At 62.1% G+C, this 112,948-nt stretch carries 109 protein-coding genes, 1 pseudogene and 1 riboswitch (1 of these 111 cut by a window edge); of the genes and pseudogenes, 69 read left to right on the top strand and 41 right to left on the bottom strand.

Going from position 1 to position 112,948, the window contains the following annotated elements; translation table 11 throughout:
* From B5P46_RS13975 to B5P46_RS13925, 11 genes and pseudogenes are all read right to left on the bottom strand, one after another.
* Positions 1–608, bottom strand: the 5' portion of a protein-coding gene (locus tag B5P46_RS13975) for a sugar phosphate isomerase/epimerase family protein (protein ID WP_129419174.1). 382 nt of this gene lie to the left of the window's left edge; only the first 608 of its 990 coding nucleotides appear in the window; it begins with the start codon at positions 606–608; the stop codon falls past the left edge of the window.
* A 266-nt stretch (positions 609–874) separates the two neighbouring features.
* Positions 875–1,285, bottom strand: a complete 411-nt coding sequence (locus B5P46_RS13970; protein ID WP_129419173.1) for a TIGR02588 family protein — start codon at positions 1,283–1,285, stop codon at positions 875–877.
* Positions 1,286–1,291: 6 nt separating this feature from the next.
* Positions 1,292–2,218, bottom strand: a complete 927-nt coding sequence (locus B5P46_RS13965; protein ID WP_129419172.1) for a TIGR02587 family membrane protein — start codon at positions 2,216–2,218, stop codon at positions 1,292–1,294.
* A 112-nt stretch (positions 2,219–2,330) separates the two neighbouring features.
* Positions 2,331–3,142, bottom strand: a pseudogene (locus B5P46_RS13960) (DUF1206 domain-containing protein).
* A 378-nt stretch (positions 3,143–3,520) separates the two neighbouring features.
* Positions 3,521–4,174 carry an HD domain-containing protein gene (locus B5P46_RS13955; protein WP_129419171.1) on the bottom strand — a complete coding sequence of 218 codons (654 nt, stop codon included), beginning with the start codon at positions 4,172–4,174 and terminating at the stop codon, positions 3,521–3,523.
* Positions 4,175–4,192: 18 nt separating this feature from the next.
* Complete coding sequence (locus B5P46_RS13950; protein WP_129419170.1) at positions 4,193–4,858, bottom strand: HAD family hydrolase; 666 nt, start codon at positions 4,856–4,858, stop codon at positions 4,193–4,195.
* Positions 4,855–5,973 carry an ABC transporter ATP-binding protein gene (locus B5P46_RS13945; protein ID WP_129419169.1) on the bottom strand — a complete coding sequence of 373 codons (1,119 nt, stop codon included), beginning with the start codon at positions 5,971–5,973 and terminating at the stop codon, positions 4,855–4,857. Before B5P46_RS13945 ends, B5P46_RS13950 begins: the two co-directional genes overlap by 4 nt.
* Positions 5,974–5,978: 5 nt before the next feature.
* A complete protein-coding gene (locus tag B5P46_RS13940) occupies positions 5,979–7,259 on the bottom strand; it encodes an extracellular solute-binding protein (protein WP_129419168.1) in 1,281 nt (426 codons plus the stop codon).
* Between the two features lie 26 nt (positions 7,260–7,285).
* Positions 7,286–8,125, bottom strand: coding sequence for a carbohydrate ABC transporter permease (locus B5P46_RS13935; protein WP_129419167.1), 840 nt, complete (start codon positions 8,123–8,125; stop codon positions 7,286–7,288).
* Complete coding sequence (locus B5P46_RS13930; protein ID WP_129419166.1) at positions 8,122–9,060, bottom strand: carbohydrate ABC transporter permease; 939 nt, start codon at positions 9,058–9,060, stop codon at positions 8,122–8,124. The genes B5P46_RS13935 and B5P46_RS13930 overlap by 4 nt, the downstream gene beginning before the upstream one ends.
* The gene (locus tag B5P46_RS13925; RefSeq protein ID WP_129419165.1) at positions 9,057–9,890 is read right to left on the bottom strand and encodes an MBL fold metallo-hydrolase; all 834 of its coding nucleotides are present in this window, start codon (positions 9,888–9,890) and stop codon (positions 9,057–9,059) included. The genes B5P46_RS13930 and B5P46_RS13925 overlap by 4 nt, the downstream gene beginning before the upstream one ends.
* 159 nt (positions 9,891–10,049) lie before the next feature.
* Between B5P46_RS13925 and B5P46_RS13920 the strand changes: the two genes are divergently transcribed.
* From B5P46_RS13920 to B5P46_RS13910, 3 genes are all read left to right on the top strand, one after another.
* A complete protein-coding gene (locus B5P46_RS13920; RefSeq protein ID WP_129419164.1) occupies positions 10,050–10,994 on the top strand; it encodes a LysR family transcriptional regulator in 945 nt (314 codons plus the stop codon).
* Positions 10,995–11,102: 108 nt separating this feature from the next.
* A complete protein-coding gene (locus B5P46_RS13915) occupies positions 11,103–12,257 on the top strand; it encodes an NAD(P)-binding domain-containing protein (RefSeq protein WP_129419163.1) in 1,155 nt (384 codons plus the stop codon).
* Positions 12,258–12,908, top strand: coding sequence for an HD domain-containing protein (locus B5P46_RS13910; RefSeq protein WP_129419162.1), 651 nt, complete (start codon positions 12,258–12,260; stop codon positions 12,906–12,908).
* A 23-nt stretch (positions 12,909–12,931) separates the two neighbouring features.
* Here B5P46_RS13910 and B5P46_RS13905 read toward each other — a convergent pair whose 3' ends face one another.
* Entirely contained in the window at positions 12,932–13,465 is a 534-nt protein-coding gene (locus B5P46_RS13905; protein ID WP_129419161.1) for a GNAT family N-acetyltransferase, read from the bottom strand.
* Between the two features lie 19 nt (positions 13,466–13,484).
* Positions 13,485–14,306, bottom strand: a complete 822-nt coding sequence (locus B5P46_RS13900) for a bifunctional allantoicase/(S)-ureidoglycine aminohydrolase (protein WP_129419160.1) — start codon at positions 14,304–14,306, stop codon at positions 13,485–13,487.
* Between the two features lie 258 nt (positions 14,307–14,564).
* On the opposite strand from B5P46_RS13900, the gene B5P46_RS13895 reads away from it, so the two are divergent.
* From B5P46_RS13895 to B5P46_RS13870, 6 genes are all read left to right on the top strand, one after another.
* Complete coding sequence (locus B5P46_RS13895) at positions 14,565–15,191, top strand: TetR family transcriptional regulator (protein WP_129419159.1); 627 nt, start codon at positions 14,565–14,567, stop codon at positions 15,189–15,191.
* A 102-nt stretch (positions 15,192–15,293) separates the two neighbouring features.
* Positions 15,294–16,136 carry a metallophosphoesterase gene (locus B5P46_RS13890; RefSeq protein WP_129419158.1) on the top strand — a complete coding sequence of 281 codons (843 nt, stop codon included), beginning with the start codon at positions 15,294–15,296 and terminating at the stop codon, positions 16,134–16,136.
* Positions 16,137–16,156: 20 nt separating this feature from the next.
* Entirely contained in the window at positions 16,157–17,452 is a 1,296-nt protein-coding gene (locus tag B5P46_RS13885) for an ABC transporter substrate-binding protein (protein ID WP_129419157.1), read from the top strand.
* A 73-nt stretch (positions 17,453–17,525) separates the two neighbouring features.
* A complete protein-coding gene (locus B5P46_RS13880) occupies positions 17,526–18,473 on the top strand; it encodes a carbohydrate ABC transporter permease (RefSeq protein WP_129419156.1) in 948 nt (315 codons plus the stop codon).
* A complete protein-coding gene (locus B5P46_RS13875; protein WP_129419155.1) occupies positions 18,463–19,338 on the top strand; it encodes a carbohydrate ABC transporter permease in 876 nt (291 codons plus the stop codon). The genes B5P46_RS13880 and B5P46_RS13875 overlap by 11 nt, the downstream gene beginning before the upstream one ends.
* Entirely contained in the window at positions 19,338–20,084 is a 747-nt protein-coding gene (locus B5P46_RS13870; protein WP_129419154.1) for a tyrosine-protein phosphatase, read from the top strand. Before B5P46_RS13875 ends, B5P46_RS13870 begins: the two co-directional genes overlap by 1 nt.
* A 13-nt stretch (positions 20,085–20,097) precedes the next feature.
* Here the strand turns inward: B5P46_RS13870 and B5P46_RS13865 are convergent, their stop codons facing one another.
* The 6 genes from B5P46_RS13865 to B5P46_RS13840 form a co-directional block, all read right to left on the bottom strand.
* Positions 20,098–21,933 (bottom strand): ABC transporter ATP-binding protein, encoded by a 1,836-nt coding sequence (locus B5P46_RS13865; protein ID WP_129419153.1) that lies wholly within the window; start codon positions 21,931–21,933, stop codon positions 20,098–20,100.
* Between the two features lie 32 nt (positions 21,934–21,965).
* Complete coding sequence (locus B5P46_RS13860; protein ID WP_129419152.1) at positions 21,966–23,162, bottom strand: aminotransferase class V-fold PLP-dependent enzyme; 1,197 nt, start codon at positions 23,160–23,162, stop codon at positions 21,966–21,968.
* Between the two features lie 68 nt (positions 23,163–23,230).
* Positions 23,231–23,743 carry a RidA family protein gene (locus tag B5P46_RS13855; protein WP_129419151.1) on the bottom strand — a complete coding sequence of 171 codons (513 nt, stop codon included), beginning with the start codon at positions 23,741–23,743 and terminating at the stop codon, positions 23,231–23,233.
* Between the two features lie 50 nt (positions 23,744–23,793).
* Entirely contained in the window at positions 23,794–24,663 is an 870-nt protein-coding gene (locus B5P46_RS13850; RefSeq protein ID WP_129419150.1) for an ABC transporter permease, read from the bottom strand.
* A complete protein-coding gene (locus B5P46_RS13845) occupies positions 24,663–25,604 on the bottom strand; it encodes an ABC transporter permease (RefSeq protein WP_164986489.1) in 942 nt (313 codons plus the stop codon). The genes B5P46_RS13850 and B5P46_RS13845 overlap by 1 nt, the downstream gene beginning before the upstream one ends.
* 80 nt (positions 25,605–25,684) lie before the next feature.
* Positions 25,685–27,211 carry an ABC transporter substrate-binding protein gene (locus B5P46_RS13840; protein ID WP_129419149.1) on the bottom strand — a complete coding sequence of 509 codons (1,527 nt, stop codon included), beginning with the start codon at positions 27,209–27,211 and terminating at the stop codon, positions 25,685–25,687.
* Positions 27,212–27,438: 227 nt separating this feature from the next.
* Between B5P46_RS13840 and B5P46_RS13835 the strand changes: the two genes are divergently transcribed.
* The 21 genes from B5P46_RS13835 to B5P46_RS13735 all read left to right on the top strand — a co-directional run bounded on the left by B5P46_RS13835 (position 27,439) and on the right by B5P46_RS13735 (position 49,480).
* Positions 27,439–28,023 (top strand): DUF1349 domain-containing protein, encoded by a 585-nt coding sequence (locus B5P46_RS13835; protein ID WP_129419148.1) that lies wholly within the window; start codon positions 27,439–27,441, stop codon positions 28,021–28,023.
* Between the two features lie 225 nt (positions 28,024–28,248).
* Positions 28,249–29,382 (top strand): transporter substrate-binding protein, encoded by a 1,134-nt coding sequence (locus B5P46_RS13830; RefSeq protein ID WP_129419147.1) that lies wholly within the window; start codon positions 28,249–28,251, stop codon positions 29,380–29,382.
* Complete coding sequence (locus B5P46_RS13825) at positions 29,379–29,960, top strand: ANTAR domain-containing response regulator (protein ID WP_129419146.1); 582 nt, start codon at positions 29,379–29,381, stop codon at positions 29,958–29,960. The genes B5P46_RS13830 and B5P46_RS13825 overlap by 4 nt, the downstream gene beginning before the upstream one ends.
* Complete coding sequence (locus B5P46_RS13820) at positions 29,960–30,808, top strand: ABC transporter permease (protein ID WP_129419145.1); 849 nt, start codon at positions 29,960–29,962, stop codon at positions 30,806–30,808. The genes B5P46_RS13825 and B5P46_RS13820 overlap by 1 nt, the downstream gene beginning before the upstream one ends.
* Positions 30,808–31,728, top strand: coding sequence for an ABC transporter permease (locus B5P46_RS13815; RefSeq protein WP_129419144.1), 921 nt, complete (start codon positions 30,808–30,810; stop codon positions 31,726–31,728). The genes B5P46_RS13820 and B5P46_RS13815 overlap by 1 nt, the downstream gene beginning before the upstream one ends.
* Positions 31,729–31,753: 25 nt before the next feature.
* Positions 31,754–33,373: an ABC transporter substrate-binding protein gene (locus B5P46_RS13810; protein WP_129419143.1), complete on the top strand. Its 1,620-nt coding sequence runs from the start codon at positions 31,754–31,756 to the stop codon at positions 33,371–33,373.
* 66 nt (positions 33,374–33,439) lie between these two features.
* Entirely contained in the window at positions 33,440–34,384 is a 945-nt protein-coding gene (locus tag B5P46_RS13805) for an acetamidase/formamidase family protein (protein WP_129419142.1), read from the top strand.
* Positions 34,381–36,069 carry an ABC transporter ATP-binding protein gene (locus B5P46_RS13800; protein WP_129419141.1) on the top strand — a complete coding sequence of 563 codons (1,689 nt, stop codon included), beginning with the start codon at positions 34,381–34,383 and terminating at the stop codon, positions 36,067–36,069. The genes B5P46_RS13805 and B5P46_RS13800 overlap by 4 nt, the downstream gene beginning before the upstream one ends.
* Positions 36,070–36,204: 135 nt before the next feature.
* Positions 36,205–37,869, top strand: a complete 1,665-nt coding sequence (locus tag B5P46_RS13795; RefSeq protein WP_129419140.1) for a S8 family peptidase — start codon at positions 36,205–36,207, stop codon at positions 37,867–37,869.
* A gap of 9 nt (positions 37,870–37,878) precedes the next feature.
* Positions 37,879–39,207, top strand: a complete 1,329-nt coding sequence (locus B5P46_RS13790; protein WP_129419139.1) for a hypothetical protein — start codon at positions 37,879–37,881, stop codon at positions 39,205–39,207.
* A gap of 89 nt (positions 39,208–39,296) precedes the next feature.
* Positions 39,297–39,393: riboswitch (TPP riboswitch) on the top strand.
* Positions 39,394–39,443: 50 nt separating this feature from the next.
* Positions 39,444–40,247, top strand: a complete 804-nt coding sequence (thiM, locus tag B5P46_RS13785) for a hydroxyethylthiazole kinase (RefSeq protein ID WP_129419138.1) — start codon at positions 39,444–39,446, stop codon at positions 40,245–40,247.
* A complete protein-coding gene (gene thiE / locus B5P46_RS13780; RefSeq protein ID WP_129419137.1) occupies positions 40,244–40,879 on the top strand; it encodes a thiamine phosphate synthase in 636 nt (211 codons plus the stop codon). Before thiM ends, thiE begins: the two co-directional genes overlap by 4 nt.
* Entirely contained in the window at positions 40,876–41,685 is an 810-nt protein-coding gene (thiD, locus tag B5P46_RS13775; protein WP_129419136.1) for a bifunctional hydroxymethylpyrimidine kinase/phosphomethylpyrimidine kinase, read from the top strand. The genes thiE and thiD overlap by 4 nt, the downstream gene beginning before the upstream one ends.
* 218 nt (positions 41,686–41,903) lie before the next feature.
* Positions 41,904–42,383, top strand: a complete 480-nt coding sequence (locus B5P46_RS13770) for a GNAT family N-acetyltransferase (RefSeq protein WP_129419135.1) — start codon at positions 41,904–41,906, stop codon at positions 42,381–42,383.
* A gap of 24 nt (positions 42,384–42,407) precedes the next feature.
* Positions 42,408–43,430, top strand: coding sequence for a glycoside hydrolase family 3 N-terminal domain-containing protein (locus B5P46_RS13765; RefSeq protein ID WP_129419134.1), 1,023 nt, complete (start codon positions 42,408–42,410; stop codon positions 43,428–43,430).
* A 43-nt stretch (positions 43,431–43,473) separates the two neighbouring features.
* Positions 43,474–45,120 (top strand): ABC transporter substrate-binding protein, encoded by a 1,647-nt coding sequence (locus B5P46_RS13760; protein WP_129419133.1) that lies wholly within the window; start codon positions 43,474–43,476, stop codon positions 45,118–45,120.
* 55 nt (positions 45,121–45,175) lie between these two features.
* Positions 45,176–46,153, top strand: a complete 978-nt coding sequence (locus B5P46_RS13755) for an ABC transporter permease (RefSeq protein WP_129419132.1) — start codon at positions 45,176–45,178, stop codon at positions 46,151–46,153.
* A gap of 1 nt (position 46,154) precedes the next feature.
* Positions 46,155–47,033, top strand: a complete 879-nt coding sequence (locus B5P46_RS13750; RefSeq protein ID WP_129419131.1) for an ABC transporter permease — start codon at positions 46,155–46,157, stop codon at positions 47,031–47,033.
* Positions 47,030–47,833, top strand: a complete 804-nt coding sequence (locus tag B5P46_RS13745) for an ABC transporter ATP-binding protein (protein ID WP_129419130.1) — start codon at positions 47,030–47,032, stop codon at positions 47,831–47,833. The genes B5P46_RS13750 and B5P46_RS13745 overlap by 4 nt, the downstream gene beginning before the upstream one ends.
* A complete protein-coding gene (locus tag B5P46_RS13740; RefSeq protein WP_129419129.1) occupies positions 47,830–48,729 on the top strand; it encodes an ABC transporter ATP-binding protein in 900 nt (299 codons plus the stop codon). Before B5P46_RS13745 ends, B5P46_RS13740 begins: the two co-directional genes overlap by 4 nt.
* A 70-nt stretch (positions 48,730–48,799) precedes the next feature.
* Positions 48,800–49,480 (top strand): spermidine synthase, encoded by a 681-nt coding sequence (locus B5P46_RS13735; RefSeq protein WP_129419128.1) that lies wholly within the window; start codon positions 48,800–48,802, stop codon positions 49,478–49,480.
* Between the two features lie 3 nt (positions 49,481–49,483).
* On the opposite strand, the gene B5P46_RS13730 is transcribed toward B5P46_RS13735, so the two are convergent.
* From B5P46_RS13730 to B5P46_RS13720, 3 genes are all read right to left on the bottom strand, one after another.
* Positions 49,484–50,275 (bottom strand): HpcH/HpaI aldolase family protein, encoded by a 792-nt coding sequence (locus tag B5P46_RS13730; protein WP_129419127.1) that lies wholly within the window; start codon positions 50,273–50,275, stop codon positions 49,484–49,486.
* A 100-nt stretch (positions 50,276–50,375) separates the two neighbouring features.
* Positions 50,376–50,579, bottom strand: a complete 204-nt coding sequence (locus B5P46_RS13725) for a hypothetical protein (RefSeq protein ID WP_129419126.1) — start codon at positions 50,577–50,579, stop codon at positions 50,376–50,378.
* Between the two features lie 120 nt (positions 50,580–50,699).
* Positions 50,700–51,602: a choline sulfate utilization transcriptional regulator gene (locus tag B5P46_RS13720; protein WP_129419125.1), complete on the bottom strand. Its 903-nt coding sequence runs from the start codon at positions 51,600–51,602 to the stop codon at positions 50,700–50,702.
* A 142-nt stretch (positions 51,603–51,744) separates the two neighbouring features.
* Between B5P46_RS13720 and betC the strand changes: the two genes are divergently transcribed.
* Positions 51,745–53,253: a choline-sulfatase gene (betC, locus tag B5P46_RS13715; protein WP_129419124.1), complete on the top strand. Its 1,509-nt coding sequence runs from the start codon at positions 51,745–51,747 to the stop codon at positions 53,251–53,253.
* A gap of 73 nt (positions 53,254–53,326) precedes the next feature.
* Here the strand turns inward: betC and B5P46_RS13710 are convergent, their stop codons facing one another.
* Together B5P46_RS13710 and B5P46_RS13705 are read right to left on the bottom strand one after the other, a co-directional pair.
* Positions 53,327–54,187: a sugar phosphate isomerase/epimerase family protein gene (locus B5P46_RS13710; RefSeq protein WP_129419123.1), complete on the bottom strand. Its 861-nt coding sequence runs from the start codon at positions 54,185–54,187 to the stop codon at positions 53,327–53,329.
* A gap of 66 nt (positions 54,188–54,253) precedes the next feature.
* Positions 54,254–55,624 (bottom strand): amidase, encoded by a 1,371-nt coding sequence (locus B5P46_RS13705; protein ID WP_129419122.1) that lies wholly within the window; start codon positions 55,622–55,624, stop codon positions 54,254–54,256.
* A gap of 275 nt (positions 55,625–55,899) precedes the next feature.
* Here B5P46_RS13705 and B5P46_RS13700 point away from each other — a divergent pair, with 275 nt between their 5' ends.
* Together B5P46_RS13700 and B5P46_RS13695 are read left to right on the top strand one after the other, a co-directional pair.
* The gene (locus B5P46_RS13700) at positions 55,900–56,178 is read left to right on the top strand and encodes a hypothetical protein (protein WP_017996456.1); all 279 of its coding nucleotides are present in this window, start codon (positions 55,900–55,902) and stop codon (positions 56,176–56,178) included.
* A 176-nt stretch (positions 56,179–56,354) separates the two neighbouring features.
* Positions 56,355–56,795, top strand: coding sequence for a DUF1810 domain-containing protein (locus B5P46_RS13695; protein ID WP_129419458.1), 441 nt, complete (start codon positions 56,355–56,357; stop codon positions 56,793–56,795).
* A 48-nt stretch (positions 56,796–56,843) separates the two neighbouring features.
* On the opposite strand, the gene B5P46_RS13690 is transcribed toward B5P46_RS13695, so the two are convergent.
* The gene (locus B5P46_RS13690; RefSeq protein ID WP_003547852.1) at positions 56,844–57,032 is read right to left on the bottom strand and encodes a hypothetical protein; all 189 of its coding nucleotides are present in this window, start codon (positions 57,030–57,032) and stop codon (positions 56,844–56,846) included.
* Positions 57,033–57,114: 82 nt separating this feature from the next.
* Positions 57,115–57,738: a TetR/AcrR family transcriptional regulator gene (locus tag B5P46_RS13685; protein WP_129419121.1), complete on the bottom strand. Its 624-nt coding sequence runs from the start codon at positions 57,736–57,738 to the stop codon at positions 57,115–57,117.
* Positions 57,739–57,865: 127 nt separating this feature from the next.
* Between B5P46_RS13685 and B5P46_RS13680 the strand changes: the two genes are divergently transcribed.
* A complete protein-coding gene (locus B5P46_RS13680; RefSeq protein ID WP_025397489.1) occupies positions 57,866–58,081 on the top strand; it encodes a hypothetical protein in 216 nt (71 codons plus the stop codon).
* 186 nt (positions 58,082–58,267) lie between these two features.
* On the opposite strand, the gene B5P46_RS13675 is transcribed toward B5P46_RS13680, so the two are convergent.
* Positions 58,268–59,125 (bottom strand): SDR family oxidoreductase, encoded by an 858-nt coding sequence (locus tag B5P46_RS13675; protein WP_129419120.1) that lies wholly within the window; start codon positions 59,123–59,125, stop codon positions 58,268–58,270.
* Positions 59,126–59,245: 120 nt separating this feature from the next.
* Between B5P46_RS13675 and B5P46_RS13670 the strand changes: the two genes are divergently transcribed.
* Positions 59,246–59,494: a type II toxin-antitoxin system Phd/YefM family antitoxin gene (locus B5P46_RS13670; RefSeq protein ID WP_129419119.1), complete on the top strand. Its 249-nt coding sequence runs from the start codon at positions 59,246–59,248 to the stop codon at positions 59,492–59,494.
* Positions 59,495–59,696: 202 nt separating this feature from the next.
* Complete coding sequence (locus B5P46_RS13665; RefSeq protein WP_129419118.1) at positions 59,697–60,545, top strand: IclR family transcriptional regulator; 849 nt, start codon at positions 59,697–59,699, stop codon at positions 60,543–60,545.
* A 22-nt stretch (positions 60,546–60,567) separates the two neighbouring features.
* Here the strand turns inward: B5P46_RS13665 and B5P46_RS13660 are convergent, their stop codons facing one another.
* Entirely contained in the window at positions 60,568–61,776 is a 1,209-nt protein-coding gene (locus B5P46_RS13660) for an amidohydrolase/deacetylase family metallohydrolase (RefSeq protein ID WP_129419117.1), read from the bottom strand.
* A 215-nt stretch (positions 61,777–61,991) separates the two neighbouring features.
* Positions 61,992–62,861: a sigma-70 family RNA polymerase sigma factor gene (locus B5P46_RS13655; protein WP_129419116.1), complete on the bottom strand. Its 870-nt coding sequence runs from the start codon at positions 62,859–62,861 to the stop codon at positions 61,992–61,994.
* Between the two features lie 108 nt (positions 62,862–62,969).
* Between B5P46_RS13655 and B5P46_RS13650 the strand changes: the two genes are divergently transcribed.
* The gene (locus tag B5P46_RS13650; protein ID WP_129419115.1) at positions 62,970–63,428 is read left to right on the top strand and encodes a carboxymuconolactone decarboxylase family protein; all 459 of its coding nucleotides are present in this window, start codon (positions 62,970–62,972) and stop codon (positions 63,426–63,428) included.
* A 93-nt stretch (positions 63,429–63,521) separates the two neighbouring features.
* Here B5P46_RS13650 and rhaI read toward each other — a convergent pair whose 3' ends face one another.
* Entirely contained in the window at positions 63,522–64,814 is a 1,293-nt protein-coding gene (gene rhaI / locus B5P46_RS13645) for an L-rhamnose catabolism isomerase (protein ID WP_129419114.1), read from the bottom strand.
* Between the two features lie 77 nt (positions 64,815–64,891).
* Between rhaI and B5P46_RS13640 the strand changes: the two genes are divergently transcribed.
* Complete coding sequence (locus tag B5P46_RS13640) at positions 64,892–65,050, top strand: YqaE/Pmp3 family membrane protein (protein WP_017958027.1); 159 nt, start codon at positions 64,892–64,894, stop codon at positions 65,048–65,050.
* A gap of 63 nt (positions 65,051–65,113) precedes the next feature.
* Here the strand turns inward: B5P46_RS13640 and B5P46_RS13635 are convergent, their stop codons facing one another.
* A complete protein-coding gene (locus B5P46_RS13635; protein WP_129419113.1) occupies positions 65,114–67,210 on the bottom strand; it encodes a bifunctional rhamnulose-1-phosphate aldolase/short-chain dehydrogenase in 2,097 nt (698 codons plus the stop codon).
* 198 nt (positions 67,211–67,408) lie between these two features.
* Here B5P46_RS13635 and B5P46_RS13630 point away from each other — a divergent pair, with 198 nt between their 5' ends.
* From B5P46_RS13630 to B5P46_RS13565, 14 genes are all read left to right on the top strand, one after another.
* Positions 67,409–68,221 (top strand): DeoR/GlpR family DNA-binding transcription regulator, encoded by an 813-nt coding sequence (locus B5P46_RS13630; protein ID WP_018246533.1) that lies wholly within the window; start codon positions 67,409–67,411, stop codon positions 68,219–68,221.
* Positions 68,222–68,269: 48 nt separating this feature from the next.
* Positions 68,270–69,265, top strand: a complete 996-nt coding sequence (gene rhaS, locus B5P46_RS13625; RefSeq protein ID WP_018497178.1) for a rhamnose ABC transporter substrate-binding protein — start codon at positions 68,270–68,272, stop codon at positions 69,263–69,265.
* A gap of 72 nt (positions 69,266–69,337) precedes the next feature.
* Positions 69,338–70,873 carry a sugar ABC transporter ATP-binding protein gene (locus B5P46_RS13620; RefSeq protein WP_129419112.1) on the top strand — a complete coding sequence of 512 codons (1,536 nt, stop codon included), beginning with the start codon at positions 69,338–69,340 and terminating at the stop codon, positions 70,871–70,873.
* A gap of 25 nt (positions 70,874–70,898) precedes the next feature.
* Positions 70,899–71,900: an ABC transporter permease gene (locus B5P46_RS13615; protein ID WP_129419111.1), complete on the top strand. Its 1,002-nt coding sequence runs from the start codon at positions 70,899–70,901 to the stop codon at positions 71,898–71,900.
* Positions 71,897–72,904, top strand: coding sequence for an ABC transporter permease (locus tag B5P46_RS13610; RefSeq protein ID WP_129419110.1), 1,008 nt, complete (start codon positions 71,897–71,899; stop codon positions 72,902–72,904). Before B5P46_RS13615 ends, B5P46_RS13610 begins: the two co-directional genes overlap by 4 nt.
* The gene (gene rhaM / locus B5P46_RS13605) at positions 72,901–73,221 is read left to right on the top strand and encodes an L-rhamnose mutarotase (RefSeq protein WP_129419109.1); all 321 of its coding nucleotides are present in this window, start codon (positions 72,901–72,903) and stop codon (positions 73,219–73,221) included. The genes B5P46_RS13610 and rhaM overlap by 4 nt, the downstream gene beginning before the upstream one ends.
* Positions 73,218–74,597, top strand: coding sequence for an FGGY-family carbohydrate kinase (locus tag B5P46_RS13600; RefSeq protein WP_129419108.1), 1,380 nt, complete (start codon positions 73,218–73,220; stop codon positions 74,595–74,597). Before rhaM ends, B5P46_RS13600 begins: the two co-directional genes overlap by 4 nt.
* Positions 74,598–74,676: 79 nt before the next feature.
* Positions 74,677–75,435 carry a fumarylacetoacetate hydrolase family protein gene (locus B5P46_RS13595; protein ID WP_129419107.1) on the top strand — a complete coding sequence of 253 codons (759 nt, stop codon included), beginning with the start codon at positions 74,677–74,679 and terminating at the stop codon, positions 75,433–75,435.
* A 137-nt stretch (positions 75,436–75,572) separates the two neighbouring features.
* A complete protein-coding gene (locus tag B5P46_RS13590; protein ID WP_129419106.1) occupies positions 75,573–76,454 on the top strand; it encodes a helix-turn-helix domain-containing protein in 882 nt (293 codons plus the stop codon).
* Between the two features lie 165 nt (positions 76,455–76,619).
* Positions 76,620–78,779: a TonB-dependent siderophore receptor gene (locus tag B5P46_RS13585; protein ID WP_129419105.1), complete on the top strand. Its 2,160-nt coding sequence runs from the start codon at positions 76,620–76,622 to the stop codon at positions 78,777–78,779.
* A 94-nt stretch (positions 78,780–78,873) separates the two neighbouring features.
* On the top strand, positions 78,874–79,653 hold the full coding sequence (locus tag B5P46_RS13580; RefSeq protein ID WP_129419104.1) for an ABC transporter ATP-binding protein: 780 nt from the start codon (positions 78,874–78,876) through the stop codon (positions 79,651–79,653).
* Positions 79,654–79,656: 3 nt separating this feature from the next.
* A complete protein-coding gene (locus B5P46_RS13575; protein ID WP_129419103.1) occupies positions 79,657–80,541 on the top strand; it encodes an ABC transporter substrate-binding protein in 885 nt (294 codons plus the stop codon).
* Positions 80,534–82,522, top strand: coding sequence for a Fe(3+)-hydroxamate ABC transporter permease FhuB (fhuB, locus tag B5P46_RS13570; protein WP_129419102.1), 1,989 nt, complete (start codon positions 80,534–80,536; stop codon positions 82,520–82,522). The genes B5P46_RS13575 and fhuB overlap by 8 nt, the downstream gene beginning before the upstream one ends.
* Positions 82,519–83,187: a DUF2218 domain-containing protein gene (locus tag B5P46_RS13565; RefSeq protein ID WP_245456157.1), complete on the top strand. Its 669-nt coding sequence runs from the start codon at positions 82,519–82,521 to the stop codon at positions 83,185–83,187. Before fhuB ends, B5P46_RS13565 begins: the two co-directional genes overlap by 4 nt.
* A gap of 67 nt (positions 83,188–83,254) precedes the next feature.
* On the opposite strand, the gene mmsB is transcribed toward B5P46_RS13565, so the two are convergent.
* The 7 genes from mmsB to B5P46_RS13525 form a co-directional block, all read right to left on the bottom strand.
* Positions 83,255–84,136: a 3-hydroxyisobutyrate dehydrogenase gene (mmsB, locus tag B5P46_RS13555; protein WP_129419101.1), complete on the bottom strand. Its 882-nt coding sequence runs from the start codon at positions 84,134–84,136 to the stop codon at positions 83,255–83,257.
* Positions 84,137–84,145: 9 nt separating this feature from the next.
* Positions 84,146–85,741, bottom strand: a complete 1,596-nt coding sequence (locus B5P46_RS13550) for a GMC family oxidoreductase (RefSeq protein ID WP_129419100.1) — start codon at positions 85,739–85,741, stop codon at positions 84,146–84,148.
* A 133-nt stretch (positions 85,742–85,874) separates the two neighbouring features.
* Entirely contained in the window at positions 85,875–86,864 is a 990-nt protein-coding gene (locus B5P46_RS13545; protein WP_027665628.1) for a branched-chain amino acid ABC transporter permease, read from the bottom strand.
* 1 nt (position 86,865) lies between these two features.
* Positions 86,866–87,753, bottom strand: coding sequence for a branched-chain amino acid ABC transporter permease (locus B5P46_RS13540; RefSeq protein ID WP_129419099.1), 888 nt, complete (start codon positions 87,751–87,753; stop codon positions 86,866–86,868).
* Positions 87,754–87,757: 4 nt separating this feature from the next.
* On the bottom strand, positions 87,758–88,459 hold the full coding sequence (locus tag B5P46_RS13535) for an ABC transporter ATP-binding protein (RefSeq protein ID WP_028741797.1): 702 nt from the start codon (positions 88,457–88,459) through the stop codon (positions 87,758–87,760).
* The gene (locus B5P46_RS13530) at positions 88,459–89,241 is read right to left on the bottom strand and encodes an ABC transporter ATP-binding protein (protein ID WP_129419098.1); all 783 of its coding nucleotides are present in this window, start codon (positions 89,239–89,241) and stop codon (positions 88,459–88,461) included. Before B5P46_RS13530 ends, B5P46_RS13535 begins: the two co-directional genes overlap by 1 nt.
* Before the next feature lie 5 nt (positions 89,242–89,246).
* Positions 89,247–90,452 carry an ABC transporter substrate-binding protein gene (locus B5P46_RS13525; protein WP_129419097.1) on the bottom strand — a complete coding sequence of 402 codons (1,206 nt, stop codon included), beginning with the start codon at positions 90,450–90,452 and terminating at the stop codon, positions 89,247–89,249.
* Positions 90,453–90,626: 174 nt separating this feature from the next.
* On the opposite strand from B5P46_RS13525, the gene B5P46_RS13520 reads away from it, so the two are divergent.
* The gene (locus B5P46_RS13520; RefSeq protein ID WP_129419096.1) at positions 90,627–91,580 is read left to right on the top strand and encodes a LysR family transcriptional regulator; all 954 of its coding nucleotides are present in this window, start codon (positions 90,627–90,629) and stop codon (positions 91,578–91,580) included.
* Here B5P46_RS13520 and B5P46_RS13515 read toward each other — a convergent pair whose 3' ends face one another.
* Positions 91,581–91,919 carry a cupin domain-containing protein gene (locus tag B5P46_RS13515; protein ID WP_129419095.1) on the bottom strand — a complete coding sequence of 113 codons (339 nt, stop codon included), beginning with the start codon at positions 91,917–91,919 and terminating at the stop codon, positions 91,581–91,583. It lies immediately after the preceding gene.
* Positions 91,920–92,093: 174 nt separating this feature from the next.
* Here B5P46_RS13515 and B5P46_RS13510 point away from each other — a divergent pair, with 174 nt between their 5' ends.
* The 4 genes from B5P46_RS13510 (at position 92,094) to B5P46_RS13495 (ending at position 95,917) form a co-directional block, all read left to right on the top strand.
* Entirely contained in the window at positions 92,094–93,281 is a 1,188-nt protein-coding gene (locus tag B5P46_RS13510) for an acyl-CoA dehydrogenase (RefSeq protein WP_129419094.1), read from the top strand.
* A gap of 194 nt (positions 93,282–93,475) precedes the next feature.
* A complete protein-coding gene (locus tag B5P46_RS13505) occupies positions 93,476–93,937 on the top strand; it encodes a DUF4126 family protein (RefSeq protein WP_129419093.1) in 462 nt (153 codons plus the stop codon).
* Complete coding sequence (locus tag B5P46_RS13500) at positions 93,934–95,295, top strand: FAD-containing oxidoreductase (protein WP_129419092.1); 1,362 nt, start codon at positions 93,934–93,936, stop codon at positions 95,293–95,295. The genes B5P46_RS13505 and B5P46_RS13500 overlap by 4 nt, the downstream gene beginning before the upstream one ends.
* Before the next feature lie 52 nt (positions 95,296–95,347).
* Positions 95,348–95,917: a DedA family protein gene (locus B5P46_RS13495; protein ID WP_129419091.1), complete on the top strand. Its 570-nt coding sequence runs from the start codon at positions 95,348–95,350 to the stop codon at positions 95,915–95,917.
* Between the two features lie 13 nt (positions 95,918–95,930).
* Here the strand turns inward: B5P46_RS13495 and B5P46_RS13490 are convergent, their stop codons facing one another.
* On the bottom strand, positions 95,931–96,974 hold the full coding sequence (locus B5P46_RS13490) for an NAD(P)-dependent alcohol dehydrogenase (RefSeq protein ID WP_129419090.1): 1,044 nt from the start codon (positions 96,972–96,974) through the stop codon (positions 95,931–95,933).
* 491 nt (positions 96,975–97,465) lie between these two features.
* Between B5P46_RS13490 and B5P46_RS13480 the strand changes: the two genes are divergently transcribed.
* The 7 genes from B5P46_RS13480 to B5P46_RS13450 all read left to right on the top strand — a co-directional run bounded on the left by B5P46_RS13480 (position 97,466) and on the right by B5P46_RS13450 (position 106,321).
* Positions 97,466–97,555, top strand: coding sequence for a K(+)-transporting ATPase subunit F (locus tag B5P46_RS13480; RefSeq protein ID WP_003547774.1), 90 nt, complete (start codon positions 97,466–97,468; stop codon positions 97,553–97,555).
* A gap of 69 nt (positions 97,556–97,624) precedes the next feature.
* A complete protein-coding gene (kdpA, locus tag B5P46_RS13475; protein WP_129419088.1) occupies positions 97,625–99,328 on the top strand; it encodes a potassium-transporting ATPase subunit KdpA in 1,704 nt (567 codons plus the stop codon).
* Positions 99,329–99,537: 209 nt separating this feature from the next.
* Positions 99,538–101,598 carry a potassium-transporting ATPase subunit KdpB gene (gene kdpB, locus B5P46_RS13470; RefSeq protein WP_129419087.1) on the top strand — a complete coding sequence of 687 codons (2,061 nt, stop codon included), beginning with the start codon at positions 99,538–99,540 and terminating at the stop codon, positions 101,596–101,598.
* A gap of 24 nt (positions 101,599–101,622) precedes the next feature.
* Positions 101,623–102,192: a potassium-transporting ATPase subunit KdpC gene (kdpC, locus tag B5P46_RS13465; RefSeq protein ID WP_129419086.1), complete on the top strand. Its 570-nt coding sequence runs from the start codon at positions 101,623–101,625 to the stop codon at positions 102,190–102,192.
* Between the two features lie 218 nt (positions 102,193–102,410).
* Positions 102,411–105,119: a sensor histidine kinase gene (locus B5P46_RS13460; protein WP_129419085.1), complete on the top strand. Its 2,709-nt coding sequence runs from the start codon at positions 102,411–102,413 to the stop codon at positions 105,117–105,119.
* Entirely contained in the window at positions 105,116–105,808 is a 693-nt protein-coding gene (locus B5P46_RS13455; RefSeq protein WP_129419084.1) for a response regulator transcription factor, read from the top strand. The genes B5P46_RS13460 and B5P46_RS13455 overlap by 4 nt, the downstream gene beginning before the upstream one ends.
* 57 nt (positions 105,809–105,865) lie before the next feature.
* Positions 105,866–106,321, top strand: coding sequence for a PTS sugar transporter subunit IIA (locus B5P46_RS13450; RefSeq protein WP_129419083.1), 456 nt, complete (start codon positions 105,866–105,868; stop codon positions 106,319–106,321).
* A gap of 178 nt (positions 106,322–106,499) precedes the next feature.
* Here B5P46_RS13450 and B5P46_RS13445 read toward each other — a convergent pair whose 3' ends face one another.
* Positions 106,500–107,516 (bottom strand): porin, encoded by a 1,017-nt coding sequence (locus B5P46_RS13445; RefSeq protein ID WP_129419082.1) that lies wholly within the window; start codon positions 107,514–107,516, stop codon positions 106,500–106,502.
* A gap of 354 nt (positions 107,517–107,870) precedes the next feature.
* On the opposite strand from B5P46_RS13445, the gene B5P46_RS13440 reads away from it, so the two are divergent.
* The 5 genes from B5P46_RS13440 to B5P46_RS13420 all read left to right on the top strand — a co-directional run bounded on the left by B5P46_RS13440 (position 107,871) and on the right by B5P46_RS13420 (position 112,777).
* Complete coding sequence (locus B5P46_RS13440; protein WP_129419081.1) at positions 107,871–108,896, top strand: sulfate ABC transporter substrate-binding protein; 1,026 nt, start codon at positions 107,871–107,873, stop codon at positions 108,894–108,896.
* A gap of 8 nt (positions 108,897–108,904) precedes the next feature.
* On the top strand, positions 108,905–109,762 hold the full coding sequence (gene cysT / locus B5P46_RS13435; RefSeq protein WP_128459644.1) for a sulfate ABC transporter permease subunit CysT: 858 nt from the start codon (positions 108,905–108,907) through the stop codon (positions 109,760–109,762).
* Complete coding sequence (gene cysW / locus B5P46_RS13430; RefSeq protein ID WP_129419080.1) at positions 109,752–110,624, top strand: sulfate ABC transporter permease subunit CysW; 873 nt, start codon at positions 109,752–109,754, stop codon at positions 110,622–110,624. Before cysT ends, cysW begins: the two co-directional genes overlap by 11 nt.
* A 10-nt stretch (positions 110,625–110,634) precedes the next feature.
* Positions 110,635–111,675, top strand: a complete 1,041-nt coding sequence (locus tag B5P46_RS13425) for a sulfate/molybdate ABC transporter ATP-binding protein (RefSeq protein WP_129419079.1) — start codon at positions 110,635–110,637, stop codon at positions 111,673–111,675.
* Positions 111,676–111,940: 265 nt separating this feature from the next.
* Positions 111,941–112,777: a cell wall hydrolase gene (locus B5P46_RS13420; protein WP_129419078.1), complete on the top strand. Its 837-nt coding sequence runs from the start codon at positions 111,941–111,943 to the stop codon at positions 112,775–112,777.
* Positions 112,778–112,948: the final 171 nt, after the last annotated feature.

Here is a 112,948-nt window from a genome sequence, read left to right as displayed (position 1 = left end):
AGGACATGCGCAAAGTCCAGCGTGACACCGAGGTTCTTCGCGCCGACGTCCTTGATGGCGAGCAACGTCGTGGCCGCATCCGGCATCAGGCTATAGGAGCGAGGCTCATTCGGCTTGTACTCGATCGAGATCAGGCAATCGGAATCGTGCAAGCATACTTCACGGATTCCGTCGAGTTCGTGTTGCCACATCTTCGCATAGTCGGCCTGGAAGGAGTAGTCGAAGCCGTCCTGACCAAGCCATATCGTCATCAGCTTCGACCCCGCTTCACGGACGGCATCGATCCCTTTCTTCGTCAGATCGATCGCCTCGCGCCGGACGGATTCTTCCGGATGTGTGAAAGCGCCAAGCTTGAAGGCAGGATTTGTGTAGTAGCGCATGGCGAAGCCATTGATTAAAAGCCCGATATTGCCGAGTCTTTGAGCAAGTTCCGCCGGATTTTCATTTACATGGTCTGGATAGTTCAGGTCGAGGTCGGTCAGACCTTTCACCCGGGCGGCGCGTTCGGCCATTTGCATGACCGACGGCTTTGTGGACTGGCCCGGCCATTCCCGATGAGCAGCGGAAGCGAATGAATTGAGGCGGGTGGCAAAGCGTGTCGGGTTCAAGGCATCAGTCCCATCTGTGAAGTTGCGCACTACTTCACAGATTATAATGCATTTGTAAAGTATGAATCGCTTTTTTGATGCCGAAATTGTGTGCTGCATTGCGAAATGCAATCACCAACTGACTAGTTTTGCAGCAAATCGACGACGCTGAATGGGTTGGCTCAAGAGAACGAAGTGCAGCCGCGCTACCTGCCGTCAACAGCGCTATCTAAGAGCAGCGGAGGCATCACCGGCGGCGAAATGAAAGTCGAAACATAGCATCTCGACTATGGCTCATCAAATGAGGACGCTCTGACCGTCAAAGTCTTCCCGGCGGGGTCTTGCTGGAATATTAGCCCACCTTTGGCTTTCGAGTGTCCTGGGACATAGTCCAAGACGGTCTCGACGTTTTCAAGCACCGAACCTTGTTCTCGTATCTCGCCCTGGACGGTTACTTGCGACGCGGTCGCGCTTGAATCGTTTCGGATTTCGAAGAGGACTTGAAAGCCGCCCCCGCGCTTTTCGGTTTGCAACACGACTCCAACGAGGTTCGGCGAAGTATCACGGTTCACCAATGCATCCTTGCCGATCCAAGCAATCACGCCAAGGACAATTACGGCCGAGACGACGCCCGTGGCCCATTCAATCCAATGCGGTTCGCCTGCTTCCACATTTTTGTTGTTGGAGGTTTTTGTCATGGTGCCTCACAGGATCAGTCGAGCTGCCGCCGCGCCAATGGCAGCGGGAAAGCTCAAAACGACAACGGCCATCAGGATTTGGGTAGACCCGATGTCATCGGTTCTGTGGAACGTCCAGAGGCAATAGGCACTGATCAGACCGGCAATCACGTAGCCCGGCAGGGTGAAACGAACGAAAGCGTGCCAGACCGGCGTACCCTCGGCGAGATCGTGGCTCCCCTTAAAAGAAAGGGCGTAGACGAACCCATGCATGACTGCCAGCGAGGCGGCGATCATGATCAGGCCATGCCACGGCGTCATCTTGTACGAAAGCAAGACCATTTCCTCGGTGGGCGCGACGTTAAGGCTGAGGAACAAGGCGCCGACCGCCATCAGGAATAGCTCACCGGCGTAGCTCGTTTCCCGTTCGTGGACTGGGTCATCACTATCGCCATCCTTGGCATCGTCACCATCATCCGATTGGCCGCCAAGCTGGCTCCGACCTAGCATCGCGCCAATGCTGGCAGGTATGGCTTGGATGGCGATGATTCCGATAATCTCGTGCGGAGATTGGTCGTATTTCAGTACCCCCATGACGATGAGGATCAGTGCACTGCCCAGAACCCCAAGGCCGTAGGCAATGCTTGCGTCACGGATCGCTTGTCGCCAGGTCGACGTCCGCTCAAATCCGACCCGGTCCGAGAGAATAACGAGGAGGGGAATATTGACGATCAGCAAGAGAAACAGGCGGCTGCGGTCCATGTAGAAGCCGAGTTCCCACATTTCCATGGTCATGAACATCGGCAGCGCGAAAAGCAATGCTCCAGCAATACCGCGCGCAATCCCTGCAAAAAATTTGCTTCTATTAAAATCCTCATGCGTGGTCGCGACACTCAAGTTTGATCTCCCCCTAAATGAAAAACTCCCACCACCCGTAAACCGAGGCAGCGGCATTCAAAGCGACGCGCTCGCTGCAGAAGCGCGGGTTGGACGCATGAGCACCAGCGCCGCCGAAGCCAAAGCCGTCATGGACATCAAAGTTGACATGACTTTTCTCAAATGCTTCTCAGTTGCGAGATAGTGGCAGTTCCGACCGTACCTGCGAGAGTTTTGGTGTCGACACGGTTCGATATCGTGCCTCGACCAAGTTATAGATCCCGAACGCAGCCAAGCCGATAGCCACGACGAGGTAGAGAACAGCTCCGAAAGGAAGCTGTCTCACGAAGGTCAAGGCATCACTTATGCTTCCCGCCTGGCCCGAATCGACGGTGAAGGCCGCATAGCAAAAGAAGACGCCGACGATCACGAAAACGACCCCACGGGAAACCAGCCCATAGACGCAACCAATAACAGAGGTCGGCTTTGACCGAGCGTGAGATATCGCTCAAATCGCCGTGTGATACCTTTCAGCGCGGTAACAGCACCACCAACAACAAAACCGAGACCAATCGCACCAGCTAGGAATCGACCAAACGGCTGCGACATGGCCCAGGCTGCTAAGCCCTTTTCTCCGCCGTCGCCACCTGATCCAAAACCAAGGGCGTCCTGAAAGGCGTATATCGCCAACCCCATGTACGTCACGGCGCTCCCGAGAAGGGCGGCGCGGATCACGTAGCTTTTCGCACTGTGGTCATGGTTGTCTGCGTTTGCGATGGACTGGGCAAGCCGCCATGCTACAAAGCCGAGTAGCCCGAGCCCTATCAAGCCCAGCCACACCCGGCCCAATGGCTGTTCCAAGACAGCGTCGAGCGCTGATTTGGTATCGGCCTTTCCGCCGCCGAAGCTCGAAAATACCGCCAGCGCAGCAACGAGCAAAAACACAATACCTCGAGCGCTATATCCGGCCCGCGCAAGCCATTCTAATTTCGACCTGGTCATCTCTGTTTCCCCGCCGCGTTTTTTAACGAGCGCCCAGCAAAACAGTTCCGACTTCTCGCGGTGAATCTCTTCAACGAGGCAAGCGCCTCGAACTTTTATCGCAATTTTGATTGTCGGACGCCCACCGGAGGTTCCAAATGAAACGAGATTGCGAGCAGCGCGAACGAGCCTGCAAATCTGAGAGGACTAGGGTCGCCCGGAGGGTCGCCACGAGAAACAGCATGAAGCGACTGAGCAGAAGTGTGCTGTCCATGCATAAACGCGTGCTAAATATATTCCGGTTCCATAAGATAGATTACGCCACTTTTACAACCGGAGGATGAAACTCCTCTACTTCCAGACGCAACTGGCGCGACGCATCTTTTCAATGCCGCGCGGTCACCAATTGCAGGGTTGCTGCAACTCTTCGCCGAGCGCCTTCAAGAAGTTGCGGATCGTCTCCGTCCGTCTTTCAGCAATCGCCCGGCCGGATGCCGTCTGCATGGTTTCCGGCAGCTTGAGCAGCTTGACGGCGAAATGGTCGATCGCAAAGCGGCGGTCGTCGAGCGGACGCTCAGTGGCAAACGGATCGGCGCCGTCGAAAAGCGTGGTTCCGATCTTGCCGGCGATGAGGAATGTGCGCGCCATGCCGATGGCGCCGAGCGCATCGATGCGGTCCGCATCCTGAAGGATCTTCGCTTCGACCGTCGTCGGCGCAACATTGGCGGAGAAACTATGGGCGATGATCGCATGGCGTACGGCTTCGATTCTCTCTTCCTCGAAACCCAATTCCTGCAGAACCGGCACGGCGGCATCAGCCGAGAGTGTCGAGGCCTTCGCTCTGTCAGGTGAATTCTTCGGCAGGTTGACGAGATCGTGCAGGTAGGCGGCCGCCAAGAGAACGCTACGGTCCGCCTGCCCTTCCATATCCGCAATCTCAAGCGCCACCGACTTGACGCGCCTGATATGGTGGATGTCGTGGCTGGCGTCGTCATCGCCGGCGAGCCTTGCGAACGCCTTTTCGAGATGGTCGGTCAAACCTGTGAGATCCATGGTTTCTCTCCTTGCCTGTCAGGATTTCGTGGTGTCGCGGGATGAAAGGAACAAGGCGGCCGCTTCGCGCAGGCTGTTAACGACAGGCGCGCCGGTGCTTTCGAGGCGGGCGCGCGACTGCATGCCGGTAGCAACGAGGATCACGGCGAACCCAAGCGATCTGGCGGCCTCGTAGTCATCGATCGTGTCTCCGATCAGACAGGTATCATGGCGCTCCAGCCGGAGCGTCCGGCAGTGCCGGCCGAGGCTTTCATGTTTCGTCGGATGGCCGATGCCGGTAAAACCTTCGATCAGCGTGAATCGCGGGCGAAGGCCGTGGTTATCGACGAGCCTGTTCAACTGTTCCTGCGGCGCCATCGAAAGCAGCGACTGTGAGGCTGCGCCGGCAACGATTTCGAGTGCGGCGACGGCGTCTGCCGCCAGCGGCAGTTGGTGCATCAGGGCGCCGTAGCGATGATCATAGCGCGAGCCGAGATGATGCAGGTCGGCGGCTGTCGCCTCACGACCGAGCAGCGTTGAAAAATAACGGGAAAGAGGTCGGCAATAGTGATGACGCACCTCTTCGATCGTGACATCGGGAGCACCGAGTTCGGCGAGCGCTTCGATGGTGATCCGTGCGGTGATCTCGAAGTCGTCGAGCAGAGTGCCGTTCCAATCCCAGACGACATGGCGATAATGCCTCATGGATCCCCTGCCCCGCCCATACGCTGTCCGCTCGCCGAGAAAAAGTGGAGATGCTCCGCATCGACCGTGAGCGTCAGCCGCTTGCCGGCGGGCACCGGTACGGCGAGACGAGCCCGCAGCGCCTGATTGGCCGCCAAGAGATGAACGAGGCTGTCGGTCCCAAGCAACTCGCTCCTGACGACATCCGCGGTCAGGCAGAGCGATCGAGGATCGGGCGGAGCGATCCGCATGTCTTCGGCACGGAAGCCGAGGATCAGCCGTTCGCCTGTGGCGATCTCACGACCCGCGGGCAGCCGCATCTCCCCACCGTCGCCGAAGTGCAGGCTTGCACCCGCCCCTTCCGCCACAATCAGGTTCATCGAGCCGAGAAAATCGGCAACGAAGATCGATGCCGGGCGGCGGAAGATATCGCCAGGCGCACCTTGCTGCTCCACCGCCCCCTCGCGAAGGATGATAAGATGATCGGCAAGCGCCAGCGCTTCGGTCTGATCATGCGTGACGTAAACAGTGGTCGCGCCGATCTGCTGCTGCAGAAGGGCAAGCTCGGTGCGCATTTCGGCGCGCAGCTTCGTGTCGAGGTTGGAGAGCGGCTCGTCCATCAACAGCACCCGCGGACCACGCACGATCGCCCGGGCGATGCCGACGCGCTGGCGCTGCCCGCCGGAAAGCTGAGCCGGCACACGATCGAGAAGGCCTTCGATCCGTACCAGCCGGGCGGCGGCCTCGACGCGGCGCAGGCGCTCCGCCTTTGGAACAGCGGCCATTCTGAGCGGGAATGCGATATTTTCGGCGACGGTCTTGCTCGGATAGAGCGCATAATTCTGAAAGACCATGGCAACGCCGCGTTTCTGGGCATCGACATTGCTGACATCGGCATCGCCGAAGCGAATGGCGCCGCTGCCGATCGGCTCCAAACCGCACAGGCATCTGAGCAGCGTGGTCTTGCCGCAACCGGACGGGCCGACGATGACGGTGATCCTGCCGGCCGGGCAGGAAACGGTCAGGCCGTCGAGCACCGGCCGCGCCGCCCCCGCATAGGTCTTCGAAACCTTGTCGACGAAGATGGTCGGCGGCGCAAAACCGCCGCCGGCCGAAAAGCGAACATGCTGCATCATCTGTCCTATTGGCTCGAAAGCAATCCGGCCATCGTCGTTGCAAGTTTCTGAAGCCCTTCGCTCGCCGTGACGGTGCCGGTCAGGATTTCATACTGGATGTCGCCGAAAGCAGTCTGGAACTCGCTGTTGTTCTTGCCGGGCAGCGAATACCAGGCGACGCTCGGCTGCGTATTGATCGAGGCGAGCGTCGGGTTCTTGGCATAATAGTCACCAAGCAGATCGGCCTTTTCCGCAGCGGTGCGGTTATGCGGCGACGACGCAGTCGCCATCACGGTCTTTGCCACATTCTCCGGTGTGATCAGCGACAGCAACGCCTTGCAGGTCGCGGCCTGCTTTTCAGGATCGGTCGCCAGCATCACGAAGCCGTTGCTCGAGGCCGTCACGACGCGCGTGCCGCCATCCTTGATCGGCATAGGCGCGAGACTGACGTGAAAATTCACCTTGCCAGTCAGCGCTGGGAAGGACGACGAGGAGATCAGCAGCATGCCGACATCGCCGGCCTGGAAGAGGGCTGCGAACTGTCCCCAGAAGGAACTCGGAGCAATCGCCGGCATGTATCCCTTTTCGACGAGGCCGCGCATGAACTGCATCACAGCGATGCTCTCGGGGCTCGAAACAGCAGGCTTGCCGCCGGCATCGACGATCTGCCCGCCGGCGGAGCGCAGCTGCGCCTCGAAAAGATAGTCGTTCGGCATGTACATGAGGACGCCGAATTTATTGGCGGACTTGTCGGTGAGCTTTGCGGCAGCCGACTCGACCTCGGACCATGTCTGCGGCGGCCGCGACGGATCGAGACCGGCAGCCTTAAAGGCATCGTCATTGATGAAGAGCGCCGGCAAGGTCGTGTACCAGGGCATGGCGTAGAGCTTACCGTTGACCTTGAAGCCTTCCAGCAGACCGCTGTCGAGCTGCGCGGCAAGTTCAGGCGCTGATGCCAGGCAGTTGTCCAGCGGCTGCGCACGGCCTGAATCGACATAGGCGCGCAAGACGGCACCAGTGACCCTGACCGCATCCGGCGCAGTACCCGCGACGATATCGGCAAGCACCTTCTGTGTCGTATCGAGGTCGGAGCGGTTGTCGAGCTCGAAATTCACCTTCACATCACCGTTCTTCTCGGCAAAACCGCTGAAGATGTCCTTGAGCACATTGCCGTTCTGGCTGGCCTGGCCCGAGACGATGCGCACTTCGGTTTGCGCGAGCGCGGTTGCGGGCGCTGCAAGCGCGACGGCACAGGAGAATATCGCAGCCTTGACCGCGAAACGGGACGTCGTGGAACTGCTTTTCATCTTTACCTCCGAAGGGCTGTTGAATCTCAGTCGACCTGGCCCGAAGACATCGCCATCCCGGCGACGAACTGTTTCTGGGCAAGCAAGAATCCGATCAAAAGTGGAACGACCGTCAGCGTCGCGGCCGCCATCTGCGGCCCGTATTCCGCGCCGAGGTCCTGGTTGAGGAACTGCACGATGCCGAAGGGAACGGTGGCGGCGGCATCGCTGCGCAGCACGAAGGACGGCCAGAAATAGTCGTTCCAGTGCGACACGAAACTGAAGACGCCGAACGTGGCGATCGCCGGCCGGGCCATCGGCAGCACGATCGCAAACAGGATGCGGGCCGGCGAGGCCCCGTCCAATCGCGCCGACTCGAAGACGGAGGCCGGGATCGACAGGAAGAACTGGCGCAGCAGGAAGACGCTGAAGGCGGAGCCGACAAAAGGCAGGATCAGCGCCCCGAGGCTGTTGATCAGCCCGAGTTCCGAAAGAAGCACGAACACCGGGATGGCGGTGACTTGGTAAGGAATGAGCATGGCGCCGAGAACAAGCCACAGGCCTGCCGTCTGCCCGTGGAAATGCAGCCGCGCCAGCGCATAGGCTGCCGGGATGCAGATGACGAGCTGTCCGATGAAGATGGCAACGACGACGAGAATGCCGTTGAAGTAGTAGCGGGCAATCGGCACTTCGGTGAAGACCCGACGGTAATTGTCGAGCGTAATTGGGCCGAGACCGAGCATATTTCCCGAGAAGATCTCGTCCGCAGGCATCAGCGACGTCCGGAGCATCAGCCAGAAAGGCAGAAGCATGAAGACAGCGCCGATCGCCAGCACAGTATGAAGGCTGATCTGGCGTGTCAGCGCGCTGGAGCGATCCGTCATCATCGCCGCCCTGCCGCTTCGAGTGTCGACGTTGCCCACATCTGAATGACGGCGGCGACAAGGGCGAGCGCCAGAAGGATTAGCGCCACCACCGCGCCGCCGCCAATGTCGAAGAAATAGATGCCGCGTTGCCACATCAGGTAAGCCAGCGTCTCGGTCCGTTTCGACGGGCCGCCACCGGTCATGGTCGCGATCGTATCGAACACGCGAAGCGCGTTGGTGCTGCTAACGACGGTGGCGAAGATCGTTGTCGGGCCGAGCGCCGGCCAGGTCACGTGCCAGAAGCGACCCCATACGCCGGCGCCATCGACCCTTGCCGCCTCGGCCACATGTTTTGGGACGGTGGCAATACCGGCAAGATAAATGATCGCCACGAAGCCGATCTGCTGCCAGTTGCCGACGACGGCGACGGCCGGCAAAGCGAGCGTCGGCGAGTTCAGCCAGTCGCTGAGGCCGAGCCAATGGCCGATCGTCAGATCGACGACCCCCTTGCGCGCCAGGAACATCCATCGCCAAACCACGGACATGGCAACCAGGGTTGCCGCAACAGGCAGGAAATAGACGGCCCGCCAGAAGGCGGCACCGTGCGATAGTGCGTCGATCGCAAGCGCCACCAGCAGGCCGAGGATCAACGACGTCGGCACCGTCATTGCGACATAGAGAAAGGTAACGCCGATACTGTTCGATATCTCGCCGCGGCCGATCGCGGCGCTGAAATTGGCAAGGCCGACGAAACGGTGCGTGCCGGCCAGAATATCGATGTTGAAGAAGGCAAGGCCGATGGTCAAGAAGCCGGGCAGGATCGTGAAGGCGGCCAGCAGAAACAGCAAGGGCGCCATGAAGAGATAGGGTGCCGCCCTTGTCCAGCGTGCCGGCGGCAGCGGGAGCGGCGTCAGGATCGAGGTGAGGCCGCCGATTGATCCACGGTCGACGCTCATAAGAGAAACATCCGCTCGCCGGCCGCAATGCGGATATCGCCGCCGAATTCCGCCGCTGCCTCCCCCACAGCACTTTCGCCGTCGGTCGGTGAGCCAAGATGGCAAAGGACGAGGGTCTCCACTCCGGCGATCCGAGCAAGACGGCCGGCTTCACGCGGCGTCATATGGGCGCCTCCCGGTGCCTTGGCGCTTGAGAGGTGCGCATCGGCGAGCAGCAGTGCAGCACCGGCGAAAAGCTCGACAAGCTCTGCCCGCCAGCGCGTATCGCCGGTATAGGCAAGTGCCCTGTCGCCCGCATCGAGGCGCATGGCGGCCGTCACGATCGAATGATCGGCCGGCGCGGTGGTGATACGGATGTCGCCCTGGTTCCAGGCATCGCCCGGAACATATTCTTCGATGTCGAAGACCGTCAGGAGCCAATCCTCGCCCTTCTTCATGATGTCACGCAGAGCTGCATGCCCAGGACCACGATCTTCCTCGCCGAAACGCCAATTGCGATGATCGAAGAGGCCGGAGAATTGTTCGAGAAAGCGCCGGCCGCCGGGAGGAACGCGCAAAGGCAACCTGCTCGTCCGGCCGCCGCAGACCCATTCGTTCAGCAATCCATAGCCGAGCGGTATCAGGTCGAGGATGTGGTCGGGATGCATATGGCTGATGATGACGGCATCGAGCCCGCAGACTTCGCTTGCCGAAAACAAAGCCGTCGCGATGCCCGGTCCGCAGTCCAGCAATATCGCCTGGCCCTTGCCGCTCAGGCGGTATCCCGAGCATGGCAAGCCGAGCACCGGATAGCCCCCTGACGAGCCCAGAATGTCTAGTCTGGCTTGCATCGATTGTCCGGTCGCCTCTTGCCATGTCCCTCAAGCGGCACAGCAAGTATTGGGCGGATGTATCGCGTGGATGACATTTGGATCGGATTGTCATCGGCACTATAGAAAGCATCTATAGATCGGGTCCCTGCGTCACAAACAGCAAGGGGATCGAACCGGATGTCGGACGCCACGCTTTCGCCTGCCATCCTGCGCCGCATGCGCCGGCTCAGCCTACGGCAGCTGATCTATTTCGTGGAGCTGCAGCACCATGGCAGCTTCAGCCGGGCTGCCGTAGCCCTTGCCATCAGTCAGCCGACGCTCAGCCAGCAAATTGCCCAGTTGGAGGAGACGCTCGGCGTCGCACTCCTTCAGCGCGGCACCAAACTGCTGCGGCTGAGCGATGACGGAGAACTATTCCTCATCCGCTGCCGCCGCATTCTCGGGATGCTCGGGGATGCGATGGAAATGCTCGATGGCGAGCGAAGGACGAAGACACTGAGGCTCGGCATCCCCAGCTATCTCTCCTACTCCGCCGTGACCGAGCTTCTGCGGCAATTCCGTCAGCGCCAGCCGGCCGTCATTCCCTATCTCGCCGAAATGCCGGCCGAAGAAATGAGCCAGTTTCTGAACGAGGGCGAGCTGGATGCCGGCTTCCTCACGCTTCCAACACCGGCAAAACTGATGGAGGACATGCGCTCGCAGACGATCTGGGAAGCGCCCTACCGTGTCTGCCTCTCGCGGCAGCATCGGCTGGCGTCGAAGAAGATCCTTCGTGCCGAGGACCTCGCCGAACTCGACTTCGTGCTGGTGCCGCGCGACTACCATCGCACGCACTACGACTACCAGCTGAACGCCCTGCGGGGTCTCGGTATAGAGCCGCGGATCATCGATACCGACGTCAGCACGACCCTGTCGCAGATGGCGCTGGCCGCCGCAGGGCTCGGTGCCTGCCTGATTTCTCCGGGAACTGCGGCCATTCCCGACGATCTTGTCTTGAAAGAGACGGAAGCTGCGATCGGAACGCATGCCCTCGCACTATTCTGGCCGCCGGCCAGCAAGAACCCGTTGCTCAAATCCTTTTGCGACTGCGCAAGGAGCTTCGCCGCACAGGCAAAACAGTAAGCGCGCCATTGGTCGCTCGCTGCCGGCAAAGAGGTCACATGCCTGAAACACGGTCATCGTATCACTAATGGATGACGTAATTTTGTGCAGTACCCGAAGGGCAAGATCATGGCTATCGTGCAGTCATTCCGCCAGGGGCATCATCTCATTCAGCCTGGCCACGACGTCCAGGGATTTTTCAACCAGGTTTGTGCGTCTCTTTCGACGCGCCGCGCCAATCTGGTCATGGTCTGTCATGCGATCGGCAGCCTTCCGCCTTTCCTGCAGGCGCTGGAGCAGGTGGCGGATATCTCGGGCATTCTGGTGAAACCAAAATCCGCCCAGACCGATATATTGCGCCGAATTTCGCGCTACCATCGGACGGAAATCCTTTCCCGCGAAATCTGCGAGTCGCCCTTCAAGACGCAGGAGCTTCTCGACGGCATGACAGGCGGACGGGAAACCATTCTTGTCGATATTGGCGGCTATTTCTGCAAGGTACCGGCCTGGAAACAGCAAGGCTTTCTACAGAATATCGTCGGCATCGTCGAAGATACCGAGAACGGCCATCAACGCTATCAGAAGTCGGACCTCGCCGGCATGCCGGTTGTCTCCGTCGCCCGCAGCGCGACCAAGCAGCTTGAAGACTGGTGGGTCGGCCGAGCGATCGTCTTTTCGGCCGAGCGGCAGTTGCGCCATATCGGCGAAACCTTCCACGCGAAGAAAATCACCGTCCTCGGCTTCGGCAAGATCGGCTTCAGCATCGCCGACACCCTGCTTCGCCACGGCTACGACGTTTCGATATTCGACACCGACCCCTGCAAGCGGGTTCTTGCCAAGTGCCTCAACTATGCGATCCCCGAGCGTGACCGTGCGATCTCTGGCGCCGATGTCATTTTCTCGGCAACCGGCAATCGCGCTCTCAGCCTTGCCGATCTGAACCGGAAGAGCCGGCCGACCTTCGTCTTCTCGGCGACCTCAGCCGACGACGAATTCGATATCGATTTCAGCACCGCAACGAAAACCTACGGCGAGTTCTGGCAGTTCCCGCGCCGAGACGACAGGATGACGGATTTCTTCGCCAATCGCGGCAATGCGATCAATTTTATCGACGGCGGGGAAATCGGCCGCTACGCGCATATGGTGCAGTCGGCAATTGCCCACGGCATCGATGCGATCCTCTGCGGCGAGTATGCGCTCGGCGCGATATCCGAGCTCAGCCAAACCAGGGAGCGGCTGATTTCGTCGGCCTATATCTCCGAGTTCGAGCAGGACCGCAACTGAATGTCGACGTTGGAAATTCGTCTCGAGGCCTTCGTCAAGACATGCGTCGGCATCGATCCCGCCCACGACCTGCTTCATGTCAAGCGGGTTGTCGAAAGCGCAAAGGCGTTCGCGGCGGAGGAAGAGGAGCCGGCCAGACAGGATGTGCTGATTGCCGCCAGCTGGTTGCACGACGTCATCCGTCGCGAAAAGGATGGCGGCATCCGGGCGCCGTCATCGGTGCATTCAGCCTCGCTTGCTGCAGAATTCCTGCGCGAAGAGCAGCTTTTCGACGATGCTGATATAGAGCGTGTCTATCACGCGATTGCGGCTCACAGCTATACGGCAGGCATCCCGCCCGAGACTATCGAGGCGAAGATCCTGCACGATGCCGACCGGATCGACGCACTCGGCGCGATCGGTATCGCCCGCTGCATGATCGTCGGCGGCCGTTTCGGTGCGGCCCTCTATCACGAGGGCGAACCCATCCCAGAGGCTCGGGATATCGACGACCGGAAATTCATCATCGATCACTTCTACAACCGGCTGTTCAGGCTCGAAGACACATTCCTGACGAAGGCCGGCACCCGCGAAGCGGGGCATCGCACGCGCTATATGCGCGCCTATATCGAGGAACTCGAACGCGAGATGCCGGAGGCGCGTCTCTCGTAGTTGGTGTCGATGGGCGGCTGGGTTCAAATGCCGTTTGGTGATCGCAGCTCGTAGAGCACGTGACGGCGTAACGGATGCCCCTCGGCGAAATTGGGATGATTGAACTCACCGATCCGGCTCATCCCCAGTCGTTTCATCAAACCCCAGGAATTGCTGTTTGCGGGTACTGTGAAGCTGACGATGCGGTCAAGCTTGAGCTCGTTGAACGCAAAGTCGAGGGACCGTTCTGCCGCCTCGCGCGCATATCCGGCGCCGTGCCGCGACGCTGAAAGCCGCCAACCGATTTCGACTGCCGGGGCGAACGGCAAAGCCGGCGAAACGTTGTTGAGGCCGCACATGCCGATCAACTCCCCGCTTGCCTTCTCCTCCAGCGCCCAGAACCCCCAGCCATGATCCTCGAAATGACGGTCGATGCGGTCGAGCATTGCATCCGACTGTTGGTCGGTCAGAGGATTGAGATATCTGACGACGGCGGGTTCGGCATTGATCGCCGCGAAGGGCTTGCGATCCTGCTGTCGCCAGGGTCTCAAAATCAGACGTTCGCTTTCGAGCTTCATCGTCCCTCTGCGACAGATCCTACCAGAGCGTCATGTGACGGTTGACATCCTTGTAGAGCAGATAGCGGAACCGGCCGGGGCCGCCGGCGTAACATGCCTGCGGGCAGAAAGAGCGCAGCCACATGAAGTCGCCGGCCTCGACCTCGACCCAATCCTGGTTCAGCCGATAGACGGCCTTGCCTTCCAGCACGTAGAGACCATGCTCCATGACATGGGTTTCCATGAAGGGGATCACGGCACCCGGCTCTAAAGTCACGATATTCACGTGCATGTCGTAGCGGACATCGGCCGGATCGATGAACCGGGTCGTGCCCCAGCGTCCATCGGTGTCGGGCATTGCCGAGATGGGGTGCTGGTCCTCATGCGTGACGATCGCCGGTGGCGGCTCCAGCCCCTCGACCTCCTGAAATGCCTTTCGAATCCAGTGGAATTTTGCCGCAGTCGAGCCGCCGTTTTTCAGGCGCCAAACCGAACCCGCCGGAAGATAAGCGAAGGAGCCGCTGCGAAGCGCGTGGCTGACGCCATCGAGTTCCACCGTCACCTCGCCGTCGACGACGAACAGGACCGCTTCGGCCCGTTTATCGGGCTCCGGCCGGTCGCTTCCACCACCGGGCTGGACCTCCATCACATATTGCGAGAAGGTCTCGGAGAAGCCGGAGAGTGGCCGGGAGAGAACCCATGCCCGTGTCCCCGTCCAATGCGGAAGCACGCTGGTGACGATGTCGGTCATGACGCTGCGCGGGATGACCGCATAGGCTGTGGTGAAAACGGCCTTGCTGGAAAGCAGCTCGGTTTGCGGCGGCAGTCCGCCGAGTTTCGAATAATAGTCGTTGTTGTTCATCGGTCCGGATTTCCAGGCATTGGGCTATGCATCTGATTTATGCGCCGCTCATCGTCCAGGCAACTCCTAATTCGGCTCCTGAACGTCGATGCGGGCAGCCCGGCCGCGTTCCGAAATCCGAGATGCCCTGCGCGGCCATTCATCCAATCGACACGACACGGGCATAGGCTGCTGCAGCCATTCAAAGTGTTACAGCGTCCTTTGCGTGTCTGAAGACGCGCGGCGCTGTAAGACATCGACAACGGATCGAAGACTGCAATGCATGGTCGGATCAATCCAACCGCGCTCAGGCTGATGGATGCCTGCGAACATATCATGCGCGATATCAGCACGCTGGAGGAACTGACGGCCCGGCGGATTGCGGTGGCCGCCGATGCGACGCCGTCGGCGATCAGCTATCATTTCGGCTCGCAGGAGGAGCTGATCGTCGCGGTGGCGGAGCGTGTCTACCGGCGCCTCAATGCCGAGCGGCTGACGCTCCTCAGAAAGGCCGTCGAGCGCCGGCGGCCCGCTCCCGCCGATCTCGACGAGGTGATCGCCGCCCTGATCGGCCCGTCGATCCGCTGGAGCCTCGATCCGACATCGGGTTATCCTGTCCTGTCGCACTTCACCTCGCTTGCCCAGCGCAGCGGCGATCCGCAGCATTACCGCCGGATCACCGAGAATGTCGAACATCACAAAGCCTTCATCCCGCCTCTGAAACAGATCGCGCCCTGGCTCGACGATGTCGATATCGGCTGGCGGCTGAATTGCGCGCTCGGCATCCGCTCGCAGGTGACCCGCAGCCGCGAACGCACGGCGATCCTGACCGATCACCGGTTTGACCTCAGCGATCCCGAAGGCATGATCGAGGTCATCGCCCCGATGTTCCGCCGCCACGGCTGAGCGATCCCGGTTCGAACAGCGTTCGAAATTCGTCACGCCAGCGCAGCAAAGCTTCTCTAACGATCATCACGCAGCCGAACCGATCTTGAACGGAGATGCCCCGTGCAGCGCGAAACAACCTTCATCCATCTGACCGATCTTCACGTCGGCACCCCCGATGACGACCATCTCTTCAGCGACACCACCGAAACGCTGCGCGAGGTGCTCGATCTCGTCGCCACCGTGGCGCCGCAGCCGGAATTCATCATCGCCAGTGGCGACCTCACCAATCGCGGCGATGCCGAAAGCTTCCGCATGCTGAAGCGCATCATCGACGAGAAAGTCGACGTGCCGGTGATCTATGCGCTCGGCAATCACGACACCCGCCCCGGTTTTTACGAGGGCATGGAGGTCGAGACCGCCGATCCCGATGCGCCTTACGATCACGACCGGATCGTCGGCGGCATCCATATCGTCACCCTCGATTCGAGCACGCCAGGGCTGATTGGCGGCGCCATCGACCCCGAACAGTTCGAATGGCTTGAGCGCACGCTCGACAGCCATCCCGATCTGCCCAAGCTGATCGTCGTGCACCATCCGCCGGCACTCGGCGAGGCACCTGACGTCGCCCACTGGCGCACCATCCATTTCCCGCAATCCCAGCGGTTCGCCGAAATGCTGAAGGGCCGCAACATCATCGGCATCCTCAGCGGTCATATCCATCACGATCGCGTTTCGGTCTGGCACGGCATTCCCGTCATCGTCGGCACCGGCCAGCATGCGGCGACCGATATCCTGCGCACCGATATCCTGCGCATGGTGCGCGGCGCATCCTTCGGCATCGGCACCATCCGCCCCTCCGGTCTCACCATGGCCTTCGTGCCGCTGCCGTCCGACCGCGCCGAACTCAACACCTACCCGCTCGAGATGCTTCTGGAACGCGCCGTTCCCGTCGCTGCCGAATAACCACATCCGGAGAGACTAAGATGTTGCGCAGAACCACACTCAAACTGATGGGCGCACTTGCAGGTACCGCCCTGCTGCCGCTGCAAGCGTTCGCCGAGATGCCGGCGACGGTGGATGGCCCTGTCACCATCAGCTTCTATAATTACAATCTCGCATCAGTGAGTGCCGGCGCCGATGCCACCAAGGAGCTGCTCGCCACCTTCAAGCAGAAATTCCCCAATATCACCGTCGAGACCGTGGCCGTTCCTTCGAACGAGATCATGAGCCGCGTGCAGGCCGACATCGTCGCCAGCCAGCAGCCTGATGTCGCCCAGCTCGTCTTCCGCGATCTGATCTATATCTCCAGCGATCTCGGCGCCAATGCGCTGGAAGACATGGTGACACCGGTGGAGCTGAAGGACCATCTGACCGGCATGATCCCGCAGGGGCTGGAGCTCGGCAAGGTGGACGGCAAGACCTACGGCCTTGCCTACACTTTCTCGACGCCGATCCTTTATTACAATGCCGACCTCTTCAAGCAGGCGGGCCTCAACCCCGACAATCCGCCGAAGACCTGGGCCGACGTCAATGCCGCCGGCAAGGCGATCAAGGAAAAGACCGGCAAGGCCGGCTTCTTCCCCGGCGCCTACGGTCCTGCCGACGGCACCTTCGTCTATCAGGCAATCGTCATGTCGAACGGCGGCAAGGTGCGCAACGACAACAAGCTGACCTTTGCCGACGGCGATGCCGCCGATGCCGTCAAGATGCTGCGCGACATGGTCGACAGCGGCGCCCATGCCCGCCTCGACGTCGCAAGCCCGGCCGATACGATGGCGAGCGGCAATCTCGGCATGTTCCTCTATACCAGCGCCACTTACGGCAGCTTCAAGAAAGCGGCCAAGGACAAGTTCGATCTGCGCATGGCGCCGATGCCCGCTTTCGGCGACAAGCCGACGGCGCCGACCAATTCCGGCAGCGCGCTCTTCGTCTTCAGCAAGGATCCCGCCAAGCAGCGGGCTTCCTATGAACTGTTGAAGTTCCTGACCAGCAAGGAAGCCTATACGGTCATCACCAGCAAGATCGGCTATCTTCCGCTGCGCCTCGATATCGTCGACGACCCGCAATATCTCGGCGAATGGGTGAAGCAGAACCCGAATTTCCGCGCCAACCTGGAACAGCTTTCGCATCTGAAGGCCAATATCGCCTTCCCCGGCCCGAACTACCGCCAGGTGGAAAAGATGATGATGGATTCCGTGCGCGAAGCCGTCTTCGGCAGCGGCGATCCCAAGGCGGCGCTCCAGACCGCCGAGCAGGATGCCCAGAACCTGATGCCTTGAACCCTGATGCCTTGAACGAGGAGCCGCCGGCCGGGGCTTACCCTTCGGCCGGCCCTGTTTTGGGACGAATTCCATGACCGATATCCAGGCCGATCTGGCCCGACCGATGACGATGGAAAGCCGGCGCGCCCTCCCCCGCGAGCGAGGTGCGGGGGCTGCGCCGTGGTTCTATCTGGCGCCGGCGCTGATCCTGCTGCTGGTGTGGACCTATATTCCACTCGTCGAAGCCTTCCAGTTATCCTTCTACCAGTGGAACATGCTGCCGACCGCGCCGCAGCGCTTCGTCGGCTTCGACAACTACCGCCGCCTGTTTGCGCTTGCCGAGATGCGCACCGCGCTCTGGAATACGGTGCTTTATATCGTCGGCCTCTTCCCGATGTCGGTGGTCATTCCCCTCTTCGTCGCCATACTGACGCAGGATCTGCAGGGCTGGCCGCGCCTCGTCTACCGCACGCTGATCTTCGTGCCGATGATCGTCGCGCCCGTTGTCGCCGCCGTACTCTGGCGCTGGCTGCTCAACGACGATCACGGGCTGGTCAATCACTGGCTCGAAGCGCTCGGTCTCGGCCGCATCGGCTTCCTCACCGATCCCGATTATGCGCTGGCGACGCTGATCTGGATCACCGGCTGGAAGCTGATCGGCTTTTCGACGCTGCTGTTTTCCGCCGCCAACGCCGGCATCGATCAATCCTATATCGAGGCCGCGCGTATCGACGGCGCCAGCCGTTGGAAGATCATCCGCGATATCCGCCTGCCGCTGCTGTCGCCGACGATCCTGCTTCTGTCGATGATGACGATCCTCTTCGGCGCGCAATGGAGCTTTGCCTATATCAACGTGCTCACCAATGGCGGACCGCTGAAATCCACGACCAACATCTTCTATCTGCTCTGGGAATACGGCTTCGAGACGATGTCGGCCGGCTGGAGCGCTGCGGCCGGGATGATCACCTTCGCCGGTTTTGCCGTGATCGCCTTCGTCTGCCTTCGCCTGATGAAGAGGTATGCCGTCTATGACAACTGACCGCGACGGCAGCCCGCCAACCGCATCATCTCGTCCCCGCGCATACGAGACGCTGCCGGCGCGAACGCGCGGGGCCGGCGTGCATCTGATGATGATCGTGCTGTCGCTGCTGGCGATCTTCCCGCTCTACTGGATGGTGGCGACGTCGCTGCGGGCCGAGAACGACATCTTTTCCACCACGCTCTGGCCGTCGGCGCCGTCATTGGAAAACTACGCCTTCGTGCTGACGAAGATGCCGATGCTGCGCATTCTCCTGAATACGATGGTCGTGGCGGCGGCAACCGCGCTGTTCCAGGCCCTGACCGGCCTGCTCGCGGCCTATGCGCTGGTGCGCTGGCGCATGCGGATCGCCGGTGTCGTGCATGGGCTGATCGCGCTGTCCTGGCTCGTGCCCTTCCAGGTGACGATGATCCCGAATTATGTTCTCGCCTCGCGGCTCGGTCTGCTCGATACGCTTTCCGGCCTCGTCGTGCCGAATGCGGTCGCTGCCTTCGCCATCCTGCTGCTCTACCACGCCATGCGCTCCTTCCCGACCGAGATCCTGGAAGCGGCGCGCCTCGACGGCGCCGGGCACTGGCGCATCCTGTGGCAGATCGTTGCTCCGAACATGCGCGCGCCGATCGCCTCGCTCGGCATCCTCGCCTTCATCTCGGCCTGGAACGAATATTTCTGGCCGCTGCTGCTCTCGCGCAAGATCGAGAATTCCGTCGTCCAGATCGCGCTGCAGACCTTCATGACACAGGAAGGCAATCTCTGGGGGCCGCTGATGGCGGCGGCGACGCTGGCAAGCCTGCCCATCCTTGTCATCTATCTGGTGCTGCAGCGCCATGTCATCGACTCCTTCATGAAATCCGGAATCCGCTGATGAGCCAGACCTTCGACCGCCTCCTTGCTCTCGAGGGAGCATTCAACGTTCGCGATCTCGGGGGCTATGCCACCCGCACCGCGGAAACGACACGCTGGCGCTCCGTTCTGAGAGGGGATGGGCTTCATCGTCTCAGCGAAGGCGATATCGACACTTTGCTGGAGACCGGCGTAACGACGGTCATCGACCTGCGCAATGCTGAGGAAACCGCGGTGGAAGAGAACCCGTTCAGGTCCCATCCGGCCGTCCGCTTCCACAATACCTCGCTTTTCCACGGGCTGGCGCCGATCGACATAGCGGCCAGTTCCGAAGACGCGCCTTTCGACATGTCGATGCGCTACCGGGATGCGCTGGATACCTGCAGGGAAGCGGTCGGCGCGGTGCTGCGTGCCATTGCCGATGCGCCTGATGGTATCGTGCTCTATCATTGCAGCGCCGGCAAGGATCGCACCGGCATCATTTCGGCAATCCTGCTGTCGCTTGCCGATGTCGACGACGATGCCATCATCGGCGACTATGCCCTGACCGCAACGATTTCCGGGCCGCTGATCGGCAGACTGCGTGAAAAGGCGCTGGAGCGTGGCACCGCCCCTGCCCTGATCGAGCGTTTTCTCGCCTGCGAACCACAGACGATGCGGGCGACGCTCGATCATATCCGCCGGACCTATGGCGGTGCGGCGGACTATCTCACAGGGGTCGGCCTGACCCCGACCGATCTGGCCGCGTTGCGCCGACGGCTTCTCTAAACTTCGACCTCGGCTACCGCTCGGCCATGACCAGATGGCCCCGCCCGACTTCGCGATAAGACGTGGTCGCAGGCTGATAGTCGACCGGGCGCATCGGGCTCTTGATCTCGTCATTCGCCACCATCCGCTTTTCGTGGCGGCGGTCCGGATCGGGCACGGGCACTGCCGCGATGAGTTTTTTCGTATAGGGATGCTGCGGATTTTCGAAGACTGCGGCCCGCGGGCCGATCTCGACGATCTCGCCGAGATACATCACCGCCACGCGATGGCTGACGCGTTCGACCACCGCCATGTCGTGCGAGATGAACAGGAAGGCGAGGTTGAGGCTCTGCTGCAGGTCGAGCATCAGGTTGATGACCTGCGCCTTGATCGAGACGTCGAGCGCCGACACGCTTTCGTCGGCGACGATGACCTTCGGTTGCAAGGCGAGCGCGCGGGCAATGCAGATGCGCTGGCGCTGGCCGCCGGAAAATTCATGCGGATAACGCGCGGCCATCTCCGGTAACAGGCCGACCTTCACCAAAAGATCGGCGACGATATCTTTCGCCTCCCTCGCGGTGCCCATCTTGTGTTCGAGATAGGGTTCGGCGATCGCAGCACCGACCGTCATGCGCGGATTGAGGCTGGCAAAGGGATCCTGGAAGATCATCTGCACCGACTTGCGCATCTCGCGCAGATCCTTCCTGTCGAGGCCGAGCACCTCCCTGCCCTCGACGAGAACAGAACCGGCCTGCGGCTCGATGAGCCGCATGATGGCGCGGCCGGTCGTCGATTTGCCGCAGCCGGATTCGCCGACGAGCGACAGCGTCTCGCCAGCATGAAGATCGAAGGAGACGTTTTCGACGGCATGCACTCGGCTGGTCAGCCGGCCAAACAGGCCGGAATGAATGTCGAAACGCTTGGTGAGGTTCTTCACCTGCAGGACGGGCGTCGCTGCCACCGTATTGGCGACCTCAGCGGGAATGTCCGATTCACCCGTTGCGGTATTGACCACGGGAAAGCGCAGCGGCCTTTGCCTGCCTTGCATCGAGCCGAGCACCGGCACGGCTGACAGCAGCGCTCTCGTATAGGGATGTTTGCCTCGATGGAAGATATCGGCGGTGGCGCCGCTTTCCACCTGTTCGCCGCGATACATAACCACCGTCCGGTCGGCGATCTCGGCAACGACACCCATGTCATGGGTGATGAAGAGAACGGAGGTCCCCTCTTCGTCCTGCAGCGTCTTGATGAGATCGAGGATCTGGCCCTGGATGGTCACATCGAGCGCCGTCGTCGGCTCGTCGGCAATCAACAACTTCGGCCGGCTGGCGAGTGCCATGGCGATCATCACCCGCTGGCGCATACCGCCGGAAAAACGATGCGGATATTCGCCGAAGCGTGAGGCGGCCGAGGGGATGCGGACCTTTTCCAGCAGCCGGATCGTCTCAGCTTTGGCATCGGCCCTGCTCATATCGGAATGGCAGAGCAGCGCCTCGGAAATCTGGTCGCCGATGGTGAAGAGCGGATTGAGCGATGTCATCGGCTCCTGGAAGATCATCGCCACCTCGTTGCCGCGCACCTGCCGCATGGCATTTTCCGGCAGGGCCAAAAGGTCGCGTCCGCCGAGCATGACCCGGCCCTCGACACGGCTCGTATCCGCCTGCAGCAGCCGCATGATCGAGAGCGAGGTGACGCTCTTGCCCGACCCGGATTCGCCGACGATCGCCACCGTTTCCGCCGGAGCGACGGTGAAGGAGACGTCGCGCACGACCTGTTTCCAGACGCCGTCCACCAGGAAGGATGTCGTCAGCCTTTCGACGGCAAGAACGTCGGTCGTCGTCTGGATCGGTTGGGTTTGGGGGCTGGCCATGGCGGCTCCTCTTGCGACGGGTAAGCGGCGGATCAATCCGGCCAGCGCAGTGCACCATCGAAGCGGTGCCTGCTGCGGTTTTCGATCGGCGTTGCGATGATCTCGTTGGAAGCACGTGCCTTGTCGAGTTCCTGCGCCAGGCGCTCCGCGACGACCGTCTCCTCGCCCGGGTGCAGGTTGCAGGGGTCGAGGTAGAAATAGCGGTGCTCCACCTCGTGATCGCGCACGATGATCGGCGGGCTGCCCTTGGCAAGCGCATCGGCCAGATCCCAGGCGGTGATATGCGCCTGCTCGGGATCGACGATCAGGCGCAGCCGATCGAGCGGATTGTGGGTCGGATCGGGCTCGATAAGCGCGGTGAGGCCGGGGCGGCCGTCGAGCGTGCGCTTCCAGAGGTTGAGATAGCCGGTCTCGCGTTCCCGGATGCCGGCATGGTCGCGGCTTTCCCAGGCTTCGAGTGCCGCCATGACGCCGAAGATGCTCTCTTTGCCGACCTTCATGCCGCGGCCGATGCCCATGTTCTGCAGGAAGGCATGACGCACCAGCTCCTTCCTGCCGGCCACGATGCCCGAAGTCGGGCCACCGAGGAATTTGTGGCCGGAGTAAAGGGCGATATCGGCCCCCTGCTCCAGGAAAAGCCTGAGATCATATTCCGAGGCCGCATCGACGATGACGGGCACGCCCTTGGCATGAGCGATCTCGACGAATTCCTTGAGGTTCAAAAGGCCGTAGTCGACGACATGGTGGGAGACGACATAGACGGCGGCCGCCGTCCTGTCGGTGATGGCGTTTTCCATGTGGAAGCGATGCGTCGAGGTCGCCTGCCCGACAAGCACGACCTTGCCGCCGGCAAGCCGAATCGCCTGGTCGACCGGAGCGCCGTAACTGACGACATGGCCCATCTGCACCAGCACTTCGTTCTTCTCCGGCACCACATCCGGCAGCTTCTCGATCGCCAGCAGGTTGTTGCCGGTGATTGCGCCGGCGACGGCAAGCGAAATGCCGGCCGAGCAGGAGGCGGTGACGAAGCCCGCCTCGCTGCCGGTCAGCCTTGCGATGACGGCGCTGGCCTTACGCTGCAGGTCGTTGATCTCGACGAAGTGCGGCAGGATCGATGCCATCGCGCTGATCGCTTCGGGAACGACGATCGAGGCGCCGAGGCTGGTCATCGTGCCCGATACATTGATGACAGGGCGAAGGCCAAGCGACGGACGGATATCAGTGGACATGGAGGTCTCCAGGATTCTGGGTCGAAAAACGAAACATGGGGCGGTCGATCAAATGTGTCGAGCTCCCGTCAGCCATGCAAGGCGACGATCGCCTCGATCTCGACGGTGATGTTGCCGGGCAGCGAGCCGAAGCCAACGGCCGAGCGGGCATGTTCGCCTGCCGCGCCGAAGACTTCGATCAGCAGATCCGAGCAGCCATTGATGACGCTCGGATGATCCTCGAAATCAGGCACGGCATTGACCATGCCGAGCAGCTTGACCACCCGCTTGACGCGGGAGAGATCACCGAGCGCATCCTGCATGACGGCAAGCAGGTTGATGCCGGTCAGCCGCGCATGGCCGTAGGCCTCGTCGACACTGATCCCACCGCCGACCTTGCCGGCATGCATGAAACCGTCGGCCTCGCGCGGTCCCTGGCCGGAGAGGTAGAGCATATTGCCTTCGATCACGTGCGTGACGAAATTAGCAATCGGCGGCGGCGGCGGCGGAAGCGCAATGCCGAGGGCGGCAAGCCGTTCGTAAGGCGAGTTCTCGACCTTGCCGGCGGCGGTAGGAAACTGATTCACGCAAACTCCTGTCATGCAATTTTCGATTTGGCGAATTTCGATTGGGCCGACGCTTGATCGGCGGATCAGAGATCCTTGCGCAGTTTTGGATCGAGCATGTCCCTGAGGCCATCGCCGACCATCTGCAGCGACAGTACGGAGAGGATGATGGCGACACCAGGAAACAGCGTCATCCAGTCGGCCTGGCCGATATATTGGCGGCCGGCGGCGATCATCGTTCCCCAGGTCGGGATTTCGGGGCTAACGCCGAGGCCGAGGAAAGACAGGCCGGCTTCGGCAAGCATCGCGCTGGCGAAGAGGAAGGTGGCCTGCACGAGGATCGGCGACAGCAGATTGCGCAGCACATGCCGTGTCATGATGTGGAAGGTCGAAATGCCGAGCGCCCTCGCCGCCTCGACATAGGGGAGTTCACGAATGACCAGCGTCGAAGCACGAACGATGCGGGCAAGCCGCGGCGCATAGACGATCGACAGCGCGATGATCACGGTCGTCAACGAGGGACCGAGGGCAGCAACGAGCGCAATCGCCAGCAGAATATCCGGAAACGCCATCATTGCATCGATCAGCCGGGCGATCGGCGTATCGAGCTTCTGGAAGAAGCCGGCAAGCAGGCCGAGCGTCACGCCGATCACGGCCGACAGGGTCACGACCGCAACACCGACGAGCAGCGACAGGCGGCCGGCGAAGATCGTCCGCGAGAAGACGTCGCGGCCGAACTCGTCTGTGCCGAAGAAGAACATGCCGCTCGGCGGCTTCAGCCGATTGACGATGGAAAGCTTCGACGGCGAATAGGGCGCGACAAGAGGCGCGAAGACCGCCAGAAGCACGAAGATCGTCAGGATCAGCAGACCCAAGGCGACCGTCTTGCGCTTCAGCAGGCGCTTGACGAATTTGCTGCCTTCGCCTTCGACTGATTTGATTGCGATATCGGCCATCAGTAGCGCACCCTCGGATCGATCAGCAGATAGAGCATGTCGATTGCAAAATTGATCAGCACGTAGAGAGCGGCGATAACGAGCAGCGCGCCCTGGATGACGGGATAGTCGCGGCGCAGCACCGCGGAGACGACGAGATTGCCGACACCCGGCAGGCCGAAGACGGTCTCGGTGACGACGGCGCCAGATATCAGCACCGCTGCCGTCAGCCCGATCACCGTCAGGATCGGGATCAGCGCATTCTTCAGCGCGTGCTTGAGGATCACCCGGCGCTCGATCAGCCCCTTGGCGCGGGCGGTGCGGATATAATCGTCGCCAAGCACATCGAGCATCGACGCGCGGGTGAAACGCAGGATCAGCGCCGAGGAGACGATGCCGAGCGCAAAGGCAGGCAGCGTCAGATGATACATCCGATCGAGAAAGGTCGAGCCCGGACCGCCATAACCCGAGACCGGGAAGAGGTTGAGCCTGACGGCGAAGAACTGCATCAGGATCAGGCCGAGCCAGAAGCTCGGAATGCTGGCGGCAAACATGGCGAGCGTCGTTGCCGCCTGGTCGACGAAGGAGCCGCGCCGATAGGCGGCATAAATGCCGATCGGCAAGGCGATGATGCTGGCGATTGCGAGCGAAAACAAGGTCAGGAAGAAGGTCGGCTCGGCCCGATCGAGCAAGGCCGAGGTGACAGGCATGTTGAGGAAGATCGACTGGCCGAGATCACCTCTCAGCATCTGGCCGAGATAATAGACATATTGCAGGCCGAGCGATTGATCGAGGCCGAGCCGGGATCTGAGATCGGCAATATCCTGCGGCGTCGCATCCGGCCCGAGCATGACGGCGGCCGGATCTCCCGGTGTCACGCGCACGATGACGAAGACGATCGTGACGACGAGAAACATCACGACGATCATGCCGAACAGGCGCTGGAGGATGTAGCGTATCATGAATACCTGGCAAACCTTTGCAGATGCTGCAAAAAAGAAGACCGATACCGGCCACGGCGGGCCGGTATCGGTGGCGATACTTACTTCTTGATCGACGCATTCCAGAAATACGGCCACGGAGCCGGATCGACGCCTTCAAGCTTGGTCGATTCCGCCGAAACGGCGTTGAAGTCGCCGATCTTCATGAAGGGTGCGTCGGCATAGATCGCCTTCTGGACATCGGCCCAGAGCGCCACGCGCTTCTTCGGATCGACTTCCGAGGTGAAGGCATCGACGGCGGCCTTGCGGGCCGGCGTATCCCACCAGCCCGGCGAGCTGGTCGAGAGCGAGCCGATCAAAGCAGGCTCCGGCAGGAAGGGGCTATGGGTGATGTAGATATCCCAGAGCTTCGGATCGGTGCGGCGCTGTGTCAGCGTTGCCCAGTCCACAACCTGCATATCGACGGTGAAGCCGGCAAGCTTCAGATATTCGGTGGCGACCTGCGCCATCTTGTAGTGGAATTCATACTGGCGGCTGGTCAGTATACGGATCGGCTCACCATTGTAGCCGGCCTTCTTGGCGGCAGCGGCCGCCCCTTCCGGATCGGCGACGTTATAGGCGCCCTCGACGCCGGCATCCGTCGACCAGGCAAAGGTCTTTGGATAGATGGCGCCGTCGAGCGCGTAAAAATCCGTGTTGCCGAAGGCCGCGGCCAGCATGTCTTCCATGCTGAGCGCCTGACGGATCGCCTTGCGGACCTCGACATTCCCAGCAATACCTTCCTTCGTGTTGAAGACGAAGACGGGATAACCGAAGGGCTTCAGGATGATCGGCTGCGAGGCGGTGGAGGCCTTCAGCTTGTCGTAGGATTCGACGGGGATCGAGTCGACGTAGTCGTATTGGCCGGAAACGGCAGCCTCGACGCGGGTGTTCGGATCCGGCACCGGCACGAAGCGGATCTCATCGAGATACTGGTGGCGGGCGCCGCCATAACCATTGCTGTCGCCTTCGCGCGACTTGTAGTCGTCGAAGCGGACGAGCTGGATATATTGGTCGGCCTTGCGCTCCTTCAGCATATAGGGACCGGTGCCGATGAAGTCCTTCATCGGCTCGTCCTGCTTTTCGGACGGGATGATGATCGCGGCCGAATTGTTGAAGGCGAGCAGCGAGGTCAGCGGCGCATATGGCTGCTTCAGCGTGATCGTCACGGTTGCCGGATCGACGGCGGTGACCTTATCGATGAAGCCGGCCACCTGCTTGCCGCGCGAGGCGATCTTCATCCAGCGGCCAAGCGAAGCGACGACATCTTCCGAGGTCATGTCGGTATTGTCGTGGAACTTGATGCCGGTCCTGAGCTTGATCGTATAGGTTTTGCCGTCGGCGCTGATCTCAGGCAGGCTTTCGGCGAGCAGCGGCGTGACGTTCCAGCTCTTGTCGAAGGTGTAGAGCGTTTCGAAAATGTGCTGCGTAACGATGCCGACGAGATCGGCCGTCGACGACATCGGATCGAGCGTCGGCGGCTCGCCGATCGTCGCGACATTGATGACGCCGCCCTTTTCCTGGGCAAGGAGCGTCGAAGGCAGGGCGACGAGCGCGGTGCCGAGAAGGAATGCGACCAGTGTTTTCATGTTAGGGCTCCCGTTTAGTTCCACAATTATGTAATTCATCTTTTTGTAACAGAATAGGAGATGGATCGATCCTGTCAAGCAGGAGCGACGGATTATGCGCTCGGCGGATACCGAGACGCCGGAACAACACACAATCTTTGGCTGCGCCCGCCTGCAACAAGACCGCGCATTATGCCAAGGTGTGTCAATCGCCCTGCAGTGAGGCTTCAACGGAACGGGAAAATAGGATGAGCATCGATTTCAACGACGGCAAATGGCTGAACGAGCCGGCCAACTGGCTGGCGAACGAAGGCGGCCTCAGCCTTACGACCGATGAGAAAACCGATTTCTGGCGGGAGACCCATTACGGCTTCACCCGCGACAGCGGCCATTTCCTCGGCTTTCCCACAGCCGACAGTTTTACAGCGCAGATCCGCGTTCAGGGCGCATTCCGCACGCTCTATGACCAGGCCGGCCTGATGGTGCGCATCGACGAGAAATGCTGGGTGAAAACAGGCGTCGAGTTCACCGACGGCGAAGCCTTCCTCAGCACCGTCGTCACCGACGGCAAGTCCGACTGGTCCGTGGCACAACCCTTCAAAGAGCTAGAGGATTTCCGCATCCGCGTGACCGTTGCAAACGGCGCGATGCGCATCCAGGCTTCGCGTGATGGCAGCTTCTGGCTGCTGCTGCGGCTCGCCCCCTTCCCGGCAGCAGCGCACTACGAGGTCGGACCGACCGCCTGCACGCCGGAGCGCAGCGGCCTGACGGTCCGCTTTTCCGAATTCTCGATCGGCCCGGCGATCACCAAGGATCTGCATGATTTGAGCTAGAAGAGCGTCCTTTGACGGCTCTACCGAAAGAACAAGATCAAATGACTGCGAGTGCAGCGCAGCACACTTGACAAAGACAAGGTGCCTGTATTTTACTCAAGCCCGCGGATTAGGCAGAAGGCCGGCTGCATTGACATGACTCCGATAGTCTCTGGGCAGTTTCGCCCCATGACGCCTCATCGCTCGATGGGATCAGCGTCGTGGGGTTTTTGATGTGGTCACTTCATGAACGACGCGCTGAAAATCGGCATCCTCTTTTCGACCACCGGCCCCTACGGCTCGATGGGCCGCGACGCGCGCGACGGCGCCGATTTCGCGATGGCCGAATATGCCGGCGTCCAAGGGCTGGCGCTCGAACCGGTCTTCTTCGATCCGCATGCCGATCTTGCCGCCTATCTCGATGGCGCTCGCCATCTTCTGCGCGCCGGCTGCCGCCATATCGTCGGCACGATCACGTCCGCGGCACGCAAGGAAGTCATCCCGCTCGTCGAGAAACATGACGGCCTGCTCTGGTACATGTGCCCCTATGAAGGGTTCGAGGCCAACGAGAACGTCATCTATGTCGGCGGCTGCCCGAACCAGCATCTGTTGCCGCTGTTCGAGCACCTGATCCCGCGTTACGGGACAAGGCCCTATCTCGTCGGCGCCAACTATGTCTGGGGCTGGGAGATGAACCGGCTCGCCCGCGAACTGATTACCAATGCCGGCGGCGAGGTGCTTGGCGAACGCTATCTTCCACTCGAGGAGACCGCCGTCGAACGCATCGTCGCGGAGATCGCGCAGCGCCGCCCGAGCTTCATCCTCAACAATCTGATCGGCCCGTCGAGCTACGCCTTTCTGGAGGCGATCAAGGCCCTCGGTGATCGTGACCCGGCCTTCCGGGCGGAAAATTGCCCGGTCGTCAGCTGCGACCTGATGGAATGCGAGCTCGACGATATCGCCGCCGGTGCTGCCGCCGGCCAGCTTTGCGCCGCTTCCTATTTCGACAGTATCGCGACCCCCGAAAATGCAGCCTTCAAGGCCCGCGTCACCGAGCGTCACGGCGCCGAGCGGCGTGTCTCCAGCGTTTTTGCCAGCGCCTATACGGCCGTCCGGCTCTGCGTCGACGCGATCGTCGCTGCCGGCGGTGACGAGCCCAACGCCGTCCGGCGCGAGCTCTACAATAGATCCTGGCCGACCCTGTTTGGCGCGTTGGCGATCGACCGCGAGACCAATCATGCCGCCCTGCCCTTCCATCTCGGCCGGATCAACGCCGACAACGGCTTCGATGTCGTCGCCTCGCGGCCGCCGCTCGCCGCCGACCCCTATCTGACCGGCCGCAACCGGCAGGCCTTTCCGCGGCTCAGGGTGGTGTCATGAGAGAGACACCCAATTTCACCGGCTGGCAGGCGATGGTCCTGCATCGCGAGGACGGCAACACCGAAAGGCTGATTCGTCAGCTTCGCCTGCTTGGCATCCATGCAGCGCTGCAATGGGCGCCGCTTTCAGCCGCGGTACTGCCTGATCTCGTCATCGTCGATGCCGACCAGGGCTGGGACGATCTGCTGCCCTGGAACGGCGAAACGCCTGCCTCTCCCGTCGTCGCCCTGCTTGGTTCGGAAGCGCCCGGCCGCATCGCCTGGGCACTTGGACAGGGTGCCGGCGCGATCATCGCCAAGCCGATCGCCACATCGGCCGTCTATCCGGCGCTTGTCATGGCCGTCTCCATTCATCAGGAGCGCAGGGCGACTGCGGAAAAGCTGCAATATCTCGAAGAGCGCGTCCGGCTGCGGCCGCTCGTTCACGCCGCCGTCGAAAAGCTTCAGGCCGCACACGGCATCGACGAGGAGAGCGCTTACGCAATCCTGCGCAATTGCGCCATGCGCCGCCGCCTGCCGATGGAGCAGATATCAGCCTTCATCCTGGCAGGCGCCGAACCTCTGCCGGAGGCGGGCTGATGCATGTGCTGAAACAGATGATCCGCCAGCCGACGGCGCTCTTCGGCCTCATCGTCGTCACGCTCGTCATCGGACTCGCCATCGCAGCGCCGTGGATCGCGCCGTTCAGTCCAGACGAGCAGATGTTTGACGGCCTTTCGCTCGAAGGCGCGCCGCTGCCGCCGGGCGGCCCCTATCTCCTCGGCACCGACACGCTCGGCCGCGACCTCTTCTCGCGCCTGCTCTTCGGCGCCCGCACCTCGCTGATCATCGGCCTTGTCGCCAACGGCATCGCGGTGACGATCGGCCTCTTCGTCGGCATCGTTGCCGGTTATCTTCGCGGACTGCCGGGCAACATCCTGATGCGCTTCACCGATCTGATGATGGCCTTTCCGGCGCTGCTGCTCGCCATCGTGCTGGCAGCCCTTTTGAAACCGAGCCTCTGGATCGTCGCCATGGTGATCGCGCTCGTCAACTGGGTGCAGGTCGCCCGCATCGTCTATACCGAGACTCGCGGCCTGGTGGAGCGCGATTTCATCATGGCCGAACGCTCGCTCGGCGCCGGCCATATGCGCGTGCTCTTCATGCATATCCTGCCGCACCTCGTGCCCACGGCAATCGTCTGGGGAACGCTCGGCATCGCCACCACCGTGTTGCTCGAGGCCACACTCTCCTTCCTCGGTGTCGGCGTCCAGCCGCCGCAGCCCTCCTGGGGCAACATCATCTTCGAGAGCCAAAGCTATTTCCAGGCCGCCCCTTGGCTGGTCTTCATTCCGGGCGCGATCATCCTTCTGACGGCGCTTTCCTTCAATCTGGTTGGCGACGCGCTGCGCGACATTCTCGACCCGACCCAGCGCGGGAGGGGCTGATGGCGTCACTCATGCTCCGCAGGCTGGCGCAGGCGGCTCTCATCCTGCTCGGTGTCGCCGCAATCACCTTCATGCTGCTCTATGCTCTTCCGGCCGACCCGGCCCGCATGATCGCCGGCCGCAGCGCCACCGTCCAGACGGTCGCCAACATCCGCCATGAGCTTGGCCTCGATCAGCCGCTGCTGGTGCAATTCGGCACCTACCTCGGCAATCTGCTGCATGGCAATCTCGGCCGCTCCTATGCGCAGAAAACCGATGTCTGGACGCTGATCGCCGCCCGTCTGCCGGCGACGCTGACGCTGATGCTTGCCGGCATCTTCGTCGAGGTGGTGCTCGGCCTGACGCTCGGCACCATCGCCGCCGTGCGTCGCGGCGGCTTCGTCGACCGGCTGGTGATGATGGCCTCCTTTGTCGGCACCTCCGCACCGCAATTTCTCCTCGCCCTGCTGCTGCTCTATCTGCTGGCGGCAACGCTCGGCTGGTTTCCGATGAGCGGCTACGGCAGCTTCTCGCATCTCGTCCTGCCTGCCGTAACGCTCGGCATCTGCGGCGCCGGCTGGTACGCCCGCATGGTGCGCTCGTCGATGATCGACGTGCTGAACCAGGATTATGTCCGCACGGCGCGCGCCAAGGGCCTTTCCTCGAAGCGCGTCATCCTGCGCCATGCGCTGCCCAATGCCGTGCTGCCGATCATCGCCATGATCGGCATCGATATCGGCCAGTTCATGGGCGGCGTGGTCGTGGTTGAAGCGGTCTACGGCTGGCCCGGCATCGGCCAGCTCGCCTGGCAGGCAATCCAGCAGGTCGACATCCCGATCATCATGGGCGTCACCCTGACCTCGGCACTTGCCATCATCATCGGCAACCTGCTTGCCGACCTCGTCGCGCCGGTCATCGATCCGCGCATCCGAACACGCTGACAGCAACCAAAGAAGGGGAACCAAGATGTTCAAACGCTGGCTGCAACAGACGACCATGGCAACGATGGTGGCGCTCGCGCCATTGTCCGTCATGGCGCAGGAAACGCCCAAGCAGGGTGGCGATATCATCGTCACCTACAAGGACGACATCACCACGCTCGACCCGGCAATCGGCTACGACTGGGTCAACTGGTCGATGATCAAGAGCCTCTACTCCCGCCTGATAGACTATGCGCCCGGCACGCCGAACCCGGTTCCCTCGCTTGCCGAGAGCTTCACCGTTTCGCCCGACGGCTTGACCTATACCTTCAAGCTGCACAAGGGCGTGAAGTTCTCGAACGGCCGCGAGGTCGTCGCCTCCGACGTAAAATATTCGATCGAACGCGCCGTCGACCCGAAGACTCAAGGGCCTGGCGCCGGTTTCTTCGGCGCCATCAAGGGCTTCGAGGATGAAACCGGCGGCAAGACGACGACGCTCTCCGGCATCGAGACGCCGGATGACAGCACCGTCATCTTCAACCTCTCGCGTCCAGACGCCACTTTCCTGCATGTTCTCGCGATCAACTTCGCCTCGGTCGTGCCGAAGGAAGCCGTCGAGGCCGCGGCCGGCGACTTCGGCAAGAAGCCGGTCGGCTCCGGCACCTTCATCCTGAAGGACTGGACGATCGGCCAGCAGCTCGTTTTCGAACGCAACAAGGATTATTTCGTCAAGGGCGTTCCCTACATCGACAGCTTCAAGGTCGAGGTCGGCCAGGAGCCGCTGGTGGCGCTCTTGCGCCTGCAGAAGGGCGAGGTCGATATTGCCGGCGACGGCATTCCGCCGGCGAAGTTCCTCGAAATCAAGAACTCGGCCGACGGCGCGCAGATGATTGTCGACGGCGAACAGCTGCACACCGGCTACATCACGCTGAACACCAAGGTGAAGCCCTTCGACAACGTCAAGGTTCGCCAGGCGCTGAACATGGCGATCAACAAGGAGCGCATCACCCGCATCCTCAACGGCCGCGCAACGCCCGCCAACCAGCCGCTGCCGCCGCTGATGCCGGGTTACGACAAGTCCTTCACCGGCTACGCCTATGATGTGGCGAAAGCCAAGGCGCTGCTTGCCGAAGCCGGTTATCCCGACGGTTTCGAGACCGTGCTCTACTCCACCAACACCGACCCGCAGCCGCGTATCGCTCAGGCGATCCAGCAAGACCTGGCCGCTGTCGGCGTCAAAGCCGAAGTCCGGGCGCTCGCCCAGGCAAACGTCATCTCGGCCGGCGGCACGGAAGGCGAAGCGCCGATGATCTGGTCGGGCGGCATGGCCTGGATCGCCGACTTCCCGGATCCGTCCAACTTCTACGGCCCGATCCTTGGTTGCGCCGGCGCGGTCCCGGGCGGCTGGAACTGGTCATGGTACTGCAACGCCGATCTCGACAAACGCGCCGTTGCCGCCGATTCCATGTCCGATCCGGCAAAGGCCGCCGAGCGCACCGCCGCCTGGGGCAAGATCTTCACCGACATCATGGCCGATGCGCCGTGGATCCCTGTGATCAACGAACGCCGCGTCGTCGCCAAGTCGATGCGGATGGGCGGTGCTGACAATATCTACATCGATCCGACCCGCGTCATCAATTACGACGCGATCTACGTGAAGCAGTAAGCCCTGAAGAACAATGCCTTTCCGGTCCCAGCCGGGAAGGCATCATAAAATCGAGGGAGACATGACATGTGCATCGCCTGCACCCACACCATCCACCGCGCCCAGCATAATTTCGGCTGGAACAAGGATTTCACCCCCGCCATCGTCGCCAAGCCCGGCGAGACGATCCACTTCGAATGCATGGATTCTTCGGGTGGCCAGCTCGGAAGCGACGCGACGCTGGAAACGCTGAACGCGCTCGATTTCGGCAAGATCAATCCGGTCTCCGGCCCGGTTTATATCGAAGGCGCCAAGCCCGGCGATGCGCTGAAGGTGACGCTGCGCAAGTTCATTCCCTCGGGTGTCGGCTGGACGGCCAATATTCCGGGCTTCGGCCTGCTTGCCGATCAGTTCACGGATCCGGCGCTGCATGTCTGGTCCTATGACGCGACCAGCATGGTGCCCGCCCTTTACGGCCCGGGCGGCCGCGTGCCGCTGAAGCCCTTTGCCGGCACGATCGGCGTCGCGCCCGCCGAGCCCGGCACCCATTCCGTCGTCCCGCCGCGCCGCGTCGGCGGCAACATGGACATCCGCGACCTGACGGCGGGGGTGACGCTCTATCTGCCCGTCGAGGTCGACGGCGCGCTGTTTTCGATCGGTGATACCCATGCCGCCCAAGGTGATGGCGAAGTCTGCGGCACGGCAATCGAAAGCCAGATGAACGTCGAAGCGACGATCGAGCTCGTCAAGGATGCCAGGCTGCAAACGCCGCGCTTCACCACGACCGAACCGGTGACCCGCCATCTCGACGGCGCCGGCTACGAGGTAACGACAGGCATCGGCCCTGACCTGATGACCGGGGCGCGTGAAAGCGTCATGCGCATGATCGATCTTCTCGGCGCCGAACACGGCATGAGCGCCGTCGATGCCTACCTGCTCTGCTCGGTCTGCGGCGATCTCCGGATCAGCGAGATCGTCGACCAGCCGAACTGGGTGGTTTCCTTCTACTTCCCGAGGATCGTGTTCGCGTGAACGAAGCCATGCCAGCCGCGGCACCGGTGCTCAGCCTTCGCAATCTGAGCGTTGATGCCCGCACCCCCGAAGGCCGCAAGCCGGTGCTCCAGGATGTCAGCTTCGAGCTTGCAAGCGGCGAAACGCTCTGCATCGCCGGCGAATCCGGCTCCGGCAAATCGGTCACCTCGCTGTCGATCATGGGTCTGCTGCCGAAGGCGTCGCTGCGAGTCGCCTCCGGCAGCATCATGCTCGGCGAGCGCGACCTGCTCACGCTTTCCGACAGGGCGATGCGCAGCGTGCGCGGCGGCGATATCGCCATGGTATTCCAGGAGCCGATGACCTCGCTCAACCCGGTCATGTCGGTCGGCAACCAGCTGACCGAGGCAATCCGCGCGCACCAGGGCAGCGAGAATGCCGAGGCGGTGGCGCTGAAGATGCTCGATGCCGTGCAGATCACCGAGCCCGCCCGGCGGCTGAAGCAATATCCACACGAGCTTTCCGGCGGCATGCGCCAGCGGGTGATGATCGCCATGGCGCTCTCCTGCCGGCCGAAGGTGCTGATCGCCGACGAGCCGACGACGGCACTCGACGTCACCGTGCAGGCGCAGATCCTCAGGCTGATGCGCGAACTCAAGCGCGAATTCGGCACTTCGATCATCCTCATCACTCACGACATGGGCGTCGTCGCCGAAATGGCTGACCGCGTCGTCATCATGCAGAACGGCCGGATCGTCGAGCAGGGAACAGCGCTCGCCGTCTTCCAACGGCCGAAGGAGGCCTATACGCAGCAATTGCTCGCCGCCGTCCCGCGGCTCGGCGCGCTTGCCGGCACCGACCGTCCGCCGCGCATCACGCAGCGCGCCGTCGAGACGCTGCATCCGGACAGCACGCCGGTGCTGAACGTGCGCGACCTCACCGTCACCTATGGCAATGCCGCAAGCCGGTTTTTCAAGGGCAAGCCGCCGGTTGCAGCCGTCGATGGCGTTTCCTTCGATATCCTGCCGGGGGAAACGCTCGGCCTCGTCGGCGAAAGCGGCTCCGGCAAATCGACGACGGGCAAGGCCGTGCTCGGCCTCATCCCCTTCAAGGGCAACGTGCTGATCGACGGCCGCAATATCGCCGGCCTCAGCCAGCGCGAGATGCGGCCCGTGCGCCGCTCGGCGCAGATGATCTTCCAGGATCCCTATGCCTCGCTCGACCCGCGCATGGCCGTCGGCAAGGCGATCGGCGAACCGATGGTCATCCACGGCATCGGCAACCACAGTGAACGGCAGGACCGCGTCGCCGAACTGCTGCGCCGGGTCGGCCTGACGCCTGATGCGGCGACGCGTTATCCGCACGAGTTCTCAGGCGGCCAGCGCCAGCGCATCTGCATCGCCCGGGCCCTGGCTCTGGAGCCCAAGCTGATCGTCGCCGACGAAAGCGTCGCAGCGCTCGATGTCTCGGTCCGCGCCCGGGTGCTCGACCTGCTGCTCGAACTGCAGGAAACGATGGGGCTCGCCTATCTCTTCATCTCCCATGACATGGCCGTCGTCGAGCGCATGTCCCACAACGTCGCCGTCATGCGCGCCGGCCACATTATCGAGACCGGCACGCGGCGGGACATCTTCGAAAATCCGAGGGATGACTACACCCGCGCGCTGATCGCCGCGGTTCCGATCCCCGATCCGGAGGTCTATCGCGTGAAAGGGGTTCATGCATGAGCGCATTGCCGGAGCGAGTGTAGATCGGCGATCTTAAAGTCATTCGGATATTTAGTAAATATAGAGCTGCATTTCAGAAATATATTGCACCTATAGTTGTCGCTGTTATTCTTTCCAAAGAGGGAGGAGAACCGCATGGCGAGAGGGCCGCAGCCAGCACGGCCTCGGAGAAAATCCGAGAGCAACATTCAAGAAAACCTCGTCAAGACGCGGATCGGGGGCGATCTCTCGTCGTTCATGAAGGGCAAGACGGATCCCCCCACGGGGATCGGCAAGGCGAAGCACTTCGATGTCATCATCGAATTCAACCGCGACTTTCCGGGCGGCGTCACGACGGCACGGCAACTCCTGTTCGAAGCATTCCTGTTGTACCTCGACAGGATTGGGGCGACGGACGAGAGCAACAGCCTGCGGCGTTTCGGCATGTCGCCGCCGCTCGGCATGCCTGCGGTCTCGGAGGACAGCAAACTGGACCTCTCGCAGATGTTTTCGAATGGCAGCAGGATTGCCGCCAAATCCCTCTGGACCGACAGCTACGCCTTCGCGACCCTGACCCGGGAAGCCATTGACCGGCTTTCGAGCTGGACAATGCCCCAAAAGGATGACGACAAGAATAAGGGTGAAACCAAAAGCGGCAGCAAGAATAAGAAGACACCACTCGTCTACAAGATCTGGTGCGATCACAAGATCAAACGCTGCGTCTACGAATCCGTCAGGACAATCAAATGCGATGCGGCGCATGCATCCTTCGCAGCCAGCGGAAAGGGCATTGTCTGGGCAGTGGCCGATACCGGCATTGACGGGACACATCCGCATTTCAAAACACTGAGAACGCTCGATCTGCCGGACGGCCTCTTTCATCGGGATTTCACGGCCGACAATCCGGACCCGGCCGTGGCGCTGATCGACAATGCCGGCCACGGAACCCATGTTGCCGGCATCATAGCCGGCCGCACATCGGTGCTGGACGAACCGAAGACGGACGCGATCAAGAAGATCTGCGTGAACGCGGAGGTGCGCAACGAGGACGGAACCAAATCAACGGTCAAGGATACTCATGACGGCGTCATCACCGGCATGGCACCGCACTGCAAGCTGTTGAGCCTGAAAGTGCTGGCCAATGAGAAACAAGGCAAGCTCAGCAATCTGCTGGCTGCGATCGGCTATGTCCAGCGCTCGAACGACTACGGGCGCAATATCAAGATCCACGGCATCAATCTCAGCCTTGGCTATCCGTTCGATCCGGTCTGGTTCGCGGCAGGGCAAAGCCCGCTCTGCGTCGAGGTCGACAGGCTGGTGCGTTCGGGCGTCTGCGTCGTGGCCGCGGCCGGCAATGCCGGCTACGGCACGGTGACGCAATTCTCAGGCGCGCCGGAGCGCGCGGCCCATAGCGGCACGATCATGGATCCCGGCAACGCAGCGCTCGCCATCACCGTCGGCTCGACGCATCGCGACATGCCGCATACCTATGGCGTCTCCTATTTTTCCTCCAAGGGACCGACCGCGGATGGGCGCTTGAAGCCAGATCTCGTCGCACCCGGCGAGCGCATCATCTCATGCGCGCTCTACAACGGTGCCAAGCCAGGCGAAGCGCCGTTCCGGGAGGATACCGGAACGAGCATGGCGACGCCGCATGTCTCCGGCGCGATCGCCGCGTTCCTCTCGGTTCGGCGTGAATTTCTCGGCCAGCCGGAACGCGTCAAGGAGATCTTCGTCAGTGCTGCGACCGATCTCAAGCGGCGGCCGGAGTTTCAGGGCGCCGGCCTGCTCGATCTGATGCGAACGCTACAGGCTGTGTAAGGAGGACATATGGACACGCTTGGACCCTCGCCATTCCTATGGCTCGAATTCGACAAGAATGGCGCGATCGATCCCGCGATGACGGCAGGTCTTGCGGCGTTGCTCAACCAGCCCGGAACGACCGATCTGGTGGTCATGTCGCATGGCTGGAAGAATACCAAGGACGATGCCCGCAAGCTCTACGGGACGCTGTGGGCGAACGCCCGCAAGAAGCTTGCGCCTGACAAGGCGAGCCACACCGTCGTCGCCGGTGTCGTCTGGCCCGCCAAGGCCTATCGCACCGATTTCGACGAACAGACACTGGTGACGCCAGGCGGCGGCGGAACCCTAGCGGCAGACGGGACGGCATCGGACCCTGAGGATCTAGATGACAAGGCCTTCAAAAACGTGCTGAAGGATTTCAAGGATCTCTTCGGGCCGGATGGCGCCGCAACGGCCGAAAAGGCGCGGGCGGCAGCGAAGACGCTCGATGAAACGACGTCGTTTTTCCTCGTCAAGAACGGCAACGAAGCACTCGGTTCTCCGGGAACGGATTCCGAACTCAAAGCGGATTCAGCGCCGATTGTGCTCGCCATGGACGATGCCACCAGCGCCAAAATGCTGATGGAAGCTCTCATCGCGGCGCCGACCTTCAATCTTGAGAGCTCCGTCGGCAAGGCTCAAGGCCTCGGCGACGTCGTCTCGGGCCTGATCTCCGGCCCGAGAGCGGCGGTAGCGCGGTTTTTGAACCAGCTGACCTATTACGAAATGAAGAAACGCGCCGGCATCGTCGGCGGGGCGTTGACGAAAAGCGTGCTGTCGAAGCTCGTGCTGCAACAGCCGATCCGCCTGCATCTCGTCGGCCACAGTTTTGGCGCTCGGCTGGTCGCGGCGGTGGCAAACGGGCTCGCACCGATCCCGAAGCTGGAATTCTTCTCGCTCACTTTGCTGCAGGGGGCCTTCTCGCACAACGGCTTCGCCAAAGAGATCAAGCCGGGCCTCGCCGGCGCCTTTCCCGATGTCGTTGGCAAACCGACCGGCCCGATCTGCATCACCCACACCCACAACGATCTCGCCTGCACGCTCGCCTATGCGCTGGCGTCGCGGCTATCCCGCGATATCGCCAAGAGCATCGGCGATGCCAACGACGAGTTCGGGGCGATGGGGGCGAACGGTCCGCAACACCTGAAGGCGGGACAGGCTGTCGAGGACGATACGGATGCGGTCTTTGGGCCGCAGGCCGGCAAGGTCAACACCTTCCTGGCGGACAAGTACATCGTCAAGACGGCGGCGTCGGACGCCCATAACAATGTCGCCAACGAGGATGTCGGACGACTGCTGGCAAAGATCGTCGGCTGATCGCCTTTCGTGAAAAGGTGCGGTGCTGGTGGTCGTGGAATTGTCATTTTCGGGGTGACAGGCGCGCCGTTCTCTGCGAAAAAGAGCGCGATGAGAGACAGGGGCGTTCGTCGACAGACGGGCTGAGAAGCACCCTTCGAACCTGAACCGGATAATGCCGGCGGAGGGAGTCGCTCGGGGCCGCGGCACCGTCCGCACGAACCGCCCCGTGCCCGCCCCCGCCTGAAAGGGGCCATATGCAGACCAGGACCACACCAGGAGCGATGCTGAAGGCGATGCGCGAAAAGCCGCCGCTCGTTCAGTGCATCACCAATTACGTCGCCATGAATATCGCCGCAAATGTTCTGCTTGCCGCGGGCGCCTCGCCCGCCATGGTGCATGCCGCTGAAGAAGCCGGCGAATTCGCCGGGATCGCCAGTGCGCTGACCATCAATATCGGCACGCTGTCGGCGCAATGGATCGACGGCATGCAGGCGGCTGCGAAGGTGGCGACATCAACCGGCAAACCCTGGGTGCTCGATCCGGTCGCCCATTATGCGACGGCTTTCCGCCGCAATGCGGTCGCCGAACTGCTCGCCCTCAAGCCCACCATCATCCGCGGCAACGCCTCCGAGATCATCGCACTTGCCGGCGGAGAGAACCGCGGCCAAGGCGTCGACAGCCGCGATCCGGTCGAGCAGGCGGAAGGTTCGGCGCGATGGCTCGCTGAGCGGCAGCGGGCGGTCGTGGCCGTTACCGGCGCCGTGGATTTCGTCACCGACGGCGAGCGGGCCGTGCGCATCGAAGGCGGATCGGCCTTGATGCCTCAGGTCACAGCACTCGGCTGCTCGCTCACCTGCCTCGTCGGCGCCTTTGCCGCTACGGCACCCGAAGATATCTTCGGCGCGACGGTCGCAGCACTTGCAACCTTCGCCATCGCCGGTGAGGAAGCGGCCCTTGGGGCGGCCGGCCCCGGCTCCTTCTCCTGGCGCTTCCTCGATGCGCTGGCCGCGCTCGACGCCGAAACACTTGACGCAAGGGCAAGGATATCAGCCGCATGAAGGCTTTCAACCTTTCGCTCTATCTCGTCCTCGACCCCGATCTCTGCGCCGGGATCGGCATGGTCGAAACTGCGCGCCTTGCCGTTGCCGGCGGCGCGACCATGGTGCAGCTGCGCGACAAACATGCCGGCACCATCAGGATGATTGAGACCGGCCGCGCCTTGAAACAGGCGCTGGATGGGACCGGCGCCCTCCTCATCGTCAACGATGACGTCGAGGCGGCAATCGCCATCGGCGCCGACGGCCTGCATATCGGCCAGGAGGACATGGATGCGATGAGAGCGCGTGCGATGGTCGGCCCCGAGATGATCCTCGGCCTTTCGGTCGAGAGCGAGGCGCTTGCTAACGCGGTCGATCCTGATCTCATCGATTACACCGGCGTAGGGCCGGTGTTTGCGACACCGACCAAGGCCGATCACAAGCAGCCGATCGGCTTTGACGGACTTGCAAGGCTGGTAAAGGCCTCGCCAGTGCCATCGGTCGCGATCGGTGGGCTCAAGGCGGATCATGTCGCCCAAGTGTTTGCCGCAGGCGCCAGTGGGCTTGCCGTCGTCTCCGCCATCTGCGGCACGCCGGACCCCGAAGCGGCCACGCGCCGCATCGCTGCAGAAATTCGAAAGGTCCGCGCATGATCCGCAACGTTCTCTCGATCGCAGGCTCCGATCCCTCCGGCGGCGCCGGCATCCAGGCCGATCTCAAGGCCTTTTCCGCCCGCGGCGTCTACGGCATGGCGGTGCTGACCGCGCTGACGGCGCAGAACACGCAAGGCGTCAGCGGCGTGCATCTGGTGCCGCCGCAATTCGTCGCCGATCAGATCAATGCCGTCTTTGCTGATGTCCGCGTCGACGCCGTCAAGATCGGCATGATCGCCAATGCCGGCATCGCCGACGCCGTTGCCGGCGCGCTGGCTGAGCACCGCGACATTCCGATCGTCATCGACCCTGTCATGATCGCCAAGGGCGGAGCCGCCCTGCTGGCGCCCGAAGCGGTCGACGTGCTGACCCGCCGGCTGCTGCCACTTGCCACGCTACTGACCCCGAACCTGCCTGAAGCCGCCGCGCTGCTGCACCAGCCGGTCGCGACAAACCGCGCTGAGATGGCAGCGCAGGCCGAGCGCCTGCGGGCGCTTGGCCTGGCCGCAGTGCTGGTCAAGGGCGGCCATCTCGACAGCGACGAGAGCCCTGACGTGCTTGGCACGGCCGCCGGTCTGCACTGGTTCGAAGCCAGGCGCGTGCTGACCAAGAACACCCACGGCACCGGCTGCACGCTCTCCAGCGCGCTGGCGGCCGAGCTCGCCAAGGGCGCTTCGGCGCGGGAGGCCGTCGCCATCGCCAAGGATTATCTCGCCGGCGCGGTCGCGGCTGCCGGACGCCTCACCGTCGGCTCCGGCCACGGCCCGGTGCAGCATTTTCATGCGCTTTGGAAAGACGGCGAATAGGCACTCGCTCCACCAATATTCCGCCAATCGAAAACGGCCCGGCCTTCCCGGGCCGTTTTTGCGTTCGGCACCTACTTTGGTTGAAACCCTGGGGACAGCGGCGGCTCATGCCTTTGGCCGTTTGAAAAACCTTGTTGACAAGCTCGGCCAGATGGCCAAGTCTATGACACTAAAAGGGGATATATTCCGCAATAACGGAATAACTGGAGGAGTGACAGGTGCCAGACCTGCTTGTGAGCCTATATTCCACTGAGCTCGCCGACCTGAAACGCAAAGCCGGCGATGTCGGCGTCTCCATCCGTCCGGCCCTCCCCCCGGAACTGCATCTCGTCGTCAGTTGGGTTCGCGAACGGTTCAGCGAGAACTGGGCGAGCGAAGTCGCGGTCTCCTTCTCCCGCCAGCCCGTTGCCTGCTTGGTCGCCGTCGAAAGCGGCAAGCTCCTGGGCTTTGCCTGCTATGACACGACGGCGCGCGGCTTCTTCGGCCCGACCGGCGTCGACCCCGACGCACGCGGCAAGGGCATCGGGCTCGCCCTCTTTTCCGCCTGCCTTCAGACCATGAAGACGCTCGGCCACGCCTATGCCTTCATCGGCGATGCCGGCCCGGTCGATTTCTACGCCAGGACCGCAGGCGCAACCATCATCCCCGCCCCCGACATGGGCATCTACGAAGGCATGCTGAGAAGCGCGCCGAAATGACCATCTGATACCGGAGTTACAGAATTGTCCTCGACCCCGCTCGCCCTTTTCGTCGGCCTTCCGAATCCCACTATTTCGGATGACGAATTCGCCCTCTTTCGCGAAACCAATCCGCTCGGCCTGTTCGTCGGCCGGCGCAATCAGCGCGAGCCGGAGCAGACGAGGCGCCTGATCGAGCGCTTCCGCGAAGCCGTCGGGCGCGACGACGCGCCTGTCTTCACCGACCAGGAAGGCGGCCGCGTTCAGCATCTCGATGCCGGCCCCTGGCCGCTCTTCCGCAGCTTCGGCCAGTTCGCCGAACTTGCACGCCGCGATTTCGATCTCGGCAAAAAAGCACTGCGCCTTTCCTCCCGGGCCATGGGCGCGATGATGACGGAACTCGGCCTTTCCAGCGGATGCTCGCCCGTTCTCGACCTCGTCTTCGAGACGACGAGCGCGGTCATCGGCGCCCGCTCTTTCGGCCCTGATCCCGATTTCATCGCTGCCCTCGGCCGCGAGGTGGTCGATGGCCTGCTCGAGACCGGCAACATGCCTGTTATCAAGCACATTCCCGGCCATGGCCGTGCGACGCTCGACTCCCACAAGGAGCGTCCGGTGGTCAATGCCAGCCGCGAGACGCTCACCGCCACCGATTTCAAGCCCTTCGTGGCGCTGAAGGATACACCCTGGGCGATGGTCGCCCATGTCGTCTACTCGGCCTATGACGCGGAGCTGCCGGCATCGGTCTCGCCGATCATGCACGACGTGATCCGCAACGACATGGGTTATGACGGCGTGCTGATTTCCGACTGCATCTTCATGGAGTCGCTCTCCGGCACCCTGCCGGAACGCGTCAAACAGGTGCTCGACGCAGGCTTCGACATCGCGCTCCACAGCCATGGCGACATTCCGCAAAGCGAGGCCGCCGCCAAGGCTGCCCGCCCGCTGACGGAAGCTGCCCTGCAGCGGATCGCTGCCGGCAAGGCCCGCCTCGGCAATCTCAAGATCGATTTCCGCGCCGCCCATGCGCAAGTCGAAGACATGTTTGCAAGCGCGCTGGTCTCCTGACCGGCACGTCATCTCTCACCGCATAAGAAAAGGGGAATAGGACATGAAAAAATATCTTCTTGCCGCCGCAGCACTAACGCTGATTTCGGGTTCTGCCATGGCGCAGACGGTCCTCACAGTGAATATAGAACCGGCGACGACCTGGGTTCGCAACTTCAACCCGTTCAACCAGACCTCGTCGCGCCAGTCGACACTCGACTTCATCTACGAGCCGCTGGTCGTCTTCAACCGCTTCGACAGCAACAAGCCGGTCTATCGCCTGGCCGAAAGCTTCAAACTCTCCGACGACCTGAAGAGCATCGATTTCAAGCTGCGCCCGAACCTGAAATGGTCGGACGGCAAGCCGCTGACCACAGCCGACGTCAAATTCACCTATGATTACCTGAAGAAGTTCCCGGCGCTCGATTTCGTCAGCATCTGGACCTTCATCACCGATGTCCAGGCCGTCGACGGCCAGACGGTGCGTTTCACGCTCGCCAATCCGAGTTCGCTCGCCGCCGAGCAGATCTCGCAATTGCCGATCGTCCCGGAGCATGTCTGGAAGGACATCGCCGATCCCGTGACTTTCGCCAACGAAACTCCGGTCGGCAGCGGCCCGCTGACGGAAGTGCCGCGCTTCACCGGCCAGACCTACGACCAGTGCCGCAACCCGAACTACTGGGACAATGAGCACCTGAAGGTCGATTGCATGCGCTTCCCGCAGCTTGCCGACAACAACCAGATGCTGACCGCAACGGCCGACGGCACGCTCGACTGGGGCGTCTCCTTCATTCCCGATATCGACAATGTCTATGTTTCCAAGGATCCGGCGCATTTCCACTACTGGTATTCGCCAAGCAGCATGGTCGCCTTCCTGTTCAACCTGGAAACGGCGAACGAGAACAACAAGAAGGCCTTCAACGACCTGAAGTTCCGCCGTGCCGTCTCGATGGCGCTCGACCGCAAGACGATGATCGACGTCGCCGGCTACGGCTATCCGACGCTGAACGAAGACCCCGGCCTGATGGGCGAGCTTTACAAGAGCTGGTCGGACCCGTCCGTCAAGGCCGACTTCGGCAAGTTCGCAACCTATGATGCCGATGCCGCCAAGGCCCTGCTCGACGAGGCGGGCTACAAGGACAAGGACGGTGACGGCTTCCGCGACAATCCCGACGGCACCAAGATCTCCTTCTCGATCATCGTCCCCAGCGCCTGGACGGACTGGATCGATACCGTCAACCTCGCCGTCGAAGGCATGCAGGCGGTCGGCATCGACGCCAAGATCGAAACGCCGGAGGAAGCCGTCTGGACCGGCAACCTCATCAACGGCACCTTCGATGCGGCGATCAACAGCCTGCCGGCATCGGCTTCGCCCTATTACCCTTACAAGCGCGCCTTCAGCGCTTCGGACAAGGGCAAGACCCGCTTCACCGCGCAGCGCTGGTTCAACCCGGAGGTCGAAAAACTCGTCACCGAGTTCACCCACACAGCCGACCTCGCCAAGCAGAAGGACGCGATGAACAAGGCTCAGCGCATCGTCGCTGAAAACATGCCCGTGATTCCGGTGTTCAACAATCCGAACTGGTATCAGTACAACACCAAGCGCTTCACCGGCTGGTCGACCAAGGAAAACCCCTTCGTCAATCCGTCGATCTCGCGAACCAACCCGGCACGCCTGCTGAATCTGCTCGCTCTCGAGCCGGTCAAGTAAGCATCGCAATCCTCGGGAGCGGCGTAAAGCGCCGCTCCGTCACGACGGAGTCCCCATGGCTTTCCTGCTTCGCCGCCTCGTCTTCTACATGGCAGCCTTCATCGCGGCAGCGACGATCAATTTCTTCTTGCCCCGTCTGATGCCGGGCGATCCGGTGCAGATCATGTTCTCGAGCGCCGGCACGGAATTGCCGCCGGAAAGCCTGCAAGCGCTGAAGCTCACTTTCGGCTTCGTCGACGGTCCGCTCTGGCAACAATACCTCACCTATCTCGGCAGCATCTTCACCGGCGATCTCGGCCGTTCGATCAAATATTTCCCGCTGCCCGTCACCTCGGTGCTCGGCCATGCGCTCGTCTGGACGGTCGGCCTGATGGGCACGGCGACGATCGTGAGCTTCGCGCTCGGCACCTTCCTCGGTATCGTCGCCGCGTGGCGCCGCGGCAGCAAGTTCGATGTCATCGTCTCCGTCGGCGCGATCTTCGCCACCTCGGTACCGGCCGTCGTCACCTCGCTGATCGTGCTCTTCATCTTCGGCTTCACGCTCGGCTGGTTTCCGAACGGTTATGCCGCTGACCCATCGCTCGATCCGGCCTTCAGCCTGCAGTATATCGGCAGCCTCGCCTATCACGGCGTCCTGCCGATGGTGACGCTGTGCACCGTGCTGATCGGTGGCTTCACCGTCACCATGCGCAACAACATGATTAACCTGCTCGGCGAGGACTATATTGTCATGGCCCGCGCCAAGGGCCTTTCGGATCGGCATGTGATGCTCTGGTACGCGGCGCGCAACGCCCTGCTGCCGACCGTCTCCAGCCTTGCCATCGCCATCGGTACCATCCTCGGCGGCTCGCTGGTGACGGAGGTCGTCTATAACTATCCAGGCCTCGGCAATATTCTCTACCAGGCGATCCTCGCCCGCGATTACCCCGTCATCCAGGGCCAGCTCCTCATCATGACCGCGACCATGCTGATCGCCAATTTTATCGTCGACGTCAGCTATATCTTGCTCGACCCACGGCTGAAGGGAGCGTGAGATGAAGACCCTGCTTCGAAACCGCAAAGCTCTCGTCGGCCTCGTCATCATCGCCTTTATCGTCCTCGTCGCGATCGCAGCGCCGCTGCTGACGCTGTACGATCCCGCCGCCCGCACCGGGCGGCCGCACCAACCGCCGTCACTCGACCATATTCTCGGCACCACGCGCATCGGCCAGGATGTCTTCGCCCGGCTGATCTATGGTGCCCGCACCTCGCTTGCCGTCGGCTTCGGCGCCGGCCTGCTGATCACGCTCGTCGGCACCGCACTCGGCATCATCTCCGGCTATCGCGGCGGCAAGACCGACGAGATCATCAGCTTCTTCACCAATATGGTACTGGTCGTTCCGAACTTGCCGCTGCTGCTCGTGCTTGCCGCCTTCATCGGCCAGGCAAGCCCCCTCGTTATCGCCCTCATCCTCGGCGCCACCTCCTGGGCATGGGGCGCACGCGTCACCCGCGCCGAAACGCTCTCCGTCAAGCAGAAGGATTTCGTCAAATCGGCCGAGATGATGGGTGAGCCGCAATGGCGCATCATGACATTCGAGATCTTTCCCAACGTGATTTCAATCGTCGGCATCAATTTCATCGGCAGCGTCATCTTCGCGATCATCACCGAGGCGACGCTCGAATTCCTCGGCCTCGGTGATCCGAGAGCGATCTCCTGGGGCACCATGCTCTACAATGCGCAGAAGGCCTCGGCCCTTTCGGTCGGCGCCTGGTGGGATATTCTCACCCCCTGCTTTGCGCTCGCCTTCCTCGGTATCGGCATGTCGCTCTTGAACTTCGCCGTCGACGAAATCGCCAATCCGCGGCTGCGCACCGGCAATCATCTGAAGCGCTGGTCCCTCCTCGTCCGTTCCGGGGAGGGCCGCCTGTGACGCAGCCGCTGCTCTCGGTGAGGAACCTCACCATCGACTATATCGGCGAGGAGAAGGATTTTCGCGCCGTCGACGATGTCAGCTTCGATGTCGCGCCCGGCGAGGTCTTCGGCCTTGCCGGCGAATCCGGCTGTGGCAAGAGCACCATCGCTTTTGCCATCAGCCGCCTGCACAAGCCGCCGGCGCTGATCCGCAAGGAGAGCCGCATCCTGCTCGACGGCCGCGACGTGCTCGGCCTCGACCGGCAGGCACTCAGCGCGTTCCGCTGGCGCGAGGTTGCCATGGTTTTTCAGAGCGCCATGAATTCGCTGAACCCGGTGCTGCGCATCGAGACACAATTCTACGACATGCTGCGCACCCACAAGGGCATGAGCCGTGCTGCAGCCCGCGAGCGCACCGCCGAGATGCTGACGCTCGTCGATATCGCGCCGGATCGCATGCGCGATTATCCGCACCAGTTTTCCGGCGGCATGCGCCAGCGCATCGTCATCGCCATCTGCATGGCGCTCGATCCGAAGCTCGTCGTCATGGACGAGCCGACGACGGCGCTCGACGTCGTCGTCCAGCGCGAAATCTTGCAGCGCATCAACGAATTGCGGCGCAGCTTCGGCTTCTCCGTGCTGTTCATCACCCATGATCTCGGGCTGATGGTGCAATTCTGCGACCGCATCGGCATCATGCTATCAGGCCAACTGGTGGAGCAGAACACGGCCGAGGCGATCTACAGGACGCCCAAGCATGACTACACGAAAAAGCTCTGGGCCTCCTTCCCCTCGCTGCATGGAGGAGTGCTGTTATGACAGACGCCATTCTCGCACTCGACAGCGTGACCAAGACTTTTGGCCATGGTTCCGGGGCCGTGCATGCGGCGCGCGCCATCTCGTTTTCGCTGCATGCCGGCCGGGCACTGGCGCTCGTCGGCGAATCCGGCAGCGGCAAGACCACCTGCGCCTGCATGGCGATGCGCGAATATCTGCCGACGTCGGGCCGGATTCTCTACAAGGGCCGGCCTGTCGAGGCGGCGAAATCCGCCGAGATCGCCCGCTACCGCCGTTCGGTGCAGATGATCTTCCAGGACCCCTTCGCCTCCCTGAACCCTGCCCACACCATCGCCCATCATCTCAGGCGGCCGCTGAAGCTGCATCGCCCGGAGATCAAGGGGGCCGAGATCGACGTTGCGGTCCGCGAACTGCTGCAGCGCGTCAGGCTCGATCCCGATCTCGTCGCGCCGAAATATCCGCATGAACTCTCGGGCGGCCAGCGCCAGCGCGTCAACATCGCTCGCGCCTTGGCCGTCAAGCCGGAGGTGATCGTCGCCGACGAACCGACCTCAATGCTCGACGTCTCGGTGCGCCTCGGCGTGCTGAACCTCTTGAACGAGATGAAGCAGGAGATGAACCTCGGTCTGCTCTACATCACCCATGATATCGCCACCGCCCGCTATGTCGCCGAGGACATCGCCGTGATGTATGCCGGCCAGATCGTCGAATGGGGCAGCGTCGCCAAGGTGATCGACAATCCACTGCATCCTTATACCCGTCTGCTGCTCTCGGCCGTGCCTGATCCGGAGGTCCGCTTCGACGACCCGAGGGCCCGGCTGAGGCCCGACGAGGTGGACGACATCCGCCGCCGTTCGGCCGTGCCGCAGGACGACATCGTCGAATTCGAGCAGGATCATTTCATGCGGATGATCTGAGGCCGGCTTGCTGGCCTCATCTAGCGCCCTATGCTAGGGGACGGTCTCTTTCATATGAGGCGAAACCGTCATGCTGCCCTGGATCCAGCTCGATTCCGCGACCATTCCCGGTGAAAACGGCGAATTGCGGCTGAAGCAGCGCGGCAGCGAATTTTCGATCATGCTTGGCGCCAACGAGTTGATGCACAGCCGGCTTAGCGGCTCGGAGGAAGCGCTGGCAACCCTTTCCTGGGATCGGATCAAGTCGCACCCGAAGCCAAGGATCTTGATCGGCGGGCTCGGCATGGGCTTTACCCTGCGCGCCGCTCTCGCCGTCCTTCCTGAAGATGCCGGCGTCACCGTCGCCGAACTGGTGCCGGCCGTGATCGCCTGGGCACGTGGGCCGATGGCCGAGGTCTTCCAGGGCTGTCTCGACGATCCGCGCGTCGGCATCCATCAGGGCGACGTCGGCGAGGCGATCCGTTCCGGTAAGGGCGCCTATGACGCCATTCTGCTCGACGTCGACAACGGTCCTGATGGCCTGACCCGCAAATCCAACGACCGGCTCTACCATTTCGCCGGCCTTCGCGCCGCCGGCGACGCGTTGCGCCCCGGCGGCGTGCTCGCCGTCTGGTCGTCCGGTCCGGATCCCGATTTCACGCGACGTCTCAAGGGCAGCGGTTTCTCTGTCGATGCCGTCAACACGCGCGCCAACGGCAAACGCGGCGGCGCCCGCCACGTCATCTGGCTCGCCGTCAAGCCGGTGAAATGACGCTCAAGCAGAAGCGATCCTCCGGGCGGCATTGATGGCGCGGCGGGCGCCGGAGCGCAGTTGCGCGGTCTCGGCGCCGGCAATGACCAGATCGAAGCCGAATTTCAGCAGTTCGCCGGCCCGCTCGCCGTCGCCGGCGAAGGCGCAGGAGAATTTGCCATGGGCGCGGCAGCGCGAAACCGCATGCTGCATGGCGCTGTCGATCTCGGCGGCGTTCGGCGCCACCTGATCGCCGTTGGAGAGTGCAATCGAAAGGTCTGAAGGGCCGATGAAAATGCCATCGATGCCGGCAACGCCGAGAATGTTGTCGATCGCCTCGAGTGCTGCGCGGGTCTCGACCATGGCGATGGCGACGGTGAGTGCGTTGGCGTTCTTCAGATAATCATCGGCCGACAGGCCTGTATGGTTGAGCGCCAGCGACGGTCCCCAGCTGCGGTCGCCGAGAGGCGGGTATTTGGTGGTCTTGACGAAGGCTTGCGCGTCTTCGGCCGAATTGATCATCGGCGCGATGATGCCGGAGGCTCCGGCATCGAGCAGGCGCGAGGCGGAGGCGAAATCGCCGACCGGTATGCGCGCCAGCGCCGGCTTGCCGGCAAGCCGCACCTGGGCGACGGCATTCGCCGCCGAGGGCATGTCCCACATGCCGTGCTGCATATCCAGCACGATGGTGTCGAAGGCCTCCTGCACCAGGTGATTGGCGAGCGTGGCGTCGGGAATACCGATCCAGGCGGAGATCATGCCGCCCCGGTGCTGCCTGATCCGGTCCGCAAAGCCGTCGATTTCAGCTGCGCTCATACCATTCTCCTCAATTCGACAGGCCGCCAAGGGCCAGATATTTCACCTCGGGGAACTCTTGAATGTCGAATTCCCTCAAAGCCGTGCACGGATTGCCGGCTCATCCTCTCCGGCGCAGCCGTGAAATAATGACCGTCACGGCAATCCCCGCCGCAGCCATGATGCTCCCCCAGAGAATCCAGATGCTTTGGTTGATCATGAAACTGGACGCGGGATAGGGAAAATAACCGCTTCCCTGGGCGATCCAAATCAGCCCCAGGAGGATCATGAGCAGTCCAACGACGTATCCGACGGTTCGCGACATGCTTCGGCCCTTCCCTATGAATCGATGCCACAATGTCGATCGGCATCGGTCATGACAAGGCTTCTCTCCTGAGCGCGAACATATTCCGGATGCAATGACGCGCCAGCCTAGGTCCGAATGTCATGTCCCGCCGACTTCGTCCACCAGCCAGGTGCTGAGCCTCTCGCTATCAACATTTGCCGATCGCGGCGGTATCAGCCAATAACCGCGGTCCCGTGCTTCGAGCGGCGGCCCGGCTTCCACCAGCATATGTGTGGAGAGAAGCGCATCGACCAGCCCCATCCAGCCGATCGCCACGCCCTGTTCGCTGAGAGCGGCCTGGACGACCAGCGAGTAGGTGTTGAAGCTGACATCGCCGCGACCGGCATGGAGATCGCGAATGACGGAGAATTCGGCAAGATAACTTCGCCAGTCGAACCAGGGCGATGGCATCGGTGAGTCGAGATGGATCAGGGTCGCCTTGGCAAGCTGCTGCGGATCGTCGAACGGACCGTTGCGATCGAGAAAGCCTCGCGTGCAGACGGGCACGACCTTTTCCTGCAGCAGAAGCGATCCGATAGTGCCGAATTCCGCCTTTGTGCCGAAAACCACCACCACATCTGCGTCGTCACCAAAGCCGGGCTCAAGCCTCTGGGTCGCGACGATCTGTATATCCGTTTCCGGGTGAAGCAGGCGAAAGCCGTGCATGCGCGGGATCAGCCAAAGCGCTGAAAAAGCATAGTCGGTTCTCAGTCTGACGACCGGCCTTTGAGCCTCGGTGCGGAAACTGCGCGCCAGGGCATCGATGTCACCAACCGTCTTGGCCGTGACCTGGAAAAGCCGTTCGCCCTCCGCGGTCAACTCGACGCCGCGGTGCTGTCGGCGCAGCAGGGCGACGCCGAACTGCTCTTCCAGCCGCCGAATTTGATAGCTGACGGCGGGCTGCGTGAGGCCGAGAACTGCCGCCGCGGCCGAAAAGCTGCCGAGCCTTGCAACCTCCGAAAAGATGCGCATCCATCCCAGCTCAGGTCGGCGGTCTGGCATAAAAATTCCTTTTAGCAAGCATCAAAAAAAGCCATCTTTACAAGCAGGATGATAGTGGTTTTGATAAGATCTGCAAATAGCAATGGGCGTCCCCTTCCACCAAGACCTTCCCCGCCTTTGAGACCACAGGAGACAATTTCGCATGGTGCGTCCGAATATCCTCATCCTGATGGTCGATCAGTTGAATGGCACGTTCTTTCCCGATGGCCCTGCCGATTTTCTGCATGCGCCGCATCTGAAATCACTGGCAGAGCGTTCCGTGCGCTTCACCAACGCCTATACGGCAAGCCCGCTCTGCGCACCGGCGCGGGCCTCCTTCATGTCCGGACAATTGCCGAGTCGAACCCGCGTCTATGACAATGCGGCGGAATTTGCCTCGGACATTCCGACCTATGCGCATCATCTGCGCGCTGCCGGATACCAGACAGCACTTTCCGGCAAGATGCATTTCGTCGGCCCTGACCAGTTGCATGGCTTCGAGGAACGCCTGACGACAGACATCTACCCGGCCGACTTCGGCTGGACGCCCGACTATAGCAAGCCCGGCGAGCGCATAGACTGGTGGTATCACAATCTGGGTTCGGTCACCGGTGCCGGCATTGCCGAGATCACCAACCAAATGGAGTATGACGACGAGGTCGCCTACCACGCCGGCCGCAAACTGTTCGATCTCTCGCGCGGTCATGACGAGCGCCCCTGGTGCCTGACCGTCAGCTTCACCCATCCGCACGACCCCTATGTCGCGCGCCGCAAATTCTGGGACCTCTATGAGGACTGCCCGGCACTTGACCCGGCGGTTGCGCCGATTGCCTTCGAGCGACAGGACCCGCACTCGCAGCGTCTGATGAAAGCCTGCGATCACGACGCTTTTGACATCAGCGATGAGCAGATCAGGCGGGCAAGGCGGGGCTATTTCGCCAATATCTCCTATGTCGACGAGAAGATCGGCGACATTATCGGCGTCCTCGAACGGAGTCGCATGGCTGAAAACACGATCATCCTCTTTGCCTCCGATCATGGCGACATGCTCGGCGATCGCGGCCTCTGGTTCAAGATGAACTTCTTCGAAGGATCGGCCCGCGTTCCGCTGATGATCGCGGCACCCGGCTGGAAGCCCAGACGGATCGACCAGCCCGTCTCCACACTCGACGTGACACCAACGCTCGCCGGTCTTGCCGGGATCGATATCGCCTCATTGAAGCCATGGACCGAGGGCGAGGATCTGGCAGCGCTTGCCGAGGGCACCGGCAGCCGCGGCCCAGTACCGATGGAATATGCCGCAGAGGGTTCCGAGGCGCCGCTCGTCTGTATCCGCGACGGACGATACAAACTCTCGCTCTGCGAGAAGGACCCGCCGATGCTGTTTAATCTCGAGGCCGATCCGCAGGAGTTCGACAATCTGGCGGCCGACCCGGCGCATGCCGAGATCTTGGCAAGGCTTGTCGAACAGGCCGGCCGGCGCTGGAACCTTTCCGATTTCGATGCAGCCGTGCGCGAAAGCCAGGCGCGCCGCTGGGTGGTCTATGCGGCGCTGCGCAATGGGGCCTATTATCCATGGGACTACCAGCCCTTACAGAAGGCCTCGGAGCGCTATATGCGCAACCACATGGATCTGAACGTGCTGGAGGAAAACCAAAGGTTCCCGCGCTAGAACAGGATGTCGTCCGAAAACCGCTCACACTTTCGGCATCATGCTCTAGGAATGAGCAAGAAGTGCTTCTGATTTAAGCCGTCCTGCGCGCCGGCGCCTCGCGCAGAAAATCCTCGATGAACGCCTTTTGCAGCAGGATGCCGTCCCATTCGTCAGGGAAGAAGGGCGAGTCGTAGATCAGCGTGAAGGGACCGTCGTAACCGGCTCTCTCGCACATCTCCAGGCAAGTGCGGTAATCCTCGGCATCGAGGCCGATAACGCCATAATCGGCTTTGGCATGGCAGATTTCCGCCCGGCCCATGATATCGGCAAGGCCCTCGTATTTCGCCGGCGCCGCCCAGTTGCCAAGGTCGCCGTTGAGACCGACCTTGCCGTCCAGCCGGTCCAGCAGCCAGTTCATTTCGACCGGCGATGGTAGCAGGTCGAACCAGTTCTCGACGACGACACGCACGCCGCTGCCTTCGGCCTTTCCGGCCAGCCAATTCAGATGGCGGGCGGCGCGGGCAAGGTTTTCCTCCGTCGGCTTCTGCTTGCCGGCAATGACGCGCATCCTCTCAGCCCCAAGGGCTGCGGCGATGTCGATCCACTCCGCCATCCATTTTGCGTCGCGTTCGGCCGTCTCCGGATGGCTCGGATCGCCATCCTCGACGAGCAGCGTCTGGAACAGCACATTCGAGGCCGCCATTGCGTCACGCAATTCGCTTATATAGGCGGCGTCGAGGCTCGGCAGATGGAAGGAACAGACCTCCAACCGGTTGACGCCGCGTGCCGAGAGCGCCGCCGGCACGTCGATCAGCGCCGCGGCACCGGGGCCATAGGGTTCTTTCGGCGCAGCACTTTTGCCGGGATCGGGACTATAGGCATAAACGGCGCCGAGCAGCCGATGCAGCGACCATGTCGAAACCGCGAAACGTCCGTTTTGTAAAACCTGCACTTGCTTTCCTCCGGGATCTCCTCATGCCATCAATGGCAACCAAATCCCGGCGGTTCAATTGCCAATTCAGGCAAAATCGTCGCGGATGACCGCCTCGGCGGGAAGGGCGATCCCCAGCAGCGCCTCATCGCGATGGGCAGTAGCCGAAAGCAGCAGGCCGACCGGCATGCCTGATACACCCGTACCGCAGGGAATGGAAACGCCGCACCAGTCGAGGAAATTGCCGAGCGCGGTGTTGCGCAAGGTCTTGTTATTCGTCGCGAAGAACAGCTCGTCATCCTGCTCCAGCGGCCCGATCGGCGGAGCGACGTGGGCGACTGTGGGAAAGGCGATCAGCCGGTCGCCGACAAGGCGTTCGACATCGGCGATCAGGCGGCGGCGCGCCTCGAGGATTCTGAGGTAATCGGGCAGCGTCGTCTTGCTTCCGAGACGGGTGCGCATGACGACACGGTGATCCATCCTGTCCGCGTCCGGTCCGGCCAAGCGTTCCTGATGAAGCGCGAAAGCCTCCGCCGTTACCAGCGGACCATATCTCGTCATGAGATCGAATATCTCGTCGAAGGCGGGGATGACGGTGCGGGCAACCTTGGCGCCGGCCTTTTGAAGACGTCCCAAAGCTGCCTCGAACGCGGCGACGACGCCGGCTTCAGCGCCATCGAAGACGACATTTTCAGGCACGATGAGTTCCAGCCCCTGCAGGGGACGCGTGGCGACATCAGGCGCCGTCAGGCCGCGCATTGCCGCGTCGATCCAGACCGCGTCCCTGACGCTGCGGCAGAGCGGCCCCAGCGAATCCAGGCTCTTTGCCAGCGGATAGACGCCTGCCATCGCGTGGCGGCCGCGTGTTGCTTTATAGCCGACGATACCGTTGAAAGCGGCGGGAATACGCACCGAGCCGCCGGTATCGGTGCCCATGGCGACCGGAACCAACCCGGCCGCGACGACGACACCGGCGCCCGAGGACGAGCCGCCCGGAATGCGCGGGAGATCAGTGCCCCGCGGATTTATCGGCGTGCCGTAATGCGGATTGATGCCGAGGCCGGAAAAGGCGAATTCGCTCATATTGGTGCGCCCGACGGCGACCATGCCCGCCTGGCTGAGCAAAGCGACGACAGCCGCATCGCACTTGGCCGGCATGTCCTTTGCCAGAACGACGGAGCCCGCCGTCGTCGGCAAGCCTTCAATGTCGAAGAGATCCTTCCAGGCAATCGGAATGCCGTCCAGCAATCCAAGCGAGCGCCCTTCCCGCAGACGTCTCGAGGAGGCGCGCGCCTCCTCCATCGCCCGGCTTTCGAGCAATGTGGTGAAGACCGCCTTGTCGGCATAATTCGCTATGGAATCGAAGACCGCCTCGGCCACTTCGACCGGATCGGCCGCGCCACCTTGAATGAGGACGGAAAGCTGCGCGACCGACATCGCGCCGAAGGATTTGCTCATGGGACTATCCAGAAGAGAGATGTTCCTCTCTGGACTACCCCGGATCATTCCGGTGAACCAGAGCTTCACGATATTTTGCATTTATTGGTACGATTTTTTGAACACTGCGTTTGAAGATCGCCCCTTCAATTGCCACGATCGAAGACACACATGCTGCTCGCATGCGAAGCCGGCTCCGCACGAGGGTGAGAGTTTACTCTTGAGGGACCGGCTCCGCATGTGTTGCAGGAGTAATTAAAATGACAGATTGTGAAACCTTAAGCCGTCGCCAGGATATGGTGACCCTTCATGCGAAAGAGGATGAAACCGCCGGTTTAGGCGAGCGCGATTATGTAGATCATGTCAGCGCCCAGAAACTTTCGGCCTTCGAGCGCATTGTCGTAGTCGGAGCGCTGGTTCTCTTGAGCTTTGCGGGTTTTGCCGCATATTCTTCCGGCAATACGGACCCGATGACAACATCGGCCATTGCCGCTCCGGCCGGCGATAACATGCCGCCGCATCCGGCCTACGGCCATTGCCGCGATAGCAGCCCCTACGCTGAGAGGGTCTGCTGATAGCAAAACCACTGCATAATTCCTTAAATCGGAAACCGATTTAAGGATGAAATTATGCAGTCATTCAAAGTGCTACAGCGTCCTTTGCGCGTCTGAAAGACGCGCGGCGCAGTAGATCGCCGGGCGTGGAAACCTTGGCCCAGGCTGCATCGACAGCAGGAAAAGGGGAAAGGACCATCGCCGGCGACATCGACTACAAGCTTCACCGCTTCATCGACGCCCAGAACGGCGTCTACGAGCGGGCGCTCTTAGAGCTCAAAGCCGGACGCAAGACGTCCCACTGGATATGGTTCATCTTCCCGCAGATCGCCGGTCTCGGTACGTCGGCGATGGCCGAAAAATATGCGATCCGCTCGGCCGAGGAAGCCGCCGCCTATCTTGCCGATCCCATTCTCTCAAGCCGGCTGCTGCGCTGCGTCGAGGCGATCCTGTCCGTTGACGGCCGATCGGCGCACGAAATCCTGGGTTCACCCGACGACCTCAGGCTGCGCTCGTCGATGACCTTGTTTGCCGCGATCAGCGATCACGGTTCGCCCTTCCACCGGGTGATCGAGCATTTCTATCAGGGAAAATTCGACGAACGGACGATGGGAATCCTCAGCGCCAGCAAAGAATGATTTTATGCCGGTGGCCTAAAATCTGAATGCTGTTCCCAAATTAAATAGTTATCGGCCCGGCCTGCTTTCCAGCGTAGCAATTTCCTCGGAAATTTCGCTCAGCCGCTGACGCAGATCGCTGTCGGTGCCGTCATCGACCTCTTCCTCGCCGAAACAATAGCGCGCATCATGGAGCTCCAGCTTGGCTTCGAGCTCGGCGCGCTTGGCATACAGGCGTTTGAGATAGACGTAGTTCATCTCCCTGCCTCCACATCGCCCTCGGGTTAGTTTGAAAACGGTATGGAAGCGGTAAGGTTCCCCTCCCACACACTTGCGGTGGTCAGGCGAACGAAGCGATTGCCGCGTGGCAGGCTTTAGCGAAATGACCGCAGCAACCGGCAGCGCCCATGGCCTGGCGGCTGACGCGCGCGCCTTCGAGCAGCAGCGTCAACGTATCGGCAAGAAGCTGGGGTTCGCGCGCGCCGGCCGCCGAACAGAGCGCGGCCAGGCGATCACGCTGTTCGGCCTTGTGCCGTTCGATCATTTCGTGGGCGGGATGGCCCTCGCCCTTCAGCTCGATGGCGGCATTGGCGAGATCGCATCCGGCGGGCTCGCCGTTCAGACATTGCGCGCGCATCTCCACCCAGGCGTCCAGCTGGGCGCGCGGATTGCCGGGATAGGCCGATTCCAGATCGCGCCAGATGGCACCTGCCTTTTCGGAGGCGCGGCGAAGCGTCTCGCAGACGAGCTCGTCCTTCGAGCCGAAATGCCGGTAGAGCGTCATCTTGTTGGTCAGAGCCGCGTCGGCAATGGCATCGACACCGATGCCGCGGATGCCGCGCTCGCGGAAAAGCTCCGAGGCGGTCGAGACGATACGCTCCCGCGGCGGGATGCGATCTTCTGGAACGGCTGCGGAGATTTCATTCGAAGTTTCTGATTTTTTTGCGGACGTAGTCCTTGACATCAATGTGACCGATCGGTAACAAATGCATTGTTACTTACCGGTAACACCACGAAACGCGGAAGTCAATGCCGAGGGCATGGCGGCGGAAAGTGGAACACGGGCGACTGCCCACGAAAGGAGGACAACCATGACAAAGACCAGAGATGACCTGACGATATCCGAAGCCCTTCGCGACCCCCTGATCGCCATGGTGTTGCGCGCCGACGGCGTGAAGCTTGAAGACTTCAAGCAACTCCTGGAGACGGCCGCCCGCAAACGCGAACCGCGCTCGACATCGGTGGGTAACATGATCGGAGCGCTCGCAAGCCGCGCCAATCTGCCGGCAGTGCCCTGCTTCGGCTGAGCAAGCCGCCTAAACAGCTTGGGGATCTCTCCCTGCCCCCGTCAAGGGCTGCCGTCACAACCTGACGGCGGCCTTTGCCGCTTTAAAGCATATCGCGCAAAAGTGTGCAGCGGTTTTGCGACAACGGCATGCGTAAAAACAAAGACTTAAAGCGCAAGGAGCGAATCTGAAAGATCGCGACGCGCTTTAGAGGATCGGCTTGCCGCCGGTGACCGCGATTGTCGTGCCGGAGACATAACTCGACAAGGGATCGGCCAGCATCACATAGGCTGTTGCAAGCTCGGCCGGCTGTCCCGGCCGTTTCATCGGCACCTGCTTGCCGAAATTGCTGACGCTTTCTTCAGGCAGTGTCGAAGGGATGAGCGGCGTCCAGATTGGCCCGGGCGCCACCGCATTGGCGCGAATGCCTTTCTCGGCCAGAAGCTGAGCAAGGCCGGCGGTGAAATTCTGGATCGCGCCCTTGGTGGTTGCATAGGCAAGCAACGTCGGATTCGGACTGTCCGAATTGATCGAGGCCGTGTTGATAATGGCGCTGCCGGGCTTCATATGGGCGACGGCTGCCTTGGTCAGGTAGAACATCGAATGGATATTGACCTTGAAGGTCAGTTCCCACTCCTCGTCGCTGATCTCGTCGATGCTTTTGAAGCTCGCCTGATGCGCGGCGTTGTTGACGAGAATGTCGATACCACCGAGCTCCTTGACCGCCGTCTCGACGATCTGCCTGCAGTGGGCGGGATCCTGGATGTCGCCGCTGACGAGGATAGCCTTGCGTCCGGCCTGCTCGACGAGCCGTTTCGTCTCATCGGCATCCTCATCCTCGTCGAGGTAGGAGAGCACCAGATCGGCACCTTCCCTGGCATAGGCGATTGCCACCGCCCGGCCAATGCCGCTATCGCCGCCGGTGATGATCGCCCGCTTGCCCTTCAGTCGCTCGGAACCGCGATAGCTCTTTTCGCCGTGATCGGGAACGGGGTCCATCTGTGCCGTGAAACCCGGCATCGGCTGTTTCTGGGATGGGAAAGGTGGCGTGGGATAATTTGGCATCGTGACCTCCTGGGGTTCAGGGGGTCAAACTCGGGCTAAGGCTTGTTGTTCCAGCGGTGTTGCGGCGGAATGGCTTTTCGACCAGAATGACCAAAACTGGTCGGTCCTCGAGGATGCGTCATGGCAAGTGTCACGCTGGCGGAAGCAAAAGCCCGTCTCAGCGAATTGCTTAATCTCGTCGAAGCCGGCGAGACTGTCGAGATTTTGCGGCATGGCAAGCCGGTGGCGCAGATCGTGCCCGTGAAGACGCGCAAAAAACCGATCGACGTCGAGCAGCTGAAGGCAATGACCGCCTTGATGAGGCCGTCGTCCGGACCCATCGATTCCGCAACTTTTATCCGCGATATGCGCGACACCGATCGCTACTGATTCCTTACATCGATACATCGGCTCTAGTCACTGCCTGTATGATCGCGCAGCGATGGCTGGCAGAACTTCGATCCGAAGAGATCGCGGTCAATCCGGCTTGTGTCAGCGATCGTAAGGTTCGCCAAGATTCCTTGGCTATCTTCTGTTGCGATTTGCCTCTGCGACAGCTATGCCATAGTAATGTAACATAATCGTGTTTTTCATGAGGTGCGTGGAATTGGACGGAAAGACATCATCCACAGTTTACTCCGAAGATGAGGATGTTGCCGGCGAGACCGGTAGCAAGGGCGCGCGCCGCGCGCGCGTCAGCGGCATCGACCGGGCGCTTCAGGTGATCGATCATCTTTACGAGACCGGATCGCCGGCCGGCGTCTATGCTATCGCCAAGGCGGTGAAGGCGCCGCTGTCGACCGTTTACGTCATCGTCGACGATCTCGTCGAGAAAAACATGCTGACACGCCAGGCGGACGGCTCGATCTGGCTCGGCGCGCGGCTCTACCATTACGGCCTTGCCTATGCCAGGTCGCTGGATTTCATGAGCATCGCCACCCACGAAATGCACGATCTCTGCCGCCAGGCCGGCGAAACCGTGCAGGTCTGCGGCCGCGACGGCGACTATATGCTGGTACTGGCCATGGCCGACGGCCCGAGCCACTTTCAGGTGGCGTCCCGCGTCGGCACAAGGGTGCCGCTGAACTGGACGGCCTCCGGCCGCCTGCTCGTCGGCCACCTGGCCGAGGAGGAGCGCATCGAACTGTTCAAGCGCTGCGCCCGCTCTTCACCGACCGGCCGCGCCGAGATCGATCCAGGCACGCTGTCGGAAGCCGCCGGCAAGGCCTTCGAATCGCGCCTGTCGATCCAGGCCGGAGAATCGGATTATGCGGTTGCCTGCATCGCCTCGCCGATCTGCGATCGCGACGGCCAGTGCGTCGCCACCATTTCCATCGTGCTGCCGGAACAGAAGGCGTTTTCCGACGAGAACCACTATACGGCCCATGTGCGCAGTTCCGCGGAACGGATCGAAAAGCTGATGGGCTGGCGCAACCGCTGAGCATTGCGCCCTTTAGCGGGTCCTACCTGTAGGAATAGCCGTGGCTGTGGCGCACCAGCTTGCGCGCCCGCGGCACATAGCGGCTGGCGGTGAAGGCATCGGCGCCCATCACCGCATAGCGCGGCTCGAACAGCTTGTTGAGGACCGAAACGTCGCCGTTGGAATCCGTCGCCTCGAGGTCGGAATCGACCAGATCGAAAATGGTAAATTCCGCTTGCGAGCCGACCGCTAGCCGGTTCTCCATCGACAGCTTGATGACGGATGCCGGCGCATGGGTGACGGCTTCCACCACCTTGTCGAAAGGCATGCCGACGCTGAGCAGCTTCGACATCGTCGTCGCCAGATCCCAGACCGGGAAGTTCAGCGAATGGCCGTGAAGGTCGGTGGAGATCGAGAACGGCAGAAGTCCGCGCGCGATTGCCGCCTCGGCGACCTTGAAGGAGAAGGAGGCGCCGCCATGGCCGATGTCGAGACGGATGCCCTCGGAGGCGCAACGCTCGGCGAGATTGAAGAGGTCCTCGTCCTCCATGATGCTCGACCCGGCCTTGCCGTTGAAGCAATGGGTGACGACGTCGCCGGGGCCGAGGATCTCAAGCACCTCGTCATAGAGCGCCGGCGGCTCGCCGACATGCACCATCATCGGCACTTTCAAAATCTTGGCGATCTTCTTGCCGAGCTTGACCGGGGTGACGCCCCAGGACCCGGTGATGACATGGCTGGCCCGCACCTTGATGCCGACGATGTGCTCGCTGTTTTCGGCATAGACTTCGAGAATGCGGTCGAGGTCGATATCGCGGATATCCCGCAATTCCGCGACGCGGTTGCAGGCGACGAGGCCGATCGAGCCGAGATTGAGGAAGGCCTTGATGCGCTCGCGCGAGGGCTCGATGATATATTCCCGAAAGCCATGGAAATTCGCCTCACCGGCCGAACCGGCATCGACCAGCGTGGTGACGCCGCGCTCGACACCGCATTCGGACGGGCGGATGGAAATATCGGTGCCGCCGTGCCAGATATGCACATGCAGGTCGACCCAGCCCGGCGACATGAAGGCGCCCTTGCCGTCGATGCGCGTCACATCCTGCGAGACGGAAAGCGACGGACCGATCTCGGCGATCCTGCCGTCGGCATTGACCAGAATGTCGATTGCCCCCTCTGATGTGTCAGAGCCGAAAGCGATCGGTTTGACATTGGTGAGAAGAAGCGGCTTCTTCGCCTGGTCGCCGGACATGACATGCATTCCTTTCGAAGTCTTGGACCGGGGATCGCTCCTCGGTCATCCGTCTGAAATTCCATAGTTATGCTATATAAATCTTTATAATAGAATAAAGCCGAGGATGCCGCTGTCAAGAAAAATGACACGGCCGAAACCGCTCAGGAAATGTCAGCGGCGCGCTCCTTGCGAAGTGCGCCTATCTCGAAAGTCCGGAAAATTCGCGTGTGTTTTCAATCCCGAAGGATCGAATAGTCAAGCCGTTCCAGGTGATCGGGATCGGCGATGGCGTCGATCGCGGCGATCCTGCCATCGGCGATCGTCAGCGCCACGACGACGCGGAGCTGGCCCTGGATCTCCACGACGAATCCAAGCTCACCGCCGACGATGGCGATTTCGGCTGCCTGCGCCCGACCCTTGAAGGCTTCGGCCACGTGAGCTGCGCCGCGCATTTCGCCAATGGTGCCGAAGCGGGCGGCCGTCGCATCCGGCCGGAAGACGACGTCAGGGGCAAGCACCGCGATCAATCCCTCCAGATCGCCATTGCGCGACGCCGTCAGAAAGGCCTCGGCGATCGTCCGCTTGCGGCCGAAATCCACATCCGGCGCTTCGTCCACCCCCTGCACCCGGCGGCGGGCGCGGCTTGCGAGCTGGCGGGTGGCGGCGGACGAACGGCCGATGATCGGCGCGATCTCGTCGAAGGGCAGGTCGAACATGTCGTGCAGCACGAAGGCTACACGTTCGGCGGGCGCCAGCGTCTGCAGCACGACGAGCAGCGCCAGACCGACCGAATCGGCAAAGGCGGCTTCGCGCTCGGGATCGTTCGCCGGATCGGCGATCCCGGCATGGACAGGTGCCTCCAGCGGCTCTTCGCGCCGGGTCTTGCGGGCGCGCAGCATGTCGAGGCAGATGCGCGCCACCACCGTCGTCAGCCAGCCGCCGAGATTGCCGACCCCTGTCGTATCCGTGCGGCTGAGCCGCAGCCAGGCCTCCTGAACGGCATCCTCCGCCTCGCTGCGCGAGCCGAGCATGCGATAGGCTGCGGCCCTCAGATGCGCTCTGTTCGCCTCGAATTCTTCAGTCAGCCATTTTTTCTCGTCCATTTGTCACATTCCTCCGCTGCATTCCGTCAAGGCCATGACGAATGAACCCCGGCCGATGTGACAGCGCCGGCGGATCGTCAAACAGTAAACCTATAAAGGAGACTTATCATGCAGGAGAGAATGGGAAATCCCGCCCTCGTCCTTCCCGCGGCCATGCAGGCGCTGGCGGCTCTCAGCAAGGTGCCGGCCGAAACCGGCCTTTCGCCGAAGCTGCTCGAACTCGTCAATTTGCGCGCCAGCCAGATCAACGGCTGCAGCGTCTGTGTCGACGGGCACCCCCGCATTGCAAAGAAGCTTGGCGAAACGGACGAACGGCTCTTTGCCATCGGCGCCTGGCGCGACTCGCCCTATTTCAGCGATGCCGAGCGGGCAGCCCTTGCGCTGACCGAGGCGGTGACCCGCGTCAGCGATCGCGCCGACCCTGTGCCCGATGACGTCTGGGACGAAGCAACCCGGCATTATGACGGCAGGAGCCTCGCGGCACTTGTCATCGCCATCGCCAACATCAATGTCTGGAACCGGCTGAACATCGCCACCCGCCAGATCGCCGGGGCCTGGAAGCCGTAAATGGCGAAGTCGCCGGCAGCGCGTCACCCCTGCGCTGCCGGCAACCATCATCCCTAATCGGCAGGCTTCAGGCCATGCGAAACAATCGGTCGTTCAGATGATGCCGCCGCCGCCCGCAGCGGATGCCGGGCGCTCAGCCGCTACCTTCTTGCGATAACCGCTGGCGCGGTAGACGGCGATCGGGTCGATCGCGCCGCCGGCCCTGCGGCGGGCTTCGGCCAGGATAGGCTCGACATCGGCGCGATAGGCACGCTTCAGCGTTTCCGACGCCATCAGCGCGTCGTTGTCGTCCTGGAAACCGGAGAGCGCTTTGCGGTCGACGAGCAGTGCCTGCGCATAGGCGCGGCGGATTTCGTTGGCGCTGTTGATCAGGCTTTCGATCGGGTCGGTGACATTGTGCGACTGGTCGATCATATGGGCCGGGTTGAAGTCGTTGACGCCGCGCTGCTCGGCGTCAACCAGTTCATTGAAGACGAGGAACAGCCGGTAGGGATCGATCGCGCCGGCATCGAGATCGTCATCGCCATATTTCGAATCGTTGAAGTGGAAACCGCCAAGCTTGCCGAACTGGATCAGCCGGGCGACGATCATCTCGATATTGGTGTTCGGCGCATGGTGGCCGAGATCGACGAGGCAATAGGCCTTGGGGCCGAGCGTCTGGGCAATCAGGTAGTTGGTGCCCCAATCCTGCACGATGGTCGAATAGAAGGCCGGCTCGTACATCTTGTGCTCGGAGAACAGCTTCCAATCGTCGGGCAGCGCCTTGTAGATATCCGCCATCGAGGCAAGGTAACGCTCGAAAGCCTTGGTGAAATGGCTCTGGCCGGGGAAGTTCGAGCCGTCGCCGATCCAGACCGTCAGCGCCTTGGAGCCGAGCGCCTTGCCGATCTCGATGCATTCGAGATTGTGCTCGACCGCCTGCGCCCGCGTCGCTGCATCGGTGTGGCTGAGCGAGCCGTATTTATAGGAATGGGCCTGGCCGGGTGCATCGGAAAAGGTATTCGAATTCATCGCATCGAAGCCGAGGCCGAGCGCGTCGCCCTTGGCCTTCAACTCCCTGGCATCCGCCTTGTCCCAGGGAATATGCAGCGAGACGTTCGGCGTCGCCTGCGTCAGCTGGTTGATGACGGCGCAATCGTCGAGCTTGTCGAAGATGCCGCGCGGCTCGCCGGTGCCAGGGAAACGGGCAAACCGCGTGCCGCCGGTGCCGACACCCCAGGAGGGAACGGCAACGAAGAATTCCGCAACCTGGCGGGTGACCGCCTCAATATCGACGCCGCGACGGGCAAGCGTCGCACCCAGTGCCTCGTAGTCGGCTTTCAGCGCGGTTGCCCGCTTGTCGTTGTCCGTCGCGACCAGATCTGGCGCAATCCTGGAATCTGTCATCTATTCCTCCCTGGTCGCGAACCATAGGGCATGGTTCGCGTTCAAACGCTTACATGTCTTCAAACGAAGGAGCTACGATGGACGTTGTCCGCATTCTTCTTGCGATCATCCTGCCGCCCCTTGGCGTATTCTTGCAGGTCGGGATCGGCCTGCATTTCTGGCTCAATATACTGCTGACACTCTGCGGCTATCTGCCGGGGATCATCCACGCAATATGGGTGATCCTCCGGAAATAGCTCTATCCGTTTGCTTTACGCGTTCCGGGCGCAAAACCGCTGCACACTGTTGCTGGAATTGCTCTAGCGCGTAAAACTCTGCACATTGCCGGCATCGACGTTGATGATGTTGCCGGTCGATTTTGCCGAAAGGTCCGATGCGAGGAAGTAGATCGCCTCGGCGATATCTTCCGGAAACACGTTGAGTTTCAGCATCGAACGCTTGCGGTAATGTTCCTCGAGATCGTCCACCTCGATCTTGGACGAGGCGGCGCGCTGCTCGCGCCATTCGCCGCTCCAGATCTTCGAACCGCGCAGGACCGCATCCGGATTGACGGTGTTGACGCGGATGCCGGCATCCGCGCCTTCCAGAGCCAGGCAGCGGGCGAGATGGATTTCAGCAGCCTTTGCCGTGCAATAGGCAGACGCGTTCGGCGAGGCGGCAAGACCGTTTTTCGAAGCGACGAAAATGACATTGCCGCCGAGCGCCTGACGGCGGAACAGGCGGAAGGCTTCGCGCGAGACGAGGAAATAGCCGGTCGCGAGAATATCGATATTGCGGTTCCACGTCGCCAGCTCGGTCGCTTCGATCGGTGCGGAGGAGGCAATGCCGGCATTCGAGACGAGGATATCGATGCCGCCGAATTCGACGCAGGCTTCCGCGAAGGAGGCGATCACCGCATCTTCCTTGGTGACGTCGAGCCGGACGCTGCGCACGGCGTCAGCGCCGAACTTCTTGACGAAATCGGCTTCGGTGCCCTCTAGCGCTGCCTGGTCGATATCGGCAAGCACCACGCAGGCGCCTTCGCCGACGAGGCGTGCGGCCGTCGCCCGACCGATGCCGCCGGCGCCGCCAGTGACGAAGGCGACGCGGCCGGCAAGGCTCTTCGGCTTCGGCATGCGCTGCAGCTTGGCCTCTTCGAGCAGCCAATATTCGATATCGAAGGCCTCCTGCTCCGGCAGGCCCTGATATTCGGAGACCGTCGAGGCGCCGCGCATGACGTTGATGGCATTGACGTAGAATTCGCTGGCAATGCGAGCCGTCGCCTTGTCGCGGGCAAAGGACAGCATGCCGACGCCGGGAACGAGGAAGATGACCGGATTGGCATCGCGGATGGCAGGCGAATTGTCGTGCTTGCAGTCGTTGTAATAGCGGGCGTAATCGGCGCGGTAATCCTCCAGCGCCTTGTCGAGACCGGCGACAATCGCGTCGACATCCGGCTTGGCCGGGTCGAAATCGACGATCAGCGGGCGGATCTTGGTGCGCAGGAAATGGTCCGGGCAGCTGGTGCCGAGCGCACCGAGCGGGCGCAGATCGCTGGAATTGACGAATTCGAGCACTGCGTCCTGATCGTCGAAATGTCCGAGCTTGCGCTCCTGCTTGCCGATGCGGCCGCGGATCTCCGGCATCAGCCGCGCGGCGATGGCGCGGCGTTCGGCGACGGCCAAGCTCTCAGTGAGCGCGCCGCCGAAAATGGTCTTGCCTTCGGTCTTTTCGGCAAACCAGACGATCGCCTTGTTGATGATATCGAGCGTCAGCTCGTAGCAGGCCTTGGCATCGTTCGCCCAGGTGAAGAGGCCGTGGCTCTCGAGCACGACACCCTTGGCATTCGGGTTTGCGGCAACGAATGCGCCGAGATCGAGGCCGAGCTGGAAGCCCGGACGGCGCCAGGGCAGCCAGCCGATCTCGTCGCCGAAGATCTGCTGCGTCAATTCCTTCGAATTCTTCGATGCGGCGATCGCGATGATCGCGTCAGGATGCATATGGTCGACATGGGTAAAAGGCACGAAACCGTGCAGCGGCGTGTCGATCGAGGCGGCGCGGGCATTCAGGTTGAAGGTGCAGTGCGGCAGAAAGCCGACCATGCGGTCCTCGTCCTCGACACCCTTGTAGATGCCCTTCAGCGATTCCAGCTTGTCCTGGTAGAGCGTCGCGAAACCATCGAGCTTGATCGTGCCGACATCGCCGCCCGATCCCTTGACCCAGAGTACCTTCACATTGCCGCCGGTCAGCGGATCGGTTTCCAGCACCTTCGCCGAGGTGTTGCCGCCGCCATAATTGGTGATGCGCTTGTCGGCGCCAAGCAGATTGGAGCGATAGAGCAGCTTGCCAGGCTCATCGAGGCCTGCCGCATAAGCATCATCCCACCGGTTTTCCAGAAGCCGGACGTTCGCCGCCATGTCATCCTCCCATATGAAATCTTCATCGAGACACAAAGTTCGCGCCCCTTTTCGCTGACGGTATCGCTCATCAAAACGCAGCTTGTCAATCGAAAACGATCAAATTCGATTATTGTGCAGCGCAATATGAAAATTTATGATCGTTTTTGATTGACACATTGTCATATGTGCGAAATAAACGATCGAAGGAGGAGCCCCATGCACGAACGCGAACGCCATCGCATCATTCTGAGCGCCGTTCAGGAAAAGTCCGTCGTGACGGTTCAGGATATTTCCGAACTGACCGAGGCTTCCGAGGCGACGATCCGGCGCGACATCGCGGCTCTTCATGTTCAGGGCAAGATCCGGCGCGTGCGCGGCGGCGCCGAGGCCGTGCATCCGCCGCAGCTCGGCAATCTCGCCGGGCGCCCCTTCCGCGTTTCGGAATCGGTCAATATCGACAAGAAGCGCGCAATCGCACGCCAAGCCGTCGAGCTTTGCGATCCGGGCGACGCGATCATCATCAACGGTGGCACGACCACCTTCCAGATGGTGCACTTCATGGCGGCGCACCGCCTGCAGGTGATGACCAATTCTTTCGCCATCGCCGAACATCTGGTCAAGCATTCGAAGAACACGGTGACTGTGCCAGGCGGCGCGATCTATCGCGAGCAGAGCTTGATCCTCTCCCCCTTCGACAATGACGCGATCCGCAATTTCTACGCCCGCCGCTTCTTCATCGGCGCGCAGGGCGTCGGCCCGCTCGGCATCATGGAAGCCGATGCGCTGATTATTCAAAGCGAACAGAAGCTGATGCATCAGGCCGACGAACTGGTCGTCATGGCCGATTCCAGCAAGTTCCATCGCCGGTCGAGCCTCATTCTGTGCCCGCTCGAGCGTGTGTCGACGATCATCACCGATGACGGCATTCCAGAGGAAGCCGTCAGGATGATCGAGAATGCCGGCATCAGGCTCATTGTCGCGAGCCCGGTCGCCCAGGCAATCAAGGAGGATTCCTCGTCGGTCGCATAAGGCGCCGGCCAGGTGTGAAGAGTGTCAATCAAGTGGGAGGATGAAAGCATGAAACTCGCAAAGAAACTCGCAATCGGCGTGGCATTTGCCGTCGCCATGATGGCCGGCACGGCAAGTGCTGCCGACATCAAGATCGGTCTCGTCGTCAAGTCGCTCGGCAACGGCTTCTTCGATGCTGCCAACAAGGGTGCGCAGGAAGCCGCCAAGGAACTCGGCGGCGTCGAGGTCATCTATACCGGTCCGACGACGACGACGGCCGAAGGCCAGATCGAAGTCATCAACTCGCTGATTGCCCAGGGCGTCAGCGCCATCGCCGTTTCGGCCAACGATCCCGACGCGCTCGTTCCGGCGCTGAAGAAGGCTACACAGCGCGGCATCAAGGTCATCTCCTGGGATTCCGGCGTGGCACCTGAAGGCCGTATCCTGCAGCTCAACCCGTCGTCCAACGAGCTGATCGGCAAGATGTGCCTGACGCTCGTCAAGGACCATCTCGACGGCGGCAAGGGTGACTTCGCCATCCTGTCCGCCACGACCACCTCGACCAACCAGAACATCTGGATCGACCAGATGAAGAAGCAGCTCAAGGATTTCCCGGGCCTCAACCTCGTCACCACAGTCTATGGCGACGACCTCTCGGACAAGTCCTATCGTGAAGCCGAGGGCCTCTTGAAGGCGAACCCGAACATCAAGGTCATCGTCGCTCCGACGACGGTAGGCGTTCTCGCCGCATCGAAGGTTGTCGAAGACAAGGGCCTTGTCGGCAAGGTCTACGTCACGGGTCTCGGTCTGCCGTCCGAAATGGCCGGCGCGATCAAGTCGGGCGCCACGAAGGAATTCGCCATTTGGAACCCGATCGATCTCGGCTACTCCGCAACGCAGATCGCCTATCGCCTCGTCAAGGGCGAGACCGACGGCAAGCCAGGCAGCGAGATCGAAGCCGGCCGCATGGGCAAGATCAAGGTCGGCGACAACGGTGAAGCCGCCATGGCCGATCCCTTCGTCTACAATGCTTCGAATATCGACCAGTTCTCCAAGGTCTTCTGATCTGGGGCCGACGCATAAAAGCCCGGCGGCCTGATGGCCGCCGGGATTCTCATTCGACACTGGTAGAAGCTGATGAACGCCGCCTTTCAACAAACCGCCACGGACAGCAAACCCGGTGATGCGCCCGCCATTCTGGAAATGCGCGGCATCTCCCAGATCTTTCCGGGCGTGAAGGCGCTCGACAATGTCAGCATCGCGCTGCATCCCGGCACGGTCACCGCGCTGATCGGCGAAAACGGCGCCGGCAAATCGACGCTCGTCAAGATCCTGACCGGCATCTACAGGCCGAACGAAGGCGAGATCCTCGTCGACGGCCAGCCGGTGACCTTTGCCAGCGCCCAGGCCGCAATCGACGCCGGCGTCACCGCCATCCATCAGGAAACCGTGCTGTTCGACGAACTGACGGTTGCCGAAAACATTTTCCTCGGCCATGCGCCGCGCACGCGTTTGCGCACTATCGACTGGCAGGCGATGAACAGCCGCGCCAAGGCGCTGCTGACCGCGCTCGAAAGCAATATCGATCCAACGATCCGGCTGAAGGACCTCTCGATCGCGCAGCGCCATCTGGTGGCGATCGCGCGCGCGCTGTCGATCGAGGCCCGCATCGTCATCATGGACGAACCGACAGCAGCCCTTTCCCGCAAGGAGATCGACGATCTCTTCCGCATCGTCCGCGGCCTGAAGGAAAAGGGCAAGGCGATCCTCTTCATCAGCCACAAGTTCGACGAGGTGTACGAGATCGCCGACGATTTCGTCGTCTTCCGCGACGGCCGCGCCGTCGGCCAGGGCCGGCTGAAGGAAACGCCGCAGGACGAGATCGTCCGCATGATGGTCGGCCGTGACGTCGAGAATGCTTTTCCGAAGGTCGATGTCGCCATCGGCGGCCCGGTTCTCGAGATCCGCAACTACAGCCACCGCACCGAATTCCGCGACATCTCCTTCACCCTGCGCCAGGGCGAGATTCTCGGCATCTACGGCCTGATCGGCGCCGGCCGTTCGGAACTGTCCCAATCGCTCTTCGGCATTACCAGGCCGCTCTCCGGCACCATGATGCTCGAAGACCGCGAAATCACCATCCATTCGCCGCAGGACGCAATCCGCGCCGGCATCGTCTACGTGCCGGAGGAGCGCGGCCGCCACGGGTTGGCGCTGCCGATGCCGATCTTCCAGAACATAACGCTGCCCTCGCTCGCCCGCACCTCGCGCCGAGGCTTCCTCAGGGCGGCAGAAGAATTCGCCCTCGCCCGCAAATATGCCGAGCGGCTGGACTTACGCGCCGCGGCCCTTTCCGTCCCGGTCGGCACGCTCTCCGGCGGCAACCAGCAGAAGGTCGTCATCGGCAAATGGCTGGCGACGGCGCCGAAGGTCATCATCCTCGATGAACCCACAAAGGGCATCGACATCGGCTCGAAGGCGGCCGTGCACGGCTTCATCAGCGAACTCGCCGCCGAGGGCCTGTCGATCATCATGGTCTCGTCCGAACTGCCCGAAATCATCGGCATGTCGGACCGCGTCCTGGTGATGAAGGAGGGTCTCGCCGCCGGAATTTTCGAACGCGCCGAGCTGTCGCCGGAAGTGCTGGTGCGCGCCGCCACCGGCAATGCATGAGGCCCGCAATGCACAAGGTAAGAGCATGGCAAGACTGATCAGAAAACGCGAAACTCTGCTGTTCCTCATCATCGTGGTGATGATCGCGATCTTTTCGACGCGCGCTGCCGATTTCGCAACGCCGGACAATCTCGCCGGCATTTTCAACGATACCTCCATCCTGATCATCCTGGCGCTGGCGCAGATGACGGTTATCCTGACGAAATCGATCGACCTGTCCGTCGCCGCCAACCTCGCCTTCACCGGCATGGCGATCGCGATGATGAATGCCGCCTATCCCGACCTGCCGCTCGTCGTGCTGATCCTTGCCGCGATCGTCATCGGCGCCTGTCTCGGCGCCATCAACGGCTTTCTCGTCTGGGCGCTCGAAATCCCGCCGATCGTCGTGACGCTCGGCACGCTCACCATCTATCGCGGCATGGCCTTCGTGCTGTCGGGCGGGGCGTGGGTGAATGCCCACCAGATGACGCCGGTCTTCCTGTCGGTGCCGCGCACGCCGATCCTCGGCCTGCCGGTTCTCGGCTGGGTGGGCATCGTCATCGTGCTGCTGATGTATGTCCTGCTCAGATACACCCAGTTCGGCCGCTCGGCCTATGCGACCGGCGGCAATCCGACCGCGGCCGTCTATGCCGGCATCGATACGGGCTGGACGAAATTCCTGGCCTTCGTTCTGTCGGGCGCGCTGGCCGGCCTTGCGAGCTATCTCTGGGTGTCTCGTTATGCCGTCGCCTATGTCGATATCGCCAACGGCTTCGAACTCGACAGCGTCGCAGCTTGCGTCATCGGCGGCATCTCGATTGCCGGTGGCGTCGGCTCGGTCGCCGGCACCGTGCTCGGTGCGCTCTTCCTCGGCGTCATCAAGAATGCATTGCCTGTCATCGGCATTTCACCCTTCACGCAGATGGCGATCTCCGGAACCGTCATCATTCTCGCCGTCGCCTTCAACGCCAGGCGTGAGCGCAACCGCGGCCGCATCATCCTGCGCGACCGCGCCGCAGCCGAGATCAGAACGGAGGCAGCAGCATGAGCACCGTGTCCACACACGAAAAGCGGGTCATTCCCGACCGCCTCGGCACGCCTTTTCGCCGCATCGCCGCGAGCTGGGAAGTGCTGCTCTTTGCCGTCGCCGTGCTGATCTTCATCTTCAATTCGCTCGCCTCGCCCTATTTCCTCGATTCCTGGAATCTTTCGGACGCCACCTTCAATTTCACCGAAAAGGCGATGATCGCCTTCGCCATGGCGCTGCTCGTCATATCAGGCGAGATCGACCTCTCGGTCGCTGCGATCATTGCGCTCGCCTCGACGGCGATGGGCGCGGCAGCGCAGGTCGGCATCGGCACACCGGGCCTGGTCGCGATCGGCATCGGCACCGGTCTTGCCTGCGGCATCTTCAACGGCGTTCTGGTCTCGGTGCTGAAACTGCCGTCGATCGTCGTCACCATCGGCACGATGAGCCTCTTCCGCGGCATTTCCTATATCGTGCTCGGCGACCAGGCCTATGGCAAATACCCGGCTGATTTTGCCTATTTCGGCCAAGGTTATGTCTTCTGGGTATTCTCCTTCGAATTCGTGCTCTTCATCGTGCTGGCGATCCTCTTCGCCGTCCTCTTGCATGCGACGAATTTCGGCCGACAGGTCTATGCGATCGGCAACAACGACTTCGCCGCCCGCTTTTCCGGTATCCCGGTCGAGCGCGTCAAATTCATCCTCTTCCTGCTGACCGGCGTCATGAGCGGCGTTGCCGCCGTCTGCCTGACTTCGCGCCTCGGCTCGACCCGGCCGTCGATCGCCCAGGGCTGGGAACTCGAAGTCGTCACCATGGTCGTGCTCGGCGGCATCTCGATCCTCGGCGGCTCCGGTACCATCGCCGGCGTCGTCATCGCTGCCTTCGTCATGGGCCTCGTCACCTTCGGCCTCGGCCTGCTGAACGTGCCCGGCATCGTCATGTCGATCTTCATCGGCCTGCTTCTGATCGTCACCATCGCCATCCCGATCATCGCCCGTCGCATCAAGGTCATGAGCTCCCGATGACTTTAGAAAAACACGCCTTCAAGATGCAGCTCAATCCCGGCATGGAAGCCGAATACCGCAAGCGGCATGACGAGATCTGGCCGGAACTGGTCGATCTTCTGCACAAGTCGGGCGCCAGCGACTATTCCATTCATCTCGACCGCGAGACCAACACGCTGTTCGGCGTGTTGACACGGCCCGCCAACCATTCGATGGCAAGCCTGCCGGACCATCCGGTCATGAAAAAATGGTGGGCGCACATGGCCGATATCATGGCGACCAATCCCGATAATTCGCCGGTCCAGAGCGACCTGGTCACCGTCTTCCATATGCCATGAACGCCACCTCCTATCGCCGCATCGCCGTCCTCGATATCGGCAAGACCAATGCCAAGATCGTCGTACTCGACAGCGAGACGGGCGCCGAGATCGCCGTCCTGAAACGGCCCAATATCGCGCTCAAAACCGGTCTCTATCCGCATTACGACGTAGAGGCTCTCTGGTCCTTTGCGCTCGATGCGCTGAAGAGCCTTGCGCGCGAGCCCGGCTTCGACGCCATTTCGATCACCACCCATGGCGCATCCGCAGCACTCCTTGCCCGGGACGGCGCGCTTGCCATGCCTGTCATCGACTATGAACACGAATATCCGCAGGAAGTCCGTGATGCCTATACGCGGCTGCGCCCCTCCTTCGACGAAACCTTCTCGCCGCACCTCGCGATGGGTCTCAATGTCGGCGCACAGCTGCACTACCAGAAGACCACCTTTCCCGAGGAATTCGCAGAGGTTGCGACCATCCTCACCTATGCGCAATATTGGACGGCGCGGCTGACCGGTGTTGCCGCCAATGAGCTGACTTCGCTCGGCTGCCATACCGACCTCTGGAACCCGAGGGAGGGCCACTATTCCTCGCTCGTCGACAGGCTCGCCATCCGCGACCTCATGGCGCCGATCCGTTCCGCCTTCGATGCGCTCGGCCCGGTCCTGCCCGACATCGCCGCTGAGCTCGGCCTTGCCGCACCCGTGCCGGTCTATTGCGGCATTCACGATTCCAATGCCTCGCTGCTGCCGCATCTGGTCCATCGGGAGGCACCCTTCGCCGTCGTCTCCACCGGCACATGGGTCATCAATTTCGGCGTCGGCGGCGATCTCGATCATCTCGATCCGAAACGCGATGCGCTCGCCAATGTCGATGCCTATGGCCGCGCCGTGCCCTCTTCCCGTTTCATGGGCGGCCGTGAATTCGAGATCCTGTTGGCCGAGATCGGCCCTGTCGACGAAAAAGCCGCTCAGGCGGCAATCGGCCCGGTCATCGACAAGGGCATGATGCTGCTGGCGAATATCGCCTCCGGTTCCGGGCCTTTTCCGGGAAAGACAAGCCGCTGGATCGGCGCCGAAGAGGCAAACCGCGAGGAACGCTCTGCCGCCGCCTGTCTCTATCTCGCTTTGATGACCGATGCCTGCCTCGGACTGATCGGCGCAAAAGGCCCCGTTATCGTCGAAGGGCCTTTTGCGCTCAATGGGACCTATCTCAAGCTGCTTGCGGCCCTGACCGGCCGCGAGGTCATGGCCCTTCCGGGCTCGACCGGCACCAGCCAGGGCGCAGCCCTTCTCACCGGCATCCGGCCAGTATCGGGTGCCGAGACGCATGTTCCACCGGCCGATATCCCGGGACTGACCAGCTATCGCACCCGCTGGTACGCGGCGATGGAATAGGAGTCTTTCCAAAAGCGGCCTTGTTCGTCCCTGCCTTCTCGTTAGTGTGGCACCTCGAAAATCAGGTCGAGGAGATAGCATGACAGAGACATTCGATCCGCGCACGGTTGCAGCCAGGCTTCACAGCCTGCGACAGGCCGGCAGACAGGAGGCAACGAGCACTTTCCCGCTGCCCGCCGATCTCCATCAGGCGATGGAGGCACAGAATTTGCTCACTGCTGCGGACCGTATTTCGAGCAATGCCTGGAAGGTGACGGTCTCGCCGCAGGACCAGGCGGTCACCGCTCCGCTGTATCCCTATGTCGAAGCCGTTTCGGGCGCGGACATTCCCTGGTATCCGGGCCTGAAATTCGAAACCGAGATCGCCGTCCGTCTCGGCAGCGACCTGCCAGTCCGCGCGGGCGTTCCCTACAGCCGCACTGAGGTGGTCGAGGCGATTTCCGCTGTCTATCTCGGCGCCGAGCTGTTGGTCAGCGCCGTGAAGGAAAGCGGCAGCGTTTCGTTTCTGCTGTTCGTCGCCGACCGCCTCGGCAATAGCGGCTATGTGCTCGGCCCGGAGGTCGAAAAAAGCGTCGTCGATACCGCCGCCGGCACGCCGCTCAAGGTCACCCATGCCGGCCGCACGATCTATGATGGTCCGGCACAGCATCCGAAAGGCGACGTTCTCACCTGGCTCGTCGATTATGCCAATGACAGCTTGCGCCCCAGGACATCGCTGAAGGCCGGTGCGCTCATGACAACGGGCACGTTGAGCGGCGCGATCGAACTGACCGAACCCGGCGAGATCGACATTCTGCTCGGCAATGCCCGCCTCAGCTTCTCGGTGTCGAAGGTTTGATTTGACGCCGCTTTCCCCGGATTGGGAGCAGACTTGATCCCGGATTTGGTAATTGCCATCCGGTTCCGCCTGCGGTAATAAACTTGAGTACAAATTGAAGGTTTATTTCCGGCGCGTGGCCGGAGGCGGAAGTGGAAATGACGTTTCAACCGCGGATGCAGAACAAGATCCAGGGCTTCTCCGTCGTCGGCGTGCATCGCCGCCTGTGGAACGGCATCGTCGCCGATGTCTGGGACGTGGAATGCGCCTCTTATGCCGGCGGCTATTACGTCTCGCGCGATCCGCGGCTGTTCATCATGCTCGACAAGCGGGGACCGGGCAATTCGCATATCAAGCTCTCGCCGAAGGCGCAGGGCACCGTCCAGGACACGGAGAAACGGCCGATCTCCTATGTGCCGGCCGGCATGGAAGTCTGGGCCGATCTGACCGACGTGCATTCGGTGCGCCACCTCGACATCCATTTCGACGCCGAGACCGTCAGCCGCCGGCTGATGGAGGATATCGATCCGCGCCGTCTCGAAAGCCCGCAGCTTCTGTTTTCCGATGAGCGGGTGCTGTCGCTGGCACAGCTGGTCGCCGCCGAATGCCTCAATCCGGAGCCGCTGCACGATCTCTATGGCGACGGCCTGGCATTGGCGCTGATCATCGACGTCCTGAAGATCGCCAAGGCGATGCCGCGCAAACGCAGCAAGTTGGCCTCCTGGCAGCTTCGCCGCGCCACCGAATTCATCGAGGAAAACTGCCTGCGCAATATCCGCCTCGAGGAACTCGCGGCCCTGACAGGCCTGTCGCAGTCGCATTTCAGCCATGCCTTCAAGGCCTCGACCGGCATCGCTCCCCATCAATGGCAGACCAATGCCCGGCTCGACAGGGCCAAGCGGCTGCTTGTCGAAAGCGAAAATGCGTTGACGACCATCGCTGCCGAAACCGGCTTTGCCGATCAGGCGCATTTTACCCGCGTCTTCCGCAAGCATGTCGGCATCACGCCGGCGAGCTGGAAGAAGGCACAAGTTGCCTGATTGCAACGCTTGGCGGGCAATTGTTTGCAACGCGGAGAATTGCCCAAAAACGTTCAATTTTCCCCGATCGCGACAATCCACCCCGGTAAAACTGAGTTAATCACTCATCTTATTCAGGGCTTCGCCGCACGCAGGTATTGCGCGGCACGAGTGGGTATAGGACATATGCGCGGGCAGACCAGGGGTCTCATTTTCAAGGCAACTCTATTGGCAGGCGTGGCAACCGCCGGCCTGATCGCGGGCTCCGCCGCGGCACAGGAAGCGAATTCGACTGAGCTCGAACCGATCGTCATCCAGGGCGGCAGCGACACCGCCACCAGTCCGGTCAAAGGCTATGCCGCCAAGAACTCCTCCACCGGTTCGAAGGGCGACACCCCGCTCAACGAAATCCCGCAATCCGTCTCCGTCATCGGCACCCGTGAAATGGACGATCGCGGCATCACCAACAAGATCGACGAGGCGCTGCTTTATACGCCTGGCGTCACGTCGCAGCCCTTTGGCAACGACGGCGATACCGACTGGTTCTATATCCGCGGCTTCGACGCAACGCAGACCGGCGTCTTCTTCGATAATCTGACGCTGTTCAGCTATGGCTTCGGCGGCTTCCAGCTCGATCCCTTCATGCTGGAGCGCGTCGAGGTGCTGAAGGGTCCGGCCTCCGTGCTTTACGGCGGAGCAAACCCAGGCGGCATCGTCAATCTCGTCCGCAAGCGCCCGCTCGACGAGCCGCTGTTCTATACCGAGATCGGCATCAACAGCAACGGCAACGCCTTCACCGGCTTCGATGTCTCCGACAAGGTCGGCTCCAGTGGAACGATGAGCTATCGCATCACCGGCAAGGTTGCCGGCGGCGACAATTATTCGGATTTTTCCGAGGATCTGCGCGGCTTCATCATGCCGCAGCTCACCATTTCGCCGGATGACAGCACCAGCCTCACGGTCTGGGGTTACCTCGCCGGGCTCGACCAGGTGCATACCGGCAACGGCTTCTTCCCCTATGTCGGCACTGTCGAGGATGCGCCGTTCGGCAAGATCGACCGCGACGCCTTCTATGGCGAGCCCGACATCGATAATGGCAGCTATGTGCAGAAGATGATCGGTTACGAATTCGAACATGAATTCGACAATGGCATCAAGTTCTCACAGAATGCGCGCTACGGCCATCTCGACAAGCATGAGATCGGCCCCTACCTGAACGGCTGGGTCGGCGGCGTGCCGACGGGTCCGGACTACCAGCTGGCGCGCATCGGCTTCGAAGGCCGCTCGGGGGTCGATAGCTTCTCGATCGACAACCGGATCGAAGGCGAGACCGAAATCGGCGGCGCCACGCATAATCTTCTTGCCGGGCTCGACTACACCTATTATCGCCTGCAAAATTGGCAGGCCTGCTGCGGCTCCAATTCGATCAGCGCAACCGATCCCATCTATGGCACGACACAGGGCGCCAATTTCGTCTATGCCGACGGCGTCGTGACCAAGAACCAGATCGGTGTCTACGCCCAGGATCGGATCCATTTCGGTGATGGCTGGCTGCTGACGCTCAACGGCCGCTACGACTATGTCGATATCGACCAGAACGCCGAAATCGGCACGACCTACAGCACCAACGACAGCGCGCTCAGCGGTCGCATCGGCCTTGCCTACGAGTTCGACAACGGTCTGACGCCCTATGTCAGCGCCGCGACTTTCTTCAACCCGCTCGTCGGCACCGGTGTTTCCGGCGCGTTGAAGCCGGAAGAGGGCGAGCAGTTCGAAGGCGGCATCAAGTACGAGCCGGCCTTCATCGACGGCTCGCTGACGGCCTCGGTCTTCCACATCACCAAGCGCAACAACACGGTGACCAATCCCCTAACCTTCGCCCAGAGCCAGCTCGGCGAGGTGGTTTCGCGCGGCGCCGAACTCGAAGGCAAGGTCAATATCAACGAGAATTGGAAGGTTCTCGCATCACTCGCCTATACCGATATGGAGGTGACGGAGAACGACGCCAATCCGGCGCTGGTCGGCAATTCACCCTATATCGTCCCGAAGGTGACCGCCTCTCTCTGGATCGACTACACGCTGACGACAGGGGCTTTCGAGGGCATGAGTTTTGGCGCCGGCGTCCGCCATCAGGGCTGGTCCTGGGCCGACGAGGCCAATACCGAGAAGGTGCCGGCCGCCACGCTCGTCGACGCTGCGATCCGCTACGAGAAGGAAAACTGGGGCGCCTCGCTCAACGTCGCGAACCTCTTTGACAAGGAATATGTCAAGGGTTGCGGCGGACTGACCGTCTGCGGTTACGGCGATGCCCGCACCGTCACCTTCAAGCTCAGCAGGAAGTGGTAAGTTGACAATCTTAGTTTAGTTTTGCAGGAACCTGTGGGGAAAGGGAGGGCCTGCCCTTCCGGACCCGTTTGCGGCGCCGAACCTGGAGCAAACCATGCCTTCGCCTTTCCTTGCCCTCTCGCGGATAGATTATGCCATCGGGCCGAAATCCATCCTGTCCGGCATCGACCTGACGCTTGAGCGCGGCCGCATTTACGGACTGGTGGGGCCGAACGGTTCCGGCAAGAGCACGCTTTTGAAGATCATCGCCCGCCAGGTCGGGCCGAAATCCGGCGTCATTTCCTTCGATGGCAAGCCGGCGGGTGACTGGGGCAACCGGGCCTTTGCCCGGCACGTCGCTTACATGCCGCAATTCACGCCGGCGACCGACGGGATGACCGTGCGGGAACTTGTGGCGCTCGGCCGTTTTCCCTGGCACGGCACGCTTGGCCGCTTCACCGCGACGGATCGCAGCATGGTCGAGGAAGCGATCGTCCGCACCGAGCTCGAGGAATTTGCCGATCGTCTCGTCGCCAGCATGTCCGGCGGCGAACGCCAGCGCGCCTGGATCGCCATGATGCTGGCCCAGAACGCCCGCTGCCTGCTGCTCGACGAGCCGACGTCGGCACTCGACCTCGCCCATCAGGCAAGCGTTCTTTCGCTGGTCAAGGAACTCAGCCATGAACGCAGGCTGACTGTCATCATCGTGCTGCACGATATCAACCTCGCCGCGCGCTATTGTGACGCGATCATCGCGCTCAATCGCGGCCGGATCACCGCCGAGGGCACGCCCACCCAGATCATGCAGGCGGATACGCTGCAGTCGATCTTCGGCGTCGGCATGGGCGTCTTCCCGCATCCGGTTCGAAACGAGCCGGTGAGCTATCTGTTGTAGGCCATGGCTTTTTTGGCGTTCTTCTCCCGCAGGCAGTTTCTGGCCGCTGCGGCGGCCTCGCTCTCCACCCCCGCGCGTTTGCGGGCGGCGGAGGGCCTGCGCATCGCAACGCTCGACTGGGCGCTGCTCGAAACCCTGCTGGCAATCGGCGCGAATGTCGTTGCGGCAACCGAACTGCGGCAATTCCGCGAGGTGGCGGTCACGCCTGAAGTGCCGGCAACAGCCGCCGATCTCGGCCTGCGCGGCACGCCGAATTTCGAGGCGCTGCGGTTTGCCCGGCCGGAACTGATCTTCAACTCGAACTTCTATGCGTGGGCAGACGAACGCATGCGCGGGGTCGCGCCTGTGGAAAGCCATGCGATCTACAAACCCGGCGACAGCCCCTTTGCGCTGGCCGAGCAGGCCACACTTGCAATCGGCGAGCGTCTGCAGCTTGCCGCAGCGAGACAATTGACCGAAGAGCTTGCAGCCAGGCTCGACCGCTACCGGGCTGTCTTTGCCGCCGGCGACGGGCGGCCGGTGATCCCGATCAATCTCGGCGATGCCCGGCATTTCCGTGTCTTCGGCTCCGACAGCATGTTCGGCGAGGTGCTGAAACGCGTCGGTCTCACCAATGCCTGGCAGGCTGCGACCAGCTATTCGGCCGCAGCTCCCGTCGGCATCGAGATATTGGCATCGATGCCTGACGCCTGGATCGTCATGATCCCGCCACACCCGGCCGATGCGCTCGCCACGCTTTCTGCCAGCAGCTTCTGGAATGCGCTGCCGGCCGTGCGCGAGAAACGCGTGCTGATGCTCGGCTCGATCAATCCCTATGGCGCACTGCCGGCCGCTGCCCGTTTTGCCGATCTTCTGGCGGAGGGGCTCAGCCATACATGGAATGGTTAGCCGCGCCAGGCCCGCGCGAAGCTCGAGCACGCCCGTTATCGGCATGATCCTGGCCTTACTCTGCATCATTGTCTTCGCACTCCTCGTCGCGACACGTCCCGAGGTTCCGCACGACGATGCCGATGCAGCCATGCTGAACGGGGTGCTGCTCTGGAACAGCATCATGCCCCGGGCTGCGTTGGCCCTGATCGCCGGCGCCGCGCTCGGCCTTTCCGGCACATTGCTGCAGCGCGTCCTGCGCAATCCGATCGCCGATGCCTCCACGCTCGGCATCGCCTCCGGGGCGCAACTGGCAATGACGGCGGCAATGAGCTTCTCGCCCCTGCTCATCGGATTTTCGCGCGAGATGGCCGCCTTCGGCGGCGGACTCGCGGCTGTCGCCATCGTGCTGGCTCTGAGCTGGCGGCGCGGGCTCGATCCGGTGACCGTCGCGCTCTCTGGCCTTATCGTCAGCCTGATCGCCTCGGCCCTCAGCGTCACGCTGATCCTTTCGCGCGGCGAATATGCCATGTCGATCTATATCTGGGGCGCCGGTTCGCTCAGTCAGCAGGATTGGAACGGCGCGCTCTCGCTCGGCCCTCGGCTTATCCTCGGCTTTGCCGCCGCTCTGCTGCTAGTGCGGCCGCTCCGCATCCTTGCCCTCGACGACAGCGGCGCCAAGAGCCTCGGCCTTGCCCTGCATTCGACCCGCCTTGCGATCGTCGCACTCGCCGTCTGGCTTGCCGCCTCGGTGATATCAGAGGTCGGCGTGATCGGCTTCGTCGGGCTCGCCGCCCCTGCGATCGCAAGGCTTGCCGGCGCGCGCAACACCGGCAAACTGATGATGACAGCACCGCTGATGGGCGCCGGCCTGCTGTTCCTGACCGATTGCCTCACCCAGATCCTCGGCCCCGGCTTCACCGATCTGGCGCCGACGGGAGCCGCAACCGCCCTGCTCGGCGGTCCCCTATTGCTCTGCCTGCTGCCGCGCGTGCATTCCGTTTCGGCCATTGCCGCCCAGTCGAATGCAGCGCCGAACAGGCTCGCTAGGCCGCTTCTGGCCCTTGGGGCACTCTTTACTGCCCTCGCCCTGATCTTTGCCGTCGTCCTCACCCTCGGCCCTGCCGAGGACGGCTGGCATGTCGCGACCGGCTCGCTCTTGACCGATCTCCTGCCCTTCCGACTGCCGCGAACGATCGTGGCGGCCGGGGCCGGCGCCATGCTGGCGGCAGCCGGCTTCATCATGCAGCGCGTCACCGGCAATCCGATCGCGAGCCCCGAGGTGCTGGGTGTCAGCAGCGGTGCCGGTGCGGGTCTGACCGTGGCGCTCTTTCTCTTCGGATTCCCCTCGCCCATCATCATGCTGCTTGCCATGGCGCTCGGCGCGCTGGCCGCCTTCCTTACGATGATCGCCATATCAGCCCGCGCGCAATTCTCGCCGGAACGCATGCTGCTTGCCGGCGTCGGCATCGGCGCCTTCGGCATGGCGATCGTGACCATGGTGCTCGCCCAGGGCGATATGCGCGGCTATATCCTGCTCACATGGCTTTCCGGCTCGACCAACCGCGCCGGCGTCTTCGAAGCCTGGACGGCCATCATCTCGCTCGTCGTGCTGACAGCGCCCTTGCCCTTCCTCAGCCGCTGGCTGACGATCCTGCCGCTCGGCGCCGGCCCCAGCCGCGCCATCGGCCTTCATGTCGGGGCAAGCCGACTGGCGCTTGCCGTCCTCGCCGCGCTGATGACGGCGATCGCCTCATTCCTCGTCGGACCACTCAGCCTCACCGGCCTGATTGCGCCGCATCTTGCCCGCCTTGCCGGCTTCCGCGCCCCGGGCCACCGGCTGGCGGCGAGCCTCCTCTTCGGCGCCGGCGTGCTGATGGCGGCGGACTGGCTGTCGCGCGTCGTCATCTACCCCTACCAGGTGCCGGTCGGCCTCTTCGCGGCCCTGATCGGCGGCCCCTATCTTATCTGGCTGCTTTCGCGAAAGGAGGTTCAGCAATGACGGCTGAACGATTTACAGTATCCGGCGTCGCAGTCACCGCCGACCCCGGCAGAATGCTCGACGAGATCTGCACGCATTTCGTCGAGCACGGCACCGTCACCCGAAACGGCGACGCCGTCACAGTCGAGACGATGATCGGCAAGGCCGATATAAGTCGAGACGGCCAGGCACTCGCGATCGAGCTCTCCTGCCGGAGCGCGCGTGCGCTCCAGAATGTGCGGGCCATCCTTGCCGAACACCTCTTCGGCTTTGCCGGCGAGGAGACGCTGGAGCTCACCTGGTCCGATGCTCCAAAGGCGGACCGCCTGCCCGATCTGCGCGAAATCCGCGTCATCGGCGCCAAAAACATCACCCCGCATATGCGCCGGGTCACCGTCGCCTGCGACGATACCAGGCATTTTGCCGATGGCGGCCTGCATTTCCGCCTGCTCATTCCGCCGAAGGGGCGCCCGCCCGTCTGGCCGCGCTCCCTCTTCTCCCCAGCGGGGAGAAGGTGGCCCGAAGGGTCGGATGAGGGGGCCGCACGGTACGCCATTCATTGCCCTTCGCTTGCGCTCAGCGCATTCGCGGCTTGCCGCTCACCCCCTCAACCGCCTGCCGGCACCTTCTCCCCGCTGGGGAGAAGAGATTCGCGGCAGCGTCTCGGTCCCCCTTCTCCTCGGTAGGGTAGGAAATATCGGACCAAACGGGCACATGGTTGAGGTTGGCGAGTGTTGCAGACACTACCAAGGCTCACATCCGCTCGCGGAACATCTCTATGATGGCGGAAAAGTCCCTTCCGCCATTGCCCTGCTTTTCGAAGAGCGCGAAAAGCTGCGCTGCTTCCGCGCCGAGTGGCGTGGAGGCGCCGCTCGCCAGCGCCGCTTCCTGGGAGAGCCTGAGATCCTTCAGCATCAGAGCCGCGGCAAAGCCCGGCTTGTAGTCATTATTCGCCGGCGAGGTCGGCACCGGTCCGGGCACCGGGCAATAGGTATTGACCGACCAGCACTGGCCTGACGAGGTCGAGGCGACGTCGAACAGCGCCTGATGCGAGAGGCCAAGCTTTTCGGCGAGCACGAAGGCCTCGCAGACGCCCACCATCGAAATGCCTAATATCATGTTGTTGCAGATCTTCGCCGCCTGGCCGGCGCCGGCCTCGCCGCAATGGACGATCTTCTTTCCCATGGCCTCGAGGATTGGTTTTGCCTTCGCGAAGGCGTCTTCCGAGCCGCCGGCCATGAAGGTCAGCGTGCCGGCGCTCGCCCCGCCCGTGCCGCCGGAGACCGGGGCGTCGAGCGACAGGCAGCTTGCGGCCTTGGCCATCTCATGCGCCTTGCGGCTGCTTTCGACATCGATGGTCGAGCAATCGATGACCAGCGTGCCTTGCGCGGCGGACTGCAGGATATCGGTCCAGGCCGTCAGCACGTGTCTGCCCTGCGGCAGCATGGTGATGATGATCTCCGCGTCCTTGACCGCCTGGCTGGCATGGCTTGCCGGCTTGACGCCCCTCTCCTCGGCGGCCTTCAGCACCGAAGCCGCGAGATCGAAGCCGAGGACCTCGTGACCTGATTTGACCAGATTGGCGGCCATCGGCCCACCCATGTTGCCGAGGCCGATGAATGCGATCCTTGCCATGGTCTTCTCCTATCGATTGTCTTCGAGGATCATTGCTGCCGCCTTTTCGGCGATCATGATGGTCGGCGAATTGGTGTTGCCCGAGGTGATCGACGGCATCACCGAGGCGTCGGCGATCCTGAGCTTGCCGAGCGCCCGGAATCTCAGCCTGGGATCGACGACGCTGTCCCTGTCGGCGCCCATGCGGCAGGTGCCGACGGGATGAAAGATCGTCGTGCCGATCTCGCCCGCCGCCCGCTCCAGATCGGCCTCCGTCTGATAGGCAGGTCCCGGCTTGAATTCCTCCGGCCTGAAACGGGCAAATGAAGGCTGCGCGACGATCCTGCGCGTCAACCGTATTGAACGAACAGCTATGTCACGATCGCGTTGCGTCGAGAGGTATTTCGGGCTGATCGTCGGCTGGGCGGCAAAATCCGGGCTCGACAGATGCACCGAACCCCGGCTTTCCGGCCTCAGATTGCAGACGCTCGCGGTGATTGCCGGGAAAGGATGGACGGGATCGCCGAACTTCTCCAGCGAGACCGGCTGCACATGATATTGCAGGTCGGGCGTTTCCCGGTCCGGGCCCGATCGGGTGAAGATGCCGAGCTGGCTCGGCGCCATCGCCATCGGCCCGGAGCGGCGGACGAGATATTCGAGCCCGATCGCCGCCTTGCCGATCAGCTTCGTCGCCTTCTCGTTCAGCGTCGGAACGCCCGTCACCTTGTAGGCCAGACGCAGCTGCAGATGGTCCTGCAGGTTCTCGCCGACACCCTTCACCTCGGTGACGACATCGACACCCGCCCGCTGGAGAACCTCGCCCCTGCCGATGCCTGACAGTTCCAGGATATGCGGCGAACCGATCGAACCGGCCGAAAGGACGGTTTCTTTCGCAGCATAGGCGCGTTTCGCCACGCCACCATGCTGGAATTCGACGCCGGCAACGGCACCCTCCTCCACCAGTAGCCGCCGCACCTGCGCCTTGGTCAGGACGGTCAGGTTGGAGCGCCTCATCGCCGGGCGCAGGAAGGCCTTCGAAGTGTTCCAGCGGATGCCGGAACGCTGGTTGACGTCGAAATAGCCGGAGCCCTCGTTGCTGCCGCGATTGAAATCCGCAGTCTCCGGGATACCCGCTTCTCCGGCCGCCTGCTGAAAGGCATCGAGCACGGCCCAGCGCACACGCGCCTTCTCGATGCGCCATTCGCCGCCGGCACCATGCATCTCGTCTTCGCCGCGATAAAAATCCTCGGACTTGCGGAAGAAGGGCAGAACATCGTCCCAGCCCCAGCCGCTGCAGCCCATCTGCCGCCAGAGGTCGTAATCGCGCGCCTGGCCGCGCATGTAGATCATGCCGTTGATCGACGAACAGCCGCCCAGAACCTTGCCGCGCGGATAGCTCAGCGCCCGGCCGTTCAACCCTGCTTCCGGCGCCGTGGTGAAGCACCAGTCAGTACGCGGATTGTTGATGCAATAGAGATAACCGACCGGAATATGGATCCAGTGATAGTTGTCGCTGCCGCCGGCTTCGAGCAGAAGCACCCGGCTCTGGCCATCGGCAGACAGCCGGTTGGCGAGCACGCAGCCGGCGCTGCCTGCCCCGACGATGATATAGTCGTAACGATCCATGCCCCGCATGAGACTCCAGATGCTTGCCGCTTTCCCCTCCCCGCAGCACGGGGAGAGGAAGGGTCGCAGCGCCGCCGCCCGTCTCTTTCCCCGGAAAGAATAATTCTTTCCGGAAAGAGAGAGGTCCGCCCGTTCAGCGGCGATAGACGAAGCCCAGTTTCCGCCCCAGCCGCGAGGCGTAGAATTCGCCGATGATGCCGCGGCGGAAGATCAGCACGCAGACCATGAAGACGATGCCGGTGATGATCGTCACCGGGAATTCCGAAGTGGCGAGGTAGTTTTCCAGCACCACCACCAGCCCGGCGCCGAAGAGCGGGCCGATCAGCGTGCCGATGCCGCCGAGCAGCGTCATCAGGATCACCTCGCCCGACATCTGCCAGGCAACGTCGGTCAGCGTCGCGAACTGGAAAACGATCGATTTCACCGCGCCCGCGAGCCCTGCAAGCGCCGCCGACATGACGAAGGCGCCGAGCTTGTAGCGCGCTACGGAATAACCGAGCGAGATCGCCCGTTGTTCGTTCTCGCGGATCGATTTCAGGATCATGCCGAAGGGCGAATTGATAAAGCGCCAGATGATCAGGATGCCGACGAGAAAGACGGCCAGCACGAAATAATACATGTTGGTCGAGCTGTTCAGATCGATGAAACCGAAGAGGTGGCCGCGCGGCACCGACTGAATGCCGTCCTCGCCTTCGGTGAATTCCGCCTGCAGGCAGAAGAAGAAGAACATCTGCGACAGCGCCAGCGTGATCATCGCGAAATAGATGCCTTGGCGGCGGATGGCGAAGAAGCCCATGACGAGCCCGAGAAACGCCGCACCCGCCACGCCGATCAGGATGCCGAGTTCCGGCGGCAGGCCCCATTCCTTCACCGTATAGGCGGTGAAATAGGCAGCTCCGCCGAAGAAGGTGGCATGGCCGAAGGACAGGAGGCCGGTATAGCCGAGCAGCAGGTTGAAGGCACAGGCAAAGAGCGCGAAGCAGAGCAGCTTCATCAGGAAGATCGGATAGAAAAAGAACGGCGCCAGCAGCAGGAGCAGCAGTCCCGCAAGCAGGAAACCCGCCTGCACCGAAAGAGCGGTTCGGCTTTTTTCCGTTCGGATGGTTTCGGTGATGTCGGCCATGTCAAGCATCCCGTCCGAAGAGGCCCGCGGGCCTGATGAGAAGCACGATCGCCATGATGACGAAGATCACGATGTTGGACGCCTCGGGATAGAAGACCTTGGTCAGGCCCTCGGCGATGCCGAGCACATAACCGGTGATGATCGCGCCCATGATCGATCCCATGCCGCCGACAACGACGACGGCGAAGACGACGATGATCATGTTCGAGCCCATCAGCGGCGAGACCTGGTAGATCGGCGCCGCCAGCACGCCGGCAAAGGCAGCGAGACCGGCGCCGAGCGCGTAGGTGAGCGTCAAGAGCACCGGCACGTTGACGCCGAAGACCTGCACCAGCACGGCGTTTTCGGTGGCGGCGCGCAGGTAAGCCCCGAGCTTGGTCTTCTCGATCAGCAGCCAGGTGCCGAGGCAGACGACGAGCGAGACGACCACCACCCAGCCGCGATAGATCGGCAGGAACATGAAGCCGAGGTTCGCCCCGCCGGCAAGAGCTGCCGGCGTCGCATAGGGCTGGCCGGAAGAGCCGTAGAGATAACGGAAGGTGCCCTCGACCGCCAGCGCCATCCCGAAGGTGAATAGCAGGCCGTAGAGCGGGTCGAGATCGTAGAGCCGGCGCAGGAACAGCCGCTCGATGATTGCACCGGCAAGGCCGACGATGACAGGCGCCAAGATCAGCGACGGCCAGTAGCCGATGCCGGCATAGGTCAGCAGCAGGTAGGCGACGAAGGCGCCGAGCATATATTGCGCGCCGTGGGCGAAGTTGATCACCCGGAGCAGGCCGAAGATGATAGCGAGGCCGAGGCTGAGCAGCGCGTAGAACGAGCCGTTGATCAGGCCGATCAGCAGCTGGCCGAGCATCGCCTGCAGGGGAATGCCGAAGATCATCGTCATCTGGTCATACTCCCAGAACCTTATGCAGCGTATCCATGCGCTGCGGTAGTTCACCGACCGGGAATTCCGACACCATCTGCCCATGATCCATCAGATAGAAGCGATCGGCAATACGGCTGGCGAAACGGAAATTCTGCTCGACGAGCAGGATCGTCATGCCGCGCTCCTTCAGCGTCTTCAGCACCTCGCCGATGCGCTGGACGATAACGGGGGCAAGTCCCTCCGTCGGTTCGTCGAGAATGAGCAGCCTGACGCCGGTGCGGAGGATTCGAGCGATCGCCAGCATCTGTTGCTCGCCGCCGGAAAGCTTGGTGCCCGGGCTGCCGCGGCGCTCGTAGAGATTGGGGAAAAGCTCGTAGATTTCGTCGAGCGTCATGCCGCCCTCTGCCACAACCGGCGGCAGCAGCAGGTTTTCCGAAACGGTGAGCGTCGAGAAGATGCCACGCTCCTCCGGCACGAAGCCGATGCCCCGATGCGCCGTCTTGTGCAGCGGCACCTGCATCATATCGCTGCCGTCAAAGCTGATCTTGCCCTTGCGGGCCCGCACGATGCCGGTGATGGTGCGCAGCGTCGTCGTCTTGCCGACGCCGTTGCGGCCGAGAATGGTGATCGTCTCGCCTTCGGCCACACGCATGTCGACGCCGTGCAGGACGTGGCTTTCGCCGTACCAGGCATTGAGCCCCTGGACTTCGAGGAGAGTGGCCATCAATGCTCCTCCGTGCCCATATAGGCCACACGCACACGCTCGTCCTGGCTGACGGTCGCGTAGTCGCCCTCGGCGAGGATCTCGCCGCGCTGCAGCACGGTGACATGCTGGCAGATATTGGCGACGACGGACAGATTGTGCTCGACCATCAATACCGCGCGGTCCCGGGCGACCTCCCGGATGATCGATGAGACGACGCCGACATCCTCCTGCCCCATGCCGGCCATCGGCTCGTCGAGCAGCAGTACCTTCGGATCCAATGCCAGCGTGGTGGCGATCTCCAGCACGCGCTTGCGGCCATAGGAAAGATCGGCGGCGATGTGATGGCGCTCCTTGGAAAGTCCGACGCTGGCGAGCAGTTGCTCGGCGCGCTCGTTCAGCCGGTCGAGTGCGGAAAGCGGCCGCCAGAACTGTGTGGAAAGATTGTTCGGCCGCTGCAGCGCCACCCGCACATTGTCGAGAACGGTCAGATGCGGGAAGACCGCCGAGATCTGGAAGGAGCGCACCAGCCCCATGCGCGCCACTTTATCGGGCGGTGTTTTGGTAATATCGGTGCCCATCAGCGTGATCGTGCCCGATGTCGGCTGCAGGAATTTCGTCAACAGGTTGAAGACCGTGGTCTTGCCGGCGCCGTTCGGGCCGATCAGCGCATGCACGCTGGCGTCATGCACGTCGAGATCGACGTTCTTGACGGCCGTGAAGCCGCCGAAATCGCGGCGCAGGCCGCGGGCGCATAACACCACCCGCGGCTTCGCCAGAGTTTCAGTTGCGGAAACCGCCATCGTGCTTACTTCACCAGATCGCAGCCGCTCTTGGCGGGATCGATATAGGCTTCCTTGCCGGGAATGGTGGCGAGCACGTTGAAGTAATCCCACGGCTCCTTGCTCTCGGAAGGCTTCTTGACCTGCAGCAGGTACATGTCGTGGATCATGCGGCCGTTGGCGCCGACCGTGCCCCCGCGGCCGAAGACGTCGTCAACAGGCATTTCATGCAGCAGCTTGGCGACGGCTTCCGTCTCGTCGGTGCCGGCCTTCTGGATCGCCTTCAGATATTGCGTCACCGCCGAGTAGGTGCCGGTGTGGACCATGTTCGGCATCTTGCCGGTGCGGTCGAAGAACTTCTTTGCAAAGGCGCGGCTTTCGTCGTCGCGGTTCCAGTAAAAACCTTCCGTCAGCGTCAGCCCCTGCGCCGCCTCGAGGCCAAGGCCATGCACTTCGGCGAGTGTGAAAAGCAGCGCCGCCAGATGCTGGCCACCCTGGGTGATGCCGAATTCAGCCGCCTGCTTGATGGCATTCGAGGTGTCGAGGCCGGCATTGGCAAGACCGATCACCTTGGCGCCTGACGATTGCGCCTGCAGCAGGAAGGACGAGAAGTCCTGGCTCGACAGCGGATGGCGGACGGCACCGACGACCTTGCCGCCGCTTGCCTTGACGTAGTCGCTGGTTTGCTGCTCCAGCGAATAGCCGAAGGCATAGTCGGCGGTCAGGAAGAACCAGCTGTCCCCGCCTTGCTTGACGAGCGCGCCGCCGGTGCCGACGGCGAGTGCATGGGTGTCGTAGGCCCAATGGAAGCCATAAGGCGAGCAGGCCTTGCCGGTGAGATCCGTCGTCGCCGCACCGGTGACGATGTCGATCTTCTTCTTTTCCTTGCCGATCGCCTGCACGGCGAGCGCCACGGACGATGTCGTCAGTTCCATGATCGCATCCACCTGCTCGGTGTCGTACCATTGGCGGGCGATGTTGGAGGCGATATCCGGCTTGTTCTGGTGGTCGGCATCGACGATCTCGACCGGCACATCCAGCACCTTGCCACCGAACTCCTCGACCGCCATCTTGGCTGCCTCGACGGAAGACTTGCCGCCGAAATCGGCATAGACGCCCGACTGGTCGTTCAGGATGCCGATCTTGACCTTGCCGTCGGTCGCGCTCTGCGCGAGCACCGCTGTGCTGCTCGCAAGCAGAAATGCAACTGATGCAATGAGATTCTTTCGCATATTCTCTCCTCCCAGAGATTGGCCAAATTGCGGATCTGTTCAAATTTGGCCAGCCGCACTCCTCAGGACGACGGACCCTCACCTTACGATCACGGAAATTCCGCCCTGAGGCAACGGGTGATTTACAACTAATTCCAAACAGTATCTGTTCGTTTTTGAACAGAGGGGACGGCGATGAACAATCCACCGCAGTTTACTTGGGACGATCTGCAGTTTTTTCTAGCCGTCGCCCGCACTGGACAGCTGTCGACCGCGGCCCGCCAGCTGCGCTCCAGCCATGCCACCGTCTCACGCCGCATCGACCGGCTGGAGTTCACCCTCAAGGTTAAGCTGTTCGAGCGCAACCCGCGCGGCTATGTCTTGACCGCCATGGGCACGCGCTTCGTCGAGACGGCCGAAAGGATGGAGCAGGAGACCGAGCGGCTGCGCGCCGACCTCGCCGACGGCTCGATGGCGCAACGCGGCCTCGTGCGGCTGAGCGCGCCGGAGGGTTTTGCCAATTTCTTCTTCGCAACCGTGCTGCCGCAGTTTGCCGCCCAGCATCCGCATCTGGCGCTGGAACTGGTGACGATCCAGCAGATCATGTCGCTGTCGCGCAAGGAGGCAGATCTTTCCGTCGTGCTCGATGAGCCGAAGGGCGGGGCTTATTTCGCCGAGAAGCTGACGGACTACCACCTGCAGGTCTATGGCTCGCGCGACTATCTGGCGAAGGCCGCGCCGATCACCTGCCGCGAAGACCTGCTCGGCCATCCCTTCGTCAGCTATATCGAGGAGATGATTTTCGCGCCGGGCCTCGATTATCTGGGCGATGTGCATCCGCGCATCAAGCCGCAGTTTCAAAGCTCCAGCATCTTCGCGCAGCTCACCGCCACCAGAAACGGCCTCGGCCTCTGCATCCTGCCCTATTTCTTCGCCAGCCGTTATCCCGAACTCGTGCGCGTGCTGCCCGAGGAGATCGACCTCAAGCGCCATTACTGGATCACCTGCCATCGCGACCTGAAACAGGCGCCGCGCGTGCGCGCCGTCATCGATTTCCTGCGCGAGGCGGTGCGCGGCGAGGATGCGCGCTTCGTGCCACCCTATGTCACCGCCGCCGGCCCGGCACGCCGGGCAAGGTCGGATGTCTAGTTACTTCAGGAACTCGGCCCGGTGCGGGGTAAAGGCGTCGATCAGCCGGCCCTTTTCCAGCGCCCTGACGCCGTGGACGAGATTGGGGGGCACGATGAAGCTGCCGCCCTGCCGCAGCACCTCGGTCCGGCCGTCGATCGTCACTTCGAAGCTGCCCTCAGCGACATAGCTTGCCTGGATGTGCGGATGCGAATGCGCCGCACCCACGGCACCGCTCTCGAAGGCCACTTCCACCAGCATCATCTCGGGCAGATAGGTCATGATGCGCCTGACGACGCCGGGCTCGGGATTGACCCACTCGGCGCCTTCGGCCGATACGAACAGATCGCTTGACGACATTTCCGCCTCCTCATTGCAGAATCGATCGCGGGCAAAGTGGATCATGCCGGCGCTTTTGAAAAGATGGCGCGGCCCGTCTTTTCGAGACTGCCGCCTTCTGTTGACGCGGTCGGCTGGCGGGTCTATGGCCAACTTGAGCGAGGCAAGCCAGAACCGGGATGAGGAGACGCCGCCATGCAGCATACGCGCGAAGTTTTCGACTGGGCCGATCCGTTTCGGCTGGTGGAGCAGCTGACCAGCGAAGAGCGCATGGTGCAGGACACCGCCCATGCCTATGCGCAGGAAAAGCTTGCTCCCCGCGTTCTCGACGCCTTCCGCAATGAAAAGACCGATCCTGAGATCTTCCGCGAAATGGGCGAACTCGGCCTGCTCGGCCCGACGATCTCGCCGGATTATGGCGGCGCCGGCCTCGGCTACGTCGCCTACGGCCTGATCGCCCGCGAGGTCGAAAGGGTCGACAGCGGCTACCGCTCGATGATGAGCGTGCAGTCCTCGCTCGTGATGGTGCCGATCGAAACCTTCGGCTCCGAGGCGCAGAAGCTGAAATACCTGCCGAAACTCGCCACTGGCGAATGGATCGGCTGCTTCGGCCTGACCGAACCGGATCACGGCTCCGACCCCGGCTCGATGGCGACACGCGCCAAAAAGGTCGATGGCGGCTACAGCCTCACCGGCTCGAAGACCTGGATCTCCAACGCGCCGATCGCCGACGTCTTCGTCGTCTGGGCAAAAACCGAGGACGGCCTCATCCGCGGCTTCATCCTCGAAAAGGGCTGGAAAGGACTTTCGGCCCCCGCCATCCACGGCAAGGTGGGCCTGCGCGCCTCGATCACAGGCGAAGTGGTGATGGACGGGGTCTTCGTGCCGGAGGAAAATCTTCTGCCTGGTGTGACCGGCCTGAAGGGACCGTTCACCTGCCTCAACTCGGCCCGCTTCGGCATCGCCTGGGGCGCACTCGGCGCCGCCGAGGATTGTTATGCCAGAGCCCGGCAATATACGCTGGAGCGCAAGCAGTTCGGCCGGCCGCTTGCTGCCAACCAGCTGATCCAGAAGAAACTCGCCGACATGGCGGCGGAAATCTCGCTCGGCCTTCAGGGCTGCCTGCGGCTTGGCCGCATGAAGGAAGAAGGCCATCCGCCGGTGGAGCTGACCTCGATCCTCAAGCGCAACAGCTGCGGTAAGGCGCTGGAGATCGCGCGCGCGGCCCGCGACATGCTCGGCGGCAACGGCATCTCCGACGAATTCGGCATTGCCCGTCATCTCGTCAACCTCGAAGTGGTCAACACCTATGAGGGCACGCACGACATCCACGCGCTGATCATCGGCCGGGCGATCACCGGCATTGCCGCCTTTGCGAACTAGTGCATGCCGCCCAAAAGTGTGCAGCGGTTTTGGGACAACGGCATGCATAAAACAAAGACTTAAAGCGCGTCACATGATTCCGATTCGACGCGACGCGCTTTAGCGCATTGGCGCGAAAGGGCGAATTGCCACGCGCCTGACAATGTGCAACCTTCCCTCACGACGGCAAGAGCCGGCAAAAAGGGGGATCATGCATGTTTCTGCTTCTTGCATTGCTGATTGGTGTCATTGCCGGGCTTCGCGCCATGACGGCGCCCGCCGCCGTCGCCTGGGGCGCAGCACTTGGCTGGTTCGATGTCTCGCAGACGCCGCTTGCCTTCATGGGTTACCAGTGGACGCCCTGGATCTTCACGCTTCTCGCCGTCGTCGAACTGATCACCGACCAGCTGCCATCGACGCCGTCGCGCAAGGTGCCGGTGCAATTCGGCGCCCGCATTGTCACGGGCGCGCTGGCCGGCGCCACGATCGGTGCAGCCAGCGGCCTGCTTTTCGGCGGGCTGATCGCCGGCGTGATCGGCGCCGTCATCGGCACATATGGTGGCGCCGCCGTCCGCAGCAGGCTTGCCGCCTCCTTCGGCAAGGATCTGCCGGCCGCTCTCATCGAAGATGCCGTCGCCGTCATCGGCGCGGTGCTGATCGTGGGAGCCGTCGCATGAAAAGTTTCGACGCCATCGTTATCGGCGCCGGCCAGGCCGGCCCGTTTCTTGCCGCCAGGATGGTCGAAAAGGGCATGAAGGTGGCGCTGATCGAGCGCAAGTTCCTCGGCGGCACCTGCGTCAATGCCGGCTGCATGCCGACGAAGACGCTGGTCGCCAGCGCCCGCGCCGCCCATGTCGCAAGAAACAGCGCTGCTTACGGCGTCAATATCCCTGGCGAGATCGCCATCGACATGAAGGTGGTCAGGGCGCGCGCCGAAACCGTGACCATGAACGCCCGCAACGGCCTGATCGGCTGGCTTACCGGCATGGAGGGCATGACCGTTATCTACGGCCACGCCCGTTTTGAGGATCCGAAGACCGTCAGCGTCCACGGCGAGACGCTGACCGCACCGCGCATCTTCCTCAATGTCGGCGCGCGGCCGGTCATCCCCGACCTGCCCGGGATCAACGATATCGATTATCTCACCAGCACCTCGATCATCCATCTCGACACGCTGCCCCGGCATCTGGCCGTCATCGGCGGCAGTTATATCGGGCTGGAATTCGCGCAGATGTATCGCCGCTTCGGCGCCGAAGTCAGCGTCATCGAGCATGGTCCGAAGCTCGCATCGCGTGAGGACGAGGATATATCCGACGCGATCGCCGATGTCCTGCGCTCGGAGGGGATCGACATTCATACCGGCGCCAGCGACATCGCCTTCGCCAAGAGCAGCGACGGAATAACGGTCGCCACCGATTCAGCGAGGATCGATGCGAGCCATGTGCTGATTGCCACCGGACGCAAGCCGAACACCGACGATCTCGGCCTCGATGCCGCCGGCGTGATCACCGGCAAGCACGGCTATATCACTGTCGACGACAGGCTTGCCACCAATGTCGACGGCATCTGGGCGCTCGGCGACTGCAACGGCCACGGCGCCTTCACCCACACCTCCTACAATGATTTCGAGATCGCCGCCGCCAATCTCATCGACGGCGACGATCGCAAGGTCTCGAGCCGCATCCCAGCCTATGCGCTCTACATCGACCCGCCGCTTGGCCGTGTCGGCATGACGGAAAAGCAGGCGCGCGCCTCGGGACGAAGGATCATGATCTCGACCCGGCCGATGAGCCGCGTCGGCCGCGCCAATGAACGCGGCGAGATCAAGGGCTTCATGAAGGTGATCGCCGACGCCGAGACCAAAAAAATCCTCGGCGCGGCGATCCTCGGCATCGAGGGCGACGAGGTGATCCACGGCATCATAGACGCGATGAATGCAGGAACGACCTATCCCGCATTGCAATGGTCGGTGCCGATCCATCCGACGGTGTCGGAGCTGATCCCGACGCTGCTTGGAGATTTGAAGCCGGTTTAACCCTGAACTGATGCTTCAAAAAGCCGGCCGGGAACAGCTGGAGGCGGATTGCGTGTCTATCGAACTGCTGATCGAGAATTACGGCCTGCTGGCCATATTTCTGGGCGCCGCCTTCGAAGGCGAAACAGCCGCGTTTCTCGGGGGCGTGATTTCCCATCGCGGGCTGCTGACTTATGGGGCGGCGTCGCTTGCGGCAACGGCGGGCTCCTTCGCTGGCGATCAACTATGGTTCTTCGTCGGTCGTTATGCCGTTCAATGGGGCTTTGTCCGCCGGCTGATGGAAAAGCCGGCGCTGGCGCGTGCAACCCGGCTTCTGGAAAGATATCCCACCGGCTTCATCTTTGCGTTTCGTTTTCTGGTGGGGCTGCGCACGATCAGCCCGATCGTCATCGGGACGACGCGAATAGCGACCGGAAAATTCATCATCCTGAATGCCGTGGCCGCGCTGGTGTGGGGGCAGTTTTTCACGGCGCTCGGTTATTTGTTCGGGCACGGCATCCAACAGACATTGGGCCACCTTCCCCTTCATCGTCATCTGCTCATCGCAGTCGGAGCCGCGGCTGTCGTCGCAGCCGCGGCTCTTGCCTTTCGCAAGATGAAACTGAGCGCCAGGGACTCATAGGAGCAGACTGGCTCTACTCCATCACGATCTGCAGCTTCACGTCGCTCGGCCGCGCCTCAACGGCGCGATCAAACGCCTTGATCGAATCTTCGAACTTAAAGGTCTCGGAAATCAGCGGCTTCAGATCCACGCGTCCCGAGCCGAGCAGCGCGATCGAGCGCTCATACTGATGCGCGTAGCGGAACACCGTCTCGATGCGGATTTCCTTGGTGGATGCCGTCGAGACGTCGAAGCCGATCGGATTGACCGGCAGGCCGACGACGACGATGACGCCGCCCGGGCGCGGCAGCGCCATGATCGTCTCCCAGGCCTTCGGCGAGCCGGAGCATTCGAAGACGACATCGGCGCCCCAGCCGTCGGTCAGCCGGGCAACCTCTTCGGCCAGGTTCTTCTCGCGGATATTGACCGGAATGACGCCCTGGTACTGTGCGGCGATATCGAGCTTCGGCTGGGCGAGATCGGCGACGATCGCGCGGGCGCAGCCGCCGGCAAGGGCCGCGATCGCCACCATCGTGCCGATCGGCCCGGCGCCGAGGACGACGGCAGTGTCGCCCGGCGTAATCTTCGCCTTGGCGGCCGCCTGCATGCCGACGGCGAAAGGCTCGACCATGGCGCCTTCGGCAAAGCTGACATTGTCGGGCAGCTTGAAGGTGTAGTTGGCGGGATGCACGACCTCGGGCGTCAGCACGCCGTGGATGGGCGGGGTCGCCCAGAAGGTCACGGCCGGGTCGATATTGTACATGCCGAGCCGGCTTGCCTTGGAATTCGGATCGGGAATGCCCGGCTCCATGCAGACGCGGTCGCCGACTTTCAGATGCGTGACGCCGGCGCCGACCTCGACCACCGTGCCCGCCGCCTCATGGCCGAGCACCATCGGCGCGTTGACGACGAAGGGGCCGATCTTGCCGTGCGTGTAATAATGCACGTCGGAACCGCAGACGCCGACCGTGTGGATCCTGATCTTCACCTCGCCGGGGCCGGTTTCGAGCGGCAGATCGATATCGCGAAGCGCAAGCTCATGCTGGCGCTCGAGGACAAGCGCACGGACTTTGGTCATTGTCGGTTTCCTTCCCTAATGGCTTGCCCATGACTCCATCGGGCAGCGTCGAAGCCGACTATAAGGCCCGAAGCCTTCCCAGTTCAACTGGATTGCGAAGGCTTTTGCTCAGCAAATGAAAAAATGCTCACGCGGACTTGCCGAGGCTCCTTACCGGCAGCGGCTCGTCCGAAAACTGCGCCAGCCGGGTCCGATGGCGAGCGGCCTCAGAAGGGCATTTATAAGATTTTTATATAGATGGCCTGTCGTCCGTCTCGAACCTTTATGCGCTTCGGCTCCATATTGATGTCCGAGAGATCGAAAAGATCATCTCCACGCCAGAAAGCATGAAAGGCGGCCTCCCAGCGCCCTTTGTCTTGTCTGACTCCAAGAAGAACAACAGGAGTCACGATCATGATGGATATCATTCTACTCGGCACCGCGATCATATTCTTCGCGCTGTGCTTTGCCTACACCCGAGCCTGCGACAGGCTTTGACTGGAGAAACGACGATGACCCTCGATTATGTCTTGAGCGGTGCCGTAACCGTGTTTCTCACCGTTTACCTCACCTACGCTCTCCTTCGCCCAGAACGCTTTTGAAGAGAACTGGCTGCTTCTTGGTCGCGCATGCGCGACCAAGAAGCAGCCGGGTATTGAAAGTTTACCTCCATGACCCTCAACGGATGGCTTCAGATCCTGCTTTACTGCGGGATTGTCCTCGTGCTCGTCAAACCGCTCGGCGGCTACATGACGCGTGTCTACAATGGCGAGCGCACATTCCTCTCCCCAGTCCTCGTTCCGATCGAACGGGGGCTTTACCGTATTGCGGGCACAAGCGAGCGCGAGGAGCAGCATTGGACCTCCTATGCCTTCGCAATGCTGATGTTCAACCTGCTTGGCGTCCTCGTCCTCTACGCGCTCCTGCGCCTGCAGGACATCCTGCCCTATAATCCGGCCGGCATGGCCGCCGTCCCGCCGGAGCTTTCGTTCAACACCGCCGTCAGCTTTCCCACAAACACCAACTGGCAGAATTACGGCGGCGAAAGCACCATGTCGTATCTGACCCAGATGGCCGGCTTCACGGTGCAGAACTTCCTGTCGGCCGCGACCGGCATGGCGATCGCTGTCGCCTTCATCCGTGCCTTCGCACGGGCGTCGGGCAAGGCGATCGGCAACTTCTGGGTCGATATGATCCGCGGCACGTTCTACATCCTGCTGCCGATCTGTATCGTGCTGACCATCGTCTACGTCTATCTCGGCGTGCCGCAGACGCTCGGCGCCTATGTCAATGCAACCACGCTCGAAGGCGCGCAGCAGACGATTGCCGTCGGCCCCGTCGCCTCGCAGCTTGCGATCAAGATGCTCGGCACCAACGGCGGCGGCTTCTTCAACGCCAATTCGGCCCATCCGTTCGAAAATCCCGACGCGATCTCCAACCTCATCCAGATGGTCTCGATCTTCGCGATCGGTGCGGCTTTGACCAACGTCTTCGGCCGCATGGTCGGCAATCAGCGCCAGGGCTGGGCGATCCTTGCGACAATGGGCGTCCTGTTCCTCGCAGGCGTCATCGTCACTTATTGGGCGGAAGCTGCCGGCAACCCGCTGATGCACGCTTTCGGTCTCGGCGGCGGCAATATGGAAGGCAAGGAAGTCCGCTTCGGCGTCGCCCTGTCTTCGCTCTTTGCGGTCATCACCACGGCCGCCTCCTGCGGCGCGGTCAATGCCATGCATGGCAGCTTCACTGCGCTCGGCGGCCTCATCCCGCTGATCAACATGCAGCTCGGCGAAGTCATCGTCGGCGGTGTCGGCGCGGGCTTCTACGGCATCCTTCTGTTCATCATCGTCGCCGTCTTCGTCGCCGGCCTGATGGTCGGCCGCACGCCGGAATATCTCGGCAAGAAGATCGAGGCGAAGGAAATGAAGATGGCCGTTCTCGCCATCCTCTGCCTGCCGCTCGCGATGCTGGTCTTCACCGCGATCGCCACAGTGCTGCCCTCCGCCGTCGCCTCGATCGGCACGGCCGGCCCGCACGGCTTCTCCGAAATCCTCTATGCCTACACCTCGGCTGCGGCCAACAACGGCTCGGCTTTCGGCGGCCTGACGGGCAATACGCCCTGGTACAACATCACCCTTGGCTTGGGCATGCTGATGGGCCGCTTCCTGGTCATCATCCCGGCGCTTGCTATCGCCGGTTCGCTGATCGCCAAGAAGTCGGTTCCGGCCTCGGCAGGCACCTTCCCGACGGATGGTCCGCTCTTCGTCGGCCTGCTCGTCGGCACGATCCTGATCGTCGGCGGCCTGACCTTCTTCCCGGCCTTGGCGCTCGGCCCCATCGTCGAGCACCTGGTCATGATCGCCGGCCAGACCTTCTGAGGTGATGCCATGATCCTCCGTCACAGGCTTCGCAACGCCTTCCACTCACGTCCCGGTGCGCCGGGACGTGGGAATGGCCCGAGACCCCAAGCCTCCGACATCATCCTGGTGATGATGGCAGGCCTCCTCGTCATCGACGCCATCTTCAAAATCTTACAGGGCTGACCGGCTTCCGGTTCGCCATCCTCGTTTCAAAGCTGGAGTCTCTTATGAGCCAGGCAAAATCCGCGAGCGTCATGGATTCTCGCATCCTCATTCCGGCCGTGGGGGCCGCTTTCAAGAAGCTCAACCCCCGCGCGCTTGCCAGAAACCCGGTCATGTTCGTCGTGGCCACGGTCTCGGTGCTGACCACCGTCCTCTTCCTGCGCGATCTGGTGGCAGGCAACGGCAATCTCGGCTTCTCGTTCCAGATCAATCTCTGGCTCTGGTTCACCGTGCTGTTTGCCAATTTCGCCGAAGCCGTCGCCGAAGGCCGCGGCAAGGCGCAGGCGGATTCGCTGCGCAAGGCGCGCACCGAAACTCAGGCGAAGCTGCTCACCGCCAATAATGGCAGCGGCTATCGCATGGTGCCGGGCACCAGCCTCAAGGTCGGCGACCTCGTGCTCGTCGAGGCCGGCGACATCATCCCGTCGGACGGCGAGGTCGTCGAAGGCGTGGCCTCCGTCAATGAAGCGGCGATCACCGGCGAATCCGCCCCGGTCATCCGCGAATCTGGCGGCGATCGCTCGGCGGTGACCGGCGGTACGCAGGTGCTTTCCGACTGGATCCGTGTCCGCATCACCGCGGCTGCCGGCTCGACCTTCCTCGACCGGATGATCGCACTCGTCGAAGGTGCGGAGCGCCAGAAGACTCCGAACGAGATCGCGCTCAACATCCTGCTTGCCGGCATGACGCTGATCTTCGTGCTCGCGACGGCGACGATCCCGAGCTTTGCCATCTATGCCGGCGGCTCGATCCCGATCATCGTGCTCGTCGCCCTCTTCGTCACGCTGATCCCGACGACGATCGGTGCGTTGCTGTCGGCGATCGGCATCGCCGGCATGGACCGCCTCGTCCGCTTCAACGTGCTCGCCATGTCCGGCCGTGCGGTCGAAGCCGCTGGCGACGTCGACACGCTGCTGCTCGACAAGACGGGCACGATCACGCTCGGCAATCGCCAGGCGACGACCTTCCGCCCGGTTCGCGGCGTGTCCGAACAGGATCTCGCCGATGCCGCCCAGCTCGCCTCGCTTGCCGACGAAACGCCGGAAGGCCGCTCCATCGTCGTGCTCGCCAAGGAGAAATATGCGATCCGCGGTCGCGACATGGCAAGCCTCAAGGCCACCTTCGTGCCCTTCACCGCCCAGACCCGCATGAGCGGCGTCGATCTCGAAGGCGCTTCGATCCGCAAGGGTGCGGTCGATGCCGTGTTGGCCTATGTCAACGGCGACGCATCCTCGAAGAACGGCAGCGAGGTCGTGCGTGAACTGCAGTCGATCGCCGACGAGGTCGCCAAATCAGGCGGCACGCCGCTGGCCGTTGCCCGCGACGGCAGGCTGCTCGGCGTCATCCAGTTGAAGGACATCGTCAAAGGCGGCATCCGCGAGCGCTTCACCGAGCTTCGCCGGATGGGCATCCGCACCGTGATGATCACAGGCGACAACCCGCTGACGGCAGCCGCCATCGCCGCCGAGGCCGGCGTCGACGACTTCCTCGCCCAGGCAACGCCGGAGATGAAGCTGGCGCTGATGCGCGAGGAACAATCGAAGGGCAAGCTCGTCGCCATGTGCGGCGACGGCACCAACGATGCGCCGGCACTTGCCCAGGCCGATGTCGGCGTCGCCATGAACACCGGCACGGTCGCCGCCCGCGAAGCCGGCAACATGGTCGATCTCGACTCGGACCCGACGAAGCTCATCGAGATCGTCGAGATCGGCAAACAGCTGTTGATGACGCGCGGCGCGCTGACGACGTTTTCGATCGCCAACGACATCGCCAAGTACTTCGCCATCATCCCGGCGATGTTCCTGACCTTCTACCCGCAGCTCGGCGTGTTGAACATCATGGGGCTTTCGACGCCGCAAAGCGCCATTCTCTCGGCGATCATCTTCAACGCGCTGATCATCATCGCGCTGATCCCGCTATCGCTGAAGGGTGTGCGCTACCGTCCGATCGGCGCCGGCGCGCTCTTGTCGCGCAACCTGCTGATCTACGGTGCCGGCGGCATCATCGTCCCCTTCATCGGCATCAAGGCGATCGACATGACTGTCGCAGCCCTCGGCCTTGCCTAACTGAACATTCGAAGGAGTAAGACAATGTTGAAAGAACTTCGTCCGGCGGTCGTCATGATCGTTGCCACCACCGCCATCACCGGCCTTCTCTATCCGCTCGCCATGACCGGTGCCGCCCAGGCCCTCTTCCCGACCCAAGCGAACGGCAGCCTGATCGAGAAGAACGGCCAGGTGATCGGCTCGACGCTGATCGGCCAGGCCTTCACCAGCGACAAATATTTCCACGGCCGCCCTTCGGCCGCCGGCGACGGCTACAATGCCGCCGCCTCCAGCGGCTCGAACCTCGGCCCGACCAGCCAGAAGCTGATCGACCGCGTCAAGGGCGACTATGAGGCCGCCAAGGCGGCGAACCCGAACGCGGAGGTGCCCGCCGACCTCGTCACCGCTTCGGGCAGCGGCCTTGATCCTGACATTTCGCCGGAGGCTGCCTATTTCCAGGTGGCGCGCGTCGCCAAGGCGCGAAGCCTTGACGAGGCCAAGGTCAAGGCGCTGGTCGACGGCGCTGTCCAAGACCGCGAAATCGGCCTTCTCGGCGAACCCACAGTCAATGTTGTGGCGTTGAACCAGAGCCTTGATGCTTCTATGACTCAGTGAGTTTGGCAGGCTGGGGCGCCTCTGTGGGCCAGGGCGAGTTTGGCGAGAAGGCCCTCGGGCTTGACCCGAGGATCCATTGCCGTCGCCGCTGGTGGATGCGATGTGGATGCTCGGGTCAAGCCCGAGCATGACGGAGGGTGGGGCGGCTGAACTGACTTGATGAGGGATACGGAGACGCAAGGCGTCCCCCGGCAGCCATTTGCAGAAAGACCACACGCATGCCAGACGACAATCGCGACCAGGCCGGCAGGCCCTCGCCCGATGCGCTTCTCGAAAAAGCCCGGGCTGAGACGCGCGGCCGTCTGAAGATCTTTCTGGGTGCCGCCCCCGGCGTCGGCAAGACCTATGAGATGCTCGTCTCCGGCCGTGCCAAGATCGCCGACGGTCTCGATGTCGTCATCGGCGTCGTCGAGACCCATGGCCGCAAGGAGACCGAGGCGCTCGTCGCCGGCTTCGAGATCATCCCCCGTGTCGAAATCAGCTACAAGGGCCGGCCGCTCGAGGAAATGGACCTTGACGGCATCCTCACCCGCCGGCCCGATCTCGTGCTGGTCGACGAACTCGCCCATACCAATGCCGAGGGCAGCCGCCATCCGAAGCGCTACCTCGACGTCAAGGAATTGCTCGATCGTGGCATCGACGTCTATACGACGTTGAACATCCAGCATGTCGAAAGCCTGAACGACGTCGTCTCGCAGATCACCCGCATCCGCGTGCGCGAGACGGTGCCGGACTCGATCATCGACCTCGCCGACGACGTCGAGATCATCGATCTGACGCCGGATGATTTGATCAAGCGCCTGCATGACGGCAAGGTCTACATGCCGCGCACCGCCGAGCGGGCGCTGACCAACTACTTCACGCCAGGCAATCTGACAGCGCTGAGAGAACTCGCGCTGCGCAAGACCGCCCAGCGCGTCGACGACCAGCTGCTCACCCATATGCAGGCCCATGCCATATCGGGCCCCTGGGCGGCGGGCGAACGGGTTCTCGTCTCTGTCGACCACCATCCGCGCTCCGCATCGCTGGTGCGCTACGCCGCCCGCATGGCCTCGCGCCTGCGCGCGCCCTGGGCAGCCGTCTATATCGAGACCAACCGCTCGATCAACCTTAACGAAGCCGAGCGCGATACGGTCGCAGCGACGCTGCGCCTCGCCGAGCAGCTCGGCGGCGAGGCGATCACCCTCCCCGGTCGCGAAGTCGCCGAAGAACTCGTCCGCCATGCCACCGCCAACAACGTCACCCATATCGTCATCGGCGCCCCGAAGAAGCCGACATGGCGCGACTGGTGGGGCCACTCGATCACCGACGAGCTGATCCGCAAAACCGGCGAGATCAGCGTTCACGTCATATCGGGCAATGAGAAGGACGGCACCACCGCGCGCGGCGTCCGGGCGGCGGTCGCTGCGCCTGCGCTGGATTTCAGGGCCTACCTGCTGGCGAGCGGCTATGTCGCCATCGCGCTCGGGGTCAGCATCGTACTCGACCAGGTGCTCGACGTGCGCAACCTCGCCCTCGTCTTCCTGATGGCGGTGCTGACCTCCGCCGTCCTCCACGGCCTGCGGCCGGCGCTTTACAGCTGCATTCTCAGCGCGCTTTCCTTTAACTTCTTCTTCCTGCCGCCGCGTTACACGTTGACGATCAGCGATCCGGAAAGCGTGCTCGCGCTCTTCTTCTTCCTGGGCGTCGCGATCATCGCCAGCAATCTGACCGCGACCGTGCAGCGCCAGGCAGCGGCCGCCCGGCAGCGGGCGCGCACGACGGAAGATCTCTATCTCTTCTCCAAAAAGCTCGCCGGCACCGGCACGCTCGACGACGTGCTCTGGGCGACCGCCTTCCAGCTCGCCTCGATGCTGAAGGTCCGCGTCGTTTTGCTGCTGCCGGAAGAAGGCACCATCGTCGTCAAGGCCGGCTATCCGCCCGACGACACGCTCGACGATGCCGATATCGCCGCCGCCCGCTGGGCCTGGGAGCACAATCACGCCGCCGGCCGCGGCGCCGATACCCTGCCTGGTGCCAAGCGTCTCTACGTGCCGCTGAGAACCGGACGCGCCGCCGTCGGCGTCATCGGCCTCGACAGTGATCGCCGCGACGGCCCGCTGCTGACGCCGGAGCAGCAGCGCCTCCTCGACGCGCTGGCTGACCAGGCGGCCCTTGCCATCGAGCGCATCCAGCTCGTTGCCGATGTCGACCGGGCAAGGCTTGCAGCCGAAGCCGACCGGCTGCGCTCGGCGCTGCTCACCTCGATCTCACATGACCTGAAGACGCCGCTTGCCGCCATTCTCGGCGCCGCCGGCACGCTGCGCGACTATTTCGCCTCGATGCCGGAAGACGATCGCAGCGATCTGCTCTCGACCGTCGTCGACGAATCCGAACGTCTCAACCGCTTCATCGCCAACCTGCTCGACATGACCAAGATCGAATCCGGCGCGATGGAGCCGAACCACGCGCTGCATTATGCCGGCGATATCATCGGCAGCGCGCTGCGCCGGGCCGCAAAGATCCTCGATCATCACAAGACCGAAATGAGCATTCCCGCCGACCTGCCGATGGTGCGCGTCGACCCTGTCCTCTTCGAGCAGGTGATCTTCAACCTGCTCGACAATGCCGCGAAATACGCGCCCGAGGGATCGGTGATCCAAATCGGCGGCTGGGCCGATGCCGACAACGTCGTCGTGCAGGTCTCGGACGAAGGCCCGGGCATTCCGCCGGCCGATCTCACCCGCGTCTTCGACACGTTCTACCGCGTGCGAAAGGGCGATCAGGTGCGCGCCGGCACCGGGCTTGGCCTTTCCATCTGCCGCGGCTTCATCGAGGCCATGGGCGGCACGATCATCGCCGGCAACCGGACGGGCCGTCCGGGCGCCGTCTTCACCATCCGCCTGCCGAAACCCACCGACATTCCGAAACTGGATGAACTCCGATGACCGGTTCAGCCGTCAAAATCCTCGTCGTCGACGACGAGCCTCCGATCCGCAAGCTGCTCCGCGTCGGCCTGACCGCGCAGGGCTACGAGGTGCAGGAAGCGCCGAACGCCAGCGCCGCCCGTCAGTCGGTCGCCGACGTCATGCCCGACCTCATCGTGCTCGACCTCGGCCTGCCCGACAAATCAGGCCACGACCTACTGCAGGAGTGGCGCGACGAAGGGCTTTCCATGCCGGTCGTCATTCTGTCCAGTCGCACCGACGAGGCCGGCATCGTCAAGGCGCTGGAAAGCGGCGCCGACGATTACGTCACCAAGCCCTTCGGCATCAACGAGCTCGGCGCCCGCATCCGCGTGGCGCTGCGTCACCGCCTGCAGCAGCAGGGGGAAAAGGCGATCTTCCAGACCGGCGGGCTGTCGATCGATCTCGTCAAGCGCATCGTCAAGGTCGACGGCGCAGAAATAAAGCTGTCGCCGAAGGAATACGACATCCTGCGCGTGCTCGCCCAGCATGCCGGCAAGGTGCTGACACACCAGTTTCTTCTAAAGCAGATATGGGGGCCGGCGGCTGATGTGCAGTATCTGCGCGTCTATGTCCGGCAACTGCGGCAAAAAATCGAGCAGATTCCGGACCAGCCGCACTATATCACCACCGAGACCGGCGTCGGCTACCGGCTCAGGGAACCGGACTGAAGTCCCTTCCCTTCCGCTGCCCGAACAGTATCGAGCCCGAACAGCATCGAGAATGACATGAACCTTCCCAACATCATCCGGCCGGAACACACCTTCATCGGCGTGTCGGCGCCGACCAAATGGCGCGCGCTGCAGACCATAGCCGACAAGGCGGCCAAGGCTTTCTCGGTCGACGGCCAGACCATCCTGAAGGCGCTGGAAGCGCGTGAGAAGCTCGGCTCGACGGGGATCGGCAACGGCATCGCCATCCCGCATGCGGCGATCGACGGCATGACCAGCCCGCGCGGCCTTCTCCTCCGCTTCGCCCAGCAGTTGGATTTCGAGGCAATCGACGATATCCCGACCGACATCGCCTTCGTGCTGCTCTTCGGAGAAAACAATCGTGGCGAATATCTGAACGTGCTTTCCGCGATCGCCAGGCGGCTGCAATCGGACGGCGTGCTTGCCGCCATGCGCAAGGCAAGAACGGTCGACGAATTCTATTCCGATTTCATCGCCGATTCACGGGTGTGACGCCCAAAAACCGCTCACACTTTTCGGCATGATAAAAAAGGCGCGGCCCGAAGGTCGCGCCCGCTCGTCTGCAATTAGACTAAGTTAGAGCGGTTCAGCTTAACGCTGAACCGCTCTAATCTTTTGATTTTACGCAAGTCCGGACGGAAAACCGCTTCGCACTTTTCCTGGAATTGCTTTAGAAATCGCGCTGGAAGCGCAGGAAGCCGAACACTTCGTCGTCGCCTTCGTCCTCATCGTGATATTGCACGCTGAGCTTCGAACGCAGGTCTTCGACGATCTGGTAGTCGATGGTGACACCGGTCGTGTAAGCGCTGCCGCCGGTGAAGCCATTGCCGTCAGCCTCGAGAGCGATGTTTTCGAAGTACTGGAAGCCGGGAGTGACCTTCCACTTGTCGTTGATCTTCAAGGCGTATTCTGCTGCGATCGTCCATTCGGACTCTTCGTAGTAGTAGTTGGCGCCGCTTGCCCATACGCCGGCGATGCCGAGAGTGCCCGGGCCGATGTCGGCATAGACGATACCGCGGACAGCGACTTCGCTGGTGTCGGTGTCATAACCGGCAAGCAGGTAAGCGCTGATGGCGCCGGCCTTGTAGGAAACCTGGCCTGCGACACCGAAGTTGTTCGGGCCTTCGCCCGGCTTGGTGGCGTAGTCATCTTCCAGTTCGTCGACCGAAATGCCGGCCGCGAAAGCGCCGGACTCGTACTGATAACGGATCGAGTTGTGGGTCGTCTCGTTGCTGGCGAGCGTATCTGTCTCGCCGCTCATGTCGTCATCCCACCAGCTGTACAGCTTACCAGCGCGGAAACCGGCAATGTCGAGATAGCCCTCATCCAGCAAAGCTTCCTGATCGGAGGCGTTGTCGACATTGTAACGCAGCGTGATGACGCCGGTGAGCGTACCATACTCGGTGTCGTTCTTGGCCTGGAAGGTGACCTGACCGCGAGTCCAGAAGTTTACGTCGGAATCGCCGGAAATCTGCTCACCGAAGCGCACTTCGGTACGGATGTAACCGCCGATCGAAAGGCATGTTTCCGTTCCCGGAATATAAAAATAGCCGGTACCGTAGGCGTCGCAAACGCGAACATATTCCACGGGCTCGGGTTCCGCCGCCACGATGGCGTCGGCTGCGCGGGCTCCGGAGGCCGCGGCAAGGGCGGCAACGGAGGCAAAAAGGATAGTTCTGATATTCATTTTGAATGGCCCTAACAGGTTTGGAATGCGAGGCGCACTTCAAGGGATGCCCCCGCGTAGCGGTCGGTGAATACGGCCGCACGGAGGCCATATAGGAATCCGCAAGTGTCATCGCGGCAAAAACTTGTCAAAAATCAGCATCACCATGGCGCTTTAGTGGAGGAACTGTGGCCGAAAAAACACGGCTCGGCGCCAGGACGGCATCTGATACCAATTGGCCGCGGCCAACTTCGTCTATTTCAAAATTGCCTCTCAAATGGAATGACATTCTACCGGTAGTGCCGCAACCGGAAGAACCTTTGTTTCATTATACGACCGACTTGATAGAGTTAAGACAGAAACAGGAGGGTTCCCATGCAGACACAACGGCTCACCCGGCTCATCGCAGCGGCGGTCATGGCAGGCAGCTTCGCAATCGGAAGCATTGCTCCCGCATTCGCGGATCAGACGCTGCTTAACGTCTCTTACGATCCGACCCGCGAATTGTACAAGGATTTCAATGCCGCCTTTGCCGCCAAGTGGGAAAAGGACAGCGGTGAAACCGTGACGATCCAGGCCTCGCATGGCGGTTCCGGCGCCCAGGCCCGCTCCGTCATCGACGGTCTCGACGCCGACGTCGTCACGCTTGCCCTCGAAGGCGATATCGACGCCATCGCCAAGGCGACCGGCAAGATCCCGGCCGACTGGAAGACCAAGTTCCCCAACAATTCGACGCCCTATACGTCGACGATCGTCTTCCTCGTCCGCAAGGGCAACCCGAAGGGCATCAAGGATTGGGGCGACCTGATCAAGGACGATGTTCAGGTCATCACCCCGAACCCGAAGACATCGGGCGGCGCCCGCTGGAACTTCCTTGCCGCCTGGGCATGGGCCAAGCAGGCGAATGGCGGTGACGAAGCCAAGGCGCAGGAATACGTTGCGAAACTGCTGCAGCATGTTCCGGTTCTCGACACCGGCGCTCGCGGCGCCACGACCACCTTTGTCCAGCGCGGCCTCGGCGACGTGCTGCTCGCCTGGGAAAACGAAGCCTATCTTTCGCTCGAAGAACTCGGTCCCGACCAGTTCGAGATCGTGACGCCGGCCTTCTCGATCCGCGCCGACCCGCCGGTCGCCATCGTCGACGGCAATGTCGACAAGAAGGGCACGCGCAAGGTCGCCGAAGCCTATCTCAACTACCTCTATTCGGACGAAGGCCAGAAGATTGCTGCCAAGCACTACTATCGGCCGACCAAGCCGGAAGCCGCCGATCCGGCTGACATCGCCCGCTTCCCGAAGCTGACGCTCGCGACCATCGACGACTTCGGCGGCTGGAAGAGCGCACAGCCGAAATTCTTCGGCGATGGCGGGGTATTTGACCAAATCTACAAGCCGGCCCAATAATAGACTTCATGAAAGCACATAGCCCCACGCGGTGGCGGTTCAAGCGGCCGAGCGTCATTCCGGGTTTCGGAATGGCGCTCGGCCTTACCTTGACCTGGCTCACCCTTCTGATCCTCATCCCGCTTTCGGGCCTTGCCGTCCGGTCGAGCGCGCTCGGCTGGGAGAAATTCTGGTCGATCGCGCTCGATCCGCGCACGCTGAACGCGCTGCGCATCAGCTTTGGCAGCGCCTTCATCGCCGCGATCGTCAACGCCGTCTTCGGCATCATCCTCGCCTGGGTGCTGGTGCGCTACCGCTTTCCCGGCAAGCGCGTCATCGATGCCATGGTCGACCTGCCCTTTGCGCTGCCGACCGCCGTTGCCGGCATCGCGCTGACGACGCTCTACGCGCCGAACGGCTGGATCGGCCAGTTCCTGACGCCGCTCGGCATCAAGATCGCCTTTACACCGGCCGGTATCGTCGTGGCGCTGATCTTCGTCGGCCTGCCCTTCGTGGTGCGCACTGTGCAGCCGGTCATGGAGGAAATCGACAAGGAAGTGGAGGAGGCTGCGGCAACGCTCGGCGCCAATCGCTTCCAGACGATTTTCCGCGTGCTGCTGCCGGGGCTGGCGCCCGCCGTGCTCACCGGCTTTGCGCTCGCCTTTGCCCGCGGCGTTGGCGAATACGGCTCGGTCATCTTCATCGCCGGCAACCTGCCGTTCAAATCGGAGATCGCGCCGCTGCTGATCATCATCAAACTCGAAGAGTATAATTACGCCGCAGCGACCGGCATTGCGGCGATCATGCTGATCATCTCGTTCGCCATGCTGCTCGTCATCAATCTCATCCAGAGCTGGAGCAGGCGGAGGTACGGTTATGGCGCTTGATGCGACCGCTCAACCGGCAAAGCTGCGTTCGGTGACCACCGAAAACAGGATCGCGCGCTTCACCCTGATCATCCTCTCGCTCGTCTTCCTGTTGCTGATCCTGCTTCTGCCGCTCGCAGCCGTCTTCGTGGAAGCCTTTCGCAAGGGAGCCGGCCCCTTTCTCGAGGCGCTAGCAGACGCCGAGACCTTCTCGGCGATTCGCCTGACGCTGATCGTTGCCGGCGTCAGCGTGCCGCTCAATCTCATCTTCGGGGTTGCCGCCGCCTGGGCGATCGCCAAGTTCGAGTTCAAGGGCAAGGCCTTCCTGACGACGCTGATCGACCTGCCCTTCTCGGTATCACCCGTCATATCGGGCCTGGTTTTCGTTCTGCTGTTCGGCTCCAGTACCTGGCTCGGCCAGTGGTTCAGCGCTCACGACATCAAGATCCTGTTTGCGGTGCCGGGGTTGATCCTCGCCACCATGTTCGTCACCTTCCCCTTCGTCGCCCGCGAGCTGATCCCGCTGATGCAGGAACAGGGAACGGCCGATGAGGAGGCAGCCCTTTCGCTCGGCGCCAGCGGCTGGCAGACCTTCTGGCACGTGACGCTACCGAATATCAAATGGGGCCTGCTTTACGGGGTACTGCTCTGCAACGCCCGCGCCATGGGCGAATTTGGCGCCGTCTCGGTGGTGTCAGGCCACATCCGCGGCCAGACCAACACCATGCCGCTGCAGGTGGAAATTCTCTATAACGAGTATAATTTTACCGGCGCTTTTGCGGTCGCCACGCTTTTGGCCTTGCTCGCGCTCGTAACTCTTGTTTTGAAGACGCTGCTGGAAATGCGCTATAGCGCCGAAATCGCCGCCAGCCGACGGCACTGAAGGATTTGGAATGGAAGTACGCGTTCAAAACATTCGCAAGGAATTCGATCGTTTTCCGGCGCTGCACGATGTCTCGCTCGACATCCGCTCCGGCGAGCTGATCGCACTGCTCGGTCCTTCGGGCTCCGGCAAGACGACATTGCTGCGGCTGATCGCCGGCCTCGAAAGCCCGACGGAGGGACTGATCTTCTTCGGCGACGAGGATGCCTCGAAGAAATCAGTGCAGCAGCGCAATATCGGCTTCGTCTTTCAGCACTATGCCCTCTTTCGCTATATGACGGTGCTCGAAAACGTCTCCTTCGGCCTCAAGGTCAGAAACAGCGCGCGGCGGCCGCCTAAGGCCGATATCCGCCGGCGGGCGCTCGAACTGCTCGACCTCGTCCAGCTTTCCGGTCTGGAAAAGCGCTATCCGGCCCAGCTTTCCGGCGGCCAGCGCCAGCGTGTGGCGCTCGCCCGCGCCATGGCCGTCGAGCCGAACGTGTTGCTGCTCGACGAACCCTTCGGCGCGCTCGACGCCCAGGTGCGCAAGGATCTGCGCAAATGGCTGCGCGATATCCACGACCGTACCGGCCATACCACCGTCTTCGTCACCCACGACCAGGATGAGGCGCTGGAGCTTGCCGACCGCGTCGTCGTCATGAGTCAGGGCGCGATCGAACAGGTCGGCACGCCGGACCAGGTCTACGACAATCCGAATTCGCCCTTCGTCTTCGGCTTCATCGGCCAGTCGAACTGCCTCGAGGTCGAGGTGGCCGACAGCGACATTCGCTTCGAAGGCCGCTCGCTCGGCCTCAATGCCGACGGCGAGCCGGATGGCACGGCGCAGCTCTATTTCCGCCCGCATGACGTCAGGCTCTGCGAATCAGCTGAAAACTGTATCGCCGGCCAGCCGGTTTCCAGCCGCCGCGTCGCCGGCACCCGCCATATCGAATTGGATATCGGCAACGATCGCCCGCATATCGAGATCGAATTGCCGCCGAGCGAGGCCGACAGGCTCGACCGCAACCGGGTGGCTTTCAAGCCGACCCGCTGGAAACTGTTCCGCAGTTGATGGAGACGGGGCCGCGATCAACCGCGCCGCGCGTCTTTTCGACAGCAGCAAAGGGAGCCGTAACACTTTGAATTGCTGCATGATTTTATCCTTAAATCGATTCCGATTTAAGGAATATGCATGAGGTCACCGCCGGAATCGCATTTGGCGAGAGTCCCTTGGGCTTTTTGTGATCTAAGGTTGTTTGTATTTCAGTCATATGACGAGTAAAACGTTTTCACTTAATTACAAAGGGCTGGACTGATCCCATAGGAGGCACCTGGCGTTGAGGGCGGAGATTTCCTTTGGAAAATCCCTGATCGGGATTTTGTTCGTAGGACTGGCAGCTGCAAGCTGCACGACGACACCGAAACCGGCGGCAACGGCGGCGAACACCAAGACGAAGCAGGGTCAACCGGCAAAAGTCACGTTCAATTATACGGCTAAGGATCGCGACTGCCTGCAGCGCGCGATGTATTTCGAATCGCAGCATTCGGACGAGGACGGCTACATGGCTGTCGGGACCGTTGTCATGAACAGGCTCACCTCCGGCGCCTATCCCCCCTCAATCTGCGGCGTCGTGGCCCAGAAAAGGCAATTTGCGCCCGGCGTGATGACGCGAGAAGTCAAGCCGCAGGCGGAAACCGAGCTTGCGAGCGCGGCCGATGCGATCCTTATCAAGGGCGCCCGCCATCCTGCGGTGAAGGATGCGATGTTCTTCCACACCGATGGGCTGAAATTCCCCTACGACAACATGCACTACGTGACGGTCGCCGGCGGCAACGCCTTCTACGAGAAGCGCGACTCCAACGGCATGCTTCAAACGCCGCCGCCGCTGCCCTCCTACGAGGTGGCGATGAATTATGTGCCCGGCGAAAGCATGCTGCCGCCGCAATTCGAGGCCCTGATACCCTCGGCGGTTCCCGTTCCTCTGCCGGCTCCGGACCCCATGGCCACAGCGAGCACGGCGCAGATGCAGATCACTGCACCGGTGACCGCGCCGGAAACATCGCCGGTAACATCGGTCGAGCCCGAGCCGGGAATGCCCATCGCGATCCCCACGCCCCGGCCCGCCTATGACAGCGTGATGCTGCGTGAAAGCCTTCCGGCGAACGGCGGTTAAACCCGCCACGCTGGTGCTGTCATTAAGGCAAGAGCGCGCCTAGATGTGAGCTTTCAGGAGGTTGTCCATTCGGAGCGGATTTAGGAGACTGGAGTTACCACACCTCAGTTTTCCAGGATCACTCCGAATGAACATCCATAAGAATGCCCGACTGACACCGTTGCGTCGAGA

Source organism: Rhizobium leguminosarum (assembly GCF_004123835.1).
GTDB lineage: Bacteria > Pseudomonadota > Alphaproteobacteria > Rhizobiales > Rhizobiaceae > Rhizobium > Rhizobium leguminosarum_M.
This window is presented reverse-complemented; position numbering and strand designations above follow the sequence as displayed.

Bases quoted from the DNA above. Each gene is read 5' to 3' on its own strand.
- B5P46_RS13505 (WP_129419093.1), top strand. From the start codon at position 93,476: ATGTTTCTGCTTCTTGCATTGCTGATTGGTGTCATTGCCGGGCTTCGC.
- B5P46_RS13675 (WP_129419120.1), bottom strand. From the start codon at position 59,125: ATGCCAAATTATCCCACGCCACCTTTCCCATCCCAGAAACAGCCGATG.
- mmsB (WP_129419101.1), bottom strand. From the start codon at position 84,136: ATGGCAAGGATCGCATTCATCGGCCTCGGCAACATGGGTGGGCCGATG.
- B5P46_RS13635 (WP_129419113.1), bottom strand. From the start codon at position 67,210: ATGGCGGCGAACGTCCGGCTTCTGGAAAACCGGTGGGATGATGCTTAT.
- thiD (WP_129419136.1), top strand. From the start codon at position 40,876: ATGATCCGCAACGTTCTCTCGATCGCAGGCTCCGATCCCTCCGGCGGC.
- B5P46_RS13910 (WP_129419162.1), top strand. From the start codon at position 12,258: ATGTCGACGTTGGAAATTCGTCTCGAGGCCTTCGTCAAGACATGCGTC.
- B5P46_RS13805 (WP_129419142.1), top strand. From the start codon at position 33,440: ATGTGCATCGCCTGCACCCACACCATCCACCGCGCCCAGCATAATTTC.
- B5P46_RS13525 (WP_129419097.1), bottom strand. From the start codon at position 90,452: ATGCGAAAGAATCTCATTGCATCAGTTGCATTTCTGCTTGCGAGCAGC.
- B5P46_RS13530 (WP_129419098.1), bottom strand. From the start codon at position 89,241: ATGGCGGTTTCCGCAACTGAAACTCTGGCGAAGCCGCGGGTGGTGTTA.
- B5P46_RS13930 (WP_129419166.1), bottom strand. From the start codon at position 9,060: ATGAGCGTCGACCGTGGATCAATCGGCGGCCTCACCTCGATCCTGACG.
- B5P46_RS13885 (WP_129419157.1), top strand. From the start codon at position 16,157: ATGTTGCGCAGAACCACACTCAAACTGATGGGCGCACTTGCAGGTACC.
- B5P46_RS13600 (WP_129419108.1), top strand. From the start codon at position 73,218: ATGAACGCCACCTCCTATCGCCGCATCGCCGTCCTCGATATCGGCAAG.
- cysW (WP_129419080.1), top strand. From the start codon at position 109,752: ATGGCGCTTGATGCGACCGCTCAACCGGCAAAGCTGCGTTCGGTGACC.
- B5P46_RS13895 (WP_129419159.1), top strand. From the start codon at position 14,565: ATGCATGGTCGGATCAATCCAACCGCGCTCAGGCTGATGGATGCCTGC.
- rhaI (WP_129419114.1), bottom strand. From the start codon at position 64,814: ATGACAGATTCCAGGATTGCGCCAGATCTGGTCGCGACGGACAACGAC.
- B5P46_RS13545 (WP_027665628.1), bottom strand. From the start codon at position 86,864: ATGGCCGACATCACCGAAACCATCCGAACGGAAAAAAGCCGAACCGCT.
- B5P46_RS13735 (WP_129419128.1), top strand. From the start codon at position 48,800: ATGCTGCCCTGGATCCAGCTCGATTCCGCGACCATTCCCGGTGAAAAC.
- B5P46_RS13900 (WP_129419160.1), bottom strand. From the start codon at position 14,306: ATGAACAACAACGACTATTATTCGAAACTCGGCGGACTGCCGCCGCAA.
- B5P46_RS13425 (WP_129419079.1), top strand. From the start codon at position 110,635: ATGGAAGTACGCGTTCAAAACATTCGCAAGGAATTCGATCGTTTTCCG.
- B5P46_RS13510 (WP_129419094.1), top strand. From the start codon at position 92,094: ATGCAGCATACGCGCGAAGTTTTCGACTGGGCCGATCCGTTTCGGCTG.
- B5P46_RS13950 (WP_129419170.1), bottom strand. From the start codon at position 4,858: ATGAGGCATTATCGCCATGTCGTCTGGGATTGGAACGGCACTCTGCTC.
- B5P46_RS13865 (WP_129419153.1), bottom strand. From the start codon at position 21,933: ATGGCCAGCCCCCAAACCCAACCGATCCAGACGACGACCGACGTTCTT.
- B5P46_RS13750 (WP_129419131.1), top strand. From the start codon at position 46,155: ATGAAGACCCTGCTTCGAAACCGCAAAGCTCTCGTCGGCCTCGTCATC.
- B5P46_RS13590 (WP_129419106.1), top strand. From the start codon at position 75,573: ATGACGTTTCAACCGCGGATGCAGAACAAGATCCAGGGCTTCTCCGTC.
- B5P46_RS13535 (WP_028741797.1), bottom strand. From the start codon at position 88,459: ATGGCCACTCTCCTCGAAGTCCAGGGGCTCAATGCCTGGTACGGCGAA.
- thiM (WP_129419138.1), top strand. From the start codon at position 39,444: ATGCAGACCAGGACCACACCAGGAGCGATGCTGAAGGCGATGCGCGAA.
- B5P46_RS13875 (WP_129419155.1), top strand. From the start codon at position 18,463: ATGACAACTGACCGCGACGGCAGCCCGCCAACCGCATCATCTCGTCCC.
- B5P46_RS13955 (WP_129419171.1), bottom strand. From the start codon at position 4,174: ATGGATCTCACAGGTTTGACCGACCATCTCGAAAAGGCGTTCGCAAGG.
- B5P46_RS13440 (WP_129419081.1), top strand. From the start codon at position 107,871: ATGCAGACACAACGGCTCACCCGGCTCATCGCAGCGGCGGTCATGGCA.
- B5P46_RS13565 (WP_245456157.1), top strand. From the start codon at position 82,519: ATGACGGCTGAACGATTTACAGTATCCGGCGTCGCAGTCACCGCCGAC.
- kdpA (WP_129419088.1), top strand. From the start codon at position 97,625: ATGACCCTCAACGGATGGCTTCAGATCCTGCTTTACTGCGGGATTGTC.
- fhuB (WP_129419102.1), top strand. From the start codon at position 80,534: ATGGTTAGCCGCGCCAGGCCCGCGCGAAGCTCGAGCACGCCCGTTATC.
- B5P46_RS13860 (WP_129419152.1), bottom strand. From the start codon at position 23,162: ATGTCCACTGATATCCGTCCGTCGCTTGGCCTTCGCCCTGTCATCAAT.
- B5P46_RS13700 (WP_017996456.1), top strand. From the start codon at position 55,900: ATGGTGACCCTTCATGCGAAAGAGGATGAAACCGCCGGTTTAGGCGAG.
- B5P46_RS13540 (WP_129419099.1), bottom strand. From the start codon at position 87,753: ATGACGATGATCTTCGGCATTCCCCTGCAGGCGATGCTCGGCCAGCTG.
- kdpC (WP_129419086.1), top strand. From the start codon at position 101,623: ATGTTGAAAGAACTTCGTCCGGCGGTCGTCATGATCGTTGCCACCACC.
- B5P46_RS13830 (WP_129419147.1), top strand. From the start codon at position 28,249: ATGAACGACGCGCTGAAAATCGGCATCCTCTTTTCGACCACCGGCCCC.
- B5P46_RS13585 (WP_129419105.1), top strand. From the start codon at position 76,620: ATGCGCGGGCAGACCAGGGGTCTCATTTTCAAGGCAACTCTATTGGCA.
- B5P46_RS13790 (WP_129419139.1), top strand. From the start codon at position 37,879: ATGGACACGCTTGGACCCTCGCCATTCCTATGGCTCGAATTCGACAAG.
- B5P46_RS13850 (WP_129419150.1), bottom strand. From the start codon at position 24,663: ATGGCCGATATCGCAATCAAATCAGTCGAAGGCGAAGGCAGCAAATTC.
- B5P46_RS13490 (WP_129419090.1), bottom strand. From the start codon at position 96,974: ATGACCAAAGTCCGTGCGCTTGTCCTCGAGCGCCAGCATGAGCTTGCG.
- B5P46_RS13965 (WP_129419172.1), bottom strand. From the start codon at position 2,218: ATGCCGCTGCCTCGGTTTACGGGTGGTGGGAGTTTTTCATTTAGGGGG.
- B5P46_RS13685 (WP_129419121.1), bottom strand. From the start codon at position 57,738: ATGTCAAGGACTACGTCCGCAAAAAAATCAGAAACTTCGAATGAAATC.
- B5P46_RS13460 (WP_129419085.1), top strand. From the start codon at position 102,411: ATGCCAGACGACAATCGCGACCAGGCCGGCAGGCCCTCGCCCGATGCG.
- B5P46_RS13680 (WP_025397489.1), top strand. From the start codon at position 57,866: ATGACAAAGACCAGAGATGACCTGACGATATCCGAAGCCCTTCGCGAC.
- thiE (WP_129419137.1), top strand. From the start codon at position 40,244: ATGAAGGCTTTCAACCTTTCGCTCTATCTCGTCCTCGACCCCGATCTC.
- B5P46_RS13725 (WP_129419126.1), bottom strand. From the start codon at position 50,579: ATGTCGCGAACCGTCGGATACGTCGTTGGACTGCTCATGATCCTCCTG.
- B5P46_RS13720 (WP_129419125.1), bottom strand. From the start codon at position 51,602: ATGCCAGACCGCCGACCTGAGCTGGGATGGATGCGCATCTTTTCGGAG.
- B5P46_RS13640 (WP_017958027.1), top strand. From the start codon at position 64,892: ATGGACGTTGTCCGCATTCTTCTTGCGATCATCCTGCCGCCCCTTGGC.
- B5P46_RS13620 (WP_129419112.1), top strand. From the start codon at position 69,338: ATGAACGCCGCCTTTCAACAAACCGCCACGGACAGCAAACCCGGTGAT.
- rhaM (WP_129419109.1), top strand. From the start codon at position 72,901: ATGACTTTAGAAAAACACGCCTTCAAGATGCAGCTCAATCCCGGCATG.
- B5P46_RS13840 (WP_129419149.1), bottom strand. From the start codon at position 27,211: ATGAAAACACTGGTCGCATTCCTTCTCGGCACCGCGCTCGTCGCCCTG.
- B5P46_RS13520 (WP_129419096.1), top strand. From the start codon at position 90,627: ATGAACAATCCACCGCAGTTTACTTGGGACGATCTGCAGTTTTTTCTA.
- B5P46_RS13970 (WP_129419173.1), bottom strand. From the start codon at position 1,285: ATGACAAAAACCTCCAACAACAAAAATGTGGAAGCAGGCGAACCGCAT.
- B5P46_RS13630 (WP_018246533.1), top strand. From the start codon at position 67,409: ATGCACGAACGCGAACGCCATCGCATCATTCTGAGCGCCGTTCAGGAA.
- cysT (WP_128459644.1), top strand. From the start codon at position 108,905: ATGAAAGCACATAGCCCCACGCGGTGGCGGTTCAAGCGGCCGAGCGTC.
- B5P46_RS13915 (WP_129419163.1), top strand. From the start codon at position 11,103: ATGGCTATCGTGCAGTCATTCCGCCAGGGGCATCATCTCATTCAGCCT.
- B5P46_RS13730 (WP_129419127.1), bottom strand. From the start codon at position 50,275: ATGAGCGCAGCTGAAATCGACGGCTTTGCGGACCGGATCAGGCAGCAC.
- B5P46_RS13670 (WP_129419119.1), top strand. From the start codon at position 59,246: ATGGCAAGTGTCACGCTGGCGGAAGCAAAAGCCCGTCTCAGCGAATTG.
- B5P46_RS13905 (WP_129419161.1), bottom strand. From the start codon at position 13,465: ATGAAGCTCGAAAGCGAACGTCTGATTTTGAGACCCTGGCGACAGCAG.
- B5P46_RS13450 (WP_129419083.1), top strand. From the start codon at position 105,866: ATGAACCTTCCCAACATCATCCGGCCGGAACACACCTTCATCGGCGTG.
- B5P46_RS13500 (WP_129419092.1), top strand. From the start codon at position 93,934: ATGAAAAGTTTCGACGCCATCGTTATCGGCGCCGGCCAGGCCGGCCCG.
- B5P46_RS13610 (WP_129419110.1), top strand. From the start codon at position 71,897: ATGAGCACCGTGTCCACACACGAAAAGCGGGTCATTCCCGACCGCCTC.
- betC (WP_129419124.1), top strand. From the start codon at position 51,745: ATGGTGCGTCCGAATATCCTCATCCTGATGGTCGATCAGTTGAATGGC.
- B5P46_RS13660 (WP_129419117.1), bottom strand. From the start codon at position 61,776: ATGTCCGGCGACCAGGCGAAGAAGCCGCTTCTTCTCACCAATGTCAAA.
- B5P46_RS13595 (WP_129419107.1), top strand. From the start codon at position 74,677: ATGACAGAGACATTCGATCCGCGCACGGTTGCAGCCAGGCTTCACAGC.
- B5P46_RS13550 (WP_129419100.1), bottom strand. From the start codon at position 85,741: ATGGATCGTTACGACTATATCATCGTCGGGGCAGGCAGCGCCGGCTGC.
- B5P46_RS13515 (WP_129419095.1), bottom strand. From the start codon at position 91,919: ATGTCGTCAAGCGATCTGTTCGTATCGGCCGAAGGCGCCGAGTGGGTC.
- kdpB (WP_129419087.1), top strand. From the start codon at position 99,538: ATGAGCCAGGCAAAATCCGCGAGCGTCATGGATTCTCGCATCCTCATT.
- B5P46_RS13690 (WP_003547852.1), bottom strand. From the start codon at position 57,032: ATGAACTACGTCTATCTCAAACGCCTGTATGCCAAGCGCGCCGAGCTC.
- B5P46_RS13935 (WP_129419167.1), bottom strand. From the start codon at position 8,125: ATGATGACGGATCGCTCCAGCGCGCTGACACGCCAGATCAGCCTTCAT.
- B5P46_RS13665 (WP_129419118.1), top strand. From the start codon at position 59,697: ATGAGGTGCGTGGAATTGGACGGAAAGACATCATCCACAGTTTACTCC.
- B5P46_RS13940 (WP_129419168.1), bottom strand. From the start codon at position 7,259: ATGAAAAGCAGTTCCACGACGTCCCGTTTCGCGGTCAAGGCTGCGATA.
- B5P46_RS13945 (WP_129419169.1), bottom strand. From the start codon at position 5,973: ATGATGCAGCATGTTCGCTTTTCGGCCGGCGGCGGTTTTGCGCCGCCG.
- B5P46_RS13655 (WP_129419116.1), bottom strand. From the start codon at position 62,861: ATGGACGAGAAAAAATGGCTGACTGAAGAATTCGAGGCGAACAGAGCG.
- B5P46_RS13760 (WP_129419133.1), top strand. From the start codon at position 43,474: ATGAAAAAATATCTTCTTGCCGCCGCAGCACTAACGCTGATTTCGGGT.
- B5P46_RS13825 (WP_129419146.1), top strand. From the start codon at position 29,379: ATGAGAGAGACACCCAATTTCACCGGCTGGCAGGCGATGGTCCTGCAT.
- B5P46_RS13615 (WP_129419111.1), top strand. From the start codon at position 70,899: ATGGCAAGACTGATCAGAAAACGCGAAACTCTGCTGTTCCTCATCATC.
- B5P46_RS13880 (WP_129419156.1), top strand. From the start codon at position 17,526: ATGACCGATATCCAGGCCGATCTGGCCCGACCGATGACGATGGAAAGC.
- B5P46_RS13855 (WP_129419151.1), bottom strand. From the start codon at position 23,743: ATGACAGGAGTTTGCGTGAATCAGTTTCCTACCGCCGCCGGCAAGGTC.
- B5P46_RS13835 (WP_129419148.1), top strand. From the start codon at position 27,439: ATGAGCATCGATTTCAACGACGGCAAATGGCTGAACGAGCCGGCCAAC.
- B5P46_RS13580 (WP_129419104.1), top strand. From the start codon at position 78,874: ATGCCTTCGCCTTTCCTTGCCCTCTCGCGGATAGATTATGCCATCGGG.
- B5P46_RS13870 (WP_129419154.1), top strand. From the start codon at position 19,338: ATGAGCCAGACCTTCGACCGCCTCCTTGCTCTCGAGGGAGCATTCAAC.
- B5P46_RS13925 (WP_129419165.1), bottom strand. From the start codon at position 9,890: ATGCAAGCCAGACTAGACATTCTGGGCTCGTCAGGGGGCTATCCGGTG.
- B5P46_RS13795 (WP_129419140.1), top strand. From the start codon at position 36,205: ATGGCGAGAGGGCCGCAGCCAGCACGGCCTCGGAGAAAATCCGAGAGC.
- B5P46_RS13650 (WP_129419115.1), top strand. From the start codon at position 62,970: ATGCAGGAGAGAATGGGAAATCCCGCCCTCGTCCTTCCCGCGGCCATG.
- B5P46_RS13755 (WP_129419132.1), top strand. From the start codon at position 45,176: ATGGCTTTCCTGCTTCGCCGCCTCGTCTTCTACATGGCAGCCTTCATC.
- B5P46_RS13920 (WP_129419164.1), top strand. From the start codon at position 10,050: ATGTCGGACGCCACGCTTTCGCCTGCCATCCTGCGCCGCATGCGCCGG.
- rhaS (WP_018497178.1), top strand. From the start codon at position 68,270: ATGAAACTCGCAAAGAAACTCGCAATCGGCGTGGCATTTGCCGTCGCC.
- B5P46_RS13740 (WP_129419129.1), top strand. From the start codon at position 47,830: ATGACAGACGCCATTCTCGCACTCGACAGCGTGACCAAGACTTTTGGC.
- B5P46_RS13810 (WP_129419143.1), top strand. From the start codon at position 31,754: ATGTTCAAACGCTGGCTGCAACAGACGACCATGGCAACGATGGTGGCG.
- B5P46_RS13820 (WP_129419145.1), top strand. From the start codon at position 29,960: ATGCATGTGCTGAAACAGATGATCCGCCAGCCGACGGCGCTCTTCGGC.
- B5P46_RS13845 (WP_164986489.1), bottom strand. From the start codon at position 25,604: ATGATACGCTACATCCTCCAGCGCCTGTTCGGCATGATCGTCGTGATG.
- B5P46_RS13815 (WP_129419144.1), top strand. From the start codon at position 30,808: ATGGCGTCACTCATGCTCCGCAGGCTGGCGCAGGCGGCTCTCATCCTG.
- B5P46_RS13705 (WP_129419122.1), bottom strand. From the start codon at position 55,624: ATGAGCAAATCCTTCGGCGCGATGTCGGTCGCGCAGCTTTCCGTCCTC.
- B5P46_RS13455 (WP_129419084.1), top strand. From the start codon at position 105,116: ATGACCGGTTCAGCCGTCAAAATCCTCGTCGTCGACGACGAGCCTCCG.
- B5P46_RS13445 (WP_129419082.1), bottom strand. From the start codon at position 107,516: ATGAATATCAGAACTATCCTTTTTGCCTCCGTTGCCGCCCTTGCCGCG.
- B5P46_RS13575 (WP_129419103.1), top strand. From the start codon at position 79,657: ATGGCTTTTTTGGCGTTCTTCTCCCGCAGGCAGTTTCTGGCCGCTGCG.
- B5P46_RS13480 (WP_003547774.1), top strand. From the start codon at position 97,466: ATGACCCTCGATTATGTCTTGAGCGGTGCCGTAACCGTGTTTCTCACC.